The following is a 115343-nucleotide window of genomic DNA, read 5'->3' as shown; positions in this document are numbered from 1 at the left end:
CATGCTGGCCACGGCCGAGGTGGCTTGGAGCGATCCTGCCCACAAGGGCTGGGATCACTTCGCCGCCCGCCTGCCGGGCCAGCTGCAGATCCTCGATCAGTTGCAGGTGCGCTACCGGATGCCACAGAGGTAATGTTGTCTCTACTTTGGCGGCCGCTTGGCCGCCTTTTTTCATTTCAGCCCCCGCCAGCCCCTGATGTCCGATATTCCGCCCCCTCCCCGCACTCTTGCTCCCGGCCCCGCCAAGAGGCCACAATGGCCCATCCGTACCACCGTAATAACAGGCATCCATGTTTCACCCCTCCCATGAAAAAGTGGCAAGAATCGAGGCGATCATCGCCCTGATCCCGGCGGGCAAGGTGGTCAGTTATGGTCAGGTGGCCGATCTGGCCGGGCTGCCCGGACGGGCAAGACTGGTGGGCAAGGTATTGCGGGAAACCGACAAGGTACTGCCGTGGCATCGGGTATTGGGCGCCGCGGGCACTATCTCGTTACCCAAAGGGTCGCAAGGCTTTGCCGAGCAGACGGGACGATTGCAACAAGAGGGGGTGCCGGTGATCGGCGGGCGGGTCAGCATGAAGGAGTGGCAATGGCAGCCCGACTTGGCCGAGCTGCTTTTTCTACTGCCGTTTTGAGGGGGTCACTGCCGGATCACTCCAGCGGCGCCAGGATCTCGTCACTGCGCACCTGCACCGGTATGGTCTCGTCCTCGCGCTGCAGCAGCACCAGCAGGCTCTGCCGGTCCACCTCCAGCACATAGGCTGCACCTTCCCGGGTCATGCAGCTCATGCCCGGCCGGATCTCGTTAATCTCCATCTCAACCTCCTTGTGTACTTCGCGATTGACGACAGCTGCACTCCTTGCAGCTGTCTCAGTATACCGCTATCCATAAGCAAAGAGGCCCCTTGTCGGGGCCTCTTTTCATCACGCTTTCTTCGGCTTGGGCAAGCTCTGTTGCCAGGTGCCGTTGTCGTAGTGCGCGGTCCAACCGGTCGCCTTGCCGTTGACCTCGCTCATCACGTACTGCTCCTTGGTCTTGCGACTGAAGCGCACGATGGCGGGGTTGCCATCCGGATCGGTGAGCGGGGCACCGGCCAGATACTTGTGCTTGGCAGAGATGCGATCCTTGAAGCGTTGCAGCTCTTCCACCAGCGGCGCGCGAGTCTCGCGGGATTTGGGGAAGTTGCTGGCAGCCAGGAACAGACCGGCCGCACCGTCACGCAGCACGAAGTAAGCATCGGACTGGGTGCACTTGAGCTCAGGCAGCGGCACCGGATCCTCCTTCGGCGGCGCGATGTCACCGTTTTTCAGGATCTTGCGGGTGTTCTTGCAGGTTTCGTTGGTGCAACCCATGTACTTGCCGAAACGGCCGTTCTTGAGCTGCATCTCGCTACCGCAACGGTCGCACTCGATGCTCGGCCCTTCGTAGCCCTTGAGCTTGAACTGGCCTTTTTCGATTTCGTAGCCATCGCAGTCAGGGTTGCGACCACAGACGTGCAGCTTGCGGCTGTCATCGATGATGTAGGCATCCATCGCGGTGCCGCAGACTTCGCAGCGGTGCTTGGCGCGCAGCGCTTCGGTTTCCGCCTCATCCCCGTCGGTGGTGGAGACAAACTCGTCGGCGGAGACCAGGTTGATGGTCTTCTTGCAACGCTCTTTCGGCGGCAGGGCATAACCGGAACAGCCGAGGAACACGCCGGTAGTGGCGGTACGGATCCCCATCTTGCGGCTGCAATCCGGGCAATCTATATCGGTCATCACCATCTGGTTGGCACGCATGCCGCCCTCTTCTGATGACTTGTCCGCTTTTTCCAGCTCTTGAGTAAACTCGGCGTAGAAGCTGTCCAGCACCTGCTTCCACTCCAGGCTCCCTTCAGCAACGCCATCGAGCTTGTCTTCCATCTTGGCGGTGAACTCGTAGTTCATCAGCTCGACGAAGTTTTCCACCAGACGATCGGTGACAATCTCACCCATCTTCTCGGCGAAGAAGCGGCGGCTCTCGACCCGCACATAACCACGATCGACGATGGTGGAGATGATGGAAGCGTAAGTGGAAGGACGGCCGATGCCACGTTTTTCCAGCTCGCGAACCAGCGCCGCTTCGGTAAAGCGTGCAGGCGGCTTGGTGAAGTGCTGGCGCGGATCCAGCTTGACCAGTTTCAACACCTCGCCCACGGTCACCGCAGGCAGCTGGCTGTCGTCGCCTTTGCGCCCCATCGGCGGCAGCGCCTTGGTCCAACCAGCGAAGCGCAAGATACGGCCACGGGCCTTGAGCTCGAACTCACCGGCCTTGACGGTCAGGGTAGAGGAGTCGTACTGAGCCGGGGTCATCTGACAGGCGACAAACTGACGCCAGATGAGATCGTACAGACGCATGGCATCCGGTTCCATCCCTTCGAGCATCTCAGCCGTGACCAGCACGCTGGAGGGACGGATCGCCTCGTGCGCTTCCTGGGCTCCCGCCTTGGCACCATAGAGCAGCGGTTCAGCGGGCAGATAGGCTGCGCCATACTGCTCGCCGATATATTCACGCAGCGCTTCGACCGCCTCTTTGCTGAGGTTGGTGGAGTCAGTACGCATGTAGGTGATGTAACCCGCCTCATAGAGACGCTGGGCCATCATCATGGTCTTCTTCACCCCGAAGCTCAGGCGGGTAGAGGCAGCCTGCTGCAAGGTGGAGGTAATGAACGGCGCGGACGGCTTGGAACCGGTCGGCTTGTCTTCCCGGTTCACCACCTTGTAATCGACCCCTTCCAGGGCTGCGACCGCGGCGAAGGTTTCGGCCTGGGTCACCGGCTTGAAGTCGGCACCATTGCGGCTAACCACTTCCATACGCAGGGCAGACTGCTCGCCGGTCAGCAGGTCGGCATTGAGATCCCAAAACTCGACCGGCACGAACGCCTTGATTTCACGCTCTTTATCAACGATGAGGCGCACCGCTACGGACTGCACCCGACCCGCAGACAGACCGCGGGCCAGCTTTTTCCACAACAGCGGAGAGACCATGTAACCCACCACCCGATCGAGGAAACGACGGGCCTGCTGGGCATTGACACGGTGGATGTTCAGCTCGGATGGCTGAGCAAACGCCTCCTGGATGGCGCTCTTGGTGATCTCGTTGAACACCACCCGCTTATAGCGGCTGTCGTCACCTCCGATGATCTCGCGCAGGTGCCAGGCGATCGCCTCTCCTTCTCTATCCAAGTCGGTTGCGAGATAGATGATGTCAGCTTTTTCAGCCAACGCTTGCAACTCGCTGACCACCTTCTCCTTGCCGGGCAAAATCTGGTAGTTAGCCTGCCAGCCAGCGGTCGGATTGATACCCATCCGGGCGAACAGAGCCTTGCGATCCTTGGCAGCCTTCTCGGTTTCGCTCAACTTGATGCCGCGAATGACAGGTTTCTTGGGCTCGGTGCTGGCGCTGCCACTGGTGGGCAGATCGCGAACATGACCGACGCTGGATTTCACCACGTAGTCCTTGCCCAGATATTTGTTGATCGTCTTGGCCTTGGCCGGAGACTCCACTATGACCAGTGATTTGCCCATGCTGTAACTATTATCCTCATTGCACCCGACGGGGTTGGTGTGCGGTTTTGTGGGGCTGTATAAGAGATTTGGCGCGAAAAAGCAATCTTGTGAGCAAATTTGCCTGACCAGCCCGAACCGCATTACATCTTTTATTGCGTCTTTATTTATTAATGCGAAGGCTGCGGGCCAGACGCAACCGCTTTTTCATTTTTCTGCCATACCGCCCCTCTTTTTATATCTGAAACGACATAAAAGCGGCCGCTAGTTACCGGCTTGTTACAAAAAAATAAAATCTCCTTATAATGGCCCAACCCCGACGCAGCACGCGCGGAAGGAACCGCAACCTCTCATAAAAATCGAAAAGGATGTACTCAATGAAGCACTTCGAGGTCAATTTCGACGGTCTGGTCGGCCCGACCCATAACTACGCCGGACTCTCTTACGGCAACGTTGCCTCCCAGAGCAATGCCCAGGAAGCCTCCAATCCGAAAGAGGCCGCCAAACAGGGGCTGCGCAAGATGAAGGCGCTGACCGACCTTGGCATGACCCAGGGAATTCTGGCGCCGCAGGAGCGCCCCGATCTGGCCACCCTGCGCCGCCTCGGCTTCACCGGCAACGATGCCCGGGTGCTGGAGCAGGCCGCCAAACAGGCTCCCGCCGTGCTGGCCGCCTGCTATTCGGCCTCCAGCATGTGGACCGCCAATGCCGCCACTGTCTCCCCCAGTGCCGATACCCGGGATGGCCGCATTCACTTCACCCCCGCCAACCTGACCAACAAATTTCACCGATCCCTCGAGCCGGATGTCACCGGCCGGATCCTGCGCGCGGTGTTCAACAACGATCGCCACTTCAGCCACCACCTCCACCTGCCGGAAAATGATCATTTCGGCGACGAGGGGGCTGCCAACCACACCCGGCTCTGCCGCGCCTATGGCGAAGCGGGGGTCGAGCTGTTCGTCTATGGCCGCAGTGCCTTCGACCACTCCCGCCCGGCGCCGAAGCGCTACCCGGCTCGCCAGACCCTGGAAGCGAGCCAGGCCATCGCCCGCCTGCACGGCCTTGGCGAGGAGAGCGTGGTGTTTATCCAGCAAAACCCGGAGGTAATCGATCAGGGGGTGTTTCACAACGACGTGATCGCGGTGGGCAACCAGAACGTGCTGTTCTTCCATCAGCAGGCTTTCCTATCCACCGATGAGGTACTGGCCGAGATCAGCGGCAAGTTTGGCGAAGGAGATCTGCACTTTATCGAAGTGCCGACCGCCGAGGTATCCGTGCTGGATGCGGTGAAATCCTACCTGTTCAACACCCAGATCCTCACCCTGCCGAGCGGCGAGATGGCCATCATCGCCCCTACCGAGTGCCGCGACAATCCGGCGGTCTCGGCCTATCTCGACAAGCTGCTGACCTTGGGCACGCCGATCAAGGCTGTGCACTACATGGATGTAAAACAGAGCATGCGCAATGGCGGTGGCCCGGCCTGCCTGCGGCTGCGGGTTGCCATGAACGACGCCGAGCTCGCCGCCGTCAATCCGGCCTGCCTTATCAACGACCGCCAGTTCACCCGCCTCGACAACTGGGTCGATCGCCACTACCGCGACCGTCTGAGCCTCGATGACCTGCGGGATCCGTCACTGGTGCAGGAGTCCCGCAGCTCGCTGGACGAGCTGACCCAGATCCTCAAACTTGGATCCATCTATCCCTTCCAGCGTTGATCCCGGGATCTCCACCGGGGCTACCCATCGGGTAGCCCCGGTGCACGTTACCCCTCTCACCGCCCATTACCCCATGCCGCTGTTGCGCAGAAAATCAGCTTACAACTAGCTGATAAGTTTGAATTTTGAGCTTGCTGTATCAAAAAACAACGAACAGTCATTTTTTACTGTCATATCAGCCTGTCAGGGGTTCACAAACGCTGGGGATCTGCTAGTATGCGCCTCGCACTTGGGGAGGGGTTCCCGAGCGGCCAAAGGGATCAGACTGTAAATCTGACGGCTCTGCCTTCGAAGGTTCGAATCCTTCTCCCTCCACCATTCAAGTGCAAAAGTAGTGACAATCAGGAAATACTCCGTGGAGGGGTTCCCGAGCGGCCAAAGGGATCAGACTGTAAATCTGACGGCTCTGCCTTCGAAGGTTCGAATCCTTCTCCCTCCACCATTTTCCAGATTGATATGGCCGAATTACATATGCTTTACCCCTGTGGAGGGGTTCCCGAGCGGCCAAAGGGATCAGACTGTAAATCTGACGGCTCTGCCTTCGAAGGTTCGAATCCTTCTCCCTCCACCATCATTCAAGAAAACCCGGCCTCGCGCCGGGTTTTCGCTTTCTGCGCCTCTCATCACGACACTCCCGCCCTCCTTGTCAGATCTGACAGTTGCACGTGCATCCGATATCGCTGATTGTGGCAGCATCAACATCAGAGTATTCACATCATGTTTGAAGTTTGGGACGAGCATGGCCATGCAACCGGTCTGACACTGCTGGCGCTCAAAGTCAGAGTAAGCAACGACTATCAGGGCGAGCTGATGGTGCGCTACAGCAACAAGCTGGGGCTCCCCACGACCCTCTTTCTGACCATCCATCAAGGTGTTGCCTATCAGCGCTTCAAAGCCGGCTCGCCAAAACTGGACTGGGAGTGGCTGGCCACCGCAGGCAATGGCCACAGCCCCCGCAATTTTATGAGTGAACAGTTCCCCGAATTTCAACTCGTACCGGGTAATTGAACACCGGCAACGCCCGCTCAATCATCACCACACATTGCCAAAAACTGATTTTCCATTCCGGTTACATTCCTGCCAAATTGCATGATGACGTGGGGGCGAGTACAATCTCGCACCCCGAATATCTGGTGCACCTTCTGTAGATAGGCCCCGGATATGCCGTCATCGGGTCGCGCGGCATTGAGCCTCCTCTCGGAGGGTCATCTTGCACCGCTACTCAACCACTACGATGCCATCAGGTGGCATCGTCCTGATTTGCAATCAGATATAAAGAGTCCGCCATGTTTAAACCAGAATTGCTCTCCCCCGCAGGTTCCCTCAAGAACATGCGTTACGCCTATGCCTATGGCGCCGATGCCGTCTATGCCGGCCAACCCCGCTACAGCCTGCGGGTGCGCAACAACGAATTCGATCACGAAAACCTGCAACTGGGCATCAACGAAGCCCATGCGCTGGGCAAGCAGTTCTATGTGGTGGCCAACATCCAGCCCCACAACTCCAAGCTCAAAACCTTTATCCGCGACATGCGCCCTGTGGTGGAGATGAAGCCGGATGCGCTGATCATGTCCGACCCCGGTCTCATCATGATGATGCGCGAAGCCTTCCCGGATATGCCGGTTCACCTCTCGGTGCAAGCCAACGCGGTCAACTGGGCCACGGTGAAGTTCTGGCATCAGATGGGCCTGACCCGCGCCATTCTCTCCCGCGAGCTGTCGCTGGACGAGATCGAAGAGATCCGCATGCAGGTGCCGGAGATGGAGCTGGAAGTGTTCGTCCATGGCGCTCTGTGCATGGCCTACTCCGGCCGCTGCCTGCTCTCCGGCTATATCAACAAGCGTGATCCTAACCAGGGCACCTGCACCAACTCCTGCCGCTGGGAGTACAAGGTGCACGAAGGTAAAGAAGATGACGTGGGCCAGATCGTCCACCGTCAGGAGCCCATCGCCATTCGCCCGGACAACACCCTGGGCCTTGGCAAACCGACCGATGCGCTGGTGCTGCTGGAAGAGTCCAACCGCCCGGGCGAGTACATGAGCGCGTTCGAGGACGAGCACGGCACCTACATCATGAACTCCAAGGATCTGCGCGCGGTCGAGCACGTTGAGCGACTGACCAAGATGGGCGTTCACTCGCTGAAAATCGAAGGCCGCACCAAATCCTTCTACTACTGCGCCCGTACTGCTCAGGTCTATCGCAAGGCCATCGACGATGCGGTGGCTGGCCGTCCGTTCGACCGCAGTCTGATGGGCACCCTCGAAAATCTGGCCCACCGCGGCTACACCGAGGGCTTCCTGCGCCGTCACAACCACAGCGAGTACCAGAACTACGACTACGGCTACTCCGTCTCCGACACCCAGCAGTTTGTCGGCGAGATCACCGGTCGTAACGGCGACATGGTCGAGGTCGAGGTGAAGAACAAGTTCCTGGTGGGCAACAGCCTGGAGCTGATGACCCCGCAGGGCAACCTCAGCTTCAATCTGGAGCAGATGCAGAACCGCAAGGGCGAGCTGATTGATACCGCGCCGGGCAACGGTCACGTGGTCTATGTGCCGGTGCCGAAAGAAGTAGACGTCAACTTCGGCATCCTGCTGCGCAATCTCGGCGAGCGTCAGGATACCCGTCAGCCTCATTCGGCCGCTTGAAATGTCACTGCTCATCACCGACAAGTGCATCAACTGTGACATGTGCGATCCCGAGTGCCCCAACCAGGCCATCACGCTTGGCGAGGAGATCTACGAGATCGACCCCAGTCGCTGCACCGAGTGCGTCGGTCACTATGAGAAACCGACCTGTATCAGCGTCTGCCCTATCGATTGCATCATCTGGGATCCCGCTCATGTGGAAACGGAAGATCAGCTGATGGAGAAGTTTGTGCGGATGCACCGGCAGTAACTCCGGCATCAGCGCCTGCTCTACATGGACTGCATCTTCCGGGATCCCGCCCATGTGAAAACCGACGATCAGCTGATGGAGAAGTTTGTGCGGATGCACCGGCAGTAGCGGATGCACAGAGAGTAAAACGAAAAAAGGCCGAGCAATCGGCCTTTTTTGATCCTGCGTTCAGTGGCAGGCCATCACTTACCGACCAGCCGGATCAACTGATCCAGCTCGCGCTGGGCCTCCAGCATTCTGGTCTGGGACTCCTCCAGCTTGGCCTGCTGCTTGGCAATTTTCTCCGGCTTGCCACTCACTCTTGCCTCCTGCAACTCGAGCAGACGCTCGTCCACCTCGCCACGCAGCTTGTGAACCCGCTCTTTCTGTTCCTTGAGCAGCCCCTCGTCGGTGCAGTTGGCCTTGATATTGCGCGCGGCCTGCTCCAGCCCGGCAGTCTGCCCGGCATTGTTATGTGCTTTGGCAAACACCAGCTGGTCGTTGACGGCCTGCAGATGCGCCTTGCAACCGACCGCTTCACTGCCAGAGGCCTGACCCGCCAACAGCAGCAACCCTATTCCCACCACTTTCCACATCTCGATTCACCCGGTCATGTTTGCGAACTGACAATAAGAACCGCGTTCCGCCCACGGGTCAAGCAAGCAGGGAAAAGGTGCGACAGAAGTTGTGCAACATCACGCAATCGTCACCCGATTGGTTCTACAATGACGCTTTTTAGGATCAGGAGTCTCTTATGAATCAACAGATTGTGGTGATTGCCAACGGCGCACCCTACGGCAGCGAATCCCTGTTCAACGCCCTGCGTCTCGCTATCGCCCTTAACGAACAGGGTGGCGCCAGCCTGAAGTTGTTCCTGATGTCCGATGCGGTGAACGCGGCACTGGCCGGTCAGGCTCCGGCTGAAGGGTACAACCTGCGCCAGATGCTGGAGATCCTGCTGGCTCAAGGGGTCACCATCCGCCTGTGCAAGACCTGCACCGATGCCCGTGGCATCACAGCCCTGCCGCTGATCGAGGGGATTGAGGTCGGTACCCTGCCGATGCTGGCCCAGTGGACCCTGGCCGCCGACAAGGTGCTGACCTTCTGATCACAACCTCCTGATCTCTTGCCTCTTTAGCCCTCATCTGACCCTCCATGTCCCCCGCCACGCGGGGGCATTGCGCGCGCCGCCAGTCTCACTGACTACACTATCAATTGAGACTCTTTCTTGCTTGTCCCACCTCACGGACAGCGTAATGCCCAGTCATAGACCGAGGACGACGATGAATCCGACCGAACAGACCCTGCTTGAACAGATGAGGATCACCGAATTCGAGATTGCCCATCGCAAGGAGTTATTGCTGCTCAATGAACAGGATGTAGTACGGCTGGCAAGCTATTGCAGCAAGATAGAACCACGGATCGATGCCCTGGTCGATCGCTTCTACCAGCAACAGACGGCCATCACCGAAATCGCCCTGCTGATCGGGGATGCCGACACCCTCATCCGGTTACGCACCGCGCAACGGCGTTATGTGCTCGATCTCTTCAGCGGCCATTACGATCTGGAGTACGTCAACAACCGGCTGCGGATCGGGCTGGTTCACAAGCGGATCGGGGTCGAACCCAAGCTCTATCTGGCCGCCATCAACACCCTCAAGGCCCTGCTGATCGAGGATATTTTCGAGCAGATCCACGATGAACCGGAGCGCCTCGTCATGCTGGCCGCACTGGACAAGCTCTTTCTGTTTGACATCACCCTGGTCTTCGAAACCTACATTCGCAGTCTGGTGTCGGAAATAGAGTCCTCCAGAGAGAAGTCAGAGAACTATGCCAAGAGTCTGGAGCAGAAAGTACGCGAACGGACCAGGCAGCTGGAGGAGCTGAACCGCACCGATGCCCTGACCGGATTGCTCAACGTTCGCCACCTCAACGAGCTGTTGCTGTTGAGCCTGCGCACCTGTCAGCGCCGTGCCGAACCCATGACCCTCGCCTATCTCGATATCGACAACTTCAAGCAAATCAACGATACCGAAGGACACCAGCGCGGCGACGAGATCCTGCGTATCGTCGGCCACTGCATCCGTCAGGTCTTTCGCGCCGAAGACAGCTGCTTTCGTTATGGCGGAGACGAGTTCTGCCTGATCCTGCCCAACTGCAACGAGAGTCAGGCGCGGGATATCTATCTCAAACGATTGGTCAACACCGTCAAGGAACAGTTGGGCAATCTCACCCTCAGCATCGGCATAGTGCAGACCGGGCCGGAGCACTACGACGACGGGCTAAACCTGATCCGGCTGGCAGACGAGAGGATGTACGCAGCCAAGAAAGCGCTCAAAGAAAAGACACCGGGTAGCACTCACTGAACATTCAGCATCAAGGATCCCTGCGTTAACCGGGTCAGTTCCGCTCCACCACAGACGTGGCCGCAGCGGGACGCTGTACTCTGGCCCCCCACTCATAAAGCGCAAAAATCGCCACACAGAGCAGCGCCATCAGCACATAGAGCAGCTGGCCGCTCCACTGCTCGAGGATCCAGCCTCCCAGTAGGGCGCCTGCAGCCCCTCCCAACCCGGCCAGCGCGCTGGCACCAAAGTAGCTCCCCTTGAGATGGGCGGGGGCCATCTGGTCGATCAGTACGTTGAGCAGTGGGAACAGGATGGTCTCGCCGATGCTGAGCAACAGCACGGCGCCAAACCAGTGGCTGCGCACCGTCGGGTCTCCCAGCGCGAAGAGCAGCTGGGCCGCCAGAAACAGCGCCATACCGATATGAAGCCGCACCCGCACCGGCCAGCGCGACAGCAACCGCAGCAGCGGAAATTGCAGCAGCACCACGGTCAGGGCATTGGTCGCCACCAGCAGGGCAATCAGCTCGGCCACCTGCGGCATGCCAGCCCGGGTCAGATATTGCACCAGCGGCGAGTGAAACTGGGAGTAAACCAGCACCATCAACAGGTTGGCCATCACCAGCAGCAGGAAGGCGCGATCCGCCAGCAACACCTTGATGGCATCCCGCAGCCCGGGGCCAGCCGTCCCTGGCTTGCCTTCTCTGCCGGCTTTGCGAAATCCCCAACCAAAGGCCAGCGCCAGCAGCAGATAACTCACCACCAGAAACAGGAAGGTCTCCTGCTGGGCGTTGATCCCGAGGGTCACCCCGAGCAACGGCCCCAGCGCGGCCCCCAGGTTGAGCAGAAAATAGCGCAGATGCAGTGCCAGCTCTCGCGCCTTGGCCGAGGCCAGACTGTCGGCCATCAGCGCCTTGCCGGGGGCATCGATGAGCCCCGACGAGAGGCCGCTGCCCATCACCCCGATCCCGAGCCAGAACACAGTGTGCGAAAAACCGAGCAGGCCGAAACAGAGCATCGCCACCAGACAACCGACCAGCAGTATGCTGCGCCGCCCGAAGCGATCAGAGAGCCAGCCGCCGTAAAAACTCACCAGAGTGGAGAGGGCCATCGAGCCCCCCAGCAACAGGCCGATGAAGGTGGCCGACAGGTCATACTCCCGATAGAGCAAAATGGAGAGGAAGGGCCACACCATGTAGTAGCTGGTGCGCACCATGAAGGTGCCTAGAATGACGATCCAGACCAGCGGGGTAAAGTGCCTGAAGGTGCTCCATAACATAGCTCTGCTCCATGACCCCGCAGCGGTTACCACAAGATCCTTCATTAAACGGGGAAAGCATTCAGTTGTAACAGAGGGCTTCAATAGAAACAATGCTCGCTCACCATCAAGGTGCAGCCAGATATAAAAAGGCCAGCCGGTGGGTACCGGCTGGCCTTTTTGTCGCGGGATTCCCCTCGGGCTAACGCCAGAGGGCCGGGCTTAGCGCCAGGGGCTCTGTTGCCACAGGCGGCCTAATCCCGCCTCCAGCGCCTGCGCACCCTGCTGCCCCAGCTTCTGGGTCAGGCTTTTTGGCTTGCGATAGCTGATGCCGATCACCTTGTGGTGGCTGGCCTGCGCCAGCAGGTAGTCATCGCTGGTGCAAAGGGTATCCACCAGCCCCAACCCCTTGGCCTGACTCGCCAACCAGTGCTCACCGGTCGTAACCTGATCGATATCGAGTTGCGGGCGGTGCTCGGCCACAAAGGCCTTGAAGCGCTCGTGGATCGCCGTCAGCTCCTCGCGAAACTTCTCGCGCCCCAGATCGTCGTTCTCACCGAACATGGTGATGGTGCGCTTGTACTGACCGGCCGTGTGCATCTCAAATTCGATGTCGTGCTTTTTCAGCAACTTGTTGAAGTTCGGCAGCTGGGCGATCACCCCGATGGAGCCGACGATGGCAAAGGGGGCCGCCAGGATCTGATCCGCCACACAGGCCATCATGTAGCCGCCGCTCGCCGCCACCTTGTCGATGGCCACGGTGAGTTTGATGTCACGATCGCGCAGACGCTGCAGCTGGGAGGCAGCCAAGCCGTAACCGTGCACCACGCCGCCACCGGATTCGAGCCGCAGCAGCACCTCGTCGCCGGGCTGGGCCACGCCGATCACCGCGCTCACCTCTTCGCGCAGGGAGGCCACCTCTTTGGCATCCATGCTGCCGTTAAAATCGATCACGAACAGACGACTGCGCTCATCACCCGCCTTGGCACGCTTTTTCTGCTCCTCTTTCTGCTGCTTTTCCAGCACCTTGCGCTCAGCCTTGCTGGCAAGCGCGCTCTTGAGCGCAAACTGCCCCTGCTCCAGCTCGCTCGAGAGATCGGTCACCACCAGCTCTCCCTTGCGCGCTTTCGGCTGGCGAGTGCTGACGATCATCAGGATGATGGCGCCGATGGCCAGCAGGAAAGTCACTGTCTTGGCCAGAAACAGGCCATATTCGGTCAGAAATGTCACGATGGACTCCAGAATGGATCGGTTTTCGTCACATTCTAGGGAGTTTGGCGGATGCGCGCAAAAAATCGCAGTCAGCGTGCCGAAAAACCAACTGTACCATCACAACCTCTCTATTTTGTTCACATTTTTCTTGTCGCTAGCTGGTCAAACAGGCGCGCGGATCAGTACACTTGGCGCCGATTGCCATGCACTTATGGCCGGAATTTGTTAACAGGAGTTGTCATGCTCGATTATCAGGCGCCCCGCGATCTGCTCAAGGATAAAGTCATTCTGGTCACCGGTGCCGGCGACGGGATCGGCCGCGAAGCCGCCCTCACTTACGCCGCCCACGGTGCCACCGTGATCCTGCTCGGCCGCACCAGCGCCAAACTCGAAGCCGTGTATGACCAGATTGAAGCCGCCGGTTATCCGCTGCCCGCCATCGTACCGGTGGATCTGAAAGGGGCCACCGCCGCCCACTACCGTGGCATGGCCGAAACCTTCGCCCAGCAGTTTGGCCGCCTCGATGGCGTGCTGTTCAACGCCGGTCTGCTCGGCACCCTCTCTCCGTTTGAACATATTCAGGAGAAGGAGTGGGACGAGGTGATGCAGGTCAACGTCAAATCGGAATTCCTGCTGACCCAGGCGCTGCTGCCACTGCTGCGCCAGACCGCCAAGGCACAGGGCGATGCCTCCATCGTCTACACCTCCTCCAGCGTGGGGCGCAAAGGGCGCGCCTACTGGGGTACCTATGCCATCTCCAAATTCGCCATCGAGGGGATGATGGAAGTGCTGGCCGACGAGCTGGAGAACACCAACGTGCGGGTCAACACCCTCAACCCGGGCGGTACCCGCACCAAGATGCGCGCCAGCGCCTTCCCGGCGGAAGATCCCTTGCACCTCAAGACCCCGGCCGACCTGATGCCGCTCTACCTCTACCTGATGGGGTCAGACAGCCGCGGCAAAACCGGCCAGACTTTTGTGGCCCAGCCGAAATAAACAGGTGGCGCAGCCCAAATAAGCAGGTAGCGCAGCCTAAATAAACAAGTTGCGTGGCCCAGCCCAAATAAATCAATAAAATACCCAGAGTGTTGTGCCGCAGGGATTAAATTGAATAGGGAGCTCCGGCTCCCTGTAGCAGCCCCTGACCATCCTATCTCCAATCAGGTTGAATTATGTTTCGTCCCAAGAGCACGTTTGAGCAATGGCGGATCTTTCAGGCGGTAGTCGATTGTGGCGGCTACGCCCAGGCGGCTGAGGCGCTGAACAAGAGCCAGTCCTCCCTCAATCATGCGGTTGCGAAGTTGCAGCAGAGTCTGGGAGTGCCCTTGCTGGAGGTGCGCGGTCGCAAGGCGGTGCTGACCCCGGCGGGAGAGATCTTCCTCAAGCGGGCTCGTCAGTTGAGCCAGCAGGTGGAAGAGCTGGAGAATCTGGCCAACAATTTAGAGCGTCATTGGGAGCCGCAGATCAACCTCTATGTCTCGGCGTTGCAGCCAAGGGATCGCCTCTATCGGGCGCTGGCCAGCTTCTATCCCCGCAGCCGGGGTTGCCGGGTCAATCTGCACGAACGTATTCACTGCCACTTCAATGCCCTGCAACCGGGGGACCTGATGCTCTCCGAGCACCTGCCCGGCGATCGGGCAGGCCTGCCGCTGGACGAGGTATGCCTGCTACCCCTCTGCGCCGCCAGCCATCCGCTGGCACAGGAGAAGGGCGCGATCCGCAGCGATGTGCTGATCGGCCACAACCAGATAAGCCTGCATCCCCCCATTCACCGCTCGGTAGACTGGAACGATGCGGATGACATCGGCTGGAAGGCCACCCACTACCACGAAGTGACCGCCATGCTGCGCCTCGGCCTTGGCTACGCCTGGCTGCCGCACCATCTGGTGGAGCGGGAGCTGGCGGAAGGCTCGCTGGTACAGCTGGATCTGGAAAGTGGCAACGAGCGCCACCTCTACACCTATCTGCTGACCCTTTCCCCCGAATCCCTCGGCCCCGCTACCGAACTGCTGCTGCGCTGCCTGCGCAACGAATATCAGAGTGAGTCATCGCCGCTCCCGCACGCCCAGCCCCAGCACGGCAAATAACAGCTAACCCCCCGTCAGACGTTGGGCACCCGCCAGCAGGCGGCCAGTGCCACCAGCGCCAATACCAGTGCCACCATAAAGACCCCGTGAAAACTCCACACCTCCGCCACCACACCGGCGATGGCCCCCGCCATGATGGAACCGGTACGGATGCTGTTGGCAAACAGGGTGGTCGCCACCCCGGCCCGTCCCGGCATCAGATCCTGAAAGTAAGACATGCCGATCCCTGCCACGATACCGATGAAAATGGCATTGAATAGTTGCAGCCCAATCAGGGCGTATTGATCAGTGAGGGTCACCAGTCCGGTATAAAAAAAAGCGCCGGACAGCACCGCCAGCAACATCATGGGACGTTTGCCAAAGCGGGCCGTGTAGTAACCCGCCAGCAGCATGAAGGGGATCTCCAACGCCGCGGCCGTGCCCATCAAGATACCTGCCAGTTTCTCCTCCAACCCCAGCTCGCGGGTGATGTAAAGCGGCATATTGATGAGGTACATGCTGTTGCAGGTCCACATCAGGGTGGAGGCGATAAAGAGCGCCCGCACCGCCGGATCCCGCCAGCTGCTGACCCGCTCGGTCTCTTCAGACATTTTGGGTAGCGGCAGGGAGGGCAACCAGCGCCACACCACCAACGCGCAAAGCAGATAGGCCAGCGCCGAGGCAAGGTACATCAGCTCGAAGCCATAGCCGATGGCCAGCGCAAAGGCGATGGGTGGGCCTATGACCCAGGCCAGCGAAAATTGAGCCCGCATCACCGAGCTGAACATGTCTGCCCGCTTGTTACGGCTGTCAGAATACTCCCGCGCCAGGGCAAACAGCTGTGGGCTGGCGGTGGCCGCCAATGCCGCCAGCAACACCCCCAGACTCGCCAATAACCAGTAGTTGCGGTTCCAGGCAAACAGCAGAGAAAGGGCCACACCGGCAAAACAGCAGCGCAGGATCAGTCGCTTGCGATCCCCCTTGTTGTCGGAGCGATGACCCAGCCACTGGGTGACCAGAATGCCCACCACCGCATTGATGGTGTAAAAGAGCCCGACCAGCACCGGGCGCACCTGCACCTCCTCGGCCAGAAACAGGCTCAAGGTCGGCACCTGCAGCGCCACCGCGACGCCGGTCATGAAGGTCACCGCCAGAAATGAAAGGGACACCGGATCCGGACGTTTTACCGCCGCTATCGACAAGCTCATTGCGTTACCACTGATTGGAAGGAAAAAGGCGGGCCAACTGACTACGGCCGTATAAAATAGCGGCACATATCTTATGTCATTATCAAGAGCAGGCTCAAGGTTTGCCCAAGGATTACCTCAGCTGGCATGGGACTGTGTACGCCTTGCGACTCGGGCCGTGACCCCGTAGAGTGAACCCCCATCCGACCAGCACAAGGAGTTCGCATGTTTGATTTTGATCGGGAAATAGAGCGCAGTGGCACCATGAGTCTGAAGTGGGACAAGTACAAGGATCAGGATGTGCTGCCCATGTGGGTTGCCGACACCGACTTTGCCTCCCCCCCTGCGGTGGTCGAGGCGCTGACCGCCCGGGTTGCCCACGGCATTTTTGGCTACTCGCGCCCCTCGCCGCGCCTGATCGAACTCATTATCGAACGGATGGCGACCCGCTATGGCTGGGCAATCGAGCCCGAATGGCTGGTGTTCCTGCCGGGCGTGGTGCCCGGGCTCAACCTCGCCTGCAAAGCGTGGAGCCAGCATGGCCGCGGCATTATCACTCCCAAGCCGGTCTATTACCCCTTCTTGCAGGCCCCCGGTTTCAACGACCGTCCGCTGCTCACCGTGCCGATGATTGAAGAGGCGGGCCGCTGGGTGCTGGATCTGGCAGAGCTGGAGCGTCAGGCCCCCGCTGCGGATCTGCTGCTGCTCTGCAACCCCCACAACCCGGGCGGCACCATCTTCACCCGTGACGAACTGCTGGCCATCGACGCCATCGCCGCGCGCCACAATCTGGTGATCTGCTCCGATGAAATCCACTGCGATCTGCTGCTGGATAAACATGCCCGCCACATTCCCTACTGCGCCATCAGTCCAGAAGCTGCCGAACGCTGCGCGGTGATGATGGCCCCGAGCAAGACCTTCAATATCGCCGGTCTGTGCTGCTCCTTCGCCATCATCCCCAACGCCCGTCTGCGCTTTAGGCTGCAACAGGCGATGCGCGGCATCAGCGCCGATGTCAACCTGCTGGGCTTTGTCGCCGCCGAAGCGGCCTATGAAGGTGGCGAGCAGTGGCTGACCGAGCAGCTCGACTATCTGGCGGCCAATCTGGCCCTGATCCAGCAGGCTGTTGCCCGCTGGCCCGGCGTCAAGCTGGCCAGCCATCAGGCCACTTATCTGGCCTGGATCGATGTGAGCGCCCTTGGCCTTGCCGACCCCATCGCCTTCTTCGAGCAGGCCGGAGTCGGTCTCTCACCGGGTGCCCAATTTGGCGACGGCCAGTTCGTGCGGCTCAACTTCGGCTGCACCAGGGCACGGCTGACCGACGCGCTGGCGCGAATGGAAGGGGCGATCCTCAACCACTGCAAGCCCTAGTCAGCTGCAACGGGATGGGGTCAACCCCATCCTTTGTTACCCGGCATCGTCAGCCACAGCTCAACTCAGTTAACGGTCAATTATGTCTCTACGGATCTTGCGTCACCTTATTCTCCCCCTCTGTGCGCTACCTGCGCTGCTCCCCCTGAGCAGCCAGGCACTGACCATAGGCACCGGCCCGCTCAATGGCGTCTACTACCCGACTGGCGGTGCCATCTGCCGGGTGCTCAATGCCGGCCATGCCCTGCATGGGGATAGCTGCACCGTGCAGAGCACCCGTGGCTCAATGGCCAACCTCAAGGCGTTGAACAAGGGGGAAGTACAGCTGGCGCTGGTGCAGTCCGATGTGTTGCATCACGCCCTGCACGGCAGCGGCCCGTTCAGCGGACAGGGCGCCAACCATGAGCTGCGCAGTCTGTTTCGTCTCTATCAGGAGTCGCTGACCCTGCTGGCAGCTCCCAATAGCGGCATCACCACCCTGGCGGATATCGAAGGGAAGCGGGTCTATCCGGGCAACCCTGGCACCGGTGAACAGATCACCAGCAAGGCCCTGATGGCGGCCATGGGGTGGCAGCCCGGGCAGTTTGTCGCCTACCAACTCAAGTCGAACAGTGAACCACTGGAAGGGCTGTGTGATGGCTCGCTGGATGCCGCCTTTGTGGTCGAGGGTCATCCCAGCCTCTCTATTGGCGATCTCATCAATCGCTGCAAAGTTCGCCTCATCCCCATCGAAGGGGAACAGGTCGACAAGCTGCTCAAACGTCATCCCTACTACCAGCGCAGCCGCATCGCGGCCAACCTCTATCCGGGGCAGACCAGCTCTCTCAACAATATAGGGATGAGCGCCGAACTGGTGACGCTGGACAGCTTGCCGGACCCCATTGTGCGTACCGTGCGCGATACCCTGCTGACCCGAGTCAAGCAGTTCAGCCGCCTCCATCCAGCCCTGAGTAAAGTGACTCCCGAGCAGTTGCAGGCCCAAACCGAGCTGCCTTTGCACCCGGGGATGTCGGATCAGCCACCCGAGCCGTTATCACTGACCCCCGAGCAATTAGCGCCAGAACAGTTAACAGCGGCGCCGTTGACCTCAGGTGCAGAGCAAACGGCGGCACAGGCCAGTGCCGCCGAAGGGACGGCAGCCCTTCCCGACATCCCTTCGGATGCCACCGCCACCAGCAGCGCAGCACTGGCCACCGGGAGCACAGCGCTAACCACCGAGAGCGCCCCCTTGCCCGAGGCCACTCTCGAGGTTACCCCTGAGCTGACAACGCCAGCCACCGAGGTTGCGACCAACGCCAGCCTGATCCCCCCGGCCTCCGCCGCTGCGCCAACCGCTCCTGCTGTATCGGCAGCGGTATCGGCAGCCGTTTCGACCCAGTTGCAGACGAGCGCCGCGTCGGCAACCGTGTCACAAGCGCAGGAAACGCAGCCCACGGCCAGCGGCGCGGTTGCTAGCGAAACCCCACCGCAGGATAAAACTGACGCACCCCTCTCACCCGCCACCAGCGCAGCAGCGCCGCTGCAACCCTGAATCGGGCAGCACAGAGAAATGCATCAGGGCAGCCTCGGCTGCCCTGATTGTGAGTGCCCACTTGCGCTAATTGGCTTGTGACTTGTGACAATTGGCTTGTAGATATTGTCGCGCAACCTGACTGCCCTGCTACTGCGCCCCACCCCGGGTCAGATAGGGATTGGGCTTCTGGATCTCCTCCTCCACCCAGTGCAGCAACTGCTTGATGGCCCGCGACAGCACCTGATTCTGGCGCACCACATAGCCCAGACTGGTGCCGGGAAAATCACTCAAGCTGGTGACTGGCGCGGTCAGGTTGAGGCGCGGATGCAGGGAAAAATCCGGCACTATGGCGACGCCAAAGCCAGCCTCGGCCCAATCGAGCTGGGCATCCACGCTGCCCACCTCCATGATGCGGCAAGGGGGCAACGCCAGCAGCGGCAAGGACGGATCGATCACCGCCCGGGTACGGGTGTCATGACCCAACAAGATCAGGGTCGGCTCATCGAGGGGATCGCTCTCCCCCGCGATGGCTCGCTCTTGCCAACGTGCCAGCCCGTGGCCCAGCGCACACCAGGTCACCTGCTGCAGCTCGGTATAGAACAGCGGCTCGCTGCGCTTTTGCGCCATCACGAAGCCCAGATCCGCCTTGCCCGCCTTGACCAGCTCGGCGGCCTGATCCGAGGTGGTGTTGAACAGGGTGAGATCGATGCCGGGAAACTCCCGCTTGAAGCGCTGGAACGGCTGGATCAACAACAGCCGGGAGATAATGTCGCTGGCGGCGATGGCCAGCGTGCCCTGACTCAACTGGTTGAGGGCATTGAGATCGGACTGACAAAGCTGCAGCTCGGCGATGGTGCGCTCGGCGCTTTGCAGCAAGCGCTCCCCTGCCTGCGTCAGCCGAAACGGGCTGCGCTCGATCAGCCGCACCCGGGTCGCCTGCTCCAGCCGCTTGAGATGCAGGCTGACATTGGGCTGGGTCATGTGCAGCTCGGTGGCGGTTTGGCCAAAATGTTGCAATCTGGCCAGGGTGACAAAGGTTTGCAGCCAGTGAATATCCAGCATAAGAGTCCCTCAACCCGCTATTGACGCGGTCTGCACGGCAAAATTGGGCCGTTTGCCGCTTAATTGGTCACCATTATATGGCTTTCTTATCGGAATTATAAAAATAATTAATTTTTCTAATCCGCATCAGGCTCCTAGGATGGACGCCTAACGTCTTAGGAGAAAGAGTCATGTCGTCTATCGTAGTCGTAGGTGCTAACTGGGGTGATGAAGGCAAAGGCCGCATCGTTGATTATCTGGCAGGTCAAGCTGGCGCCAGCATTCGCTTCCAGGGCGGCAACAACGCTGGCCACACCGTGGTCAACGATCTTGGCACATTCAAGCTGCACCAAATCCCCAGTGGCGTATTCAGCCCGGATTGCCTGGTTGTTCTCGGCCCTGGCATGGTGATCAGCCCAGAGAAACTGACCGTTGAGCTTGATGAAGTCAAAGCCTCCGGCGTGACTCCGAAGCTGGCAATCTCTGATCGCGCAACCCTCTGCCTGCCGCTGCACGCGCTGGAAGATACCCTGGAAGAGCTGCGTCTGGGCGATGGCGCCTATGGCTCTACCCGTCAAGGTATTGCTCCTGCCTACGGTGATCGCGTAATGAAGAAAGCGATCCTGGTTGGCTGGCTGAAGCAGCCGGACGTACTGGTCGAGCGCATCCAGTTCATGCTGGACTGGAAACTGCCGCAGATGAAGGCTATCTATCCGACCTTCGAATTCACCCAGACCGCCCAGGAGATGGCCGACTGGCTGCTGGAAGTCTCTGCCCCGTGGATCGACGCCGTGTGCAACGTCAGCATGCCGCTCAAAGCGCTGCAGGCTGAAGGCAAGACCCTGCTGTTCGAAGCGCAGCTGGGTGCTGGCCGTGACCTCATCTATGGTGAGTACCCATGGGTCACCTCCTCCCACGTTTCCGGTGCTTATGCCGGTATCGGTGGCGGCCTGCCGGCACTGCGCCCAGAGCGCATCATCGCCGTGGCCAAGGCATTCAGCTCCTCTGTCGGTACCGGCACCCTGCTGACCGCCATGGAGAACCAAGACGAGTTCCGCAAGATCACCAACGAGTTCGGTGCCACCACCGGTCGTCCCCGTGACGTTGGCTACTTCGATGCCGTCGCCACCAAGAACGGTGTTGAGCTGCAAGCGGCGACTGAAGTTGCCCTGACCAAGCTGGACTGCCTGACCGGCCTGCCGGATCTGAAGATCTGCGTCGCTTATGAAGGTGCTCACACCGAGAACCCGATCTGGCCACAGACTGCAGCTCTCAAGCCTGTCTATGAAGTGATGGAAAGCTGGAGCGAAGACATCACCGGCTGCCGCACCTTCGAAAGCCTGCCTAAAGCCGCTCAGAACTACGTGCTGCGCATTGAAGCACTGCTGGGTGTGCCGGTTCCGATGGTTTCCGTCGGCCCGGGCCGTGACGAGATGATCCTGCGCTAAGCAGCCCTCTCATCGTCAAACAAAAAACCGGCATCCATGATGCCGGTTTTTTTATGGCTGCTATTTAGCTCTCGCCCTTGAGTCACCCGATGCTCACCCGATGCAATGGCGCAAGCCGAGCGCCCGGCACTGCCAGATCAACGTTGGGCTTCACTTCGTTTCGCACCAACCTACGATTTTTAACCCAACATACGGGATGACGGCGCTGACGGCGGCAATAAAAAAGTGCGGTCAAAAATGTAGGTGTCTCAGATTCCCTCTTTACCCAGATTTTGTTCTTTTCATCATCGATTCCGAGATCTACATCAATTTTTGTACATATTGAGCTTTAAACCATGAATCAAAGCAACTAACTCATTGACCCAACTGAGCACTTTGTTTAGAGTCTGCAACGCACGAGCGTATCGCTCTGTATGCTGCACCCGATGTAAACGCCAGTAGCATTAGCCTTTGAAATATAGGGCGCCTGCTTAGTTGCAGGCTATTTCGCCGGCTCACCCTCCGCCGTCTCCAAAAGAGACTGTAGCCTGCGGTAATTGGCATTGGTTCGAAAAGAGATGGCAGAAGCTATTGGTTTTCGGGGTAGGCATCATCTCTTTTTATCCCCTGGAGTTATGGGGCAACCATGTCAATTTTACTCACCATGACTAAAAAAACGCCCTTCTTGGCTCCACAAAAGCCGACCCTCAAGACTGACAAGAAAATTGCTTCCTTAGCTAATTTATTGACAGCCCTAGGCTTGGATGAATCCGAGCTCCTCAGCGCCCTTTCGATGACATATCTAGAAAGATATACGCCTAAAAAAGTACCAAAGAGTAGTGGAGGAGAAAGAACTGTTCATATACCTCATCCATTAATAAAGAAAATACAACGAAGAATAAATAATAGAATATTTTCAAAAATTGTTATTTGGCCATATTATTTATTTGGTTCTGTTCCATCTGAGATTGATGTTCTCTATGAGAATGAGTTACTAAAACGTGACTACATAAGTTGCGCTCAGCAGCATTGCAAAGCAAAAAGCATATTAAAATATGATATTGAAAATTTCTTTGATCATATTCATTACGATTTAGTATATGAAATATTCACCAAATTCTTTAAATACGATCATGAAGTTTCTAGAATATTAAGTGATTTATGCTGCATTGATGGTGAGGAAGGCAATCATATTGTTCAAGGTGCACCAACATCTAGCTATTTAGCATGCTTATGTTTATGGGACGTTGAGTGCAATATTATAAAGCGTCTAGAAAGGAAAAATTTGGTATACACAAGGTTAGTCGATGATATTACTGTATCATCTAAAATACATGACTATAACTTTGAAAATGCCAAAAAGACCATCGAAGATATGATACATGGAAAAGATTTTCCAATAAACAAAGAAAAATCAAGAACCTTTAATATTTCTAATGAGCCACTATCTGTCCATGGTTTGAGAGTTAATTTTAATACGCCAAGGCTGCCTTCCGATGAAGTTGGCAGAATTAGAGCATCAGTAAAAAATATTGAATTAAGAGCAGCAACCAATAATTTTAGAACAAGTAAAGCGTATCGAAAAGCATTTGAAAGATGTTTGGGACGAGTTCATAAATTAGCTCGTGTAGGCCATGAGGCACATATCAAGCTGAAAGAGCGTCTACGTAAAATAAAACCACTTCCTTCACCGAAGGATGTTAATAAAGTAAAGCATTATGTAGACCGACTAGAAGTAATCGCCAAAACTGGCTGTGATAATATCAAATATTCACGCTCATATCATATAACCATGTATTATCTTAATATAGTATACAGAACCGAAAAATACAGACCATTAGTTTCAGAATTAAGATCGCGATTGCATGCAATAGCTCCAAGTAAGGAAGAGAAAGGAACTTACTTTGACTAAAATAAACATGAAAAACTTTATTTTCTTTATTCTTGTTATTGCAGGAGTAGTAACTGTATGCTTTTTATTTTCTCTTGCTGCCATAATCGTCAATGACTTGTACTACAAGTCATTTTGCTTTTCTTCAGAATGCTATGCTTTTGCCTTTAAAAAAATAGAACCTGCAACACAAATCCTATTGGCAGGCGGTTGGTTTTTAACCCTGTTTGGTACTTTAGGTGGCGCCTTAATAGCACTAACTAGTTATCTAACCAGCATCAAACACAATGCTTTCAACAATCACCTTAGTCATATAAGATTATTTTCTGATTTTGTAAATACTGAGTTAACAAAACACTCAGGCATATCAAAAAACAAAATAGATGTTTTTCATTGGTATAATTCAATATTTCCAGACTCCTCAAATGGAAATATGGAAGTATCCAAGGATTATTATAAGAACATAGATTATATCGCTCTAGAGGTTCTTACATCAAATAACACTATTATAGAAAAAGCCAATATATATATAATGGATCATCAAAAAAGGGTATTACCTAAGATTGAGGCTGTTTTTGGCACACAAATAGATGTACTTCCTAAAAACGACTATATAAAGGTTGAGTCAGAAATATTCATGTTTATAGATAAAGTCAACAAGACATTCACAAATAGCTCCGTTTCATTATCTAGTCAAAAACGCTTATATACATAGAAATAAAAAGGCGACCATCCGGTCGCCTTTTTATTTCCAACACATTCCCAATCAGGAAATATCACCGAGCCGGTCGTTTAGCGCCATTTCCTTTGGCTGCAGGCTTGCCGCCCTGAGTGGCGGGTTTGGCACCCGGCTTGACCGAGCCAGCGCGGGTCGGCGCTTTGCCCTTGTGAGCGGGTTTCCCCTGCCCTGTCGGTTTAGCATCTGGAGCGGCGGGCTTGCCGTTGCCAGCCCCTTTTTGCAGCTGGCCACCCACAGGTTTGCCATTGCCCGCCTTGCCGCCATGTTTGCTGGCCGCCGGGGCATTAGCTGCGCCAGCCTCGCTGCGGGCGGCACTGTTGCCACGTCCTTTGCTCTGGCCATTAGCGGCCTTGTTGCCCGCACCATTACCACCATTGCCACGCTGGTGACTGATGTTGCTGTGGCGAGTCAGGGCCGGTTTTAGCCCCTTGTTGGTGCTGCGCGAGGCCACCGCCTCACCACGCCCTTCCGCTGGCACCAGACAGCCGGGGCCGTTGCCGATCAGGTGGCCCTTGCCCATGGCTAGCAGGGCTTCGCGGATCATCGGCCAACCGGCAGGATCGTGGTAGCGCAGCAGCGCCTTGTGCAGGCGACGACGGCGCTCACCCTTGACCACGAACACATCGCCACCGGTGCGGCTCACCTTGTTGAGCGGGTTTTTCTCGGTGTAATACATGGTGGTGGCGTTGGCCAGCGGCGACGGGTAGAAGTTCTGCACCTGATCGAGCTTGAAGCGGTTCTCTTTAACCCACAGCGCCATATTCACCATGTCTTCATCGGTAGTGCCCGGGTGGGCAGAGATGAAGTAGGGGATCAGGTACTGCTGTTTGCCCGCCTCTTTCGAGTATTTATCGAACAGCTCCTTGAACTGGTAGTAGCTGCCCATGCCCGGCTTCATCATCTTGGAGAGCGGCCCCTCCTCGGTGTGTTCCGGCGCGATCTTGAGGTAGCCGCCAACGTGGTACTTGGCCAGCTCCTTGATATAACGGGGATCTTCTACCGCGATGTCGTAACGCACCCCGGAGGCGATCAGGATCTTCTTGATCCCCTTGAGGTCACGGGCCTTGCGATAGAGGTTGATGGTCGGGGTGTGGTCGGTGTCCATGTGGGCGCAGATGGTGGGCCAGACACAGGAGGCGCGACGACAGGTCTGCTCGGCCTTGGGGCTCTGGCAGCGCAGCTTGTACATGTTAGCGGTGGGGCCACCGAGATCCGAGATGACGCCGGTAAAGCCGGGCACCTTGTCGCGGATATCTTCGATCTCTTTGAGGATCGACTCTTCCGAGCGGCTCTGGATGATGCGCCCTTCGTGCTCGGTGATGGAGCAGAAGGAGCAGCCGCCAAAGCAGCCGCGCATGATGTTGACCGAGGTCTTGATCATCTCAAACGCCGGGATCTTCTCGTTGCCATAGGCCGGGTGCGGCACCCGCTGGTAGGGCAGGCCGAACACGCCATCCATCTCGTCGGTTTCCAGCGGGAAGGCAGGCGGGTTGACCCAGATGATGCGATCACCGTGGGCCTGCGACAGGGCGCGGGCACAGCCGGGGTTGGTCTCGTGGTGCAGAATGCGCGAGGCGTGGGCGTAGAGCACCTTGTCCTCTTTGACCCGCTCGAACGCCGGCAGCTTGACATAGGTCAGCTCCCACGGCTTGGGCTTGGGCGGCTGCACCAGCACCGGCTGGGCCTCTTGGGCGGCAGGGGCCGCGTCGGTGGCGTCGTCCGAGCAGGGGGCTCCTTCCATATAGGGGTTCATGATGGGATCGATGCGGCCAATCTGGTCGAGCTTGCTCGAATCCACCCCTTTCCAGCCCGGCAGCGGCTCCTTGCGGATCACGGCGGTGCCGCGAATGTCCTGCATGGTGTCGATGCTCTCCCCCGCTGCGATGCGGTGGGCCACCTCGATCAGCGGCCGCTCGGCGTTGCCGTAAATCAGGATATCGGCCTTGGCATCGAGCAGGATGGAGCGGCGGATGGTCTCTGACCAGTAGTCGTAGTGGGCGATGCGGCGCAGGGAGGCCTCGATGCCGCCGATCAGCACCGGCACCTCTTTGAACGCCTCTTTGCAGCGCTGGGTATAGACCAGGGTGGCGCGATCCGGCCGCTTGCCGCCCACATCCCCCGGGGTGTAGGCGTCGTCGTGGCGCAGCTTTTTATCGGAGGTGTAGCGGTTGATCATGGAGTCCATGTTGCCCGCGGTGACCCCGAAGAAGAGGTTCGGTTTGCCCAGACGCATAAAGTCATCCTTCGATGACCAGTCCGGCTGGGCGATGATGCCGACCCGAAAACCCTGGGATTCCAGCATGCGGCCAATCACCGCCATACCGAAGCTCGGGTGATCCACATAGGCATCCCCGGTCACCAGAATGACGTCGCAGCTGTCCCAACCCAGCTTGTCCATCTCTTTGCGGGACATGGGCAGGAAGGGCGCCGTGCCGTAGCACTCGGCCCAATAGCGGGGATAGGAGAAAAGGTTGGGTACCGGCTGCATTTTGAACACCTGGAAAAATTCGGGTCGCGCATTATACCGGTTGCGGCCAAGGGGAGCGATGGCTTTTTGTCCCTATAGATACCGCGGAATAGGCTGCCGCCAGCAATAGCAAGGGCGCCCGCAGGCGCCCTTGTGATGATGAGGCTGATAACTGGCCCCGCTTGGGTTCAAGCCAAGATTCAGGTCAGAGTTCAAGTGAGAGTTCAGGCCAAGGCGCTGATCAGAGCGCCGGAGGGTGCGACTCCCCTGCCCCTTTGACGGCCAGCGCTTCGTCTACCTGCTGATCCCGCGCCCCTGTCATTCCGGCGTGGCGCGCCAGCAGATGGTAGATGGCGGGCACCACCAGCAGGGTGACCAAAGTTGCCAACGACAGCCCGAAGAACACTACTGTGCCCACCGCCATCCGGCTCTCGTAACCGGCCCCCATGGAGAGCATCAGCGGCACCGCACCGATAATGGCGGTCAGCGAGGTCATCAGGATCGGGCGCAGACGGCGCACCGAGCCTGCGATGATCGCCTCCTCGAACCCTTCGCCGCGCTGGCGCAGCTGGTTGATGAACTCGACGATCAGGATGCCGTTCTTGGTCACCATGCCGATCAGCATGATCATCCCGATCTGGCTGTAGATACTCATCTCCTGCCCCGTTAGCCACAAGCCCAAGAGGCCACCGAAAATGCCGAGCGGCACCGTCACCATCACCACCGCCGGGGTCAGGGTGCTCTCGAACTGGGCCACCAACACCAGATAGACCACCAGCAGGGCGAGGCCAAAGACCAGCACCATCTCCCCCTGATTGTCGCGGTAATCCTTGGAATCACCGGCGTAATCCACCGTCATGCCGGTAGGCAAATTGGCGTTGGCCCAGCCATCGAGAAAATCGAGGGCCTCGCCCAGGGTGTGATCCGGGTGTACGTCGGCGGTCAGGGTGATCGCCTTCTGCCGCTGGTAGTGGTTGAGGCGGTTGGCGGTCGCCACCTGCTTGACGGTGGCCAGGGTGGTGAGACTCACCATCTCGCCGTTGGCGGCCTTCAGGTAGATGCGGCCAAGATCCGAGATGCCGTTGAACTCGGTCTGGTTGCCGCGCAGATAGACGTCATACTCCTCGCCCCTGTCCACATAGGTGGTCTTGCTCGCCCCGCCCAGCAAGGTCTGCAAGCTATTGGCAACGGTGGAGACCGGAATGCCAAGCTGGCTGGCGCTGTCGCGATTGATGGTCACCTGCAGCTCGGGGGTCTTCTCGGCATAGTCGAGATCCGGGCTCAGCATCAGGCCGCTGGCCAGTGCCGCCTTTTGCAGTGCCAACCCTTGCTGGTAGAGCTCGCCATAGTCGTTACCCTGCAGCACAAACTGTACCGGCGCGGTGGAGCCGCCCCGGAAACCGGGCTGGAAGGTGCGGATCATCACATCGGGAATGCCGGAGAGCTTGGCGCCGAGCGAACGGGAAAACTCAGTGGCAGTGACGTCGCGATCGGCCCAGTCGGTGAGCTGGATGATCACCATACCGGTCTGATCGCCGCCACGGCCAAAGGCGGGTGTACTGAAGCTCAGCGCCTGCACCACCCCTTTGCCGAGCATCGGCATGATGGCGGACTCCACCTGCTGCATGTTGCGCTTCATCCGCTCGATGCTGGTCCCCTCTGCCCCCTTGACGAAGACATAGATGACACCGCGATCCTCGGTGGGGGTGAGGCTGGTCGGCAGCTGGGTAAAGAGGGCACCGATACCGCCCAGACAGAGCAGCAACAGCAACGGCATCCAGCGGGAGCGACGCAGCACCCAACCCAGCAGGTGGCGATAATGCCCCTCCAGCCAACCGAGCCCGCGATCGAGCCCGGCGGTCAGCCGGTTCGGTTTATCGAGCGGGCGCATCAGCCAGGAGCCCATGGCCGGGGTGAGAGTCAGCGCCACCAGCGAGGAGCAGAGCACCGCGAGCGAAAGCAGGATCGCAAACTCGGTAAAGAGCCGCCCCACCATGCCATCCATAAAGGCGATGGGGACAAACACCATCACCAGCACAGCGGTGGTGGCGATCACCGCAAAGCCCACCTCGCGGGTGCCGTGCCAGGCGGCCAGCAGCGGTGGTTCACCCCGCTGCAGATGGTGGTGGATGTTCTCCACCACCACGATGGCATCATCCACCACCAAGCCGATGGCCAGAATCAGCGCCAGCAGGGTGATGAGGTTGATGGAAAAGCCAAAGTACCAGGCGCCGATAAAGGCGGAGATCAGGGATACCGGCACAGTGATCGCCGGGATCAGCGTGGTGCGGGCCTGCCCGAGGAACAGATAGAGCACCGCCACCACCAGCACGGCGCAGATGGCCAGGGTCTCGTACACCTCGTCGATGGCCTGCTTGATAAAGATGGTGGAGTCGTAATCCACCTCGAGCACGGCCCCCTCCGGCAGGAAGCGCTGCATCTCACCGAGTTTTTTCTCGATCCCCTGCGCCACCGCCAGCGGGTTGGCGGTGGACTGGGCGACGATACCGATACCCAGACTCTCTTTACCGTTGCGCTGATAGGCGCTGTCTTCGTTCTTGGCCCCTACCTCCACGTCGGCGATATCGGCCAGATAGACGCTCTGGCCGTTGGCGGCTGTGGTGACTTGCAGTTGCTGGAAATCTTCCGCGGTGTGGTAGAGACGGGCGATCTGCACCGCCATGGTCATGGAGTTGTTGCGGATTTCGCCACCCGGCAGCTCGATGTTCTCCCGTTTGAGGGCATCTTCCACATCCGCCACAGTGATGCCACGGGCCGCCATGTCGGCGGGCCGCAGCCGCACATACATCACCTGGGTCAGGTCACCGGAGAGCGCCACTTCGCTCACTCCGTCCACCAGACTCAGGGGGTCGACCAGCACGCGGTTGGCGTAGTCGGTCATGGCGGTGCGATCCATCTGGCTGCTGCTGAAGTTGAGCCAGATCGCCACGTCGCCACTGCCGCTGTCCTTGGTCACCAGCGGCTCGTCCACGTCATCGGGCAGCCGTGGCCGGGCGCGGGAAAGGGCATCGCGCACATCGGAGATCCCCTCCACCATGTTCCAGCCAAGCTTGAACTCGACGGTGATCATCGAGCGCCCCTTGCGGGTCATGGAGTTGATGTTCTTGATGCCGCTGATGCCGGAGAGCTGATCCTCAATGGGCTTGGTGACCTGACTCTCCATCACCGAGGGGGCCGCCCCCTCATAGGTGGTGGTGATGGAGACCGACGGGGTCTGCACATCGGGCATCTCCCGCACCGTCAACTTGGAAAAAGCCACCAGCCCGAACACGGTGAGCAGGGCGCTGAGCACTACCGCCACCAGCGGGCGGCGTACTGAAATATCGGAGAGCCACATCAGCCGTTCACCTCGGCCAGATCGCGCACCTGCACCCCATCACGCAGATTGACCAAGCCCTCGACCACGATGCGATCGCCGACTTTCAGCCCCTCGGTGACCCAGACGGTCTCCCCTTCGGTCTCGCCGAGCACCACAGGCACCCGCTTGACCCGGCCATCGGCCTCGAGACGGTAAACAAAACGCTGCTCACCGGCATACTCCACCGACTGGGCGGGGATCAGAGTGAGCTGCTGGGCAGGCAGTGCCAGCGCCACGTTGAGCAGCATGCCCGGCCGCAACTGGCCGCTGCCATTGGGGATCATCACCCGCGCCTTGATGTTCTGGGTATCGTTGGAAACGCGGCTATCGAGGGTGGTGAGGGTGCCGCTAAAGTGCTGATCCGGCCAGGCGGTACTGGTGGCGGTGACCGCCATGCCCGGTCGCAGCAGGGAGAGGTAACGCTCCGGCACCGCCAGATCGAGGCGCAGTTTGTCGATCTCATCCAGATGAAGCAGGGTATCGCCACTGTTGACCAACGCCCCTTCGCTGAGATCAATCAGGCTCACGGTGCCGGCAAAGGGCGCCCGCAAGGTGCGCAGGGATAGCTCATAACGGGCGGCATCGAGCCGCGCCTGCACCTGCGCCACCATGGCCTCCTGCCCATCCAGCAGAGATTGGGTCACGGCGCCACGGGCGACCAGTTTACGCATCTCCCCCAGCTTGCGATTTTCATCCCGCAGGCTGGCACTCTGCTCGGCCACCGCCGCCTGCTGCTTGCCGGTATCCAGCGCAATCAGGGTATCGCCCTGATTGACCTGCTGACCCGACTGCACCGCAATCTTGACGATGCGACCGGTCACCTCGGGGCTGATCACCACCGAATTGTTGGCAACCAGTTTGCCCACCAGTTTAAGGGTCGGCTCGGCCAAGCTCTGCGCGACCTTTTGGCTACGAATATTGACCTCTCTGGTCGGGGCTTTGGCGGCGGGTTGGCTGTGGCGCATCGTCCAGACAGCAGCCATCACAATCAAGAAAAGGCCCACACCGAGCCAGATACGCATTTTCATCGAACGATCCATGAAGAGTTGGAAGGTAAATCCAGATTGGGGCCATTTTAGCCCCATACTATGCCGTAACTATGTATAAATGTGACAAAACGTAACAGGAGTGGGGCGAGATCACTGCGCTTTGTGTAGTTCAGTTTGTTTTCAGTCTTCTTCACATACACTAACGACACTTTTCTTCGCAAACACAGATCCCTGCCTATGCCGATGATGTCCGACCGAACCGCCCTCTCACGCCTGACCCTGTTGCTGCTGGCACTGGTCATCCTGCTGGTTGGTCTGACCCTGCGGCAAAGCCTGAAACAGATAGAACGCCTCTACCAGAGCGATACCCTCAACAGCGCCATCTACCTGCGGGACCAGTTCAAGCAGACCGAGGTATTTCTGGAGGCGATGCGCGGTCAGGCCGAGGAGCGACTGCGCAGCGACCCCCAGTCGGTGCTGACCCGCCAGCTCTATGGCCACATCGAGGCACTGCCGGATGGACTGGCACTGGACACGCTCCCCGCAAACCTGCCCGCGGGGCTGGCTGGCAACCTCACCGGTACGGGGCCACTGCCGCTACCGGGCAGCGAGCGGGAGGCGCGCATTCATCTGGCCTTAAGCCTCTCCCCCTTGCTGGCCACCGCCAGCCAGCGCCTGGGCAACGAGATCGCCTGGGTCTACTTCACCGGCATCGACAACTTTATCTACCTCTACCCCTGGCAACCCTCCAGCCGGTTTCGCTTCTACCCCTCCATCTACCGGAAGAGCTTCTGGCAAGATGCGCTGGCGGCCACCAACCCGGACAAGAAGACAGTCCTCTCGCGCCCTTACGATGACTTTATCGGGCTCGGCCCCATGGTCACCATGTCCCAACCCCTCTATAAGGACGGCACACTGGTGGGGATGATCAGCATGGATGTGCTGCTCGCCCGCCTGCAACAACAACTCGACAAACTGACCCCGGCACTGGGGGAGTACCTGCTGCTCAATCAGTACCATCAGGTGCTGGCCAGCAGTGCACAGCAGCCCGTGCTGCCGCAAAATCCCGAGCCAACCGGCGAATATCAATGGCGACAAGGGGCATGTCAGCTGACTCTGGCCATTCCCGATACCCCCTTGCGGCTGGTGCACAGCGTTACCCTGCTGCCGCTGGTGTGGGCCATGATCTGCCAGTCCGCCCCGACCCTGCTCGCCATCCTCTTTATGCTGCTGGCGGCCCTCTCCAACTTGAGATCCCATCGCCTCAATCAGCAGCTCAACTACCTCTCCTGCCACGATGCGCTCACCGGCGCCTTCAACCGCCACTATCTGGCGCGACTGGAGCAGTCGGGCGAGCTGACGCGACAGCGGCCGGGGATCCTGATGTTCGATGCGGATCACTTCAAACGGGTCAACGACAACTTCGGCCATGCGGTGGGCGATATGGTGCTGATCCGGCTGGTGCAGCTCTGTCAGCAACAGCTAAGAAAACAAGACTGCCTGATCCGCTGGGGCGGCGAAGAGTTTTTGCTGCTGGTCAACGATTGCAACGAAACGCAGCTCGCCGACATGGCGGAGCGGCTCAGAACAGCCGTGGCCGGTAATGACTGGGCAGCCATTGAACCTGCACTGGCGGTAACCATCAGCCTCGGCTATCACCCCCACGCAGATGGCACCCCGCTCCAGGAGGCGGTGCGCCGTGCCGACGAGGCGCTCTATCAGGCCAAGGCCAACGGCCGCAACCGCAGCGAAAAATGGCAGGGTGACGCCTGATGGCTCTCGACGTAAGCTGATGGCTTCAACCCTTTTTGGAGGAAAGTCGTGCCACGTAAACCCCGCGTAGGGCTCGCTCTCGGGAGCGGTGCCGCCAGAGGATGGGCCCACATCGGTGTCATCCGCGCTCTTGAGCGTCTCGGTATCAAACCGGACTTGATCGCTGGCTGCTCCATCGGCAGCTTTGTTGGTGCTGCGTATGCCGCCGGAGAACTGGATCGGCTGGAGTCATGGGTGCGCGGCTTTACTCGCCTGCAGGTGGTCAGCCTGCTCGACCCGGCCCTCTCTGGCGGGCTGTTTCGCGGTGAAAAGGTGTTTGGCCTTGCGGCCAACCATCTGGGCAACCCGGAGCTGGAGTCCCTGCCCATCCCCTTCGCCTGTGTCGCTACCGAACTCGATACCGGCCGCGAGATCTGGCTGCAACAGGGCCCGCTGCGCCAGTCGGTGCGCGCCTCCTGCGGCATGCCGGGGATCCTCACCCCCACTCGGGTCAACGACCGCTGGCTGGTTGATGGCGCAGTGGTCAACCCGGTGCCCATCTCGCTGGCCCGCGCCATGGGCGCAGAGGTGGTGATTGCGGTCAACCTCAACACTGACATGCACCAGCCCTGGACCGATGAACCGGATCAACCGGGCAGCAGCGGCCTGCTCAGTCAGTGGCTCAATAGAGGGGAGACGCCCCCCGCCACGCCCGGTCTGTGGAGCGTGATGAGCGGCGCCATCAACATCATGCAGGAGCGGATCACCCGTGCCCGGATGGCCGGGGACCCGCCAGACATTCAGCTCTGCCCGCGCCTTGGCAGTTTATCCATCATGGATTTTCATCGCGCCAGCGACGCCATCAACGAGGGGGAGGCCTGTGTCGAGCGCAACCTCGATCAGCTCAAGGATGAACTGAGCCGCCTCGGATTGCTGTGATCCTCACGCCAATCGCACCAACAAAAAGAGCGCCTTGCGGCGCTCTTTTGCTATGACCAAACTGCGGGTTTAGAACAGCCCCAGCCCTTTGAGCATCACGATCAGGATCAGCAGCGGCGATACGTAACGGATGATAAAGAACAGTGGCTTGAGGATTGGCAGCACCAGCTCGCCGCCATTGCTCAGGGCATCGCGCATCTTCTCCTCGCCCCATACCCAGCCCACAAACAGGCAGAGGAAGATACCGCCTAGCGGCATCAGGATGTTGGAGGAGAGGTAGTCGAACAGATCGAAGAAGGTCTTGCCCGCAATCTGCACATCCGCCAGCACGTTATTGGAGAGCGCACAGGTGGAACCGACTGCACCCAGTACCAGCAGGTTGATCAGGGTCGCCTTGGGGCGGCTCATCTTGAAGCGCTCGGAGAGCACCGAAACCGGCACTTCCAGAATGGAGAGCATGGCGCCGGTGGCCGCGATGGCCGACAGCACGAAGAACAGCACCATGAAAACATGGCCAAACGGGATGCTGGCAAACACCGCCGGAATGGTGATGAACAGCAGTGAAGGACCGGCGGTCGGCTCGAATCCGAAGGCAAACACCGCCGGGAAGATGGCAATACCGGCCAGCATGGAGACGAACAGGTCGGCGCACATCACCCGGAACGCGGTGACCGGAATGTTCTGGTCATCACGGAAGTAGCTGCCGTAAGTCATCATGCAGCCCATGCCGATGGAGAGCTTGAAGAAGGCCAGCCCCATGGCGGTCAACACCACCCCAGCGGTGATCTTGGAGAAATCTGGCGAGAAGAGGAAGGAGAGCCCTTCGCTCGCCCCCGGCAGGGTCAAACTGCGGACACCAATGATCAACAACAGGATAAAGAGCACCGGCATCAGCTTCTTGGTGACCGCTTCGATCCCCTTGGAGACCCCCATCAACAAGATGCCGCCCATCAGGGCCAGTACCAGCCACTGCCACAGCAGGCTCTGCAGCGGGTTGCTGATCAGCGCGCCAAACGCCGCGCCGGTGACCTTGGGATCAGTGGAGAGAATGGAGCCGTCGATCGCCTTGAAGATGTAGGCAAACACCCAGGCCGCGACTTCCGAGTAAAAAGACATGATCAGGAAGGCTGCCAGCACCCCCATCACCGCAATCAGCCACCAGGGTTGGCCCTTGGGAGCCAGCTTGCTCAGGGTAGTCACCGCGTCAGTTTTGCTTTTGCGGCCCAGCATGATCTCGGAGATCATCACCGGCAAACCGACCAGCAGGGTCGCGATCACGTAGACCAGCAAAAAGCTGGCGCCACCGTTTTCACCGGTCAGATAAGGAAATTTCCAGATATTGCCGAGGCCGACTGCTGAACCAAGGGTGGCGGCAAGGACGCCGAATTTACTGGTAAAGCCGTCGCGGGCCTTGGGAGGTGTTTGACTCATGCTTGTCTCACTTATTTCGCATCATGCGAGATGAACCGGGTTTTGATGGTAGGAATTTTCTGAGGTTTATGGTGGTTTGCCAAGATTTTTTGAGCAAAAGCCCTATATAGAGCACAGATAAGGAAAATGCAGGAGCCAGGATACTGATTAACAGGCAAAAAAATGCCGCCCGAAGGCGGCATTTCTATTCACATTGATGATCACGCCTTGGCGAGGTCATCCGGTCCAATCTGGCCAATTTCGGCGACTTTTTTGTCTGCCAGCAGCCAAAGGGTGAACTTGTGCAGATCCGGGTGGTGAGCCAGGGCAACCAGGAAGGCGCCACCCACTTCACGATAACCCAGCTCGTAGTTCTTCAGCGTGGTGGGGGGAACACCCAGCAGATCAGCAAACTTCGGACGGCTCAAACCAACCGCTTCACGGATCTGACGGATCTTCTTGCCAACAGTGACGATATTTGAATTCATAATGTTCCATACTCCGTTTTTGGCGGATTTACTCCGCCTTATTTTTCGCGACGACTCGTAGTCAAGTGTATCAGTTTTGTGCGGACTCGTTATGGTCGAGCCTCTATCTTTATGAGCGCCTTTCGGCGACAACCCTTGTCTTCATCGCGGATGGTAATCGCTCAGCCGCTTCAGGTAAACAGTCTCGAAAAGAAACCACATATTGTGGCCCCCCTAATAACTCGTATAATCTGCCGGCTACCCATAAAGAGGAATAAGTATGGCGTTTCCCGGCATTATCTCTCGCCTGCACCCCGTTTCCAGCCCCGCAGAACTTCAGCGACAACTCCATCAGGGTGAACAATATCGCGCCGAAGCATTCTGGCTCCCGGGCATGTTGCACAGCCAGGCCAACGAGGTCTTGGTGACCCTGTCAGACAAGTGCAGCCTGTTTTTAGAACTGGACCACCAGGAGTTGCCTCTGCGCAGCCACGATGGAAGATTGCATAGCAACGGCCAGATTATCACCGTCAATGGACAAACAATGACCTTGGCAACCACCCCGGGTGATGGTGGCCTGGTACCCGAATCTGGCATGGCCGAGATGGCCGTCTGGCTGGAAGCGGGACACCACCATTTTCTCTGTTCAGCTGCGGTTCAGCCAGTGGCGCGGGCCATCCTCAATATCTGGCCATTAGACCCCTATCTGGCACGCCATTTTTTGACTGGTTTCACCCCCCTGTTGCAGGGTGCAACGGAGGCAGATTACCTCGCGGTCTTTACGGCCAGAGAATATCCAGCCAACCCGCATTCTGACTGGGTTCAGGCCTATATGAAGCTTGAAAAGAAACTGCACCGGGCCTATCTGGATCACTAATTAATCTGGATAAACAGCCAGTTATCCACACGACACAATTTGCCATAAGGCTCATTTGTGAGCTTGATCATGTTTTCAAATCGGCATAGAGTGCGCCTCGTCATTGGAATGACGCCAGCTGCCTGGTAGCGGTTTATTACGTTCTGCGTACCGTACCAGTGCACGAGACACACCAGGAGAGTGTGCAAACCCGGAACCTCCGGGTCACCTGCCAGACTCGACGCCAGCAGTACGGCGGAGCTGCAGTTTACATAAATTAAAAAGTGCGAAGCACGTGAACAACGTGCGATCTCAACGAGGATTTTTTTATGATGAAAATGGCTCCTTCCCTGATTGCCATCGCTATGGCTACTCTGGGTGCTACCGCTGCTCACGCTGCTGACGACATCTACTTCGGTGCCGGTGCTGGTGCTGCCCACTTCAACGGTCTGAACGATATCGCCGGCGTAGCTAGCGGTACTGAAGATGCGGCTGCTGCCAACGCGTTCGTTGGTTACAACTTCACCGAAAACTTCGGTACCGAACTGGGCTACCAGTATGCCGGTCGTGGCAACACCAACGGCGACCGTTACGAAAACCAGGGCGCTACCCTGTCAGGTATCGCTCGTCTGCCAGTTGGCAACGACTTCTCCCTGTTTGCTGAAGGCGGCGCCTACTGGGCTCACACCGACGGTCTGGGCGTAAGCGACACTAAAGTGTCCCCGCTGGCTGGTGTTGGTGTGACTTACAAAGTCAACGACGCGCTGGATCTGCAAGCCCGTTACCGTTACATGTGGAATGTCGCTGACCTGCACAACGATACCATCAGCTCTAAAGCTGACCAGTACGTTGGTACTCTGGAAGCGGTATACCACCCGTTCCGCACTTCCTACGTTGCTCCGGTAGCAGCTCCGGTTGTTGCAGAAGCTCCGGCCCCTGCTCCGCAGATGGTTGAGAAGAGCTTTGCTCTGAACTCTGACGTACTGTTTGCCTTCGGCAAAGAGACTCTGAAGCCGGAAGGCGTTGCAGCCCTGAACGGTCTGTATCAGCAAATCGTTGAATTCCAGCCGAAAGATGGCAACGCTGTTGTTGTTGGTTACACCGACCGTATCGGTTCCGACGCTTACAACCAGAAGCTGTCTGAAGCCCGTGCTCGCACCGTTGCCAACTTCCTGGTAACCAAAGGTATGGCCGCTAGCAAAGTTGCTATCGAAGGTCGTGGCGAAGCTAACCCGGTAACCGGCACCAAGTGCAACAACGTTACCGCTAAAGCCCAGCTGATCTCCTGCCTGGCTCCGGATCGTCGCGTAGAAGTACGTGTATCTGGCGTACAAGAAGTTCAGAAGTAATTTGAACTGACTTGAATGCTACGAAAAGGGGATGCTAACGCATCCCCTTTTGCATATCTATTTCCCCCTCCCCCGCTTGCCTGTCACATCTTCCCCTTAACTTGCCTGCTAACGCCCAAAAGCATAAAGTAGTTGCGCCTGTAAGGTATTGGATAAGCACTAAAAAGCGCTTCGTGTCCGGTCTGTTGTCCATGACGCCAATGCATCATGAGAGTCCAAAAGCCTTCGCTATCCACTTTGCTGGCGATTTTTTCGCAGCAATAAAAACAAGTGCATTGCCCGACATGGGCTAACACAACGAGGATAAACCGATGAAACTCAAAATGGCTCCTACCCTGATTGCACTGGCGCTGGCCGCCGCAGGCACCACGGCACAGGCGGCCGATGACTGGTATACCGGTATCGGTGCAGGTTGGGCATATGCTCACAATCTGGATGATGTTAAGGGTCTGGATACCGATAAAGATGCCACTGCACTGAGTCTGTTCGGCGGCTACAACTTCAACGACTACTACGCAGCTGAACTGGGCTACCTCTACGCCGGTAGTGCTGGCGTTGACGGAACCGACTTCAAAACCCAGGGTGCAACCCTCTCCGGCATCGCCCGTCTGCCGCTGAATGATATTTTCTCAGTGTTTGCTGAAGGTGGTGCCTACTTCAATCACGTCAACGGTAATGGCAACAGCGACAACGGCACCGCGCCGCTGGCTGGTCTCGGCCTGACTGCCAAGGTCTCTGACCTTATCGATGTGCAAGCCCGCTACCGCTATCTGTGGAATCTGGGCAGCGAGCAGAAAACCTGGGAGAGCGACATGAGCGTCGCCACCCTGGAGCTGGTGCTGCACCCGAACCGCACCTCCTATGTGGCACCGGTTGCCGCCCCCGCCCCTGAGCCGGTTCCCGAGCCGGTGCTGGTCGACAAGAACTTCGCCCTGAGCTCTGACGTGCTGTTTGCCTTTGGCAAATCGACCCTCAAGCCAGAAGGTGTCGCAGCGCTCAACACCCTGTATCAACAGATCGTTGAGGTTCAGCCGAAAGATGGCAGCGCCGTGGTCGTCGGTTACACCGACCGTATCGGTTCTGATGCCTACAACCAGAAACTCTCCGAAGCGCGTGCCCGTACCGTCGCGGACTTCCTGGTAGGCAAGGGTCTGCCTGCTGGCAAAGTTGCCATCGAAGGTCGCGGTGAAGCCAATCCGGTCACTGGCACCCAGTGCAACAGCGTCAAGGGCAAGGCTCAGCTGATCTCCTGCCTGGCGCCGGATCGCCGCGTTGAAGTGCGCGTCACCGGTGTCCAACAAGTGACCCAATAACCTTGTGCTGAAAACAGCGTACAACCAGAGGCCCGACGGGCCTCTTTTTTTGACCGCACCAGGCAAGGTTCAGAAAGAGCGGCTTGAGCGTCACTACCTTATATAAAAGAGGGAGGCATCAGCCTCCCTCTTTTCATCTCACAGTTTGCCCTGCCCAACGGACTTAGAACGAGGTGCGGCGGTAGCGGCGATACTCCGGATGCCAGAAGTTGGCTTCGATGGCCTGATCGATCACCTCGTCCGGGGTCTGCACCGCCTTGCCCTGCAGCATGGCGGTCTTGGCCACCATCTTGGCGATGTAACGGGAGACCTCGTGAATGTCCGCCAGATCCGGCAGCAGAGAGCCTTCAGCACCTTTTACCAAGGGCGAGCACTCCGCCAGCGCACGGCTAGCCGACATCAGCATGGCATCGGTCACCCGGGTGGCGCCGGAGGCGATAACGCCCAAGCCGATCCCCGGGAAGATAAAGGAGTTGTTGCACTGGGCGATGACGTAGCGCTTGCCCTTGTGCTCCACCGGCGCAAACGGGCTGCCGGTTGCCACCAGCGCCTGACCGTCGGTCCAGCGGATCAAATCAGCAGGCGTCGCCTCGACCCGGGAGGTGGGGTTGGAGAGCGGGAAGATGATGGGACGGGCACAGTGCTTGTGCATGGTCTTGACCACCTCTTCGGTAAACAGCCCCGGCTGGCCGGATACCCCGATCAAAATGTCAGGATGACCATGCTCCATCACCTCCAGCAGAGAGATGTTGTCCCCCACCGGCCAATCAGCAATGCGTTCCACCGGCTGGGAGAGACGGCGCTGGAAATCGAGCTGGTTGGGGATCTTGTCGGTGATAAGACCGAAACGGTCCACCATAAAGACCCGGCCACGAGCCTGTGCATCGGTCAGCCCCTCGGCCTTCATCTGCGCCACGATCTGCTCGGCAATGCCGCAGCCCGCGCTGCCTGCCCCGAGGAAGGCGACCCGCTTTTCGGAGAGCTTGGCGCCGGAGGCCTTGCAGGCGGCAATCAGGCTACCCAGCGTCACCGCAGCAGTGCCCTGAATATCGTCGTTGAAGCAGCAGAGCTCGTTCTTGTAGCGATTGAGCAGCGGCATGGCGTTGTTCTGGGCGAAATCCTCGAACTGCAGCAGGATATCGGGCCAGCGGCGCTTGACCGCCTGAATGAAGGCATCGACAAACTCGGCATACTCTTCACCTGAGATGCGCGGATTGCGCCACCCCATGTAGAAGGGGTCATTCAGCAGTTGCTGGTTGTTGGTGCCCGCATCCAGCACCACCGGCAGGCAGTAGGCGGGCGAGATACCGCCACAGGCGGTGTAGAGCGACAGCTTGCCGATGGGGATCCCCATACCGCCAATGCCCTGATCGCCGAGACCCAGGATCCGCTCGCCATCGGTGACCACGATCACTTTGACATTCTGCTTGGTGGCGTTTTGCAGCATGTCATCGATCCGATCCATATCCGGATAGGAGATAAACAGGCCACGGGCGCGGCGGTAGATGTTGGAGAACTCTTCACACGCCTTGCCAACGGTCGGGGTATAGATGATCGGCAACATCTCGGTCAGGTGGTTGTGCAACAGACGGTAGAACAGCGTCTCGTTGGTGTCCTGAATGTTGCGCAGATAGATGTGCTTGTCCATGTCGTTACCAAACGCCATGAACTGGCGATAGGCGCGCTCGGCCTGCTCTTCGATGGTCTCGATATTTTGCGGCAGTAACCCTTCGAGATTAAAGTGGCCGCGCTCTTCACTGGTGAAAGCGCTGCCCTTGTTGAGCAGTGGGGTCTCCAGCAGGGCGGGACCGGCGTAGGGAATGTAGAGGGGACGTTTCTTATTATCTTCAAACATGGATCTTGATACCTAAACGATTAGCGAGACGCAGGAACCCGCCGATCCTAGGGACTTGCGCCATGAATTTCAAAGAGTTTGCACATCTGTTGCAAAAGGTTTGCGACCCAGTCGACGAAAAGCACCCGGCGTCTGCCCTGTCAGGCGGCGAAAGCGGTTGGCAAAGTTGGCCCCATCGCTGTAACCGACCCGGATCGCCAGCTCACCGAGTGACCAGTTGGTATAGAGCAGCAACTGGCGCGCCTTGCTCATTCTGAGCTCGGTCACCCTCGCCATCGGCCCCATACCAAATGCTTGCTGACAAAGGCGATGCAGATGGGGCACCGAACAGGCCATCTGGTCAGCCAGCAGGGCCACACTCCAGGGTTCGTCAAGGCGCGCCTCCACCCGGCGAAACAGCGCCTGCAACCGCAGCTCCGGGGTGCCGCGAACCTCCCCTTGCAGGGTGCGCTCCAGCAGTGCCAGTAGCAGACTGAGCAACTGAGGCTGCAACGGTGAGCGCACGCCTTCTACCTGCATCAGGCTGAGCAGATGGTAGAGCTGATCGCCGCCATCCCCTTGCCAGATGCGATGACCAAGCCGGTGCAGGTGCTGCCAGCGCGGCACGTCATCGAGCAAAATCCAGCTGATCTGCCAGCTCTCCCCAACCAGCTTGAGGCCGCCGGGCACGGCGGCGGGCAGGAAAATCAGCGACCCAGCCGGAATGGCTTGCTCCCCCTCGTCGGTGAGCAGAACCCCACCCTCATCGTGACTCACCATCAGGATGTGAAACTCGGGGCGATTGCGGCGGATAACATAGTGATCCCGCACCCTGGAGAGGCCGGTCAGAAAGATGCCCGCCTCACCGAGCAGAGGCAGCCCTTCACGCCCCAGCATCCGCTCTTCACAGCCAGGGGCTATCTCCAGACACTCGCTGATAAATGGCATAACACCTCAACAGGATAGTTTTGCACAAGAAAACCGAGAGGTATCCACAGTGGGAAAACCTCGATATCCACCTATCATACCCCTGACAAACCTTGCTTTTCTCACCCCCGGTTAAAAACTATGAATTATTGGCAAGCGATTTTAAAACAAACCACTGATCGCGAGTTCATGACCCGACTGTGGCGGCTGGCGCTGCCTGTCTCGCTGCAGTCCATGATGTTCTCCCTGCTCGGCCTCATCGATATCATGATGGTGAGCCAGCTTGGCACCACTGCGGTGGCGGCGGTCGGCTTGGGTAACCGGGTCTTCTTCTTCAATCTGCTGGTGATAGCGGGCCTCTCGGGCGGGGTCTCGGTATTGTCAGCGCAATACTTCGGGCGCGGCGAGCTGGCTGGTGTGCGCCGATCCCTGGCGCTGGCGCTGGTGGGGGCCCTGCTGGTCACCCTGCCGTTTGCCTTTCTCTATGTGTTATCGCCGGGCAGCGTGCTGGGCTTTGCCAGCCAGGATCCGGCACTGCGCCTGCTGGCGGATCAATTCCTGATGATCACCGGCGCCACCATCCTCTGTACCGCCATCGTCGTGCCGTTGGAATCAGCCCTGCGCTCGGTGGGCAACGCCGCCGCCCCGACCCGCATCGGCATTATCGCCATCATTGCCAACGTCATCCTCAACTACGCCCTCATTTTCGGTCACTTCGGCTTCGAGGCGATGGGCGTAGCCGGGTCGGCCTGGGGCACCACCATTTCACGCCTGCTGCAAACGGCCTTGCTGCTGATCTACGTGAAGCGTTATGAGTCACGGCTGATCCCGCGCGCACCAGACTGGCTGGCCGCCTTCAAACGCAAGGAGGTGGTGCGCTTCACCCTGATCGCCCTGCCGCTCTTGTTCCACGACGGGCTCTGGGCCTTTGGCATGCTGATTTACGGCTTTCTCTACGCCCATCTGGGGACCGATTCGCTGGCCATCATGACCACCCTCGGCACGCTGGAGAGCATCCTCATCTCCCTCTTCTTCGGGCTGGCAGTGGCTTGCTCTACCCTGCTCGGCCACCGACTCGGGGCCGAGGAGTACGACATCGCCTGGCAACACTCCCAGCTGTTCCTGCTGCTGGCGCCGATTGGTGCGCTGCTGGTAGGGATCGCGGTCTGGTTGCTGCAAGCCAATCTGCTGCAGTGGGTCGGCAACCTCCCCGCCGAGCTGATGACCGAGGCGGGTCAGGTACTCGGCATCATGTGTCTGGGGATGCTGCTCAAGGTGTTCAATATGGTGGGGATCATCGGCGTGCTGCGCTCTGGCGGTGATGTGAACTACAGCATCTTCATCGATATCGTCAGCATGTGGTGCATCGGCATCCCGCTCGCCTGGGTGGCCGTCAGTGTGCTCGGCTGGCCCCTCTCCTGGGTGGTGGCAGTGGTGTTGCTGGAAGAGTTGAGCAAGGTGCTGCTGGTGCAACGCCGCATTCGCCAGCGGCGCTGGCTCAAAAACCTGGTGATAGGATAAACAGCACGGATCGGGGTCATATCAATGACAGTAAAAACCCGTTTGCAGTATGCTAGTCGCCTCTCAATTCAGAGGCAGGGCGCCGCCATATGCAGCAACGCCGCTGCCTCGTAGTCGTTTAAGGAGACGAGCATGCAACCCGAAAAAGAGCTGATCACCGAGAGTGCCTTGCTGGAGATGGCCAATACCATCATCAAAAACCACGAGGATTTCATCCACGGCATGCGTGCCGATTCGGTGGAACAAAAGAGCGACATTCTGGTATTCAAAGGAGAGTTCTTCCTGGCCGAAGATGGCACCCCGACCGGCAAGACCATGGCGGTATTCAACATGTTCAAGCTGCTGGCCCAGCAGCTCTCCGGCAAGTACCGGCTGAGCTAAGTTCGACACGTCGCCAACAAGATGCCGCCCTCAGGCGGCATCTGTTTTTACGCTCGGCTGATGCTCAACCACCACGCAGTTGCGGCCCGCCATCTTGGCCTGATAGAGACACTCGTCGGCACGGTTGATCAGAATATCGATGGTGTCATCGGGGCGCGCCATGGCAATCCCGATACTCACCGTCACCTCCAGCAACTCATCAGCGGTGGGGCTCTTCACCAGCCGCGCCTCGACCGCAATGCGCAACCGCTCGGCCATTTTGCTCGCCTGCGCCGGGTCAGCACAGTTGTGGATCAAAATGGCAAACTCTTCTCCCCCATAACGCCCCAACACCATCCCTGAGTCCAGTTGTTCATTCAAGGTCGCCGCGACGTCTTTGAGCACCGCATCCCCCGCCAGATGACCATAGATGTCATTGATCCGCTTGAAACGGTCCAGATCCAGCAGCAACACAGCAAACGATCTCTTCTTGGATAACAGTCTGGCACGGGCTTGCTCCAGCTCTTTCATCAACAAGCGGCGATTCATCATGCCGGTCAGCTCGTCGGTGGTCGATTCCCGATAGAGCCGCAGCAACATGTTGAGCTGACCACACTGCACCCAGCAGCTGGCCAGGGTGAACATGCCAAGCACCCACACCTGATTCAGGGTGGCCTGACTCCAGATGGTCTGGCCCACCAGCAGCCAGTGGCCCAGCAGCATGGTCAGCAGCACCACCCCCGCCAGTTGTAACCCGAGGGAGAGAGGAATAGGAAAGATGGCAAACAGGGTGATCAGCAGATAGGGAAAGGCCACATAGCCCGCTTGCAGCTGTTGTTCTGTACCAAAGCTATGGAGGCAAAAGAGCGAGAAGAGCATCATCACCGCCATCAAATAGCCGAGTGCCAGCTTCATCCGCTCACGACGAAAGTGGATGAGATAGGAGAGCGGGATCAGGGGTGAGAGCGCCAGAGTGCAGAAGATCCTGGCCTGAAACAGTTGCTCGAAATGACCCGCAGGCAAGGTAGCCCAATCTATCACGGCCCACACCGGCAAGCCCGCCATCAGCAGGCAGGTGAGCAGGCGCAAACGCACTGTCATAAACCCCATGCGGGTACGGGTAAAATCTTCGGAGTGAGCCTTGGCACTCCAGAACTCCGCCAATTTCAGCATCTGGATGCTCCACATAACTAAAGAGGGCTCATTCTACACCGAGTCAGGGGGGGGCAAGGGAAAATTAAACCGTGATGAGGGTCACACAAACCGACAGATGATAACCGCAGCGCGCAAACGTTTCAATGTATCGAAAAATAAACCTTTTTCCGCATAATTAGCGCTGGTCAGCACCATTTCAATCACTACAATAGCGCCCAATTTTCTCCCCCTCCCCACACCATTCGAGGTACTTATGGAACAGGCTGCCGCCGCCCCCATCACCCCTGAGGCACATCCACCCCGACGAGCGCACAGCGAACTGGTCTACGGTATAGATGATGTCCCTCCGCTACCCCAGACCCTGTTCGCCGCCCTGCAGCATATGCTCGCCATGTTTGTCGCCATCATCACTCCTACTCTCATCATCGCCAATGCCCTCGGGCTCCCTGCTGCCGACACCCGTTATATCGTCTCCATGTCACTGGTCATGTCCGGTATCGCCTCCTTCATCCAGACCCGCCGCTTCGGCCCTATCGGTTCCGGTCTGTTATCGGTACAGGGCACCAGCTTCAACTTCCTCGGCCCTATCATCGCCTCGGGCCTCGCGCTACAGCAAGCCGCCATGCCGACGGAAGATATGCTCGGCACCCTGTTCGGCACCATGATGGTGGCGGCACTCACCATGGTGATCCTGAGCCGCTTTCTGCATCTGGTACAAAAGGTGATCACCCCGCTGGTGACCGGCATAGTGGTGTTGCTGATCGGCCTGACCCTGATCAAGGTGGGTCTGATCAGCATGGGCGGTGGCTACGGTGCCCTTGCGGATGGCAGCTTTGCCAGCCACAGCAACCTGTTGCTTTCCCTGCTGGTGCTCGGTCTTATCGTGCTGCTGCAGCGCAGTCGCAACCCCTGGCTGCGCCTCTCGGCCATCATGATCGCCATGCTGACCGGCTATGCCGTGGCGCTGCTGCTGGGCAAGGTGACACCACCAACCTTTGACGGCCCCATGGTGATGGTGCCGATCCCCTTGCGTTATGGCCTGGGCTTTGACTGGCAGCTGTTTGTGCCACTGGCCATCATCTTTGTGGTAACCGCACTGGAAGCCATTGGTGATATGACCGCCACGTCGGATGTATCTGGCGAACCGGTCAGCGGCAAGATCTATATGAAACGGATTAAAGGGGGGGTGCTGGCTGATGGTTGCAACTCGATTATGGCCGCGCTCTTCTCCACCTTCCCCATGTCTACCTTCAGTCAGAACAATGGCGTCATCCAGCTGACCGGGGTGGCCAGCCGCTATGTTGGCCTCTTTATCGCCGGCATGCTGGCGCTACTCGGCCTGTTCCCCGCGGTCGCCAGCCTGGTACAACAGATCCCGGAACCCGTGCTGGGAGGGGCCACCATAGTGATGTTCGGCACCATTGCTGCCGCGGGTGTCCGTATTATTTCCCGCGAGGAGCTGGATAGACGCGCCCTGATGATCCTGGCAGTCTCGATTGCGATGGGACTGGGCGTCGCCCAGGTGCCCGAGGTCTTGCAACATATGCCGGAACTCGTCAAGAGCGTGCTCTCCTACGGCGTCGCCACCGGTGGTATCACTGCTATCTTGATGAACCTGTTGCTACCCAAGCGCGAAAAGCCCCGCGTCTGAGCTATCACCACCCGATAGCGGATGCAGTGTGGCGATGCCCGGTTTTTCCGGGGAGGTGACGGTTAGTGACAGTGCTAGCCGGGTGCCAAACAGGATCATCGATTGACTCATCGCCATTTCTGTCAAGATAATAGGTAAATCAACAATATGAAGCGAAGTGGCCCTGATCCAAATCAGGGCCACTTCGCGCTTGGCAGGTTACTATCCCGCTCTCGTCTCGTTCAAAGGTTTCACCTCTCTCATGCTGATGGATCTCTCTGGCCTGCTGCGCGGACTGCTGACCGACAGTCGCATCGATTTCACTTCGCTCAAGGAGGGGATCTAGCATGCCCATGGACTTCTCCAGTCTGTTACGCCGACTGCTCACCGATAGTCACATCTATTTCGCCCTCAAGGTGCTGCTGGCCATTCTCGGTCTGCTCGCCTTCACCCTGGCCACCGGCAATATCCAGCTCACCGTGCTGCTCTCCCTCGGGTTAGTGGCAGGCGCCATCGCCGAAACCGACGACAGCCTGTGGGGACGCCTCAAGAACCTCGCCATGACGCTCATCTGCTTCATGTTTGCGTCCCTCTGCGTGCAGTATCTCTACCCCACCCCCTGGCTGTTTGCCATCGGGCTGGCCAGCTCCACTTTTATCTTCGTGATGGTGGGGGCGCTCGGTGCCCGCTACGCCACCATCAGCTTTGGCTCGCTGCTGATCGCCATCTACACCATGCTGGGGGCCGCCAAGGCGCCGGATCTCTTCTACCAACCGCTGGCCCTCGGCGCTGGCGCCCTCTGGTATGGGCTGGTCTCTTTCATCTGGCTCTGGCTGCTGCCCTACAAAACCCTGCACGAGCAGCTGGCCCAGAGCTATTTCGCCCTTGGCCGCTATCTGCTGGAAAAAGCCCGCTTCTTCCCGGCGGACGAGCACGGTGCCCAGGCCATTCGCCACAATCTGGCCCAGCTCAATATCAATCTGGTGAGTGCGTTGACCCTCACCAAGTCGGCCCTCAACGCCCGCCTGAGCCGCCGCCATCCGGCCAGTCCGGAGCTTGCCAGCCTGCTGCGCCTCTACCTGCTGGCGCTGGAAATTCACGAGCGCGCCACCTCCAGCCACTACCCTTACAGCCGACTGGAAGCGGAGCTCAAACAGGGCATAGTGCTGGAAGGATTTCAGGAGGTGTTCCTGCAACTCTCCGAGGCGTGTCAGCGGCTCGGTTACGCCATTTTGGTGCACAAACCCTACAGCCATAACAAGCGCATTCACTGGACGCTGCAGGCCCTTGGCGATCAGCTGGAATTCACCCATCTCAAGCAGCACTACCCGAAAACCCTGCTGACGCCGATGAAGTTCCTGCGCCGCAATCTGGCCAGCATCAACCAGCTGCTGGGCAACGCCGAGGGACTGCAAAACCCCGAGCAGGCGCCGCAAAACCTGCCTGCGCTGGCGCGCCCGCCCCGCCTGCCACTGCTGACCCAGCTCAAGCAGCACCTCACCTTGCACTCCATGGTGTTTCGCCATGCATTGCGCTTGTCGCTCGGGCTGGTGATCGGCTACGGCATACTGCAAGCCTTTGATCTGGAAAAGGGCTACTGGATCTTGCTCACAGTGCTGTTTGTCTGCCAGCCCAGCTACAGCGCCACCCGCCGCCGACTGGTGCAGCGGATGCTCGGCACCTTCGCCGGGATTCTGGTGGGCATTCCGGTGCTCTGGCTGTTCCCCGAGCTACACGTTCAGCTGGTGGTGATGGGGCTCGCCGCCTTCCTGTTCTTCACCCAGGTGCGCAACAACTACAGCGCCGCGGTCTGCTTTATCACCCTCTATGTGTTGATGGCGTTCAATCTGCTCGATGGCATCGGCTTTGCCATTCTGGGGCCGCGCTTGCTCGATACCCTGCTCGGCTGCCTCATCTCTTACGGGCTGGTGGCCTGGCTGTGGCCGGACTGGCAATACAAGCGGCTGCCGACCCTGATCGCCAATTCGCTGTCGGCCAACGCCCGCTACCTCTCGGCGGTGCTGGCGAGCCTCACCCAGCAGCGGGATGAGTCCATCGACTATCGGGTGGCGCGCAAGAGCGCCCATCTGGCCGACAGCGAGCTGGCGACCGCCTGGCAGAGCATGCTGGTGGAGCCGCAAAAGCGCCGCCGCTTCCTCGATCTCTGCTTTACCCTCACCTGGCGCAACCACGCCCTGCTCTCCTACATCTCGGCGCTGGGAGCCCATCGCGATAAGCTGGAGGCGGTGAACGGGCTGGATGAGCTGCGCCACCATATCTGCCACACCCTGGAGCAGGCCGCCGGTCATCTGGCGGGCAACCCCTCCAGCTCCCTCGGCAGCAAGAACCTGCTGATCACCCCCGATGATGACCAGGAGAGCAGCGAGGAGCAGCTGATGCTGACCCAGCAGCTCAACCTCATCAGCGAGCTGGCGGATCAGTTGCTGCATCTGGCCAACGAGAGCCGGTTGCTCACCGGGGATCAAGGCGCTACCATGCCCGCCCAATCCTGATAGCCCCATTAGCGAGGAGCCCCATGTCTGCGTCCGAACAACATCAGCTGGAATTAAACGGCCAACTCATCAAGACCGATGCCAAGGGCTACCTGCTCAACAGCAACGACTGGAGCGAGGAGCTGGCGCTGGTGCTGGCTGCGCAGGAGGGGATCGAGCTGGAGGAGCCGCACTGGGAAGTGGTGCGCTTTGTGCGCGCCTTCTATCTGGAGTTCAACACCTCCCCCGCCATCCGCGCGCTGGTCAAGGCGATGGAAAAACAGTACGGCCCCGAGAAGGGCAATAGCCGCTATCTCTACAAGCTGTTCCCGGAAGGGCCCGCCAAGCAGGCGACCAAGATTGGCGGCCTGCCCAAGCCGGTGAAATGTATCTGATCCCATAAAACGGGGGCCGCATCTGCGGCCCCCGTTGTTTTTGATGCGCCTTCCCCGCGCAACGCGCATTCATGTCACGCCCACTTCCAGCCAGCCTTATCCCCGCTGTTCAGCCTGTGCGACCAGCTGCTCTGCCAGCCGGTGGCCATGCAGGTAGGAGGCGATCAACTCGCTATCGGCCTTGCCCAGTTCAATCTGCTGATACCAGTGTTCCAGCATGGCGGCAAAGCCGCGCTGGGCCAGCACCGGCTGCCAGTCGTTGGGAGCGAGCGTCAGGGCCTGCTTGTCACGGGCGATGATGCCGCGAGTGCAGTTCTCAAGATGCAGCGAGAGATTGTCGCCATAGGCATCGATGCGCTCCTCGGTGATGCCGGCGCTGCGGTTCATGCTGCCGCTGATGGCGCGGTCCCCGCTCTGCCAGCTGACGCTCACCCCGGCCAGCAGCCGCTGGTCCTGGGCACTTGGCCGCAGCACCGCCTGAAAATCCCCCTGTGGCGCGCCGCCATAGAAGCAGAGACTGTCGAGCACGTGAATAAAGTCGTCGAACAGAAAATCCCGCGCCTTGCCGGGCAGGGCGAAGCGGTGCTTCTGCCAGTTGAGCTCGGTGAGCGGCTGGGCACGGGCGGCATCCATGGCGGGCAGATAGCGGCGGTTGAAGCCGACAAACAGCGCACAATCCTGCGCCATGGCGAGGTTGGCAAGCTCCTCGGCCTCGGCCAGCGTGTCGCACAGGGGCTTGTCGACAAAGGTGGGGATGCCTGCGCGCAGGCACTGCTCGGCCAGCTCGCGATGCACCGCGGTGGCGGCGTGGATCATCACGGCGTCGGGGCGACTTGCCAGCAGGGCCGCCACATCGGTAAAGCACTCGGCGACCCGATACTGGCGGGCCAGCTGCTCCAGCACCGATGGATTGCGGGTGCAGAGCAGCGGGGTGACCCGCTCGTCGCTCGTCAGCAGCGGCAGATAGGCTTTTTGGGCGATATCCCCCAGACCAATCATGGCAATGCGCATCTCAACTCCTTTTCACTCGATAACGGGACAAGCGGATAACTGCCCGCACCATCGCAGGATTTCCCCCGCAGATCCAGCCTGCCGTTACCGCGCTGGCTGGCGGCGGCCGCTCTCTGCAAACGGCGGCGTTATCTGGGCATGGCAAGATCGCAGACCGACTTAATCACCTCGGCCAGCCACTCGATGGCCAGATTGCCCTGACTTTTGCGATGTCTGCCGACCACCACCTCGAACGGCTGCGGCGACCCGGCCATCGCCACGGTGCGAAAATCCCCGAGGGCGGCGATGGCCGACGGGATGCAGGCCGCCACGTCATTGACCGACATAAAGGCTTGCAGCGAGGTGTAACAGGGGAGCGTCGCCACCGCCGAGCTGGCGACCTGCTGCGGGCTCATCTGCCCTTCAAAATTGCCGACGCTGTTGGCGAACTGCACAAAGGGGATGGCCGCCATATCCTGCGGCTGGGCATTATCCGGAAGATATCGGGAGTCCTGGCGCAGCACGCAGCAGTAGTGATCCCGGCGCAGGGTGGCGCGCAGCAACCCCGGGTCGATATAGGCATCAAAGCCAATCACCAGATCCGTCTCGCCACTGGCCAGCGCGTCCAGATGCAGCTCGGCCTGAAAATCCACCACATCGAGCCGGATGAAGGGCGCCTGATTGCGCAGAGCGCTCGCCAACCTTGGGATAATGGCGAGCTGGGCATACTCGTTGGCCATCACCCTGAAAGTGCGCTGGCTGCTGGCCGGATCAAAGGGGGCTGCCACAAAGACCCCGTCGATATCGGCCAGGATCTGCTCGAACTTGTCGGCCAGCTCGCAGGCGTAGTCGGTCGGCTGCAACCCGGCGCTCTGGCGGATAAACAGCTCGGCGGGAAAGAGATCGCGCAGCTTTTTCAGATGACTGCTCACCCCCTGCTGGGAGATCTCCAGCAGCTCGGCCACCCGCGACACACTCTTGTATCTGACCAGCAGCACCAGCACCCGCATCTGCCTGATATCGATCTTCTCCACCCTCACCTCACCAATTTAAGTTGTATCACATACAAATTATCCATGATTTACATTGTATCAGTAGCTCTCTAACCTTGCAGCTCTTCCAGCAAAGCGAGGTTAACGATGAAAACTGTCATTCTGATTGGTGCTCAGGGGAAAATGGGGCAAGCCGCCCTCAGTGGTCTGGGCAAGCACAAGGTGATCACTGCCAGCCGCTCCGGCGAGGGGTGTGATTTTCAGGTGGATATCACCAGCAAGGAGTCAATCGAGCGGCTCTACCAAAACGTGGGCTCCTTCGATGCGGTGGTCAATACCGCAGGATTTTGCGAATACGCCCCCTTTGGCGAGATGAGCGAAGAGCAGTGGCAAACTACCATCCAGAGCAAGCTGATGGGGCAGATCAATCTGGTCAATATCGGCCTCAACTACATCAATCAGGGGGGCTCCTTCACCCTGATCTCCGGCATTCTCAATATCAAGCCGATCCCGCTGGCCATTGCCGATGCCACCACCAGCGGCGCCATCGATACCTTTGTCCAGTGCGTGGCCCACGAGCTGCCCCGCGGCATCCGCATCAATGTGGTCAACCCGACCGTACTGGAAGAGGCGTGGGACGTATATGGCGAGATGATGCCCGGCTTCCAGCCGGTGCCGGGCGCCCTGGTCGGCAAGGCGTTTGAGCGTTCCGTCGATGGCTTTATTAGCGGTCAGGTGCTCTATGTCGATGCCTGATCCTGTTCAGGCCTGACCCCAATGCCTTTGTAATTCCTTGTCGATGTTTTTCCTCTTCCCCGAAAGCGCCAGCTCTCGGGGCTTTTTGTATGGCGGGGGCAGAATAGCGACAGGATGGGTTTCGTATTGGACCCTCCCTGGCTAGCAGGCCGCACTTTACGAAGCGACAAGGGCAAGGAAGCGATGAACAACAAGACAGTTCAATCCCTCTTTCACTACAAGCGGTGGGCCGATGGCGAGCTGCTGGATGCAATCGCCACACTCGATGCGCAGCAATATGGCGAGGCCCACCACACCTGCCTTAGGATCTTCAACCATATCCATGTGGTCGATGCCATCTTCAAAGCCAATCTACTGGGTAAAACCCACGGCTTTGCCGCCACCAATACCCCGGAGACACCGACTCTGACCGCCCTACGCAGCTCGGTCACGGAACTGGATAACTGGCTGGTGGATTATGTCGAGACCCTGAGCCCGCAAGAGGGGGCAACCCCGCTCTCGTTTCGCTTTGTCGATGGTGACAAGGGGCAGATGAGCCGTGACGAGATGCTGCTCCATCTGGTGACCCACGGCGGCTATCACAGGGGGGCAATCGGGCGGATTCTGGTGCAATGCGGCATCACGCCCCCGCGCGATACCCTGACCACCTTCCTGCATCGCAGCGAACCAGCACGGCAACGATGACCCTCTCGTGGTCCGGGCAGTGACGAGATGATCCTGCGCTAAGCCGCACCTCTCATCGTCAAACAAAAAACCGGCATCCATGATGCCGGTTTTTTTATGGCTGCTATTTACCCTCTCGCCATAAAAACCACCTAAAGGCTCAAATAACTCACAAATAGACGTAATATTGAGCCGTTCTGCAACAAAACTCTGCCCTGCTCTCGCTAAAGTGATCCCGTTACCACACGAGGAGTCACCCGATGAAATTGCTCAAACCTGCCGCCCTGCTGCCCCTGCTCTGTATGGCGGCCCTGCCCACCTCTGCCATGACCCTGAAGAGCACGGATATTCACGAAGGCCAGTTGATGGACAAACAGCTCAGCTTCAACGGCTTTGGCTGCAGCGGCGACAACCGCTCGCCCCAGCTGAGCTGGCAGGATCTGCCGACAGGCACCAAGAGTGTCGCTATCACTGCCTATGACCCCGATGCCCCAACCGGCAGCGGTTGGTGGCACTGGCTGGTGGTGAACCTGCCAGCCACCCAGAGCGAGCTGGCCAGCAATGCCTCCGGCAAGCTCAAGCAGGGATTGGAGATCCGCACCGACTTTGGCAGCCAGGGTTACGGCGGCCCCTGCCCGCCCGCGGGTCACGGCATGCACCGCTATCAGTTCACCGCCTGGGCCCTGCCCCATGATCTCGAGGTGAAGGCCGATACCCCGCCCGCTATGGTAGGCTACATGCTCAACAGCATGGCGCTCGGCAAGGCCACCCTGACCGCCACCTTCGTCACCCCCTAGGAGCCAACCGGATGAGCACCCCCCTGCTGCAACAGAGCCACTATCTCGGGATCCGCCAGCAGCCCCTGCATCGGGTGCTCATCTATGCCCCGACCCTCATCTGGGTCACCCAGGGGAGCAAGCAACTGTGGTGGCGCGAGCGGCGCCTGTCGTTTGACAGGGAGCGCTGGCTGCTGATCCCGGCAGGCCACCAGCTCACCTTCGTCAATCAGCCGGAACAGGGCAAATTTCGCTCCCACGCCATCACGCTGCTCACCCCGCCACCGCAGGAATGGCTGGCCGAGTCAGCCCCTTCCCATACCAATCTGGATGAGCCAGCCGTCAAGGTCACCCCCGGGCTCGCCTTCTGCTTTGAACTCATCAGCACCATGGCCGAGCGGGGGCTGAGCGAAGCGACCCGGGCCGAACTGCTACGTGGCTTCTACGCCGAGCTGCGGGCCGCCAACGCCCTCGGGTTGCTCTTTCCCGCCAGCACCATGACCCTCGCAGAGCGGCTGGCCCGCTACCTGGCGGTAGAACCCAGCATCGACCACACCCTGGAGGCAGTTGCCCCCCACTTCTCCATGAGCCGCGCCTCCATGGTGCGCAAGCTGTCCGCCGAAGGTCGCAGCTTTCGCCAGTTGCTGGCTCAGGTGCGCATGAGTCACGCCCTCAACCTGTTGCAACAGCGCCTCACCCCGCTGGAGGTCGCCCTCGCCTGCGGTTATGACTCTCCCAGCCGTTTTGCCGCCCGCTTCAAACAGGAGTTCGGTCTGACTCCCCATCAATATCTGCACACCTGTCCCTCCACCCCACTCAGTCACGCCAGATAGTCGATAAGTAACTTTTCCAAAGAGAGTTACTACCGATAGTTGTCTGTTCTTGGACGCGCAATGGATGGCAACACCCTCCATGCAAAAGGCCTCCGGATGGAGGCCTTTTCTGTTTTCACTCAAGTTGCACTCACGGGGTACCCGCCGCGCTGCTGGTACGCACAGCGCTTAGCCGGTAGTGAGCGGCAAAGAGAGGCGTTTGGCCAGCGCCTGAAAGTGCTGGCTCACTTCGGCCCCGAACAGGGGGTCGCCAATGGCACGGTTCTGCCAGTTTTGCTCCAGCTGACGCCAGTCATCCTCGGTCAGGGAGTCACGCAGATGGGGGAAGATCACCCCCTCTTCGTAGTTCATGTGCGCCTCTTGCAGCTCCACGAAGCGCTCCAGCTTGGTGGTGAACTGATCGAGGGGGATCACCGCATCCATCAGGATCATCTCCACCATCTCCTTGAGATCGGCCCCGGCCTCCAGCAGCTTGACGTGCTCCTCCTGCAGGCGGTTGGCAACCTCCCCTTCCACCACCCGATATTTCAGGTAGTAGTCATAGATGAGGTCTTCCTTGGGATGGTGGTACTTGTCGGAGACCTCCCGCAGGTAGTCGATGACATCGCGCACCAAAAAGTAGCTGATGGGCTGTTCGGCATGGATGGCTGCCAACTTGTGCTTGAGCAGCTCCAAGAGTCGGGCGATGTTGAGATGGTCCTTGTGCAGACTGGATAACATGGGCACTCCTTGGCTCTGAATTAATGTTATGTCCCTGAGTATACGGTCATTTGTCGCCCGAACTTTGCACTCAATCAAGTGGGATGCAGACAGATTTCCACTCTATCTGACTCTTGCCCTGTTGTTCCAGCAAGCGATTGGTCTCGGTAAAGTGGCCACAACCGATGAAACCACGGTGGGCAGAGAGAGGGCTCGGATGGGGGGCGGTCAATACATGGTGGCGCTGACGATCGATAAAACGCCCCTTCTTCTGGGCATGTGCCCCCCACAACAGGAAGACTACCCCCTGACAGCTGGCATTGATCTGCTCGATAACCCGATCGGTGAAGGTCTCCCACCCGAGCTGAGCGTGAGAGTGAGCCTGACCGGCCTGTACCGTCAGCACGGTATTGAGCAGCAAGACCCCCTGTTTGGCCCAGGATTCGAGAAAGCCGTGATTGGGGGTGACAAAGTCGGGCAGATCCCGTTGCAACTCTTTATAGATGTTGACCAGTGAAGGAGGCGTACGTACCTCGGGCAGGACGGAGAAACAGAGACCGTGCGCCTGATTGGGGCCGTGGTAGGGGTCTTGCCCCAGGATCACCACCTTGACCTGATCCAGTTCGGTCAGCTTGAAGGCATTGAACACATCGGCTGTTGGCGGGTAGATCACCTTGCCCGCTTCACGCTCAGCTCTGACGGTCGCCAGCGTAAGTTTGAAATAGTCCTGCTCTTTTTCAGAGCCAATCACATCACTCCAGGTCTGCACCCCTAACTCCTCACTTGAATCGGCGAAGGGCTCAGGATAGGGGGCCAGCCCGCAAGACGCAACCGTGGCTCACTGTTGCCAGATCTGGGCAACACGCCCCGAGCGCTCCAGCTTGTGCAGGCCGGCGTTGAACAGCAACATCAAACGGCGCGCCTCGGGATCTGCCTTGCGCATCAACAGGTATCCAGGTTGCGACCAGATAGGATCAGCGGCACTGGTCAGCGCCAGCGATTGGGGATGACGGGAGATCGCTTGCTGGAACAGGGTCTGTGCCACCTGCTCATCCATCACCAGATAGCGGATACGTCCGTCGAGCAACTTGCCCATGCTCTCTTCATCGGAATCTGACCACTCGAGGGTGAGCCCGGCTTGGCGGGCGGCAAACCCATCGCCATAAAAATAGCCACGGGTGACCCCGACCGGCTGCTCTTTTAGCTCCCCCAGATTCACCTGCGGCGAACCGGCCAGCATAAAGAGGCGAGTCGTGAAATCACCGAGCGTGGCAGAAAAATAAAAGTGCTGTTCACGTTCACGGGAACGAAACCAGGGCATGGTGACCACATACCTCCCCTCCTGGGTCAGCTGGTAAGCCTGCGCCCAGGGGTAGAAGTGAAAGCTGACATCCAGCCCCGACTGAGCGAAAGCCTCGCGTACCACCTGGCAGAGGAATCCCTGATTGGGCAGCGCCTCACTGATATAAGGTGGCCACTCGCCCACGGCAATGCGCACCGTCTCGGCACGCACTGCGCTGGTACAACAAAACAGGGCTAGCCATGCCCACTTTCGCCACCCGCTCTTCACCCGGCACTCTCCTCAGTGTGTTTGCTGAGTGTAGCCAATCCCCCTACTCTCATCAGAAAAAAGCCCAAAAGGTGTAGTTAAATTACTAGATTGAAGATATAAAAGATGCATTATCTGGATATCTTACAATTTCGGAAAAATGACCTAAATTTGATTAAACTCAATAAATTAATGCCGTTGACATGCGGCTTTATTGAATTTTATTGATCTGAATCAATTTTGGTAATATTACCACCATGGTATATATGACCCCATCAAAGTAAAGGTGTAAGGCAAGGGCCCTTTAAGTCATCGCCATCGACGGTAGCTTAAATACATCAGGGTAATTTCCTTACAGTTGGATTCGCGTTCCCATTGAGGAGTCATACCATGATCAAAGGCATTCAAATCACCCAAGCTGCTAACACCGCTCTGCTGAACTCTTTCTGGCTGCTGGACGAAGAGAAGCAACAAGCTCGCTGCATCTGCGTCAAAGGCGATGCTTTCGCTGCCGATCAAGAAGTGCAACTGGCTGACCTGGGTCAGTTCGAATATCGTGAACTGCCAGTACAAACTGACCCGGTTGTTGAAGGTGGCCAGCACCTGAACGTCAACGTGCTGCGTCGCGAAACCCTGGAAGATGCTATCGCCAACCCGGAAAAGTACCCGCAGCTGACCATCCGTGTATCTGGCTACGCAGTGCGTTTCAACGCCCTGACCCCGGAACAGCAGCGTGACGTGGTTACCCGTACTTTCACCGCCAGCCTGTAATCAGCGCCTTGCAGTGAACCGCTGATACTCACGGTATCAGCACAATAAAAAAACGGCCAAACGGCCGTTTTTTTATTGCTCCCGCACCAGCCAACGCGGCCGTGCGGGGGAAAATGCGCTTAAGCCCTGTCCACTTCCAGCTGCCCGGCCTTGCCGCCGAGCACCGCATCCATCTTCTTCTGGTCCAGCTGCTTGCAGTATTTGGCGACCACCACGGTGGCAACCCCGTTACCGATCAGGTTGGTCAGCGCCCGCGCCTCGGACATGAAGCGATCGATCCCCAGGATCAGCGCCAAACCGGCCAGTGGCAGATGGCCCACCGCCGAAATGGTCGCCGCCAGCACGATAAAGCCGCTACCGGTTACCCCGGCCGCCCCTTTCGAGGAGATCAACAACACCACCAACAGGGTGATCTGCTGGAACAGGTCCAGCGGTGTATTGGTGGCCTGCGCGATGAAAATCGCCGCCATGGTCAGATAGATGGAGGTGCCATCCAGGTTGAAGGAGTAACCGGTCGGAATGACCAGCCCCACCACCGACTTCTGGCAACCCAGCTTCTCCATCTTGTCCAGCATCCGCGGCAATACTGACTCGGAAGAGGAGGTCCCCAGCACGATCAGCAGCTCCTCGCGAATGTAGGAGATGAAACGCAGGATGCTGAAGCCGGAGGCTTTGGCGATGCTGCCCAGCACAACGAAGATGAAAAAGAGGCAGGTGATATAGAAGCAGGCGATCAACTGGCCCAACTGTACCAGCGAACCCACCCCATATTTACCGATGGTAAATGCCATTGCCCCGAATGCACCGATCGGCGCCAGTTTCATTATCATATTGATAATGCCAAATATGACTTTGGAGAAACTGTCGATGACGCCGAAAATAACCTGTCCCTTTTCGCCAATATGGTGCAGGGAAAAACCGAACAGCACCGCAAACAACAATACCTGCAAGATATTGCCGCTGGCAAAGGCGCCGATCACGCTGCCCGGAATAATATCCAGCAAAAAGGCGATAATGCCCTGGGACTTGGCCTGTTCCGCATAGGCGGAGATGGCGCTGGCATCCAGTGCAGCCGGATCGACGTTCATGCCAACCCCGGGTTGCAGCAGGTTGACCACGCACAGCCCGATGATCAGGGCGATGGTGCTGACCACCTCGAAGTAGAGCAGGGCAATGGCGCCGGTCTTGCCGACCGCCTTCATGCTCTCCATCCCGGCAATACCGGTGACCACGGTACAGAAAATAACGGGGGCGATGATCATCTTGATCAATTTGACGAAGCCATCACCGAGGGGCTTCATATCAGCGCCCAGCTCCGGATAGACATGCCCCAGTAATACCCCGAGGGTGATCGCGAGCAATACCTGAAAATAGAGGCTGCTAAATAGTTTCTTTCGCATTATTAACGTCCTGTTAATTTAATTGCACATTGTTAGGGCAGCAATAAACATGCAGATAGCCGGGACGAGATATCTACGTATCTCACCCGATCCATGCCGTTTCTGCATTACTACGGTGACTACTCTACATGTAACAAAAAACAATTAAGAGACATCAATCACACAACAAAATTAACACCTTTAACACCACGGCAACCAATTATTATTTACTCAAAGATTAATTTTAGTCGTCAGCAAAATATGGCAGATATAAAAAATGCCCTGCATTACGGCAATGCTGATTAGTTAAGGATCCATTGACCGATCCTTCTGCTGTAGGACAATCCGGAACCAGTCATTGGTTCCGGATTTTTTTATGTCTATTGCAAACGACCTGAGCGATGTTATTGAAGCATCTGGCGACATGCTGGCCCGGTTGGCAATTTTTGCCGACCATATTCCCGACGAATGGATTACTGCCGCTGCCGCCTTGTCTGAAAAGGCCACTATCCGCCGACGCCGCTTACCTGCTGATATGGTCTTGTGGCTCGTCGTGGGGATGGCCTTTTTTCGCAATGAGCCCATCTCCGAGGTCGCTCGGCGCCTCAACATCTGTGCCGAAGGTTTGGCAAATGATGCCTTGCTCGCTGACAGTGCCCTGTCTCAAGCCCGTCAGCGACTCGGCAAACAGCCGCTCGAGTGGCTGTTCAAGCAGTGTGCTGATGTGTGGGGGCGGGAACGTTATCCTGAAGACCTGTGGCATGGTTTACAGGTCTTTGCCATCGATGGGGCCCTGTTCCGAACCCAGGATATGCCTGAACTCAGAGCGCATTTCGGCTCAGGTCCCACCTCAACCAACCGGCAAACCCCCTACCCGATGCTGCGGTTGGTCACGCTCATGAATGTCCGCTCGCATGTCATTGCCAACGCGGCCATCAGCCCGTACCGCAAAGGGGAAATCCCCCTGGCCAGCGAGTTCATTCAATCATTGCCGGACCATTCGGTAACCCTGCTGGATAAGGGCTTCTTCGGTGCTGACTTGTTGCTGCGTATTCAGACCGAAGACACCCACCGTCACCGGCTCATCCCGGAACGCAAGGGGCTGGTATACACGGAACTCGAGCGCTATGGCGACGGCGACCGTCTGCTGCAAATGAAGGTCTCGCCTCAGGCCCGCAAGAAAATCCCGGCGTTGCCGATGCACTGGCAAGTTCGTGCAGTGACCTATGAGGTGGCCGGCAAGGAGAAAACGGTATTTACCTCCCTGTGGCGGGGTTCAGCGCAGCTCAGGTGGCAACCCTGTACCACGAGCGCGGGGAAATAGAGCTGGGATACCGGGATATCAAAAGCGCGATGCAGCACATTGCCATCACGCGGAGAAGCAAGAAAGTGGACTTGGTCTATCAGGAGCTGTGGGGTTTGCTGCTTGGATACAATCTGGTCAGGCGGGAGGCGAGCCAGGCAGCGGTAGTCCATCAGCGAGCACCCAATGAGGTGAGCTTCAAATTTGCCTGTCAGTTCATAGCGAACCAGATGGCGGTGATGGCTGGCGCGCTATCGCCAGCGCATACGCCGCGGAGATTGGCGGAGTTGCGGGGCAGCATAGGCGTCATGTTCATAGAAAAACGCCCCAGGCCATCGAGACCCAGGGCGGTGAAGATATCAAAGACCCGTTTTCCGGTAGATCGCAATGCGGCTCCGCTTAAGTGAACAGCATTGCCGTTGATAACGGGGGTTTCTGTGCTTGATGTGCTAACGGCAGAGTTAACAGTAACCGTAGCCCAGCAGGCGCTGGTAGCGCTGCTCCAGCAGTTGCTCGGTATCGAGCGGACGCAGGGCATCCAGATCCTGCTTGATGCGCGCCTTGAGATTCTTGGCCATCTTTGCCACATCGCGGTGAGCACCACCCAGAGGCTCATCGATCACATGGTCGATCAGCTTGAGCTCTTTCAGACGCGGGGCAGTAATGCCCATGGCTTCAGCCGCCACCGACGCCTTGTCGGCGCTCTTCCACAAAATGGAGGCGCACCCTTCCGGCGAGATGACGGAGTAGGTGGAGTACTGCAGCATATTGACGCGATCACCCACGCCGATAGCCAGGGCGCCACCCGATCCACCTTCACCGATCACGGTGCAGACCACCGGCACAGTCAGGCCAGCCATCACTTTCAGGTTGCGGGCAATCGCTTCGGACTGGCCACGCTCTTCTGCCCCCACACCCGGGTAGGCACCCGGAGTGTCGATAAAGGTGATGATCGGCATCTTGAAGCGCTCGGCCATCTCCATCAAACGCAGGGCCTTGCGGTACCCTTCCGGACGCGGCATACCAAAGTTACGCTTGATCTTCTCTTTGGTCTCGCGACCTTTCTGCTGACCAATCACCATCACCGGCTCGCCATCGAGACGGGCGATGCCACCAACGATAGCCTTGTCGTCGGCATAGGCGCGATCACCAGCCAACTCATCGAAGTCAGTGAAGATGTGCTCGATATAATCGAGGGTGTAAGGACGCTGAGGATGACGCGCCATCTGGGATACCTGCCAGGCCCCCAGATCGCTGAAGATCTTCTTGGTCAGCTCTTCGTTTTTCTTCTCCAGCCGGCGAATGTCGTCGTTGAGATCGACAGCACTGTTGTGCTCACTCACATGACGGAGTTCATCAATCTGCGCCTGCAGCTCGGCAATCGGCTGTTCAAAATCCAGAAAAAGACTCATAGGGCCTATAGATCCTCTAATCAAAAACCAATTCCACCCGCTCTCGTCCAAGCAGGACGCGCAAGTCATCTATCAGTTGATCGGTGGGCGTCACCCGCCACTCGGTACCGAGCGTCAATCGCACCCGGGAACCGGGGCGACGATAGTTTACCTGAACCGGACAGACTCCGGCACGGGCGGGCTCCAAAATCTCGCACAAACGCGGGAAAAAGCGATCATCAATTCGCTGTTCATCGAGGGAGATGCGGATTGCTCTGGCAAAACGCTCCCTCGCATCGTTGATATCCAGTAATTCACGGGCCGACATTTTAAGGCCACCAGAGAAGTCATCAAAGCTGACCTGTCCAGAAACCACCAAAATACGGTCTTTTTGCATCAATTCTTCATATTTTTCCAGCGCTTCACTGAACAGGGTCACATCGAGGCGACCGGAACGGTCGTCCAGGGTGAAGATCCCCATCTTGTTGCCACGCTTGGTCACCATGCTACGCGCCGCAATCACCAACCCCGCCGCCGTGGTCACGGTATCGCGGGAGGTAGGATGCAGATCGCACAGGCGACCAGAGGTATAACGCCGCAACTCGCTGCTGTACTGGTTGATGGGGTGACCGGTGAGATAGAGCCCGAGGGTCTCGCGCTCCCCTTCCAGCCACACCTTGTCAGGCCAGTGCGGCACGTTGGCAAACGCCTTCTTGACGTCGTCAATCTCTTCGGTGAGCACGCCGAACATATCGACCTGACCGACCGCTTGCGCCTTGGCGTGTTGCTCGGCAGCGCGCATCGCCTCCTCCAGCGTCGCCATCAGGGCGGCGCGGTGGGGGCCGAGCCGATCCATGGCGCCAGAGTAGACCAGCTTTTCCATCACCCGTTTGTTGATCTTCTTGATGTCGACCCGATTACAAAAGTCGAACAGATCGCGAAATGGACCATCCTGATCCCGGGCACTAAGAATGGCATCGATAGGGCCTTCACCGACCCCTTTCACTGCACCTATGCCGTAGACGATATGGCCATCTTCGTTGACGCTAAAACGATAGCGACCCGTGTTCACATCCGGCGGGATCACGGTCAGCCCCATCCGCTGACACTCGTCCACCAGGGTCACTATCTTGTCGGTGTTGTCCATGTCGGCGGTCATCACCGCCGCCATAAACTCGGCCGGGAAGTGGGTCTTGAGCCACAAGGTCTGGTAAGAGACCAGCGCATAGGCGGCGGAGTGGGATTTGTTAAAGCCGTAGCCGGCAAACTTCTCCACCAGATCGAAGATCTTGACCGCCAGCTCGCCATCAACACCGTGTTTAATGGCCCCTTCCTCGAAACCGGCGCGCTGCTTGGCCATCTCGGCCGGATTTTTCTTACCCATGGCCCGGCGCAACATGTCGGCGCCACCCAGGGTATAACCCGCCAGAGTCTGGGCAATCTGCATCACCTGCTCTTGATAAACGATGATGCCGTAGGTGGGCTCGAGTATCGGCTTGAGGCTCTCGTGCTGCCATTTTTCATCGGGATAAGAGATAGCTTCCTGGCCGCGCTTGCGATCAATGAAGTTATCCACCATGCCTGACTGCAGCGGGCCCGGTCGAAACAGCGCCACCAAGGCGATCATGTCTTCAAAACAGTCTGGCTGCAGCCGTTTGATCAGATCCTTCATGCCACGGGATTCGAGCTGGAATACCGCTGTGGTCTCGAACCGCTGCAACAGGGCGAACGACTTCTTGTCATCGATGGGAATGGCGGCGATATCAACTGGCGGCTTGCCCTCTTTGGCAAGGCGCGGGTTGATCATCCCCAAAGCCCAGTCGATGATGGTCAGGGTACGCAAGCCCAAGAAGTCGAACTTCACCAGTCCGGCGTACTCCACATCGTTCTTGTCAAACTGGGTAACCGGATGATTGCCCGAGTCATCGCAATAGAGCGGTGCAAAATCGGTGATCTTGGTGGGCGCAATCACCACCCCACCGGCGTGCTTACCGGCGTTACGTACCACCCCTTCCAGTCGACGCGCCATGTCGATGAGGTCTTTGACCTCCTCATCCTGCTCGTAGAGCTCGGGCAGCTTGGGTTCTGCCTCAAACGCCTTGGCGAGCGTCATGCCCGGATCAGGCGGAATGAGCTTGGAGATCCGATCGACAAAACCGTAGGGGTGGCCCAGCACCCGGCCCACGTCCCGCACCACCGCTTTGGCCGCCATGCTGCCGAAAGTGATGATTTGCGACACGGCATCCCGGCCATACATCTCGGAGACGTGCTCGATCACTTCGTCGCGTCGATCCATACAAAAATCGACGTCGAAGTCGGGCATGGATACCCGCTCGGGGTTCAAGAAACGTTCGAACAGCAGGTCAAATTCCAGTGGGTCGAGGTCGGTGATCTTGAGGGCGTACGCCACCAGGGAGCCCGCCCCCGAGCCTCGGCCAGGGCCAACGGGAATGCCGTTGTCCTTGGACCACTGGATAAACTCCATCACGATGAGGAAGTAACCCGGGAAGCCCATCTGGTTGATCACTTTCAGCTCGATATCGAGGCGCTCGTCGTACTCGCCGCGCTTGGCAGCGCGTACAGCGGGATCAGGGAACAGAAATTCGAGACGCGCCTCAAGCCCCTCTTGCGACTTGGCCACCAGAAAATCTTCGGTGGTCATGTCGCCGGTCGGGAAGTTGGGCAGGAAGTATTCGCCCAGACGCACCGTTACGTTACAGCGCTTGGCGATCTCGACCGTGTTCTCCAGCGCCTCGGGGATGTCGGCGAATAGCTCGCACATCTCCTCCTGACTACGCAGGTATTGCTGGGGGCTGTAACGGCGCGGGCGACGCTTGTCCATCAGGGTGTAGCCATCGTGGATGGCAACCCGGATCTCGTGGGCGTCAAAATCATCGGCACAGAGGAACACCACCTCGTTGGTGGCCACCACCGGCAAGGCGAACTCGGTGGCCAGGGCCACTGCCATGTGCAGATAGGCCTCTTCGTCGGGGCGACCGGTACGCAACAGTTCAAGATAGTAAGCATCGGGAAAATGGGCTTGATAGAAAGCCAGCGACGACTCGGCCATCTGCCGGTTGCCCTTGAGCATGAACTTGCCTACATCTCCCTCACGGCCACCGGAGAGGACGATAACCCCCTTTGCGTGATCCGCCAGCCAGGCTTTGTCGATGACCGGACGTCCCTGCACATGACCACGCTGATAACCATGGGAAATAAGCAAGGTGATGTTCTGGTAACCGTCGTTGTCCATGGCAAGCAGGGTCAGACGAAACAGCTCATCACCCAGCTCATCGCTCTGCACCAGGAACTCGGCACCGACGATGGGTTTGATCCCCTTGCCGTGGGCCGAGCCATAGAAGCGCACCAGACCACACATGTTCATCTGGTCGGTCAGTGCCAGTGCCGGCATGTGATTGGCCGCAGCAGCCCCGACGATGGGGCCTATCTTCTGCAGCCCATCGACCATAGAGAAGTCGGAGTGGACCCGCAGGTGGATAAAACGGGGTTCAGCCATCGTCATACCTTCTCGTTGCTCAAGCTAAATTGCATGGTCTACTCGATCCCCAGTGCGCGGCGCACCGGTTTAAAACTTTTACGATATTGCGGCAAAGGGCCTAGCTTGGCCAGAATGGCGAGATGCTCAGGGGTAGGGTACCCCTTGTGGCGGGCAAAACCATAGTCGGGATGACGGCTGTCCAGCTCTGTCATCTCGCCATCGCGGGTCACCTTGGCCAGAATGGAGGCGGCGCTGATGGCGGCCACCAGGCTATCCCCCTTGACCACGGCGCGCGCTTCCATCGGCAAGTCAGGGCAGCGGTTGCCATCGATAAAGACCAGCTCGGGCGTCACCTTCAGCCCAACCACAGCGCGCTGCATCGCCAGCATGGTGGCATGCAGGATGTTGAGCTGGTCGATCTCCTCCGGGCTGGCACGACCGATGGCCCAGGCCAGCGCCTTCTCCTTGATCTCGTCAAACAGGGCAAGACGTTTCTTCTCGGAAAGCTTCTTGGAATCAGCCAGTCCGATGATCGGATTGGCCGGATCAAGAATGACCGCAGCGGTCACCACGTCACCCACCAGCGGGCCGCGGCCCACTTCGTCCACACCGGCAACCAGCTTGTCGTCAGGAATATCGATCATCATCTTGCCACCTTGAATCAAAACAGGCCCCGCAGGGCCTGGCATAACGTCGACGATGTGCCGCTGCGACGCGCAGCACAATCGGCCGTCTGGAGAGAGTTATCTACCGAGCAAGTCGGCTACCGCGTCGGCGGCCTGCAGATCCGCATTGCAGCGAATGCGCTGGTGCAACTCGGTGAAGGTATTGACCAGTTGGCTATTGTCATGCTCAAACAACTTGCTCACTTCAACCACCAGGTTTTCAGGGGTGCACTCGTGTTGCAGCAACTCGGGCACCAGCATGCGACCCGCCAGCAGGTTGGGCAGCGAGACAAACTCGGTCTTCACCAAGCGCTGGGCCAGCCAGTAACTGAACGGTTTGAGCTTGTAGCCCACCACCATCGGCTTTTTCACCAACATGGCTTCGAGTGCGGCAGTGCCGGAGGCCAGCATCACCACATCGGCGGCGATCATCGCCTCGCGCCCCTGCCCCTCTAACAACACCATGTCGAGATCCGGCGCCAACTCGGCCTTGATGGCCATAAACTGCTCACGTCGTTGCTGGTTGACCAGTGGCACCAGAAAACCGAGATCAGGATAACGTACCGTCAGGTGCTTGCACGCTTCAAGAAACAGGGGGGACATAAAGCCCACCTCGGCGCTGCGGCTACCCGGCAACACTGCAAGCCAACGGCGATTGGCATCGATACCCAGATGGCGGCGCACCGCGGCCTGATCCGGCACCAGCGGAATATCATCCGCCATGGTGTGGCCAACAAAGCGACAAGGGGCATCGAAACGGTCGTAGAAGGCTTTCTCGAACGGCAGGAAGGCGAGCACCATGTCGGTGGCAGCCTTGATCTTGTGAATGCGGTTCTGACGCCAGGCCCAGACCGAGGGGCTGACATAGTGAACCGTTTTGATACCGGCGCGGCGCAGTTTCAGCTCCACCCCGATATTGAAATCCGGTGCATCCACGCCGATGAAGATATCGGGCGGATTGGTAATAAAATGGCGCAGCAGTTCACGGCGAACCTTGAGGATGCGTGGCAGACGGCCAAGTACCTCGGTGATCCCCATGACGGAGAGCTCTTCCATCTCGAACAGCGCTTTGACGCCGAGAGCCTGCATTCGCGGCCCGGCGATCCCTTCGAACTGCGCATCCGGATAGCGCGCTTGCAGCTCGCGCACCAGACCGGCGGCCAGAATATCGCCGGAGACTTCTCCGGCGACGATACCGATGCGAACGGGATCAGGCACGGATAATCCCGCGCTCGTTATCTTTGAGGAAATCGACGTACAGCTGAACCGCCGGTTCACTGGCCGCCATCTCGATCAACACCGGCAGCACCTCTTCGATGGTCTTGCCAGAGCGGAAGATCTCTTTGTAGGCGCGCTTGACGGCAGAGATGGCCTCGGGCGTATAGCCGCGGCGACGCAGACCTTCGGAGTTGACCCCGAACGGCTTGGCGTAGTTACCGGCAGCCATCACGTAGGGCGGCACATCTTTGTTCAGGGCGGCGCAGCCACCGACAAAAGCGTGGGAGCCAACACGGCCGAACTGGTGGATGGCAGAAAGCCCACCAAAGATCACGAAGTCACCGATCACCACATGGCCCGCCAGAGTGGCGTTGTTGGCGAAGATGCAGTTATCACCAATGATGCAGTCATGGGCAACGTGAACGTTGACCATAAACAGGTTGCCACTGCCCACCTTGGTCAGGCACTGATCCTGAATGGTGCCACGGTGGAAAGTGCAGTTCTCGCGAATAACGTTGTTGTCGCCAATCTCGAGAAAGGTGCGCTCGCCAGTGTACTTCTTGTCCTGGCAATCCTCACCGATGGAGGTGTGCTGGAAGATCTTGTTACCACGACCAATCTTGGTCGGGCCCTTGATCACCACATGGGAAGCGACCCAGGTGTTATCGCCGATTTCAACCTCGGCGCCGATGACAGAAAAGGGGCCAATTTCAACCCCTTTACCAATCACGGCAGACTCATGGACGATAGCAGTATCGTGAATGATGGCAGTCTGGTCGATCACGTGTGTTAAACCTCGCGTTTTGCGCACATCAGTTCGGCGGTACAGACCACTTCACCATTGACGGTGGCAACACCGGTGAATTTGGCAATGCCGCGACGCTCTTTCAGAAACACCACATCCAGCACCAGCTGATCACCGGGGCCGACCGGACGCTTGAAGCGAGCGTTATCGATTGAGGCGAAGTAATAGAGTTCGTTGGGTGACGGTTTGCCCACCATGGTAAAGGCCAGGATACCGGTGGCCTGCGCCATCGCTTCCAGGATCAATACACCGGGGAATACCGGCTTGGCCGGGAAGTGCCCCTGGAAGATCGGCTCGTTGAACGAGACGTTCTTGATGGCACGCAAGGTTTTGCGCTCATCACTGATTTCGTAATCGTCAACCCTGTCCACCATCAAAAATGGATAACGGTGGGGCAGCAATTCCATAATTTCCTGGATCCCCAGGCTCTTCTTTTCAGTAGTCAAAACAGCACCCTATGCCAATCGTGATTATTCTTGAACCAGCTTCTTCTCAAGCTTGCTTAACCGCTTGTGCATCTCTTCGATACGCATCACCCGGGCGGCGGTCTTGCGCCACTCTTTATTGGGTTGCAGAGGAATACCTGAGGAGTAGACACCGGGCTCGGTGATGGGTCTCATTACCATGGACATACCGGTAATGGTGGCCTGATCGCAGATCTCCATATGCCCGTTAAAGACGGAAGCGCCGCCAATGATACAGTATTTGCCGACCTTGAGACTACCAGCCATAGTGGTCGCACCCGCGATGGCGGTACCATAGCCGATTTCGACGTTGTGAGCGATCTGGCACTGGTTATCGATGATAACGTTGTCGGCGATGCGGGTATCTTCCAGCGCACCGCGGTCAATGGTGGTACAAGCTCCAATCTCGACCCGATTACCGATGGTCACACCACCGATTTGGGGGATTTTGATCCACTCGCCACGTTCGTTGGCATAGCCGAAACCATCGGCGCCGATCACTGTGCCGGATTGAACCAGACAATCGGTGCCCATGGTGACATTGTGATAGAGGGTCACATTGGCCCATAGCCGGGAGCGCGCTCCCAGCCGGGTCTGTTGACCAACAAAACAACCCGGACCAATGCGTACATCATCTCCCAGCACTACGCCAGATTCGATCACTGCATTGGCCCCGATGGCCACTCTCTCGCCCAGCTGCACATCCGCCGCAATCACCGCGCTCGGATGGATATCCGTGGCCGGTTGCGGGGTGGTGTCCAGCAGTTGGGCTACCTTGGCAAAGCCCACATAAGGGTCTTTGAGCACCAGTGCATGGGTGGGACAAAATGGCAAATCCGCCTCTGTAATAAGCACGGCGCTCGCCTTGCTCTGCTCCAGATAATGCCGGTATTTTGTGTTGGAAAGGAAGGTAATCTCACCCTTCCCGGCCTTTTCCAGTGTCGCTACCTTGCGGATTTCCACGGTTCCATCGCCATGGATCTCGGCCCCCAGTTGCTGGGCCAGCTGTGCGAGAGTGAATGCCATCAATTAGTTGCTCTTGCTTACCTGAGAAATAACCTGACCAGAGATGTCCAGCTTGCTGGCGGCGAACGGGGCGGCATTGCGCTCCAGCACCAGATCGTAACCATTGCTCTTGGCGATGGAATCGATGGCAGCCTGTACCTTGGTCAGGATCTTGTTGCGCTCTTCAGACTGACGGCGACCGTTGTCCTGTTCAAACGCCTGACGCTTCTGGTTGAACTCCATCTGCAGCTTGGCCAGTTTCTCCTGATTCTGCTTCTTCTGCTCGGCGCTCATGAAGGCTTCATCTTTGCGGAACTTTTCAACCAGCTTCTGGCCATCCTGTTCCAGCTTTTGCAGCTCACGCATACGCGGCTCGAATTCGCCTTTCAGCTTGGCGGCTACCGCTTCACGCTGGGGCAGCTTTTGGAAAACTTCACCCATATCAACCACGGCGATCTTGGTCTCAGCGAAGGCAGAACCCATGCCGGCAGCCATCAGTGCAAAGCTCAAACCAGCTACTTTCAACGCTTTATTCACACTTACTCCTTGTTCCCTCATGGTGAGGGCTACCTGATTTACCTGATTATGCAAGCGGCGTTAAGACCGTCTTGTTACCTGCTGAGGCACGCATAGCGCGCGTCCCATCATTACATGCCCCCACCCCATGGCTGGGGGCGATACACGATTTAGAAGGTACGACCGATGTTGAAGGAGAAGACTTCGGTGCGATCCCCCTCGTATTTCTTGATTGGCTTGGCTAGGGCGAATACCAGCGGGCCCATCGGCGACAGCCACTGCAGGGAGACACCGGCAGAGACCCGAATATTGCCCGGGTTAGAGTAGTCCTGACTCAAATAGTTGCAATCAGCACCGGAGGCGCAAGGATAAGTTCCGTTGGCAAAGTCGGTACTCCAGACGGTGCCGGCATCCATAAAGACGGTAGAACGGATCTGCGGGCGATAGGTCTCGGAGACAAACGGGGTCGGGAATACCAGCTCCAGTGATGCGACGGCCAGGGCGTTACCACCCACCGAGGTATCCGAACCTTCGTAACTGCCGGTTTCACACGGTTGACTACCGGTACAACCTGGCGTTCCCGGTTTGTTGTAAGTCTTGTAGATCGCCTTGGGACCAATGGTGTTGCTCTTGAAGCCACGTACCGTATCGAAACCACCGGCATAGTAGTTCTCGAAGAACGGCAGCATGGAGTCGTCGCCATAACCATTACCGTAAGAGACGCGCCCCTTGCCGATCATCACCCAGTTGTGGTCCACATCGAGGGGGAAGTAGTGGGCATCTTCGGCAGAGAGCTTGTAGTACTGCAGCTCCATCCCGGGCACAGTCACCTTGGCATTGAGCCGTTGACGATCACCGGCGGTCGGGAACATCCCTTTGTTCAGGGTGGAGCGAGTCCAGCCAGCGGTCACATCGACGGTGACGAAGTCGAGGTTGGAGCCATCCTGTGAATAGACATTCCAGAACTGATCCATCTGCACCGACTGACGGTTGTCGTTCCACTGATCCCAGCAGTAGGTATTACCGTCTGACTCAGGGTTATCCTTCAAGCAATCCTGATAGTTCTGGGCGTTGAACGATGGACGGCTCAGCTTGGTGCTCTCGATACCGGTACTGAAGTCCAGCCGGTTGAATTCATTGACCGGGAAGCCGCTGGAGAGACGGAAACCGATGGTTTCGTTCTCGTAATCGACGATATCGGCATCGTCAGCACGGAACTGGTTGTAGTAAACCCGACCACCGAGACTGACACCATCCACGGTGAAATAGGGATCGTTGTAGCTCAGGTCAACGTTCTTGGAGTAGTCGTTGGTGCTGGCGTTGATAGAGACCTTTTTGCCGGTCCCCATAAAGTTGTCCTGAGAGATCCCCGCCTGCAGGCTCAGACCGGACTCGGTACCGTAACCGATACCGGCATTGATGGAACCGGCTGGCTGCTCCTTGACTTTGAAGTCCAGATCGACCAGATCGTCGTTACCCGGTACCCGCTTGGTATCCACTTCCACACTCTCGAAATAGCCAAGACGGTTGAGACGGCTCTTGGACTGCTCGATGTTGTCGGAGGAGAGCCAGGTGCCTTCCATCTGGCGCATCTCACGGCGCAGCACCTGATCTTCAGTGGTGGCGTTGCCATTGAAGTTGATATTGCGCACATAGACACGGGGGCCCGGTTCCACGTTGACGATCAGCTCCACTTCTTTGGTCTGGTCGTTAACTTGCGGGAAGGTAACCACTTTCGGATAGGCATAGCCATAACGGCCGAGGAACTTGGAGAGCACCTCTTCGGTGTGAGTCACTTGGCTGGCGGAGTAGGTGCTGCCAGCAGTGATTGGGATCAACCCTTTCATCTCGCTGCCACGATCGATGAGATCACCCTTGATTTGCACGCCAGAGACCTTGTACTGCTCCCCTTCCTTGATGTTGAGGGTCACGTAGACCCCCTTCTTGTCCGGGGTCATGGAGACCTGGGTGGACTCCTGGCTAAAGCGGATATAGCCACGATCCATGTAGTAGGAGCGCAGGGTCTCGATATCACCGGCCAGTTTCTGCTTCTGATAGCGCTGATCGGCGGTGAAGTTCCACCAAGGCACTTCGTCGCGCAGGGAGAGCTGGGCAATCAGCCGCTCTTCTGCAAACGCGCTGTTACCGACAATGTTGATCTGTTCGATCTTGGCCGCTTCCCCTTCCACGAAGGTGAACTTGAGGTCGACCCGGTTGCGCGGCAACGGGGTGACGATGGCCTTAACCTTGGCGGAGTATTTGCCCACGCCGTAGTAGAAATCTTCCAGCCCCTTCTCGAGGGAGGTGAGCACGGTGCGATCCAGCGGATCACCCACACGGATACCGGAGGACTCCAGACTCTGGGTCAGTTGCTCCTCCTTAATATCCTTGTTGCCAGCAAACTCGATGCTGGAGATGGTTGGACGCTCCTTGACCATCACCTGCAATACCTGTCCATCCCGATAAACCTTCACATCCTCGAAGTTACCAGAGGAGTAGAGTTTTTTGATGGCGCTGGCCAGGGCCATGGAGTCGACCGTGTCGCCGACCCGGATCGGCAGATTCAACAGTGCGGCACCCAGAGTCACCCGTTGCAAACCGTCGACCTGGATATCTTGCACCACAAAAGAGGCAGGGGCCGCCTGGGCCAGGAAACTGGCACCCAGCAGGCAACTCAACACCAATGCTTTTTTAACAGCCATTTTGTTCTTATGTGTCCTTGTTGATGCTCTGGCCTCAGAGGCGAGCGAAATCGTTAAACAGCGCAATGCCCATCAATAACATCAGAATGGCGGCGCCAATCCTGAAACCCACTTCCTGTATTTTGTCTGATACCGGCTTGCCGGTGACCGCTTCGATCAGGAAATAGACCAGATGACCACCATCGAGTACCGGTAAGGGGAACAAGTTGATGATCCCCAGATTGACGCTGATCAGCGCCAGAAAACTCAAGAAATAGACCAGACCATAATCGGCACTGCTACCAGCGCCTTTGGCAATGGAGATGGGACCACTGAGGTTATCCAGCGACACTATGCCAGCAACCAGCTTGCCAATCATGTCAAAGGTGAGGGTGATCAGACTCCAGGTCTTGTCAGCCCCCTGCCACAGCGCCTCTAACGGCCCATACTGTAACAGAATTCGATATTCATCCGGTAATGGAACCAGTTGCGGCGAGAGACCGACAAAACCGACCATTTGACCCTGTACCTTCTTGGTATCCGGGGTCACGGTCACGGCCAGATCACTGTTATTGCGCTCGACCACCAGTTGCAACGGTTCACCCGGTGCCTGTTGCACCCGTTCGACAAACTGGGCCCAGGCAGTGATCGGCTCATCACCAACCTGCTTGATGCGATCGCCGACCTGCAACCCCGCCTTTTCACTGGCACTGTTGGCCACCACGGCGGCGACCACCGGCAGCACTTTGCCACTGAGGGGGACTATCCCCAAACTGCCAATGGGAGACTCTTTATCCGGATCAAAGGTCCAGCTCGCCAGTGACAGCACTTTGTCAGTGGTATAGCTGGTATCGGGTGACTGCACCTTGAGAGTGACAGCATCATCCCCCAGATGGCTGATAAGGGCATAGGTCACACTCTCCCAGTCACCGGTCTGCTCATCGCCGACCCCGACAATCTCCATCCCAGGCAACACGCCAGCCTCGGCCACGATGGAAGCAGGGCGAACCTCGCCAATCACCGGCTTGACGCTCGGCACCCCGATGAGAAACATCAGCCACAAGGCAAACAGGGCGAACACAAAGTTGGCAAACGGGCCTGCCGCGACAATCGCCATCCGCGCCCAGACACTCTTGTGGTTGAAGGCATACTGCTCGTCACCGGGCTTGAGCTCATCGACCCGGCCATCAAGCATCTTGACGTAGCCGCCAAGGGGGATCAGCGCCAGCACATACTCGGTGCCATCTTTGCCCATCCGGCGCCAGATAGCCTTGCCAAAGCCGATGGAGAAACGCTCAACCCTAACACCGCAACGGCGGGCAACCCAGAAATGGCCAAACTCATGAACCGCAACCAATAAGCCAAGGGCGATAACAAAAGCACCAATATTCCACAAAACTCCGCCCATCAGCCAAGCTCCTCAATCAGGTTGTGAGCACGGGCTCTGGCCGCACCATCCAGGGCAAACAGATCATCGAGCGAACTGACGGCACTGCTTTCCAGCGCCAGCATGACGGTTTCGTTGATCCGGGCTATCTCCATAAAACCGATACGCTCGGCCAGGAAGGCGGCAACAGCCTCTTCGTTGGCGGCATTGAGCGCAGTAGTCGCCGCCTGCCCCTTCTGGCAGGCATTGATGGCCAGCGCCAGACAGGGGTAGCGATCGTAATCAGGCCGGATAAAACTGAACTCTCCGACACTGAAGAAATCCAAAGGTTCCACACTGGAGGGGATGCGATTGGGGTAAGCGAGTGCATGGGCAATGGGGGTGCACATGTCCGGATTGCCAAGCTGGGCCAGCACAGAGCCATCCTTATACTGCACCATGGAGTGGATCACCGACTGCGGGTGGATCACTACCTGAATCTGCTCGGGGGCGGCATTGAACAGCCAGCGCGCCTCGATATATTCGAGCCCCTTGTTGATCATGGTGGCGGAATCCACCGAAATCTTGGCCCCCATCGACCAGTTGGGATGAGCGATGGCCTGCGCCGGCGTCACCTTGGCCAGCTCGCCGATCTCGGTGTAACGGAACGGGCCGCCGGAACCGGTCAGCAGGATCTTGCTGATCCCTGCCGCCGCCAGATCGCAAAAACCGGGTTCACGCTGCACTGCCGTCGGCAGGCACTGAAAAATTGCATTGTGTTCGCTGTCGATAGGCAGCAGTTCAGCCCCGTACTCACGCACAGCGTTCATAAAGAAAGCACCGGACATCACCAGCGCCTCTTTATTGGCGAGCAGGATCCGCTTGCCAGCCCGCACCGCCGCCATGGTCGGCGCCAGACCTGCGGCACCGACGATGGCCGCCATCACGCTGTGGGCATCGGGGTGAGCCGCCACATCGCAAAGAGCAGCAGCGCCTGACATCACCCGGGTGGTACTGCCGTGGGTCTTGAGGCGACTGGCCAGTTCACGGGCAGCCTCTTCATCAACCATCACCGCAAAACGGGGAGCAAATTCGAGGCAATCCCGCAGCATGGCATCCACGCTGCGGGCAGCGGTCAACGCCAACACTTGCCAACTGCCCGGATTATGGCGCAGCACCTTGAGGGTACTCTGACCGATGGAGCCGGAAGCTCCCAGAATCACCAGGTTGCGCATCAACACTCCTGCGTCAATAACAGTTCAATAGCGCTCTGTGCACGCGACACCATCAGCAAGCTGAACATCAAAACTCCTGACCAAGTAGCAGATAACTGAGCAGAAATACCGGCAGGGCGGCAGTCAGGCTGTCGATCCGGTCGAGAATACCGCCGTGACCAGGCAGCAAGGTGCCAGAATCTTTAATGCCCGCTTCCCGCTTGAACATACTTTCCGTCAGATCGCCGAGCACCGACGCCAACACCGCCAGCAGGGAGCAAAACAGAATAATCCCCATCTTGGCCGGCACAAACCCCATCCACCAAGTGACACCGATAGCCAGCAGGCTGGCGGTGAAGAGGCCACCACACATTCCTTCAATGGTTTTACCCGGACTGACGGCCGGTGCCAGCTTGTGTTTGCCAAACGCCTTGCCGAAAAAATACGCGCCAGAATCTGCCGCCCAGACCAGCCCCATCACAAATAGCAGGATCCAGGCGCCCATCATGGGGTCATGGTAAAAGTTGTAACCACGAATGGCGACCAGCGACCAGAAGAAGGGCACCAGGGTCACCAGACCAAATAGCGACTTGAGCCAAATCGACTCTTTCCACAGTTTGGCGCTCTGGGGATAACGCAGCACCAACAGCAGACCCAGCAACCACCAGCTGGCCGCAGTCCAGAGCACTCCCATTACGATGGGGTGCAGGTGAGGTGCCCAGAGTTGCTCTACCGGTAACCAAAAAAGGCTGGCACCGAGTAACAGGCAAAACACTATGGGTAACCATTGCTGCGGGGTAGCAAAGACAAACCCGCTCCATTCACGACTGGCCAACAAGAACACCAGCGCAGCCAACAGGGCAAAAAATTTCAATGGCAGAAAGAAAAGCGCCCCCAACACCAGGGGGATCAACATCAAAGCAGTAATAATTCGTTGTTTTAGCAAAAGAAACCTCTCTCTTGGGAGCGGGGTTTAGCCGGTCTGCTGCTCGGCGATCAATTCCCGTATCTGTTCACCCGTACAGCCAAAGCGACGCTCGCGGGCCACGAAGGAGGCAACTGCCTCACTGAACTCGGCCTCGTTGAAGTCAGGCCACAATACCGGGGTAAAATAGAGCTCGGCATAAGCGAGCTGCCATAACACAAAGTTGCTGATGCGATGATCACCACCGGTACGGATCAACAGGTCCACCGGCGGTAAGTCGGCCATGCAAACCTCACGGGTCAACATGGACTCATCAATATCATCGGCAGCCAGTTCACCGGCTGCCACGGCCTTGGCAAGCCGGCGGGCCGCTTGAGCGATATCCCACTGGCCGCCATAGTTGGCCGCAATATTCAGGGTCAAGCCCTTGTTATTGGCGGTCAGGGCCTCCGCCTTGGCGATTTTGGCCTGCAACCGCTCACTAAAGCGAGCAGTATCACCAATCACCTTGAGCCGGATCCCGTTGTTGTGCAGTTTCTGCACTTCCCGGCTCAATACCGCGATGAACAGCTCCATCAAGGCACTCACTTCCCCCGCCGGACGACGCCAGTTTTCGCTGGAGAAGGCAAACAGGGTCAGCGCATCTATTTTGGCCCGCGCGGCAAAGGTGACGGCCTCGCGCACCGACTTGACGCCCGCCTTGTGACCATAAACCCGCATCTTGCCACGGTTTTGGGCCCAGCGGCCGTTACCGTCCATGATGATGGCCACGTGACGGGGCAAAGACGAGTTGGCACAATCACCCAACGCAGCCAAAAGTGACATGTAATTCTCCTACAAAGACAAAAGCGCCGTGCAGGGGCACTACACGGCGCTCGTAATATACCTTTCGAAGGCTTAGATTTCCATTAGCTCCTTCTCCTTTACGGCAAGGGCCTCATCGACCAGCTTGACGTAGGAGTCGGTCAGCTTCTGGATCTCTTCCTGGGCACGACGGTCGTCATCCTCGGAGATCTCTTTGTCTTTCAGCAGCGCTTTCAGATCAGCGTTGGCATCACGACGGATGTTGCGCACCGCAACACGTGCATTTTCTGCTTCGCCACGAACGATCTTGGTCAGGTCACGACGACGCTCTTCTGTCAGTGCAGGCAAGGGAACGCGCAGGGTCTGGCCATTGCTGGACGGATTCAGGCCCAGATCCGAGGTCAGGATTGCCTTCTCTATCGCCTGGATCATCGAGCGGTCAAAAATGGAGATGGAGAGGGTGCGAGCATCTTCCGCAACCACGTTGGCCAACTGCTTCAGCGGAGTGGCAGAACCGTAGTACTCAACCTGAATACCATCCAGCAAGCTTGGATGAGCGCGGCCAGTGCGGATCTTGGACATCTGGGTCTTGAGCGACTCTACGCTCTTGCCCATACGGTCCTTGGCATCGTTTTTAATCTCGTTGATCACAGTGATTTTCCTTTTGGCGAACGAGCCGTCACACGGCTCGTGTCTATCTTATTTACTGACGTGATGGATAGGATAAGAGCGCCTGGTGGCTTGCCGTTATCTTACTTACCAACGTGGTGGATCAGCGTGCCTTCCGGCTCACCCATGATAACCCGGCGCAACGCACCCGGTTTGTTCATGTTGAACACCCGGATCGGTAAATTGTGGTCACGCGCCAGGGTAAACGCAGCAAGATCCATTACCTTGAGCTCTTTTTCAAGAACTTCATCATAACCCAGTTCATGATACAGCACGGCATCCGGATTCTTAACCGGATCCTCGTTGTATACACCATCAACCTTGGTCGCCTTGAGCACCACGTCAGCTTCGATCTCGATACCACGCAGGCAAGCCGCAGAATCGGTGGTAAAGAAGGGGTTGCCAGTACCGGCAGAGAAGATCACCACTTTGCCGGCGCGCAGCTGGCTGATAGCCTCGGCCCAGCTATAGGAATCACAGACGCCCTGCAGGGAGATGGCCGACATCAGACGGGCATTCACATAAGCACGATGCAGGGCATCACGCATGGCCAGACCGTTCATCACGGTAGCCAGCATACCCATGTGGTCGCCCACCACGCGGTTCATGCCCGCTTTGGCAAGACCGGCACCACGGAACAGGTTGCCACCACCGATGACCAGACCGACCTGAACACCCAGCTCAACCAGTTCCTTGATCTCTTGGGCCATCCGCTCCAGCACCGCTGGATCAATGCCAAAACCCTCGGATCCTTGCAGGGCTTCACCACTCAACTTCAGAAGAACACGTCTGTATGCAGGCTTGGGATTGGTACTCATGTCACTGATTCCTGGTCATATAAAGACCGCGACATAAGTCGCGGTCTGGGGAAACGGAAAAACCGGTTCGATTAAGCCTTCTGAGCGGCCGCGACTTGAGCTGCTACTTCAGCTGCGAAATCGTTCTCTTGCTTCTCGATGCCTTCGCCCACTTCGAAACGGGTGAAGGAGACAACGTCAGCGCCTTCTTTCTTCAGCAGCTCGGCAACGGTCATGGAAGGATCCTTCACGAACGGCTGACCAGTCAGGGAAACCTCACCGGTAAACTTCTTCATGCGGCCTTCAACCATCTTCTCGGCGATCTCTTTCGGCTTGCCAGAGTTGATGGCGATGTCGATCTGAATTTCGCGCTCTTTGGCAACGACGTCAGCAGACACGTCTTCAGGCTTGACGAACTGCGGGCTGTTGGCAGCAACGTGCATGGCCAGATCTTTGGCCAGCTCGCTGGAACCACCGGTCAGCTTGGTGATAACACCAATGCGGGAACCGTGAACATAGGTACCCAGGTTGTCACCTTCAACCAGCATCACGCGACGCAGGTTCATGTTCTCACCGATCTTGGCGATCAGGTTGGTAACGGTCAGCTCGACGGATTCGCCGTTACCGAAGTCAGCAGCTTTCAGCGCATCGATGCAAGAAATTTTCTGAGTTGCAGCGATATCAGCGATCTTCTGGCCCATTGCCATGAAGCTGGCATCTTTGGCGACGAAGTCGGTTTCGCTGTTCAGCTCGATCATGGCAGCGATGTTGCCTTCGGTACGGGCGAAAATAACACCTTCAGCAGCGATACGACCGGCTTTTTTGGCGGCTTTGGCCTGACCAGATTTACGCATGTTTTCGATTGCCAGCTCGATGTCGCCATTGGCTTCAGTCAGTGCTTTTTTGCAATCCATCATGCCAGCGGCGGTGCGCTCGCGCAGTTCTTTTACCAGGGCGGCGGTAACGATAGACATTCCAGTTTCCTCGGTCTTCAATTGACAAGAAACAGGGGCCACAAGGGCCCCTGCTAACCAATTTACATCAGCTTGGTTAATAAGGGCTTTACAGTCCTTATCACTTACTGAGCTTCAACGAAGCCATCTTGTTCAGCTTGAACAACGATGTCCTGCTCGCGAGCTTCCAGTACGGTGTCAGCAGCAGCATTCAGATACAGCTGTACGGCACGGATAGCATCGTCGTTACCCGGGATGACATAATCAACGCCGTCCGGGTTGGAGTTGGTATCAACGATGGAAACGACCGGGATACCCAGGTTGTTGGCTTCTTTGATAGCGATGTGCTCGTGGTCGGCATCGACAACGAACAGAACGTCAGGCAGGCCACCCATGTTCTTGATACCACCCAGGCTCTTCTCCAGCTTTTCCATTTCGCGAGTACGCATCAGCGCCTCTTTCTTGGTCAGCTTTTCGAAGGTACCGTCCTGGCTCTGGATTTCCAGATCTTTCAGGCGCTTGATAGACTGACGAACGGTTTTCCAGTTAGTCAGCATACCGCCCAACCAGCGGTGGTTTACATAGAACTGGTCGCAACGCTCAGCGGAATCTTTGACTGCTTCAGCGGCGGCACGCTTGGTACCAACGAACAGTACCTTGCCTTTCTTGGCAGCTACGGAGCTGATGAAGTTCATGGCATCGTCAAACAACGGAACGGTTTTTTCCAAGTTGATGATGTGAACCTTGCTGCGGGCACCGAAGATGTAGGATTTCATTTTCGGGTTCCAGTAACGAGTCTGGTGACCGAAGTGAACGCCGGCTTGCAGCATGTCGCGCATAGAAACTTTAGCCATTTTATACCTCTGTATTGGGGTTAGGCCTCCACACATCCCATATAACCGACCCGTTAAGGCACCCCGGTATATGTGTCGATGTGTGTGTGTTATTGATTAAGGGTGATGAAATGCGGACGCAAGTTCCCCATTCCGGCGCGCTTTATACCATAACTTTGCTCGAGACACCACCAAGTGACCACCAAAACAGGTGTAAAAATGGATCCCGCCCGAACAGGCTGCAGTGCCGATTTGACGTTGTGATGACAATCACACTGGAAGTACGCGGGGGTTGCGGATAAAATTTTGCCCTGATTGCAAACGCATCTATTTTTCATTACCTGTCCTGTCTGCCGTGTTCGGCACCAGCGGCAGGCCGCAAGAGAGATCCCATGTCCATTAAAATCAAGACACCGGAAGAGATTGAAAAGATGCGCGTTGCCGGCCAATTGGCCGCCGATGTGCTGGTCATGATTGCGCCCCATGTCAAAGCTGGCGTCACCACTGACGAACTGAACACCATTTGCCACGACTATATGGTTGACGTGCAGCAGGCGGTTCCGGCTCCGCTCAACTACCACGGCTTCCCCAAATCCATCTGCACCTCGGTCAATGATGTGATCTGTCACGGCATTCCGAACCACAAAAAATTGCGTGATGGCGACATCATCAACCTGGATATCACTGTCATCAAGGATGGCTACCACGGTGATACCTCGGCCATGTTTGTGGTGGGCGAGACCACCCCGCTACGCAACAAGCTGTGCAAGGTCGCACAGGAGAGTCTGTACGCTGCCATCAGGAAGGTGCGCCCGGGTGCCTGCATCACCGAGCTGGGTGCAGTGATCCAGCCTATCGTCGAGCAGGCAGGTTTCTCGGTGGTACGTGACTATTGTGGCCATGGCATCGGTAGCGATTTCCATGAAGAGCCGCAGATCCTGCACTACCGTAACAGCGGCAAGCTGGAGCTGAAAGCGGGCATGTGCTTCACCATCGAGCCTATGGTCAACAGCAAGAAGTATCACTGCAAGGTCAATCCGAAGGATGGCTGGACCGTGACCACCAAGGATGGCGGCGACTCCGCCCAGTGGGAGCACACCCTGCTGGTGACCGAGGATGGCTGCGAGGTGCTCACCCTGCGCCCCGATGACACTATCGACCGCATCATCAAACACAGCTAACATCGAACCCCGGCCCTGACATCCCCAAGCGCCGGGGTTTTTACTTCCCGTTTCAGCCATTTGCCTGCTACTTGCGTGTGAGATGCCATGGACGCCAGCCTGCTTTCCCCCCATTTGTTGCCCGATGATCAGCTCACCCGCGACAACTGCAAAGAGTATCTCAGCCGCTTTCTCGTTTGGTTGCACGCCCGTTTCGATGCCGGTGACAACATCATCGAGCTGGTCGCTACCCGTTCCGAATATATGGATCAGCTGCTCATTCGGCTGTGGCAAAAGTTCGGCTTCGACAAGAGCGAGCTGACCCTGATCGCGGTGGGGGGTTATGGCCGCGGTGAGCTGCACCCCCACTCCGACATCGACCTGCTGCTCCTCTATGACGGCGATGAGCTGGACGAGGTGCTGGGGCTGCGGATCGGCGAGTTCATCACCTTGCTGTGGGATCTCAAGCTAGAGGTAGGCCAGGCCGTGCGCAACGTGGCCGAGTGCCTTGAACAGGGCCGCGCCGACATCACGGTGGCCACTAACCTGATCGAGGCCCGTTACATTACCGGTCGTAAAGAGGGTTTCTTGCAGCTCAAGCAGGCGACCAAACCCCAGCACTTCTGGCCGAGCGAAGCTTTTTTTCGCGCCAAACGCCAGGAGCAGGCGGAGCGTCATCGGCAATTTCTTGGCACCGCCTACAAGCTGGAGCCCGATCTCAAGAGCAATCCGGGCGGCCTGCGGGACATTCAAACCCTTGCCTGGGTCGCCCGCCGCCACTTTGGCGCCACCACACTGTTCGAGATGACCAGCCACGGCTTTCTCAACCGGGCCGAGTACCGCGAGCTGCTCGACTGCCAGAATTTCCTGTGGAAGGTGCGCTTTGCCCTACACATGGCCATCAACAAGGGGGATAACCGCCTGCTGTTCGATCGCCAGCGCACCGTGGCCCAGATGCTGGGGTTCGAGGGGGAAGGCAACAGCCCGGTCGAGCAGATGATGAAGCGCTTCTACCAGACGGTGCGGCGGGTCTCAGAGCTCAACGAGATGCTACTGCAGCTGTTTGACGAGGCGATCCTCGGCAACACCGCCATGGATGTGCGCCGCCTCTCTGACGAATTCCAGATCCGTGGCCGCCTCATCGATGCGGTGGATGCGGAGCTGTTTAGCCGTGAACCGGCCGCCATCCTGCGCCTCTTCTACCAGATGGCCCAGCATCCCGAGATAGCGGGTATTCACTCGGCCACCTTGCGCCAGCTGCGCGAGGCGCGCCGCAAGCTCAACAACTGGCTACAGGATTTGCCTGATTGCCGCCGCCTGTTTATGGCGCTGCTGCGCCACCCCAACGGCATCGGACTGCCGCTCACCCTGATGCACAAGTATGGCATCCTCGCCGCCTATCTGCCCCAGTGGAACCTGATCGTCGGCCAGATGCAGTTCGACATGTTCCACGCCTACACGGTAGATGAGCACACCCACCGGCTGCTCAAGAACATTAACCAGTTTCCCAATCCGGCCAGTCGCCAGAGCCACCCGCTCTGCCACGAGGTATTCACCCGGCTGCGCAAACCGGAACTGCTCAGCATCGCCGCCCTGTTCCACGACATCGCCAAGGGGCGGCGTGGCGATCACTCGGAACTCGGCGCCGTCGATGCGCTGGAGTTCTGCCAGCTGCACGGTCTGGATCGCTACGAGAGTCGACTGGTCGCCTGGCTGGTGCGCCACCACCTGTTGATGTCGGTCACCGCCCAGCGCCGCGATATCTACGACCCCGACGTGGTCACCGATTTTGCCCAGAAGGTGCGCGACGAGCAGCATCTTGACCTGCTCTACTGCCTCACCGTGGCCGATATCTGCGCCACCAACGACACCCTGTGGAACGACTGGAAGGGCACCCTGCTGCGGGAGCTCTACTTCGCGACCCAGAAGGCGCTGCGCCAGGGGCTGGAGAACCCGCCCGACATGCGGCTGCGCATTCGCGAAAACCAGCGTCAGGCCAAGCAGTTCATGGCGCAGCGGGATGTACCGGAAGAGGCGATCAACCTGCTCTGGGCTGATTTCAAGGCGGATTACTTCCTGCGTCACAGCCCGGAGCAGATCGCCTGGCACTGCCGCCATATCATCGAGCATGGCGACAACCCGGCGCCGCTGGTGATCATCGGCAAGCACCCGACCCGCGGCGGCAGCGAGGTGTTTATCTACTGCCGCGATACTCCGAATCTGTTTGCCACCGTGGCCTCGGCGCTGGATCAGAAGAACCTCAACATCCACGACGCCCAAATCATGAACTCGCGCAGCAACTTCGTGCTCGATACCTTCGTGGTGCTGGAGCCGAGCGGCGAACCCATCAGCCCCAACCGCACCGCCACCATCAAGAAGGCGCTGGAGAAGGCGCTGCAGGAGCCGGGTAAACTGGTGCTGCGCAACAAGCCGCTGTCGCGGCGCCACCGCCAGTTCAGCGTGCCGACCCGGGTGGTCTTCCTGCCTCATAAAGGGGAGAGCCGCCACACCCTGATGGAGCTGACCGCCCTCGATACCCCCGGCCTGCTGGCCCGGATCGGCGCGGTATTCCAGCAGTGCGGGCTGTCGCTGCACGCCGCCAAAATCGCCACCTTCGGCGAGCGGGTCGAGGACTTTTTCAGCCTGACCAGCCTCGATGGCGAGCCATTGACCGCCGAGCAGCAACAGCAGTTGGAAGAGCGACTGGTACACCAGCTCAACCCCCAGCAGTCGGTACTGGATTAAGCGGACTGTGATTCGAAAGAGGCTGTTTATCGGGCGTTTTTTGCCATGCCAAACAAATGGTTGGCGCACACCGGATGAAGAAATGGCCGCTGGCCGGAAGAATTCCGGTCAACCCCTTAAAAACAGTCGGAAAAGTGTGATACAACAAACAGAATTTTTTAAAGGAAACCTGTCATGACCGAGTTGCAACAGATCATTGAAGCGGCCTTCGAGCGCCGCGACACCATTACTCCGGGCTCCGTGGATAGCGCCACCAAGTCCGCCATCCTGCAAGCCATCGACCTGCTGGACTCCGGCAAGGCGCGGGTTGCCGAGAAGATCGCCGGTGAGTGGGTTGTCCATCAGTGGTTGAAGAAAGCGGTACTGCTCTACTTCCGCATCAACGACAACGGCATCATCAAGGGCGACGATGCCCAGTACTACGACAAGGTTCCCCTCAAGTTCTCCAACTACACCGCCGAGCAGTTCAAGGAAGCGGGTGTGCGCGTGGTGCCGCCGGCAACGGCCCGCAAAGGCTCCTTTATCGCCCCCAACACCGTGCTGATGCCCTCCTACGTCAACATCGGCGCCTTCGTTGATGAAGGCACCATGGTCGATACCTGGGCCACCGTCGGCTCTTGCGCCCAGATCGGTAAAAACGTCCACCTCTCCGGCGGCGTCGGCATCGGCGGCGTACTGGAGCCGCTGCAGGCCAACCCGACCATCATCGAAGACAACTGCTTTATCGGTGCCCGCTCCGAAGTGGTTGAAGGGGTGATCGTCGAGGAAGGTTCCGTCATCTCCATGGGCGTCTTCATCGGCCAGTCTACCCGCATCTATGACCGCGAAACCGGCGAGATCCACTACGGCCGCGTACCGGCTGGCTCAGTAGTCGTCTCCGGCTCCCTGCCCTCCAAGTGCGGCAAATACAGCCTCTATGCGGCGGTGATCGTCAAGAAGGTCGATGCCAAGACCCGCGCCAAAGTCGGCATCAACGCTCTGCTGCGCGCCATCGACGAGTAATCAGCGTTGCTGTGATAAAAGGGCGCCTGATGGCGCCCTTTTGATTTTGGCGCCCCTGTCACAGGCAAGCCATCAGGCTTCGGTTAAGATAGATGGGACAGGATCGTTTCAAACCGAGGAAGCCCGATGTACGAGAATCTGAAGAGCCTGGGGATCCAGGAGCCCACCTCCGTCGACAGCTACACCCTGCGCCAGGAGGCCAACCACGACATCCTCAAGATCTACTTCAAGAAGCAGAAAGGGGAGTTCTTCGCCAAGAGTGTCAAATTCAAGTACCCCCGCCAGCGCAAAACCATGCTGGTCGACTCCGGTACCCATGAGTACAAAGATGTCACCGAGATCAATGCCAACCTCAAGTATGTGGTGGACGAGCTGGATAACCTGACTCAAGGCGTCCATCAGCAGGCCGATCCGGATATCAAACAGAAGATCCTGCGCGATCTGCGCCATCTGGAAAAAGTGGTACAGAACAAAATCAAAGATATTGAGCGGGATCTGGAGAAACTCTAACCCCTGCCCCACGATTATCCGAGCGCCACTCTGGCGCTCTTTTTATTGGCGGGCACCTTATTGGCAGGCTCGGCCTTTGCACACTCACTACCAACAGGATAAGCCAGCTACAACCGGCCTGTGCCTGCCCCCCAGAATCATAAGGTCAGTTGTTGGCAGGCCAATCCAAGCCTCCGTGCAGATCGAACAGCGCCAAGTCGCTGGGCGGCAGAAATAGCAAGAGGGAGGCTTTCGCCTCCCTCTTCAAACACGCAGATATTCAGGCAACAGGATTAGTTGCTCTTAATCCAGATGTCCATATCGGTTTTCAGGTTGTCGGACTTGGTACCGAAGATGGCTTGTACACCAGAACCAGACACGACCACACCGGCAGCACCCAGTTTCTTCAGACCAGCCTGGTCAACCTTGGCAACATCGTTCACGCCAACACGCAGACGGGTGATGCAAGCATCCAGAGAAGCGATGTTCTCTTTACCACCGAAGGCGGCAACCAGTGCAGCAGACAACTCGTCTTTGCTTTGGCTAACGGTCTCTTCAGCAGTTTCGTCTTCACGACCCGGGGTTTTCAGGTTCATGGCACGGATAACGAAGCTGAAGACTACGTAGTAGATGGCCGCGTAAACCAGACCCAGACCTACCAGCAGCAGCATGTTGTCGGCACGCGGAGATTGCACCACGAAGTCGATGAAGCCGTTGGAGAAGGTGTGACCATGTACCACGCCCAGGGAGTTGGTCAGCACATAGGCCAGACCAGCCAGTACAGCGTGGATTGCGTACAGTACCGGAGCGATGAACAGGAAGGAGAATTCAATCGGCTCGGTGATACCGGTCAGGAAAGAGGTCAGGGCGGCAGAGGCCATGATACCAACGATCTTGGCGCGGTTTTCCGGCTTGGCAGCGTGAGCGATAGCAAACGCAGCAGCAGGCAGACCGAACATCTTGAACAGGTAGCCACCAGCCAGCTGACCAAAACCGTTACCGGCAGCGCGGGAAGCGTCATCAGCAGTCAGGAAGCAGGTCATGATACCGTGAACAGTTTCACCGGCAGCGTTAACACAGGTACCGGCCTGATAGAAGAAAGGCACGTTCCAGATGTGGTGCAGACCGAACGGGATCAGTGAGCGCTCAACTACGCCGTAGATACCGAAAGCCAGTACCGGGTTCTGGTTGGCAGCCCAGTCAGAGAAGGCACCGATGGCTGCGCCAACTGGCGGCCAAATTACCGACAGGATCACACCCAGGCCGATAGATACGAAACCTGTGATGATGGGTACGGCACGCTTGCCCGCGAAGAAGCCCAGATACTCTGGTAGCTGGATCTTGTAGAAACGGTTGAACGCCCAAGCGGCAACACCACCGGCGAGGATACCGCCCAAGACACCGGTGTCGATCTTGTCAACACCCATCACTGGCGCCATCACAGACAGGGTAGCGGTCATGATACCGTAGCCAACGATGGCTGACAGACCGGAAACACCGTCGTTATTGGTAAAGCCGAGGGCCACACCGACGGCGAACAGCAGGGCCATCTGACCGAATACAGAGCCACCGGCCTGTTCCATCAAATGGGAAACAATTTCTGGCAACCAGCTGAAGTTTGCAGCACCGACGCCGAGCAGAATACCTGCTACTGGCAATACGGATACCGGCAACATCAGCGATTTACCAACCTTTTGCAGATTAGAAAACGCATTTTTCATCATGTGTGTATGCTCCTGAATGGATCGTCTTCCCTGAACGATTTATCTGGATGAGATAGCAATATTTACATCCAAACATCTTCGAGTCGGGTTTGTTTATTTTGACCATCAGAATATAACCCAGCGAGTCGTAAATTGCTGCTTTCGAAGAAGGGGGAATATTGAATTTGGAGGGGAGATCACAACTTGTCTAAAGGCTAAATAACCATAAAATTATAAGTTAAAAACTCTCATAATTACTCTATTACAAATAAATACAAACTACAGTTTCTGATTGTATTTTACTTAAACCAATTAAGTCTAAATGATTCAAAACGTAACCAAGTGTAACTTACTGGTTTTATTTATTACAGTCTACCGATTAAAAAGGCCTCCAACAAGGGAGGCCTCTTCATAAATATATTGTGCTAACAGAGAGCACTGAAACACTATTTTTGCGAGCGTTTTACCGCATCGACAAAAACCGCTTTCGCTTTGGTTGAACCGGCCCGCTCGGCCTCGTTAACCAGCTTCATCGCCTTGTCGATATCCCCCGCCTTGACCGCTTTTTCGATCTGGCTCTGATAGAAGGCTTCGGTTTCATTCAGCATGACAGGAGCAGGCTTGCTGGCTACCACCACACCGGCAGTTGCTGCCGTGGCAACAGGCACCGTCAGTTTATTTGGGGTAAGGTCAACGATAGGCGCGTTAGCATCGATCGCTTCCTGGTAAACCGGTTTGTAGAAGTTATCGCCCAGCACACTGGCACTCATATCTTCCACATCAATTTTGACGACACCCCATGCGGAGTGCGGGATCAGCGGATCCTTGGCACCATAATCCTGCACGCTCAAAGACTTGGCCATCATCTTGGAAGGGCTCATGGCTTGAGTGGTCTGGCTCAGGGTGGCCTCGGCGGTGTAAATCACCATGTAGGTTTCGTTGTTCGGGTTACCCACGTAGGAGCGATCGATGGTAAAGACACCCTCTACCCGATCCCCATCCAGCATGCGTGCTGGCTTGTAAGCGATGATGTCGGCACCAATGGTACGGGTCGGCTTGAACTGGGAATCCAGCAGCAACACGGTTGGGTTAAACAGCGTCTTGTCGATCAGGCCTGCGACCGTAATCTTGAGATCGCCGGAGTTGGTCGGCAGCTTGAAGGCGGCGTAATAGCTCTTTCCTTCCGGGAAGTTGAACACTGCTGAGCTGCCATCAATGGCGATCACTTTTTTCTGCTCAGCAGCCAACGGCTGATAGCGCAACTCACTGATACTGCTGCAACATACAGTCGCGGTACCGAGTTGCTGCAGTGCGCTGGCACGATTATCGAGGATGCTCTTGTACTCCTGAGTGGGAGCCACCGTTGCCTCAAGAGACGCACATGCCGTCATCAGGGTGGAACACAAAACCGTCAACGCTATCTTGGTATATTTCATCTGCAAGCCCTACGCGCCATCTTGAAAAAAAGAGCCCCCGACAAGCGGGGGCGACTTGGTATCAGGTGCTGGTGAGATTACCACCAAGCTTCCGCTTGTACACCGAAGTTCAAAGCATCATCTTGCTTAACACCGTTGCTGTTTTCGCGGAAATTACCGTCTTGCTGCATGTAAGAGGCGAATACACGAATTTCCGGACGAGCCCAGAAACCTGGACCAGCTGACCAAGCCTGCGCCAAGGTGTACTTGGTACCATCGGAGCTGGTTTTAACACCATTGACGTCTTTGTTGTCCTTGAAGTAGCCGACTTCTGCGATGGTCTTCATCACATCGTTCCACTTGTACATTGGACGGACAACTACAGAGAATGTGTCCATATCTGTGGTGTCTTTGTCCAGACCATTGGCCTGTGCGTAAAGGATCTGGTGACCGAATTCAACTTTGTCACCAATGGGCAGCACACCCCAGTTGATCAGACGGAAGCCATCACCGCTCGATGCTGCTTGGCTCAAGCCACTGCCAGAACCTGCACCATAGTCAACACCTTGCTTGGCCAGACCATCGAGGAAATACTGAGCCACTGTTTTGTTGAAACCGCCCAACATGGACTGGGTCAGCTCAGCGGTGAACATATGGCCATTTTTGTAGTCTGGGTTCTGGCGATCTTGCTCATCGGTCAAGTTGGCCATGGCATAGTCATAACCCACTTCCAGAGAGGCATCGGTCCAAAGCGGAATGCCAGCATAACGAATATCAAAAGTATTGGTATTTACACGATCATCAATCTTGATCTTGTTACCTTTGTCATCCAGAACATAGTTGCCATTTTCATCAAGACGATATTGAGTGTTAGCCTCTGTGTCGCCTTTATAGATAGCATCCCACGGGTCGTTACGAACCACAGCTACAGACAGCTTGCCAGGACCCACTTCGATGTTTTCTACACCGGCACCGGCACCAGAAACATCCCAGTAGTAGGTATCGGAGATATGGATGTCATGACGCTGATAGTAGCGTTTGCCCGCCCACAGGGTTTCATTACCGCCGAACAAGTTTTTAGCCTGAACGTTGAACTGGCGCAGAGCGAAGTCAGCGCTATCACCGCTGGTGCTTTCCCAGTCACGACCTTGCTTGCCTGCAACCATTGCAAACATGGAGTCTACATAAAAAGTCTGGTTGTTCTTGTTGTATACCTCTTGGCCCAGCTGAACTTCGGAATAAGTTTCAGCTTCGTTGCCAAGACGACCAACACGGTTCTTGCTCATGGTCTGCATATCACCGTTGTCAGAAACACCGACACCGGAACGGAAGTAACCGTGGAAATCTACGGCAAAGGCGGCTTGGGAAGCCAGGGCGGCAGTAACAGCTGCTGCAATCGGGAGCCACTTCATTTTCATTGTCATATTCCTTATTTCCCGCAGTGAGGAGTGTGATCCTTAATATTTAACTTCTTATCACCACGTAATCCTGTTGGTGATAACCGAGGTCGATTATAGGGAGTGGGGTACACCACAAATATGAGCAGACTCACAAAATGGCGACAAATAGCTCACCATACAGGCAAGGCAACAACAACAAACAAAAAAACACACCACTACGCAATAAAAAACCCAAAAAAAAGCCTGCGGCGCACAAAAAGGTACGCTGAAACCGTTGTCAGTCATTAATTCGCGATAGAACATAAGTTGTTATTTTACGATTCAATGACAAAAACATGACTGAGATCGCTTTCAAGATTGAACTTTTATTTAGATGACTAGTCCGCTACACGCTGGCAAACATTCCTGTGACAGGATGCCGAGTGAGGGGAATATCCCTCTATCAGGGGGGGAAATATACGGGATACAAGACGCAGAGATCGTACAAATAACAATCCCCTGCCGGGTAAAGATCAGGGGATTGATATGGCTCTATTTCAGAGAATATTCAGGGCTGAATATCCCAGTTTTGCAACCAGCCGAGCGCCACCCGTTCGGGTTCATCGTGCAGGGTGGCATCCAGTTCCAGTGGGGGGATAACCTGCGCGGCCCCCAGTTCCTGCAGCAACCCGTCGAGGTGGCGGCCAGCGCCGCAAAAATGGGTGTAGCTGCTGTCCCCCATGGCAATCAGGGCATACCGCAACCCCTTGAGCCAGGGCGCCTTGTCAGCCAGTTCAGTGGCAAAGGGTTGCAGATTGGGGGGAATATCCCCCTGCCCGGTCGTTGCACTGATCAACAATAAAAAACGGCTGGGGTCGATATCCGTCAGCCGTGCTTCTTCATACAGAGAACAGTGATGGCCCTTGCGTTCCAGCTCATCTGCCAGCGTCTCGGCCACCAGCATGGCTGCGCCATAGACACTCCCTACCACGATATCGATCTGTGCCATTTTCTGCTCCCTGCTTTAGTCGCTATCTTGAGCCACGCTCTGAGCAACTCTATCAGTAAGCAGGCGTCAGATGCCACCCGATAGGGGCGAGTAACAGCAGCTTAGTAATCGCTCTCGCTGGCGGGCCAGCCCAGTTTCGCAAAAAGCTGCAACAACTGCGGGCCAAGGGGGGCCTGAATACGCATCGGCACCTTGAGCACCGGATGGGTAAAGCTTAAGGTGCGGGCCACCAGCAGCAGCCGCTCACAACCATACTGCTCGCGATAGAAACGGTTATGCCGGCCATCACCGTGGCTGGTGTCGCCAACAATGGGATGGAACAGGTGAGCCATGTGGCGACGCAGCTGATGCTTGCGGCCGGTTTTCGGGAATAATTTGACCAAGCTGTAGCGACTGGTGGGGTGCTTTTTGGAGACCGCGTGAGGCAGCTCGACCTGATGCAGGCGACGGAAGGTGGTGACGGCATCTTGCGCCGGACGATCGGGGGCACTCATGGCATCGGCAATTTTATCGAGCTGCTCCTTGAGGGGATAGTCGATCACCCCCTGCTCGGGCGCCCAGCCCCGCACCAGCGCCAGATACTCTTTGTGTACCTGACGATGGGTAAACGCCTCGGTCAGGGCTCGCGCCACAGCGGGACTGAGGGCAAACAGCAGTACCCCGGAGGTGGGGCGATCGAGCCGGTGCACCGGATAGACATGGCGACCGCCGATCAGATCCCGGGTCATCTGCATGGCAAAACGGGTCTCGGCCTTGTCGAGCCAACTGCGGTGCACCAGCAGACCAGAGGGTTTGTTGACGGCCACCAGCCACTCATCCTGATAGAGCAGGGTTAATTTGAGTGATGGCTCTTCCACGACGGGCTCAGCGGTCACGGCTGCAACACTCATTGCTCAGCCACTTTGCCGGACAGCAGCAGATCGAAGCGAGCGATCAGGCGCAGCAGCGCTTCTGCCTCGACCAGATCGTTTTTATAGACTTCGCTGGCCATGGGATAGAGGGAGACGCTGGTCGGTAACGGTGCCTGCAGCATCACCAACTGCTCCATGCGCGGGATCAGCACAAACTGCAGCCACTGGTCAAAGCTCAGGGTATCGACACAAAACGGCAGAGTGCTTGCCAACGCATCGTCAGCGGGATGTTCAGCTTGCCAGCGTTCGAGGCGCTGCAATTCGGCGGTGAGTTCCCCCAACAGGCCGGCTACCAGCAAATATTGATTCATCTCGTACTCATCCTCATTACCACAGAGTGATCCGGTATGGCTGGTAAGATGCCAGCTCAAGCGACTACCTTGGTGGCCAGCTGCCGGTAAAAAAGGGCGCTACTATACACCGCCCCCCGCAGCGCTGCCATGCTGATCTCTGCCGTATCCAGCGACTGCTGCCACTGGCTATCCACGGCAAGGGCCTTATAATCGGCCCGCATCACCCTTAGCTGGATCTCACCATGTCTGCGACGCCAACGCCCATCAATACCCCCATCAATACTCTGACCGAATTTTTGACCCAGGCTGGCACCCAGTTCCAGCTGTTTGATATGGGCCGCCAGGTGCGGCCACTGGCAAGCGATACCTTTGTCCGCATCGAACAGCAGCAGGAGCCCTACCCCTGGCCGCTGCAGCAGCACGCCTGGCTTGGCGTGCACTTCTTCCAGCCGAACGAATCGCGCCACTACCTCTGGTTCCTCAAATTTGCCCTCGATGAGCGCGGCCTGCTGATGTCAAACGGCCCCAAGCTGTTCATGGATCAGGTGGTGGAGACCCTGGGCTACCAGCTCACCGGCGAGCTGGATGAAGAGAAGGCCCAGCGACTGGCTGACAATCCCTATACCTTCCGCCCGGCAGAGGCCAAGATGGCCAGTCTGCACGCCAAGCTGGCCCGCCAGCTGGAGCAGGCACCGTCAGCCTATTTCGATGCCCTCTGCCACTATCTGGCCGCGCCCAACGACAGCGGTTGGCAAGCGCTGGGGTTGCAGGGCTTTGCCGATCTGGCCGAGCGGCTGCATGACGAACGCAATCTGGCGCTGGTCTGCAAAGCGTTGCCCAAACTGCCACAAGAGCCGCTCTATGCCCTCTGCCAGAGCCTCGAAAACGCCCCGCTGCCACCGGCAGTACAAGGAGCCTTGCTTGAGCGGATCGGCAAGGAGCAGGAGTGCGCAGCCCCCAATCCAGAGACCCTGGCCTATCTGTGCCGCGCCATGGCCTCCTGCCCCGGTAGCACCTTGCGCAGCAACAAACTGCTGACTCTGCTGCAAACCCAACCGAGCCCGGCACTGCTGCTCGCCATTGCCGGTCGACTCTGGGCCGATCTGAAAGATGCCAATCTGCTCAGCGACTATCTGGAACAGCTGGCGCTGCAACCGACCCAGTTCTTCAATCAGGTTTTTGCCGAGTTGGTCACTTTACCTGCCCTGCGCAATGATATGCTGGCCAGACTGCGCGACCCCGACCGCAGCGATGCGCTGGGCAAGGCCATTGGCCGCCTGTTTGCTTCAGCCTGATCCCCTGGCACCACGGGGAATGGCGGCGGAATAAAAAATAACAAGGAAACCGGGTGTGCCAAGCAGGACTCCCGGTTATCGACATCACGATAAGGAAGCCCGCCTATGGGAGATATGCTCGCCATTTTGTTGCTGATTGCCGTTGCCGGTCTGTTCTGGCTGCAACGCCGTCAGGCCGAACTGGCCTGGCAATATATGCGCCGCTACTGCCAGCACCATGATCTGCAACTGCTGTCGCTGGCCCGCAGCCGTCGTGAGTTGGCGCGCCATCCCCTGCGGCTGCTGACCCACTACCAGTTTGAATTCTCCAGTGATGGCGAGAGCCACTATCAGGGCACCCTCAAGATGCAGGGTCTGCACGTTGTGGGAGTCGATCTACCACCACATCGCATGCCCTCTGCCTGATCCCCCTTCTCGTCTCTGCGCCCGATGGCTGTGCCTGTCTATAATCTCAGGGATTACACAAAGGGAGAGACGAGATGGAACCCCTTGTCCACGATCTGCCAGCCCTGTTTGCCCAACTCGGGATGGCCAACGACGAGCTGAGCCTGCACCGCTTTGTGCACGACCATCACCTCGACAATGAAACCCTGCTGCCGGAGGCGAATTTCTGGAGCGCCGCTCAGGCCAGCTTTCTGCGCGATGCCCTGTGGCACGACTCCGACTGGTGCGAGGCGATCGACCTACTCGATGTGATGCTGCGCCAGCCCCGCTAAGCCGCCCGCCCCTTTCCTCCCCAGCCGGCTTTGGTTAAGATCCCGCCCCGATATCGCCCTCCCCTTCTCACCCAGAGCATGCTTATGTCCGCCCACGAGATCATCCGAATTGCCAACGAGTTGGCCGCTAAAGGGTTCACCCCCACCACCGCAATGGTCAAAGCGCGCTTAAGCCAGCCGGTGCCGATGGCCGAGTTGCTGAAAGTATTGAGCCAGTGGAAGCAGCAGCCCGTCGCAACCGCCGAGAGCGAGAGCCTTCCAGAAGTTGCGCCCCAGCCTGCACCTGAGCTCACCCTGCAACAGCTGAGCGAGCAGCTCGCACGCATCGAACAGAAGGTGGATCGGCTGACCGACCTGCTCATCCTGCAGGGGCAGCGCTGAGCCATGTATATCGTCGAACTCTGCTTTGAGTGCTACCGCGATACCTCCCTTGGCGAAGCCGAACGGGCCATCGTCAACTACCTCGACATGCTGCGCTATCAGGGCCAGATCCTCGGGCGGGAGTTCCCCACCAGCATGCAAGAAGGCTATTTCGTCAGCCGGGTGGTCTGCCCGGAGCAAGATAGCCTGCACCCGGACAACCAGAGCGAGCAGGTCAAACTGGCCGAACAGCAGCTCAATCAGGCCGGACTGCTGGCGCCGAAACTGCAGTTGCAGGGGGCTGATTTACTTTCAGACAGTACCGACCCTTGTGGCGAGCTGGGTGCGCGGCCGAGCTGGATGCTGCTCTACACCAGCTTTTTGCACACCTGCTCGCCGCTGCGCTGTGGCGACCACTTCGCCCCCATTCCGCTCTACCAACTGCCCGCCGTCGCCAACGGCGATCAGAAACAGATCATCAAGTGGCAGGAGGATTGGGAAGCCTGCGATCAGCTGCAGATGAACGGCTCCATCGCCGAACATGCGGCGCTGCACGAGATTGGCGAGGTGGGCAGCCGCCTCTACCGGCGCGGTAGCGATCTCGCCAAACGGCTGGAAGTGCTGAGCGGCATCCCCACCTACTACTACCTCTACCGGGTCGGTGGCCTGAGCGCCGCCGAGGAGAAGGCGCGCCCCTGCCCCAGCTGTGGCGGTGAGTGGGCGCTGGCAGCGCCGCTGCACGAGATCTTCGACTTCAAGTGCGATAGCTGCCGACTGGTCTCTAATCTATCTTGGGATTTCAAGGATTAAGCGCGTTCCCTACACGCGACGCCATAAAAAAGAGCCTTGCCACATGGCAAGGCTCTTTTCGTTCCGATGAGTAACCTTGGCTCGAACAAGCGTCTATTGCGGCAATGTCTCCAGCCGCTCAAGAAACGCGGGCAGTGAGGGGGCCAGCGGCAGACGGCGGCCGGAGTCGAGCCACTCCAGCCACACCTGACCACTCTCGTTATCCAGTGAGATGAGCGTCATCTCGTTGCGGGTGGTGGCAATAAAGATGGAGGGGGCGCGCTTGAGCTTGCGCAGCATCAACAGGTGGCCGATGAGGTTCTCCCTGAGCAAATCGAGATCCGCTTCGTTCCACGGCAGGATCAGTTCAAGGCGCAGCCCCTTGAAAAGGCAGGGGATGGGGCGGCTGAACCAGTGCCCAAACAGGGCGATGGCACCGGGGTGAATCGTCAGCTCAAGGGCAGCGTCCATAGCGGTAAAATCGGCAGGCTCATAGCGATGATGAGGGCGCCAGGCCACCCGACCATCTGCGGGCTCACCAAGCTGGCACGGGGAGCGCCAGTCCGCCTCCCACTCGCACAGGGGCAGGCCTCGTCTGGCCTCGCCATCCCGTTGCCAGCGGGCAAAAAAGTGCTCCAGGGCAGACAAAACTTGATCCGACATCGAAAATCCCCACAATTGCTGGCAAAGTCCGCTATTGCACCATCAATCAGGGTGACAGACAAGGCTGCCCAACCACAGCCGTTCGACGCCCGATAACGGGGCAGGCTTCATCCCTTGCCAGCTCAAAATCGCTTGGTATCAGTGCAATAGCCCCATTTCACCTTCCGTTCATCCACGCTTTATGAGCACATTACGTGAGTAAATCTGTGAACAAACAAGATAGATACGCTGGGGCCAGCGCCCTGACCGGCCTGAGCCTGGGCCAACAAGCCGACTATATCAGCCAATACACCCCTTCCCTGCTGCAACCGGTGCCCCGCAGCCTGAACCGGGATGACCTCCAACTGGGCGATGCCCTGCCCTTTAGCGGTTGCGATGTCTGGACTCTCTACGAGCTCTCTTGGCTCAATGCTAGGGGCAAGCCGATGGTTGCGGTTGGTGAGGTGACCATTCCGGCCACCAGTGCGAACCTGATCGAATCCAAATCCTTCAAGCTCTACCTCAACTCGTTCAACCAGACCCGATGTGACTCCATCGATGCAGTGGCCGCCATGCTGACCAAGGATCTGAGCGCCTGTGCGGGGGAGACCGTCAAGGTCACCCTGTTCCCCCTCGATCAGGCACCCCATCAGATCGCCCTGCTGCCCGGCGAATGTATCGATGAGCAAGATATCGAGGTCGATCACTACCAGTTTGACGCCGCCCTGCTGCAAGGGGCGGCTGGCAGCGAGCAGGTAGAAGAGACCCTGCACAGCCACCTGCTCAAATCCAACTGTCTGGTCACCAGCCAGCCAGACTGGGGATCTGTGGTGATCCGCTACAAGGGGCCCAAACTCGATCGGGAGAAGCTGCTGCGCTACCTCATCTCGTTCCGCCAGCACAACGAGTTCCACGAGCAGTGTATCGAGCGGATCTTTATCGACCTCAAGCACTACTGCCAGCCAGCGCAGCTAACCGTTTATGCCCGCTATACCCGTCGCGGCGGTCTGGATATCAACCCGTTCCGCTCCGATTTTGAAGTGGTGCCTGCCAACCTGCGCCTGATCCGTCAGTAACCACTGACTGCGCGGATGGGGCCAGATACTGGCCCCTCTATCCCCCTGGTCCCCCGGCCACGCGGGGCGAACAGTGACAGATGCAACCACAACCTGCCCACAGTAAACACTGGACTCGCAGGGGGAGGCTTGGATAACATGCCTTCACCTCCGCGCCGTCCATAATCCAATGAATCAACTGTTTTTTCTGGCCATGATGATGTCTTCTCTGTCCGCCCCCAATCTGGACCTGGACCGAGAACAGCTATCTATCGATCTGCAGCAAGCACAATCAATGGTACTGACCGACCCAGCCAAATGTGTCCAGATCACCTCGGCCTTCCTGACCCGCGCGGCCAATAATTCTCAGCAAATCATCAATAATCGCCAAGAGTTTGGCTATCGAGAGCCGATCCTGAGCTATAGCACCGTTGCCCAGACTATCGGGGCTCACCTGCTCAAGGGGGAGTGTCTGCTGCAACTGGGCCAGTACCAGGCTACCCAGCAAGCACTCGATCAAGCGATAGCACTGGCTGACAAGGAGCAGCAACCAGAGCTCAAAGCCCACGGCCTATACCTGAAAATTCGCAGCCAGGGACTCCGTCAAAATAGCCAAAGCACCAGCCACAACTTGCTTGCCGAACTGGAAACCCTGCTGGCGAAACCCAATCTAAAACAGAGTCGGTTGCAGGTGTATAGCCGCCTGCAACGCACCAGCTACGATATCGACACTCAACATTTTGATGATGCCAAAGCCCATTTGGCCGAAGCGCGGATCTGGGCAGCCAAAACCCCCGATCCCCTTGCCAGCGCCTGGGTCAGTGCCATAAGTGGCGACCTTTATCGCTCGCTGCAACAGCCACAACTGGCGCTGGGGGAATATATCGATGCCCTGCAACAGGCCAAGAACCTCAGTGATCCGCTGTTTCTCGGTCTGCTATCGAACCAGATCGTCAAACTCTATCAGCAGGAGCAGGAGCCCCAGAAAGCGCTGCAATATGCCAATGAGGCGGCCAACTATTTTCACTCCATCGGCAACCCGTCGCTGCTTTGTGACTCCCTGATGGTGCTGGCACGGCTCAACCGTGATCAGGGCGACCTCAATATGGCGCTGGTCTATTTTTTCAATGCGCTGGACTTGCTCAATGACGAGACAAGTCGGCCCAAAAGCTCGCTGCTCAAATACGAGATCGGCAAAACCTATCTGCAAAGTGGCAATCTCTCGCTGGCCAGCAACTACCTCAACGCCGCACGTCAATCCCATGAGCTCAATGATGCCAAAGAACCACTGATCGACACCCTGCTATTACTCGGTGAGCTCTACCTCAAGAAGCAGGAAGCGGCCATCGCCATCTTGCAGCTGGAAAACGCGCGGGCGCTGGCCAAGCAGATTGGCGATACCCGTCGTCAGTTCGAGGTATTCCGCCTGCTATCGCTGGCATATGAACAGAAAGGATATGTGCGCCAAGCCCTCGACAGCTACAAACGTTTCCACCGGTTGGGTGAAGAGGTGCGCCAGCAAGAGATTGCCCTGGAACAAGCCGCAATCCGTGACAACTATGTCCAGGTCGAGCGGGTGCAACATATCAAGGAACTGGAGCAGCAACTTAACCACAGCAAGCACCAACAGGAACGCTATCTCTGGTCAAGCATCACCACCAGCCTGCTGCTGGCGCTCTTTATCTACCTCTTCTTCACCCTCTGGCTCAAGTTGCGTACCACCCGCCTGCAACTCAAACGAACCGGTGAGGCTTTGCTGATCGAGCCACGATCCGGGCTAGCCAACTGGCAACGATTGATGAACCGCTGGCCGAGGGAGATGGCCAAACGCCAGCTGAAATCAGATCGCTGGTACCTCAGTGAACAGCCCTCCAGCGAGTTTGATGACAAGCTGCATTATCTGCTGTTCCGCGTCCCCTTTCTGAGCAACACGCTCGAGCAGCATGGTTATCAGGCCAGCAGCGAGATTGAGCTGGCGTTTGGGGCCTATGTCGATACCTTAACCCCGCAAGATGGCCGTATCTATGACCTGCGGGAAGGGCACCTCCTTTATGTCGTACCGCAGCGCCATGTCGCTAACCTGCATCACTTGGCCAGTGACCTGCTACTCGCTATCGCAGCCTTCCCGTGTCAGTACCTACTCGATCGCCGGGTAAGCCTGGGGATTGTCAGTCATCCTTTCCTGCCCAAGGCGGCAACAGCGCTTGATCACAATGGCCTGTTTGATCTCTGTTACCTAGCCCTGTCGGGAGCCATTCAGCTCAGTGAAAAACACCAGCAAAACGCCTGGCTGGAGCTCGCCGCCATCGATTGTCAACAGGCGGCATTTTTTAATGGGGATGTGTGGCAATGCGGCCTGATGGCAATTGACAAGGGGCTGGTAAAAGTCAATTCTTCTCATGAAAAGCAATGGGTTAATTGGCATCAGCTTGCAAGGAAGCAAGTCATTGATGACCGACCAGCAATATAGATAACAGCCAGAGCTCGACACCGGGTTTTACTACTGTTGCTATCAAACACCAAAAACAATAATGACAACAGGGCGACCTGATAATGAATGACATCGCTGCCGTAGCAGGACAATTGGCCAGGCTCAGGGAATCCCTTCAGCAAAAACAGCTGGAACTAGACGGTGTTCTCTCTTTCTCCGATGCTGAGCGGGCTCGCGGCATCCTGTTTATCAACAAGTTGATGCTCTCCTGCCGTGGCTTCGATCGTGAGCTGGACAACCGTTTCGCCAAACTCAAATCCAAACTCGATAGCAATCCGGCCTTCACCGCGTTAGAAACCGATCTGCTTGCCATTGAAAAACTGCTGCAACAACACAGTAATGCGCTGGAAGAGTCGATAACCCTGACCCAGAGCGCCATCGAACTTGGCTCCAAACAGCTGAAAACCATCAAGGGCTTCCCCGAAGATACCCGCAAATCTCTCAAGGAATTTCTGGCCAGCCCGGCGGGCTATGGCATTGCCGATCATCAGCGCAAGGTGATCAAATTGCTGGAGTTTTACCAGCAAGCAATCAAGATCCAGCTACTGCCGAGCAAACCGCTACTGCCCTCCGGTAACGACATCACGCCAGATCCCTTTGATCTCAAGGATCACGCTCGCATTGCCGATGAGCTGCAGCGGCTGATCACCGAGCTCGATTTTGCCGGATCCATCGGTGAAAGCCTGGCGGATATCCGTCGTCAACTGCTGGTCGGGGTCAATCCCGGTCTGTTAGCCGAAACCTGTTTGCAGGTGATCGAACTCATCATTGAAGGCACCCGTGAGGAGCGTACCGCTTCCCGTGCGTTCCTGAGCTCCCTCAACGAGAGTCTGTCAGCAGTCCACATCGGGTTTACCGAGTCACTCGATGAAGGCCGGGCGCTGCAAAATGAAACCACGGAAACGCGCAAAGCGCTGGTCAACCAGCTGCAGGCTATCGATCATTCGCTGGCTCACCAACACACCTTTGATGCACTCAAACAGGCCATCTCCGGCCATATGGGTGCCATCAATTTGCTGTTGCAAGATCGCGATAACACCGCTACCAGAGAGCGCCATCTGCTCACCCGCCTCTCGAGCATGGAGTCCAAGTTGCGGTTGATGAAGGATGAGACTGCAGAATACAAAAAGCGGCTGACCATCCAAAAACACAAACTGTTCCTCGACAGCCTGACTCAGGTCCACAACCGGGCCGCACTCGACGAACGGCTTGAGCAGGAATACAAACGTTGGCTACGTTACGGCAGCCCGCTATGCATGGCGATCATCGACATCGACCACTTCAAGAACATCAATGATAACTACGGCCATCTGGCCGGCGATAAAGCCTTGAAAGTGGTCGCCAAGGCCCTGCAAAGTGCCCTGCGTGATACCGATTTTATTGCCCGCTTTGGTGGAGAAGAATTTGTCGTGCTGCTGCCCAACATCAACCCTGACAAATTTCAAACCCCCCTTGAAACCTTGCGCCAGACCATCAAGAGCATCCCGTTCCGTTTTCGTGATGCCAAGGTAGAGATCACCATCTCTATCGGTGCCACCCTGTTCAAGGAGGGTGATAATCCGTCCGATGTATTTGAGCGAGCAGATCAGGCGCTCTATCACTCCAAACACGGCGGACGAGACCAGGTGACACTGGCCTGAACGGTGACTAAAAAAACAGCGATCAGTCACCCCCCTATTTCCCTCACCCCACCCTTGCCACTACTATCAACCTCAGGGGATGCAACATGGCGTCCCCTTTTCTCCCCAGGGAAAAACACAACGATAACAAGATGAGTAAGGGGAACCTATGATTACGCACATCAATCCCGTCGGCAGCATGGACTTGCTGTCGCAGCTTGAGGTGGACCGCCTCAAGCAAACTGCCTCCAGCGATATCTATCAACTGTTTCGCAACTGCTCGCTGGCAGTTCTCAACTCCGGTAGCCATACCGACAGCTCCAAGGAGATCCTGGAGCGCTTCAAATCGTTCGATATTCATGTGATCCGGCGCGAACGCGGGGTCAAGCTGGAGCTGTTCAATGCTCCCGAGCACGCCTTCGTCGATGGCGAGATCATCCGCGGCATTCAAGAGCATCTGTTCTCGGTACTGCGCGATATTCTCTATGTCTCCAATCAGCTCGAATCCAACCGCCTGGTCAACCTGACCAACTCTACCCATATTTCCAACGTGGTGTTCGCCATCCTGCGCAACGCCAAGGTGATCCTGCCGGGTGCCGATCCCAACCTGATAGTCTGCTGGGGTGGTCACTCCATCAATCAGATCGAATATCAGTACACCCGTGCAGTGGGTAGCGAGCTGGGATTGCGCGAACTCAACATCTGTACCGGCTGTGGCCCCGGCGCCATGGAAGGGCCGATGAAGGGCGCAACGGTTGGCCATGCCAAGCAACGGGTACGTAACGGTCGCTACATAGGTCTGACCGAACCCTCGATCATCGCCGCAGAACCGCCCAACCCCATCGTTAACGAACTGGTGATCCTGCCGGATATTGAAAAACGGCTGGAAGCCTTCGTCCGTCTGGGCCATGGCATCATTATCTTCCCGGGTGGGGTCGGTACCGCCGAAGAGCTGCTCTATCTGCTTGGCATCATGATGCACCCGGCCAACGAGCGGCAGCCGATCCCGATTATTTTGACTGGCCCGAAAGAGAGCGAAGATTACTTCCGTGCTATCGATGATTTCATCAAGGCCACCCTGGGTGAACCGGCGACCAAGCTGTATCGGATTATCGTGGGCGATGCACCGGAAGTGGCTCGCACCATGAAAGAGGCGATGCCGAAGATCCGTGAATATCGCAAATCGGTCGGTGATGCCTACTCTTTCAACTGGTCGCTCAAGATTGAGCCGGAATTCCAGCTACCGTTTGAGCCGGATCACGCCAGCATGGCCAGCCTGGATCTGCATCGCAATCAACCGCCGCAACTGCTTGCCGCCAACCTGCGTCGGGCCTTCTCAGGCATAGTCGCTGGCAACGTCAAGGAAGGGGGCATTCGCGCCATCGAGAAAAAGGGCCCCTTCAAGCTGCATGGTGACAAGGAGCTGATGCACCTGATGGACAAGCTGCTGGAAAGCTTCGTTAAACAGCAGCGGATGAAGCTGCCGGGCAGCCAGTATGTGCCCTGCTACGAGATAGTGCGCTGACGATCGTCAGCAAGCAGGCATCGCAATACGAAGGGAGGGGCGCACTGGCGCCCCTCCCTTTTTACTCTCTGGCGTGCGGATTACACCGAAAAACTCCCATCAAGCCAACCAGTTGCTACAATAGCGCGTCCTGACTGCCAAGAGTGCCCCATGCCACATCTGCTTATCATCGATGCCCTCAACCTCATTCGCCGTCTGCATGCGGTGCAAACCCAGCAGACATTGACACCGGCCCAGGCGCTGGTTGCCACCCGTGCCAACCTGATCAATACCTGCTGTAAGCTGCTCGCCAATAGCGAACCGACCCATGTTATAGCCGTGTTCGATGGGGAGATACACAGCTGGCGCAAAGGGGTCTATCCGGCCTACAAAGAGGGACGCACGCCCATGCCCCCCGAGCTGCGTGAAGGGCTGGCGACCCTGCAGGATGCCTTCTGGGAGTGCGGGGTCGATGCCCTGCTTTCCGAGACCGATGAGGCGGATGACCTTATCGCCACTCTCGCCAGCGGCATCGCCAGTCACGGCCATCAGGCGACCATCATCTCCACCGACAAGGGGTTCTGCCAGTTGCTCTGCCCGCAGATCCGGGTTCGCGACTACTTCAACAAACGCTGGCTGGATGCGGCCTTCGTCCAGCAGCAATATGGAGTGGCACCGGCTCAACTGGTCGACTTCTGGGCTCTGACCGGTATCAATGGTTCCAATATCAAGGGGGTACCCGGTATTGGCCCCAAAACCGCCACACAATTGGTGCAACAATACGAGAATTTAACGGCCATGCTGGCCGCTTGCCAGCAAGAGGACGCCAGTAAACCCCTGCTCAAGTTGCGCCAGCATCAGGAGGATGCCTTGCTAGCCCAGCGACTGGTGCGCTTGCAACGGGATATCGTGCTGGGGTTCAACCTGCGGGACATCCGTTACCCGCCTCAGCCAGGGTGAATTACCGAAGAAAAATGCAGGCAAGGGCGCGAACCATGACGAGACTCACCCTCGCTGTTGATGAAAATGAGTAGAATGTAAAGGAATGTGGTTGGTTTGCTGAGTAAATGCTATAAAGCAGCCCCATCCTCCCCTATACCCTGGAAGTGGAACCCTCTCATGTCCAAAAGAAAAATTACCGTGATCCCCGGCGACGGCATCGGCCCCAGCATCATCGAATCAGCCATCCAGATCCTGACCCATACGGGCTGCGATTTTGAATACGAATATGCGGATGCCGGTCTGGTTGCCCTCGAAAAACATGGTGAGCTGCTGCCCCAGGCAACCCTGGATCTGATTGAGAAGAACAAGGTCAGCCTGAAAGGGCCATTGACCACGCCGGTCGGTGGCGGTTTTACCTCGATCAACGTATCTCTGCGCAAGAAGTTCAACCTTTACGCCAACGTACGTCCGGTTATCTCCTTCAAGGGCACCAAAAGCCGTTACGAGAACATAGATATCATCACGGTGCGCGAGAACACCGAAGGAATGTACTCGGGTGCAGGTCAGAAGCGCAGCGATGACAACAAGAGCGCCGAGGCGATGAGCATCATCACCCGCGACGGAGCCGAGCGCATCGTCAAGTTCGCCTTCGAGCTGGCCCGCCAGGAGGGACGCCAGAAGGTCACCATCATCCACAAGGCCAACATCCTCAAATCGACCTCTGGCCTGTTCCTCGAAGTGGCTCGTGAAATCGCCGGCCACTACCCGGATATCCAGAGCGAAGAGATGATCGTCGACGCCGCCTGCATGAATCTGGTGATGTATCCGGAGCGTTTCGACGTGATGGTCACCACCAACCTGTTCGGTGACATTCTCTCGGATCTCTGCGCCGGTCTGGTGGGCGGCCTGGGTATGGCACCGGGTGCCAATATCGGCGATGGCGCAGCCATCTTCGAGGCAGTGCATGGCTCTGCTCCCGACATCGCGGGCAAGAACATTGCCAACCCGACCTCGGTGATCCTCGCCTCCATCCAGATGCTGGAGTACCTCGGCATGCAGGATAAGGCGGAGCGGATCCGCGAGGCAGTACGAGCTACCATCGAATCCAGTGATCGGGTCACCCGCGATCTGGGCGGTAGCGCCTCCACCAGTGAATTCACCCAGGCGATCATCGATCGACTGTGAGTTAATCCATTGATTTAAAAAGGGAGCTTCGGCTCCCTTTTTTATATCTCCTACCCCTTTCCCGGATACTGGACAGCAACTATGTTCTAAAGATACGGATAGCAAGGAGGCTTGTTTATGAATGGAGGTGGGTTCTATCTGATCCCGGTTTGGCTACTGCTCAGTGGCGGTGTCGGGGCATTCGAATTGACTCAAAAGAGTCAAAGCCCAAGGCTGCCACTGCAAGAGAAACGGGCCGCTACCGAAGTCTGGCGTTCCAGCCTGGATACCAACGACCTGCTCAAGGCCCCCAAAGCCCTCTCGTTTGGCATCGAGGTGTCTACCGATAGCGTTGGTAATCAGAAAATCACCTCCTACCCGCAACTTAATCTGACCCCAGAGAAGAGCGTCAGCCTGTCAGTCGAGCGCTTTCGACCCAAGGTCAAATTCAAGGCAGGGGGGATGCATACTTCCGTCAGATTACGCGGTGATGGGCTCAAAATGCAGTTCAGCCCGCTCGATAAGACCATTCCGCTGCAAATAGAGTTAAAGCTGACCGATGATGAATCATCCCTGCGCCTGGATTACCGCTTCTGATGGAGCGCCCATCCCGCCAAGCAAAAAAAACCGACCGCATCACTGCAGTCGGTTTTTTTGATTAGCCTCTCGCGAAGAAGCTTACTCCTTGGCTTGCAGCTTGGAGATCCAGTACTTGTTATAAACATGCACGGTGATCTCTTCACGATCGTGATAGAGCTGCTTGGCCTGGATCACAAAGGCGTTATCGATCTCTTTAAGCATGCCACGCAACACCTCAATGTTGTGTACCGCTTCGGCATAGCGCTTCTTCATCGGCAGCTTAAGGTTAAACATCGCTTCCTGACAATCATTCTCACGGAACCAGTCCGCGATCATGTGGACGACCCGCGCCGGTTTCTCAACCATGTCGCACACCAGCCAGTAGGTATTCTTCTTGCTCGGACGCCAGACAAAACCATCATCGCGCAGGTGCTTGACCTGACCGCTATCCATCAGGGATTGGGCCATGGTGCCGTTATCCACTGCGGTTACCATCATGCCACGACGTACCAGCTGATGGGTCCAGCCACCCGGGCAAGCGCCCAAGTCCACCGCCTTCAGGCCGGAACAGAGGCGCAACTCCCACTCTTCACGGGGAACAAAGACGTAAAACGCCTCTTCCAGCTTGAGGCTGGAGCGACTCGGTGCATCTGGCGGACAACGCAGACGCGGGATCCCCATGTGGAATTCGGAGTTGTTGAACGAGTAGGAGTAACCCAACAACAGGTGATCGTTAGCCATGAAGAAGGCGTGGAACACCGGACGGTGCGGCGTCTCCTTCTTGGTCAGGCGATCATTGCTACGCAGCGCCTGACGCAGCGGCACAGTGAACTTGCGGCAGAAAGCCGACAGCTCTTTCGCTTCGTTGGTGTCAGCGGTCTCAACCCGTACATCACCACAAATGGTGTACTCACTGGTCGCTTCAATGATCGGTGAAATCCGATCGGAGACATCCAGATCCTTCAGCTCGTGGGTCACTACCAGCATCTGACGAATAAAGATAAGCTCTTTGAATGGCAGTTTGCGGGCCAACAGATCGGCCTGCTCCTCATCATACAACTCGAAGATCACATAACCGCTGTCGTCCTTGACCCGGGCAAAACCGTAGCACTGCATGCTACTGGCACGCTCGGTGATCTCTGCCGCCGCCTCTTTCTCAAAACCGGGGCGGCAATAAAGCAGCAGATTATTCATTTTTTCCTCCAAGACGACAGCCAGCCCATATCAGAGCTACCCATCCCAACATAAAACAGAGGCCACCAGCCGGGGTGATAAGCCCCAACCCTTTGCTGCCAAGCAGCACCATGGCGTAAATACTGCCGGAGAATCCGAAGATCCCCAGCACAAATGCGGTGCCAGCCAGGTTAATCACCTTGCTGCGCACGCCACAAAAGCCCAGTACCAGCAGGGCCAATGTGTGAAAAAACTGGTATTGCACGGCGGTATTGAATGCGGCCAACAGCGCGGGGGTAATACCGCTCGCCGCCAGACCGTGAGCACCATAAGCGCCCAGCATGGTCCCGGTCAGGCCAAAAAAGCCCGCTAGAACCAGCCAATGTCGGTGGATCTGCATCCTCATTATTCCTGTCTTGTCAGGCCCGGCACATCAGCCATCACCACTTGGCTACCCGCGCAGGGCAACAAAGTGCTTGATGGTATCCGCGGCATACTGCATGTTTTCCTGCTCGCTCACACCGCTGACTTTTCGTGGTTTGAAACCATGATCGCCATCGGTCAACCAATGGACCGATACGTTGGGTGAGAAGGGAAATTCTGCCAGTTCGGCGCGGCTGCCGAAGGTGTCGCGTTCTCCCTGCAACAGCAGAGTAGGTACCTTTATTTGCTTGAGCACGTCCCCCCGCCAGCGGTCAGGCTTTGCCGGGGGGTGGAAAGGATACCCGAGAATGAGCAATCCTGCAGCATTCATCGCATCGCTACCGTCATGATATAACTCGGCGGCCATCCGCCCCCCCATCGACTTACCTGCCAAAAATAGCCGCGGATGAGCAAACTCCCGCACCATCTGGCGCCAGTGCTCGAGTAACAGCGGCTGCCTGTCCGGCGGGCGGCGCTTGCCATCTTGTGCCCGTTTGGTCATGTAGGGGAAGTTAAAGCGCACCACTTCGATCTCGGGCCCCGCCAGCAGGCGTGACAGCTGGGCGAGAAACCCATGATCCATCCCCGCGCCAGCGCCATGGGCCAGCAAAATGCGAACGGGGGCATCAACTGCCCCCTCCCTCAGCACATCAATCATCGCCGAGCAACGCCCTGCGCCGAGCTTCTTCCTGCTCCACCAGCTCCAGCATCCAGTCGCGGAAGGCCACTATCTTGCCCTGATCCGACTGCTGCTCCTGGCACACCAGATAGAAAGCATTCTTGCTCACCAGCACCTGCTCAAACGGGCAGATGAGACGACCCGCTTCGATCTCTGGCTGAGCCAGCACACTGTGGCCAAGGGCTACCCCCTGACCGTGGATAGCGGCCTGGATCACCATGGTCGAGTGGCTGAAAATAGGCCCCTGATTGACGTTGGGGGCATCGATATCAAGCTGGCGGAACCAGGCCTTCCAGTCGCGGCGTGAGGTATCGTGCAACAAGGTATGGCGGATCAGGTCATCCGGTGTCCGGAGCGGCTTGGGCCCGGTCAGCAGCAAGGGGGAACAGACCGGGATCAGGTATTCGGTGTGCAATTTGTCGCACCGCAGGCCGGGCCAGTTGCCGCGCCCGTAATAGATGGCGACATCCACATCGTCAGTGAGCGCCCCTTCATCGAGGTCGACCGCCTTGATCCGCACATCGATATCCGGGTGGCGCTCGCTGAAGCGCACCAGTCGTGGCACCAGCCACTGGATGGCAAAACTCGGCTGCAAACTGACGGTCAGCGCCCCCTTGGCGCTGCGGGCCAGCAACTTGTCGGTCGCCTCCGAGATGGAGGTAAAAATATCTTTGATGTCGAGAAAATAGCCCTGCCCCTCTTCGGTCAGCAACAAGGAGCGATTTTTACGGCGGAACAACTTGATACCAAGATACTCCTCCAGCGCCTTGATCTGATGACTGATGGCAGCTTGAGTCACAAACAACTCTTCTGCTGCGCGGGTAAAGCTTAAGTGGCGAGCCGCTGCTTCAAACGCCTTGAGGGCATTAAGCGGTGGTAAACGACGAGACATGACACCAGCCGACGATGAGTTTTTCTAATGGGGCGCATTATAATTTGTCGGTTGCGGGCCGACCAGTGAATAAACATAATTCGCCCAGCAATCAGTCGTCATATGGCTCACATTTTCTACTACATGTTGGTTTACATGTGTTTTTCGTGAGTCTTTCGACTGTGATTGTGGTGTTGTGTTACTTCCTCTGCGGGAAGAGGGGCTCAAATCTTATCGATTTGACCCCGTCTGTCATCTGAATGTGTTTGGCGCCTCCAGTCGGATGGCGCCTTTTTTCATCCCTTTACACTTTGAACTGCCCCACCAACTGCTGCTGTTTATCTGCCAGTACCGACAACTCACGACCATTTTCGGCAGAGGTCGCCGCTTCGGCACGGATGGTATGGCTCACATCGCGAATGTTGCTGACGTTGCGATTAATCTCGTCTGCCACCCGGCTCTGCTCTTGGGCTGCACGGGCAATCTGCTCGTTCATTTGATGGATGGTGGAAACCGACTGGATGATCTGTTCCAGCACCTGCACCGAGAGGTCTACCTTGGCGAGGGTCTCGTCCGCCTGACCATGGCCATCGCGGATCGCCTTGACCACTGCGCCGGTACCGGATTGCAGCAGGCTGATCAGAGTCTGGATCTCGACGATGGCATTCTGGGTGCGGCCAGCCAGATTACGCACCTCATCAGCCACCACCGCGAAACCACGGCCCTGCTCACCGGCCCGTGCCGCCTCGATCGCCGCATTCAATGCCAGCAAATTGGTCTGCTCGGCAATCCCCTGGATCACGATAAGGATGTCATTGATGTTGTCGCTGTTGGCGGCGAGCCGTTCCACCACCGGCTGGGCATCGTTGATGATGGTCATCAGCTTGCGCATCGCCGCCTGGGTATCTGCGACCACATATTTACCCTCTTGCGCCGCAGCATCTGTGGTGTTGGCCGCCGCAACTGCAGAGCTGGCATTACCGGATACCTGCAGCGCCGTGGCGCTCAGCTCTTCAAATGCGGTCGCCACCAGATCGATCTCCTGATACTGGGCCTGCATACCACTGCTGGTGCGCTCGGCAACTTGCGCCGCCTGCTCGGCACTGCTGCGGGTGCCGGCAACCGTATCAATCACCTGACTGATAGTGGATTGCAGCTTGTTGAGGAAACTATTGAACCACTTGGCCAACTCGCCAATTTCATCTTGTCGCAGGATCTCGATACGCTGGGTCAGGTCCCCCTCGCCGGTGGCGATATCCTTGAGGCGGGCCACCACGGCGCGAATAGGGGCCACTATCTGGCGCGCCATCAGCCAGATAAAAATCAACGCCACCAGTGAAATCAGCACCCCGATCATCAGCTGCGAGACCACGCTACGATTGGCCTCACTGGCAAGATCATCCTGCAGTTGCTGGGCCGAAGCGAGCACCACGGCCCTTGGCAACTCGATATAGATACCCCATTTACCGTCGGTACCCCGCATCGATACCGGCATAAAGGTTTGCAACAGGGCACCATCGCGGCTCCAGCGACTCAGCTCTTGTCCCTGGCTGAGCCACCCTTTCAGCTCGGTGGCCAACCCTTGATACTGCTGACCCAATCCGCGCCCCAGGGTCACCTCAAACTGATCCGCCCCCGCCACTCGCCCCTCATGGCTCACCAGCAATATCTTGCCTTGGCCGTCATAGAGCTCCTTATCCATCGCTGAAACCAGATTTTGCAAAGTGCTCAGGGAGATATCGACCCCGACCATGCCCAGCAATGTCCCCTGATCAAGCAAGGGTGCGGTGACCGAGGTGATCAAGACTTTTTTGTCGCCAACATCGTCCAGATAGGGTTCCAGCAAACAGAGTCCGCGGGAGCGGATACTACAGCGATACCATTCGTTTTCGACCCCGCCAGCAGCGGTAGGTGTCTCGTCAGCAAGCACATCCTCGTTCTGCACCTCGGCAACCAGCTTGCCATTGTCATAGGCCCAATAAGAGGAGAACCGTCCCTTGTCGTTGGCGCCAAGTTCGGTCGAGCCCTGATAATTGCTGTCCTCTCCATCCAGCTGGTCAGGCTCGAACACCGCGTATACCCCGAGCAAATTGGTGGATGAGGCGGCAGCATCGTGTAACTGCTGATTGATGGCACTGCGCAGCGCCTCTGAATGAACAAAGTTGTCGGCCGCATTCTTGCGCTGGAACAACACGCTCTCGGCCAGCAAACTGGCCCGGAAATAGGCCTCATCGAGATAGCTGGTCACCTTGGCCGCCTGCTCGGAGCCCATCGCCTTCATCCAGTTCTCGGCTGACTGCTGAGCATCCTGCATGGTGGCTTGTCGCACCTGCTGCTGCATCTTGTCCGCGTTATATATCGAGGAAGCGACCAGCGCAGCAGCGGTGACCAATAGACAGCAGCCAGCGATCAGGGTAATCCGGCCCTGGACAGAAAGTGCGCTCATGCCAATGTTCCTATGTAAGAGAGAGCGATATGGGTAGATTATCGACTTTATAAACAAAAACTTAACCATCTCACAGCAAATCCAGTGATAGCTGGTTAACCTCCCCCTCTTTTGGCAACCCCACCACCAGCCCCAGCAAGCGCACCGAACGCCCTTCCGCACGCAGCAGACCCTCTTTTAGCAAAGGGATAAACAGGCTGGCCTGATAGCCGCCTTGGCTGCGATAGACAGTAGTCTGATGGAAGTCGGCAAATTTTATTTTAATCCCCTGTCCCATCACCTGCTCGGCACAACAAGCTGCCTGGAAACGCCGCTCCAGCTCCGGCAGCAACTGCTGCAATACCGTCATGCAAGCCTCCTCGTTCGACAAATCACTTGCCAACGTGGTCTCCACTCCGATGGTTTTGCGGATCCGGTGCGCCTGCACCGGCTGCTCATCCAGACCCCAGATCCGGGTCGTCAGCATCTCGCCCAACTTGCCAAAACGGCGGCACAGCTCGTCGGCAGGCAAGGCTCGCGCATCCTCGCAGGTATAAAGCCCCTGCGCCTCCAGCCGCTCGGCAGTCTTGCGGCCGACCCCGGGCAGTTTGCCAAGGGGCAACTGGCAGACAAACTCCGCCACCTCATCGGGGCGAATGACAAACAACCCATCAGGCTTACGCTGCTCCGAGGCGAGCTTGGCCAGAAACTTGTTCGGTGCCACCCCGGCCGAGGCAGTCAGGCCCAATTCGCTGACAATGGCCTGACGGATCTCCTGGGCCATCAAGGTGGCACTGCCGCCGCAGCAGGTGCTATGGGTCACATCGAGATAAGCCTCGTCCAGCGACAGCGGTTCCACCAGATCGGTATAACGGAGGAAAATAGCCCTGAGCTGGCGGGAGATATCTTTGTAAACCGCCATTCGCCCGGGGATCAGCACCAGCGGCGGACAGAGCTTTTTCGCCAGTGCGCTCGGCATGGCGGAGCGCACCCCGAAGCGGCGCGCTACATAGTTGCAGGTCGAGATGACGCCACGCCGCTCGGAGGCACCACCGATGGCCAGCGGCACCTCCCGCAGTGAGGGGTTGTCCCGCATCTCCACGGCGGCAAAAAAGCAGTCCATGTCGATATGGATGATCTTGCGCATACCACTGTATAAATAAACAGACATGGCATCATCTTACCCCAAGGACAGCAGTAGCTCTATCTCTCTCATTGCGGCTAGAATAATAGACTCCAAGGAGACTTTTATCATCACAATGACAAGGAGCGTTAGGGATGAAATATGTTTGGCTGGGACTCTGTTTGCTGCCAATGGCTGGCATCAGCAAGAACAACCCGACGGCAGAGTGCCGCTGGCTATACGACCGGATTGAGATACTGGAACAAGCTATCAAGAAAGGGGACACGCTCGGCACAGAGCAGGAGTTATCACGCTGGCGCGGGGAGTTCGAGAGCAAGCAATGTAAACAGTACGACTACTGAGCCGGACAATATGGCGTGATCGACAACGGCTGATAACAAACGGGCCCCGGTCAAGATGAGCGGGGCCCGTTTTTCAAAGCATGGCTAGCTTGATTCATCAGCAAAGTGTGGTCAGGGCAGCACCATAGGGCCTGCCACCGCCATCGCTACCTCATCCCCGCGCAGCACCCGCACCAGCTCCAGAGCAAATTCGATAGCACTGCCCGGCCCCTGACTGGTAATAAGGCGATGGGCCTCATCCCTGACCACCCGCTCATCTGACAACTGCGATGTCGGTAGTTGGGACTGAAAGCCGGGGTGGCAGGTGACGATGGCGCCATCCAGCAGACCATGATGTTGCAACACCACCACGGGGGCGGCACAGATGGCAGCGCGCCAGCGGCCAAGGGCGGCCTGCTCTTTGAGCAGATCGATGGCCAGCGGGGTATCGCGAATCACTTCGCTGCCGGGCAAGCCACCCGGCACCACTATGGCCTCAAAGTCCCGACCGGTAAGCTCGTCGATATGGCAATCCGCCACCAGTTGTACTCCGCGCGAGGCGCGGATCTGCCGCACCCCAGCAGGACAACAAGAGGCCAACAGCACCTCGATGCCCGCACGCACCAGGGTATCAACGATGGCAACTGTCTCAATCTCTTCAGACCCGGGGGCCACCAGCACCAATACACTCATTTATGCCTCCTTGCTTCTTGCCTGCCATAGCCAGGGTTCAGACGTTCTGACTCTTCTCTTTGATCGTCTGATAGAGCCCCTGATTGACCGGTACGGCGATACCATGTTTGGCCGCCTTGCTCAGCAGGAAGCCGGTGATGGCCTCGATCTCGGTCTCTCGTCCCAGCTCCATATCCTGATACATGGAGGAGTAGTTGTCGGCAGTCAACTCGACCACTGTCATCGCCCGGCGCTGCAGCTCTTCAGCCGTGGTGGCAATACCCTCGGCGCACATCACATCCGCCACTTCCACACAGATCTGCTGCAGGACATCAGCAAAGCGGGGGCCAGCCAGCTCGCCGTTTTTCAGCTTGTAGAGCGCAGTAAGCGGATTAATGGCACAATTTATCGCCAATTTTTGCCACTGACGAGCCAAAACATGCTCATCCCAGCCGGCCTGGCCGAGGGCAATAGCAAGATCATCCGCCAATCCAGCATACGCCTTGGCAGCCTCATTGATCGGGCCAAGCCAGGTTTCACCCTTGCCAGTATGGCGGAAGACAAAATGGCCGCAGCGCATGGCACCATGACTGGTGACACCGGCAATCACCGGATTGTGCGGGAACATCTCGACTACCTGCTCGGCAATCCCCATCCCATTGTGCAGCAGCACAATCGGTACCGCGGCGTCCAGTTTACCTGCCAGCGGCGCCAGAGCGGCAATAACCTGGCTGGCCTTGGTCATCACCAGCAGACGCTTGATCTTGCCGGGTTTGCTGACAAATCCGCGCTCGATATTGAGCAGTTGCACCTGCCCTTCCAGCGAGGTGAAATCGGTCCCCGGATGGAGCGTGGACTGATGGTGATCGCGCAACAAGACACGGGTTGATTGGCCGCTGATGGTCAACAGGGAGGCAACCACGCCGCCGAGGGCGCCGCATCCCAACAGTGACCACTGCGGGATAACAGGTGGAATAACAGCAGGGGTAGCAAGCTGTCGGGAACTCTTAAATCCGCTTGGCATGATGTGACTCTGTCAGGGTAAGGGTTGCATTCCTCTCAACCTGTTACCGAAGGAAATTGAAGATATCATGAATGGACACTAACGGGTCCACCCGTTCTGTGCGCAGGGGATTCTAGCAGAGCGGCCCTATCAAAATCAGCAAATTTGCTGATTTTCTGGTAGATTTGCCCACCTATAGCGCAACATGAGGAGCCCTGACATGCCGTCATTCGATATTGTCTCAGAAGTCAAAATGAACGAGGTGTTGAACGCCGTCGAGAACGCCAATCGTGAACTGGCGACCCGTTTCGATTTTCGTGGTGTTGAAGCCAGCTTCGAGCTGAACAAAGAAGAAGTAAAGTTGGAGGCTGATGCCGACTTCCAGCTCAAGCAGATGGTCGAGATCCTGCGCGCCGCCCTGCTCAAGCGCAATATTGAGAACAGCTCGATGGAAGCTGGGGACAGCGTTCACTCCGGCAAGCGCTTCCACCTGACCGTCAAGTTCAAGCAGGGGATCGAAAAAGAGATCGCCAAGAAGCTGGTCAAGCTGATCAAGGACTCCAAGATCAAGGTGCAAGTTGCCATTCAAGGGGATGAAGTGCGCGTCACCGGCAAGAAGCGTGACGATCTGCAAGAAGCCATGGCACTGGTGCGTGGCGCCGAGCTGGGTCAACCGATGCAGTTCCAGAACTTCCGCGATTAATTTATCCACTCAGCCGTGGCGCACTCATTGACTCGTGCCACGCTATAAATCGCAGCCATAAAAAACCGGAGCAAATGCTCCGGTTTTTTGTACCCCAAGTTTTATTAGAACTTGTAGGTAACAGAGAAGTAGTGACCGAAACCGGTAGTGTTCAGACCACCAAAGGCACCGTTGTTGATACCGTAGATTTCGTTGAAGTACTTCAGACCGTAACCAACAGCGTAACGGTCGGAGTGCCAGTAGATACCGTGGAAAGTACCCAGGCCGTTAGCACTCTGGTTGTTGTCGCCGTGGATATCTTTATCAAACAGATAATCCAGGTAGCCCTGATAGGAGACGAAGCTGCCGTTGGAGAAGGTATAGAAAGGCTTGAACCAGTTCATGGAGAACTGATAACCGTTCCAGTCACCCTCTTCGGCCTTGAAGCCACTTTCGGTTGCATGGCGAGCATACAGGTTCATGCCAACTTTACCGAACCAAGGTACCTGTACATCAGCACCCAGACCGATCATGTTCTCCATCATGGAGTCATCAACGTTGTTCAGGGTAGCGACGTAGAGCTCTTGCACCGGACCGAAGGAGAGATCTTTACCAGTCAGGGCATCCAGAGAGAGACGCGGGGCGAACTTCATGAAGATGTTCGGGCCATTGTGTTTGTCGCTATGGCTGCTTTGGAAAATATCGAACACATCGACATAGCCATAGAGATCAAACATACCGGAACGACCACCGAACTCCATTTCCAGGTAG

The 115343-nt window shown here is 57.5% G+C and carries 104 protein-coding genes, 3 tRNA genes and 2 pseudogenes (2 of these 109 running past the window's edge); 54 read left to right on the top strand and 55 right to left on the bottom strand.

Features of this window, described 5'->3' with window-relative positions:
- Together CK911_RS02085 and CK911_RS02080 are read left to right on the top strand one after the other, a co-directional pair.
- Positions 1-133, top strand: the 3' end of a protein-coding gene (locus tag CK911_RS02085; RefSeq protein ID WP_098968813.1) for a beta-N-acetylhexosaminidase. Its footprint begins 1748 nt before the window's first position; the window shows 133 of its 1881 coding nt (coding positions 1749-1881); its start codon lies beyond the left edge, outside the window; it ends in the stop codon at positions 131-133.
- 157 nt (positions 134-290) lie between these two features.
- Complete coding sequence (locus tag CK911_RS02080; RefSeq protein ID WP_098968812.1) at positions 291-635, top strand: MGMT family protein; 345 nt, start codon at positions 291-293, stop codon at positions 633-635.
- A gap of 16 nt (positions 636-651) precedes the next feature.
- Here the strand turns inward: CK911_RS02080 and CK911_RS21310 are convergent, their stop codons facing one another.
- Both CK911_RS21310 and topA read right to left on the bottom strand, forming a co-directional pair.
- Positions 652-816, bottom strand: a complete 165-nt coding sequence (locus tag CK911_RS21310; protein ID WP_162850141.1) for a hypothetical protein — start codon at positions 814-816, stop codon at positions 652-654.
- A gap of 108 nt (positions 817-924) precedes the next feature.
- Positions 925-3546: a type I DNA topoisomerase gene (topA, locus tag CK911_RS02075; protein ID WP_098968811.1), complete on the bottom strand. Its 2622-nt coding sequence runs from the start codon at positions 3544-3546 to the stop codon at positions 925-927.
- A 356-nt stretch (positions 3547-3902) separates the two neighbouring features.
- Between topA and astB the strand changes: the two genes are divergently transcribed.
- From astB to CK911_RS21465, 8 genes and pseudogenes are all read left to right on the top strand, one after another.
- A complete protein-coding gene (astB, locus tag CK911_RS02070) occupies positions 3903-5240 on the top strand; it encodes an N-succinylarginine dihydrolase (protein WP_098968810.1) in 1338 nt (445 codons plus the stop codon).
- A 233-nt stretch (positions 5241-5473) separates the two neighbouring features.
- Positions 5474-5558: transfer RNA gene (locus CK911_RS02065), tRNA-Tyr, on the top strand.
- A 39-nt stretch (positions 5559-5597) separates the two neighbouring features.
- Positions 5598-5682, top strand: a tRNA-Tyr gene (locus CK911_RS02060).
- A 44-nt stretch (positions 5683-5726) separates the two neighbouring features.
- Positions 5727-5811 (top strand) — tRNA-Tyr (locus CK911_RS02055).
- Between the two features lie 146 nt (positions 5812-5957).
- Positions 5958-6248 (top strand): hypothetical protein, encoded by a 291-nt coding sequence (locus CK911_RS02050; protein WP_098968809.1) that lies wholly within the window; start codon positions 5958-5960, stop codon positions 6246-6248.
- A gap of 278 nt (positions 6249-6526) precedes the next feature.
- A complete protein-coding gene (yegQ, locus tag CK911_RS02045) occupies positions 6527-7888 on the top strand; it encodes a tRNA 5-hydroxyuridine modification protein YegQ (protein ID WP_042020596.1) in 1362 nt (453 codons plus the stop codon).
- A gap of 1 nt (position 7889) precedes the next feature.
- Positions 7890-8138 carry a YfhL family 4Fe-4S dicluster ferredoxin gene (locus CK911_RS02040; protein ID WP_042020594.1) on the top strand — a complete coding sequence of 83 codons (249 nt, stop codon included), beginning with the start codon at positions 7890-7892 and terminating at the stop codon, positions 8136-8138.
- Positions 8139-8162: 24 nt separating this feature from the next.
- Positions 8163-8246: pseudogene (locus tag CK911_RS21465) on the top strand (ferredoxin); the annotation flags it as partial.
- A gap of 74 nt (positions 8247-8320) precedes the next feature.
- Here the strand turns inward: CK911_RS21465 and CK911_RS02030 are convergent.
- Positions 8321-8713 carry a DUF1090 domain-containing protein gene (locus CK911_RS02030; protein ID WP_098968808.1) on the bottom strand — a complete coding sequence of 131 codons (393 nt, stop codon included), beginning with the start codon at positions 8711-8713 and terminating at the stop codon, positions 8321-8323.
- 158 nt (positions 8714-8871) lie between these two features.
- Here CK911_RS02030 and CK911_RS02025 point away from each other — a divergent pair, with 158 nt between their 5' ends.
- Both CK911_RS02025 and CK911_RS02020 read left to right on the top strand, forming a co-directional pair.
- Positions 8872-9225, top strand: coding sequence for a DsrE/DsrF/TusD sulfur relay family protein (locus CK911_RS02025; protein ID WP_042020592.1), 354 nt, complete (start codon positions 8872-8874; stop codon positions 9223-9225).
- Between the two features lie 175 nt (positions 9226-9400).
- Positions 9401-10483 (top strand): diguanylate cyclase, encoded by a 1083-nt coding sequence (locus tag CK911_RS02020; protein WP_042020591.1) that lies wholly within the window; start codon positions 9401-9403, stop codon positions 10481-10483.
- A gap of 34 nt (positions 10484-10517) precedes the next feature.
- Here CK911_RS02020 and CK911_RS02015 read toward each other — a convergent pair whose 3' ends face one another.
- Positions 10518-11741: an MFS transporter gene (locus tag CK911_RS02015; RefSeq protein WP_098968807.1), complete on the bottom strand. Its 1224-nt coding sequence runs from the start codon at positions 11739-11741 to the stop codon at positions 10518-10520.
- A 201-nt stretch (positions 11742-11942) separates the two neighbouring features.
- Positions 11943-12950, bottom strand: coding sequence for a protease SohB (gene sohB, locus CK911_RS02010; RefSeq protein ID WP_098968806.1), 1008 nt, complete (start codon positions 12948-12950; stop codon positions 11943-11945).
- Between the two features lie 222 nt (positions 12951-13172).
- Between sohB and CK911_RS02005 the strand changes: the two genes are divergently transcribed.
- Positions 13173-13928 carry a YciK family oxidoreductase gene (locus CK911_RS02005; protein ID WP_098968805.1) on the top strand — a complete coding sequence of 252 codons (756 nt, stop codon included), beginning with the start codon at positions 13173-13175 and terminating at the stop codon, positions 13926-13928.
- A gap of 176 nt (positions 13929-14104) precedes the next feature.
- A complete protein-coding gene (locus tag CK911_RS02000; RefSeq protein WP_098968804.1) occupies positions 14105-15019 on the top strand; it encodes a LysR family transcriptional regulator in 915 nt (304 codons plus the stop codon).
- A 14-nt stretch (positions 15020-15033) separates the two neighbouring features.
- Here the strand turns inward: CK911_RS02000 and CK911_RS01995 are convergent, their stop codons facing one another.
- Positions 15034-16206 (bottom strand): MFS transporter, encoded by a 1173-nt coding sequence (locus tag CK911_RS01995; RefSeq protein ID WP_098968803.1) that lies wholly within the window; start codon positions 16204-16206, stop codon positions 15034-15036.
- A gap of 204 nt (positions 16207-16410) precedes the next feature.
- Between CK911_RS01995 and CK911_RS01990 the strand changes: the two genes are divergently transcribed.
- Together CK911_RS01990 and CK911_RS01985 are read left to right on the top strand one after the other, a co-directional pair.
- On the top strand, positions 16411-17556 hold the full coding sequence (locus CK911_RS01990; RefSeq protein WP_098968802.1) for a MalY/PatB family protein: 1146 nt from the start codon (positions 16411-16413) through the stop codon (positions 17554-17556).
- A gap of 82 nt (positions 17557-17638) precedes the next feature.
- Complete coding sequence (locus CK911_RS01985; protein WP_098968801.1) at positions 17639-19087, top strand: TAXI family TRAP transporter solute-binding subunit; 1449 nt, start codon at positions 17639-17641, stop codon at positions 19085-19087.
- A 129-nt stretch (positions 19088-19216) separates the two neighbouring features.
- Here the strand turns inward: CK911_RS01985 and CK911_RS01980 are convergent, their stop codons facing one another.
- On the bottom strand, positions 19217-20131 hold the full coding sequence (locus CK911_RS01980; RefSeq protein WP_042020581.1) for a LysR family transcriptional regulator: 915 nt from the start codon (positions 20129-20131) through the stop codon (positions 19217-19219).
- Positions 20132-20301: 170 nt separating this feature from the next.
- Here CK911_RS01980 and CK911_RS01975 point away from each other — a divergent pair, with 170 nt between their 5' ends.
- From CK911_RS01975 to CK911_RS21060, 3 genes are all read left to right on the top strand, one after another.
- A complete protein-coding gene (locus CK911_RS01975) occupies positions 20302-21558 on the top strand; it encodes an adenylosuccinate synthetase (RefSeq protein WP_042020579.1) in 1257 nt (418 codons plus the stop codon).
- A 625-nt stretch (positions 21559-22183) separates the two neighbouring features.
- A complete protein-coding gene (locus CK911_RS01970; protein WP_216640689.1) occupies positions 22184-23449 on the top strand; it encodes a reverse transcriptase family protein in 1266 nt (421 codons plus the stop codon).
- Positions 23442-24143: a retron Ec48 family effector membrane protein gene (locus CK911_RS21060; protein ID WP_157774515.1), complete on the top strand. Its 702-nt coding sequence runs from the start codon at positions 23442-23444 to the stop codon at positions 24141-24143. Before CK911_RS01970 ends, CK911_RS21060 begins: the two co-directional genes overlap by 8 nt.
- Positions 24144-24204: 61 nt before the next feature.
- Here CK911_RS21060 and CK911_RS01960 read toward each other — a convergent pair whose 3' ends face one another.
- The 3 genes from CK911_RS01960 to CK911_RS01950 form a co-directional block, all read right to left on the bottom strand.
- The gene (locus tag CK911_RS01960) at positions 24205-26655 is read right to left on the bottom strand and encodes a YgiQ family radical SAM protein (protein WP_098968799.1); all 2451 of its coding nucleotides are present in this window, start codon (positions 26653-26655) and stop codon (positions 24205-24207) included.
- Positions 26656-26875: 220 nt separating this feature from the next.
- Positions 26876-29992: an efflux RND transporter permease subunit gene (locus CK911_RS01955; RefSeq protein ID WP_098968798.1), complete on the bottom strand. Its 3117-nt coding sequence runs from the start codon at positions 29990-29992 to the stop codon at positions 26876-26878.
- On the bottom strand, positions 29992-31041 hold the full coding sequence (locus CK911_RS01950) for an efflux RND transporter periplasmic adaptor subunit (protein ID WP_172953938.1): 1050 nt from the start codon (positions 31039-31041) through the stop codon (positions 29992-29994). Before CK911_RS01950 ends, CK911_RS01955 begins: the two co-directional genes overlap by 1 nt.
- A gap of 198 nt (positions 31042-31239) precedes the next feature.
- Here CK911_RS01950 and CK911_RS01945 point away from each other — a divergent pair, with 198 nt between their 5' ends.
- Complete coding sequence (locus CK911_RS01945; RefSeq protein ID WP_098968796.1) at positions 31240-32775, top strand: diguanylate cyclase; 1536 nt, start codon at positions 31240-31242, stop codon at positions 32773-32775.
- A 48-nt stretch (positions 32776-32823) separates the two neighbouring features.
- Positions 32824-33693, top strand: a complete 870-nt coding sequence (locus tag CK911_RS01940) for a patatin-like phospholipase family protein (protein ID WP_098968795.1) — start codon at positions 32824-32826, stop codon at positions 33691-33693.
- Positions 33694-33762: 69 nt separating this feature from the next.
- Here CK911_RS01940 and CK911_RS01935 read toward each other — a convergent pair whose 3' ends face one another.
- Positions 33763-35124 carry a sodium-dependent transporter gene (locus tag CK911_RS01935; protein ID WP_068978720.1) on the bottom strand — a complete coding sequence of 454 codons (1362 nt, stop codon included), beginning with the start codon at positions 35122-35124 and terminating at the stop codon, positions 33763-33765.
- A gap of 200 nt (positions 35125-35324) precedes the next feature.
- Complete coding sequence (locus tag CK911_RS01930; RefSeq protein WP_005338367.1) at positions 35325-35591, bottom strand: DNA-binding transcriptional regulator; 267 nt, start codon at positions 35589-35591, stop codon at positions 35325-35327.
- 259 nt (positions 35592-35850) lie between these two features.
- Here CK911_RS01930 and CK911_RS01925 point away from each other — a divergent pair, with 259 nt between their 5' ends.
- The 3 genes from CK911_RS01925 (at position 35851) to ompA (CK911_RS01915) (ending at position 39088) form a co-directional block, all read left to right on the top strand.
- The gene (locus tag CK911_RS01925; RefSeq protein ID WP_098968794.1) at positions 35851-36447 is read left to right on the top strand and encodes a hypothetical protein; all 597 of its coding nucleotides are present in this window, start codon (positions 35851-35853) and stop codon (positions 36445-36447) included.
- Positions 36448-36755: 308 nt separating this feature from the next.
- The gene (gene ompA, locus CK911_RS01920; protein ID WP_042020568.1) at positions 36756-37775 is read left to right on the top strand and encodes a porin OmpA; all 1020 of its coding nucleotides are present in this window, start codon (positions 36756-36758) and stop codon (positions 37773-37775) included.
- Positions 37776-38086: 311 nt separating this feature from the next.
- Positions 38087-39088 carry a porin OmpA gene (gene ompA, locus CK911_RS01915; RefSeq protein WP_098968793.1) on the top strand — a complete coding sequence of 334 codons (1002 nt, stop codon included), beginning with the start codon at positions 38087-38089 and terminating at the stop codon, positions 39086-39088.
- Between the two features lie 163 nt (positions 39089-39251).
- On the opposite strand, the gene CK911_RS01910 is transcribed toward ompA (CK911_RS01915), so the two are convergent.
- A complete protein-coding gene (locus tag CK911_RS01910; RefSeq protein WP_042020564.1) occupies positions 39252-40943 on the bottom strand; it encodes an NAD-dependent malic enzyme in 1692 nt (563 codons plus the stop codon).
- Between the two features lie 69 nt (positions 40944-41012).
- Positions 41013-41870, bottom strand: coding sequence for an AraC family transcriptional regulator (locus CK911_RS01905; RefSeq protein WP_172953937.1), 858 nt, complete (start codon positions 41868-41870; stop codon positions 41013-41015).
- 120 nt (positions 41871-41990) lie between these two features.
- Here CK911_RS01905 and CK911_RS01900 point away from each other — a divergent pair, with 120 nt between their 5' ends.
- Entirely contained in the window at positions 41991-43370 is a 1380-nt protein-coding gene (locus CK911_RS01900; RefSeq protein ID WP_098968792.1) for an MATE family efflux transporter, read from the top strand.
- A gap of 132 nt (positions 43371-43502) precedes the next feature.
- Entirely contained in the window at positions 43503-43751 is a 249-nt protein-coding gene (locus tag CK911_RS01895) for a DUF2498 family protein (RefSeq protein ID WP_042020559.1), read from the top strand.
- Positions 43752-43781: 30 nt separating this feature from the next.
- Here CK911_RS01895 and CK911_RS01890 read toward each other — a convergent pair whose 3' ends face one another.
- Positions 43782-44903 carry a GGDEF domain-containing protein gene (locus tag CK911_RS01890; protein WP_098972381.1) on the bottom strand — a complete coding sequence of 374 codons (1122 nt, stop codon included), beginning with the start codon at positions 44901-44903 and terminating at the stop codon, positions 43782-43784.
- Between the two features lie 235 nt (positions 44904-45138).
- Between CK911_RS01890 and CK911_RS01885 the strand changes: the two genes are divergently transcribed.
- The 4 genes from CK911_RS01885 to CK911_RS01875 all read left to right on the top strand — a co-directional run bounded on the left by CK911_RS01885 (position 45139) and on the right by CK911_RS01875 (position 49402).
- On the top strand, positions 45139-46536 hold the full coding sequence (locus tag CK911_RS01885; protein WP_068978727.1) for a nucleobase:cation symporter-2 family protein: 1398 nt from the start codon (positions 45139-45141) through the stop codon (positions 46534-46536).
- Between the two features lie 157 nt (positions 46537-46693).
- Positions 46694-46861, top strand: coding sequence for a hypothetical protein (locus CK911_RS21055; RefSeq protein ID WP_157774514.1), 168 nt, complete (start codon positions 46694-46696; stop codon positions 46859-46861).
- Between the two features lies 1 nt (position 46862).
- Positions 46863-49028, top strand: coding sequence for a YccS family putative transporter (gene yccS, locus CK911_RS01880; protein ID WP_042020558.1), 2166 nt, complete (start codon positions 46863-46865; stop codon positions 49026-49028).
- A gap of 23 nt (positions 49029-49051) precedes the next feature.
- The gene (locus CK911_RS01875; RefSeq protein ID WP_042020557.1) at positions 49052-49402 is read left to right on the top strand and encodes a TusE/DsrC/DsvC family sulfur relay protein; all 351 of its coding nucleotides are present in this window, start codon (positions 49052-49054) and stop codon (positions 49400-49402) included.
- Positions 49403-49498: 96 nt separating this feature from the next.
- Here CK911_RS01875 and CK911_RS01870 read toward each other — a convergent pair whose 3' ends face one another.
- Positions 49499-50413: a Gfo/Idh/MocA family protein gene (locus tag CK911_RS01870; protein WP_042020556.1), complete on the bottom strand. Its 915-nt coding sequence runs from the start codon at positions 50411-50413 to the stop codon at positions 49499-49501.
- Between the two features lie 128 nt (positions 50414-50541).
- Positions 50542-51426, bottom strand: a complete 885-nt coding sequence (locus CK911_RS01865; RefSeq protein ID WP_042020555.1) for a LysR family transcriptional regulator — start codon at positions 51424-51426, stop codon at positions 50542-50544.
- A gap of 105 nt (positions 51427-51531) precedes the next feature.
- Here CK911_RS01865 and CK911_RS01860 point away from each other — a divergent pair, with 105 nt between their 5' ends.
- The 4 genes from CK911_RS01860 (at position 51532) to CK911_RS01845 (ending at position 54412) form a co-directional block, all read left to right on the top strand.
- Positions 51532-52140 carry a short chain dehydrogenase gene (locus CK911_RS01860; RefSeq protein ID WP_042020554.1) on the top strand — a complete coding sequence of 203 codons (609 nt, stop codon included), beginning with the start codon at positions 51532-51534 and terminating at the stop codon, positions 52138-52140.
- Between the two features lie 183 nt (positions 52141-52323).
- On the top strand, positions 52324-52824 hold the full coding sequence (locus CK911_RS01855; RefSeq protein ID WP_098968791.1) for a DinB family protein: 501 nt from the start codon (positions 52324-52326) through the stop codon (positions 52822-52824).
- Positions 52825-53063: 239 nt separating this feature from the next.
- Positions 53064-53600, top strand: a complete 537-nt coding sequence (locus CK911_RS01850; protein WP_042020552.1) for a YbhB/YbcL family Raf kinase inhibitor-like protein — start codon at positions 53064-53066, stop codon at positions 53598-53600.
- An 11-nt stretch (positions 53601-53611) separates the two neighbouring features.
- Complete coding sequence (locus CK911_RS01845) at positions 53612-54412, top strand: AraC family transcriptional regulator (protein WP_098968790.1); 801 nt, start codon at positions 53612-53614, stop codon at positions 54410-54412.
- A gap of 168 nt (positions 54413-54580) precedes the next feature.
- On the opposite strand, the gene CK911_RS01840 is transcribed toward CK911_RS01845, so the two are convergent.
- The 3 genes from CK911_RS01840 to CK911_RS01830 form a co-directional block, all read right to left on the bottom strand.
- The gene (locus CK911_RS01840; RefSeq protein ID WP_068978735.1) at positions 54581-55132 is read right to left on the bottom strand and encodes a hemerythrin domain-containing protein; all 552 of its coding nucleotides are present in this window, start codon (positions 55130-55132) and stop codon (positions 54581-54583) included.
- Positions 55133-55202: 70 nt separating this feature from the next.
- Positions 55203-55880 (bottom strand): uracil-DNA glycosylase, encoded by a 678-nt coding sequence (gene ung / locus CK911_RS01835; RefSeq protein WP_098968789.1) that lies wholly within the window; start codon positions 55878-55880, stop codon positions 55203-55205.
- 69 nt (positions 55881-55949) lie between these two features.
- On the bottom strand, positions 55950-56681 hold the full coding sequence (locus tag CK911_RS01830) for an ABC transporter substrate-binding protein (RefSeq protein ID WP_098968788.1): 732 nt from the start codon (positions 56679-56681) through the stop codon (positions 55950-55952).
- 369 nt (positions 56682-57050) lie between these two features.
- Here CK911_RS01830 and grcA point away from each other — a divergent pair, with 369 nt between their 5' ends.
- Positions 57051-57431 (top strand): autonomous glycyl radical cofactor GrcA, encoded by a 381-nt coding sequence (gene grcA, locus CK911_RS01825; protein ID WP_042020546.1) that lies wholly within the window; start codon positions 57051-57053, stop codon positions 57429-57431.
- Positions 57432-57550: 119 nt separating this feature from the next.
- Here grcA and CK911_RS01820 read toward each other — a convergent pair whose 3' ends face one another.
- Entirely contained in the window at positions 57551-58831 is a 1281-nt protein-coding gene (locus tag CK911_RS01820) for a dicarboxylate/amino acid:cation symporter (protein WP_042020545.1), read from the bottom strand.
- Between the two features lie 355 nt (positions 58832-59186).
- Here CK911_RS01820 and CK911_RS01815 point away from each other — a divergent pair.
- Positions 59187-60520: pseudogene (locus tag CK911_RS01815) on the top strand (IS4 family transposase).
- Between the two features lie 54 nt (positions 60521-60574).
- Here the strand turns inward: CK911_RS01815 and accA are convergent.
- The 17 genes from accA to rpsB all read right to left on the bottom strand — a co-directional run bounded on the left by accA (position 60575) and on the right by rpsB (position 79939).
- The gene (gene accA / locus CK911_RS01810; protein WP_042020086.1) at positions 60575-61525 is read right to left on the bottom strand and encodes an acetyl-CoA carboxylase carboxyl transferase subunit alpha; all 951 of its coding nucleotides are present in this window, start codon (positions 61523-61525) and stop codon (positions 60575-60577) included.
- 16 nt (positions 61526-61541) lie between these two features.
- Positions 61542-65021: a DNA polymerase III subunit alpha gene (dnaE, locus tag CK911_RS01805; protein ID WP_098968787.1), complete on the bottom strand. Its 3480-nt coding sequence runs from the start codon at positions 65019-65021 to the stop codon at positions 61542-61544.
- 38 nt (positions 65022-65059) lie between these two features.
- Positions 65060-65650 carry a ribonuclease HII gene (rnhB, locus tag CK911_RS01800; RefSeq protein WP_098968786.1) on the bottom strand — a complete coding sequence of 197 codons (591 nt, stop codon included), beginning with the start codon at positions 65648-65650 and terminating at the stop codon, positions 65060-65062.
- 96 nt (positions 65651-65746) lie between these two features.
- Complete coding sequence (gene lpxB / locus CK911_RS01795; protein WP_098968785.1) at positions 65747-66886, bottom strand: lipid-A-disaccharide synthase; 1140 nt, start codon at positions 66884-66886, stop codon at positions 65747-65749.
- Complete coding sequence (lpxA, locus tag CK911_RS01790) at positions 66879-67670, bottom strand: acyl-ACP--UDP-N-acetylglucosamine O-acyltransferase (RefSeq protein ID WP_098968784.1); 792 nt, start codon at positions 67668-67670, stop codon at positions 66879-66881. Before lpxA ends, lpxB begins: the two co-directional genes overlap by 8 nt.
- Before the next feature lie 5 nt (positions 67671-67675).
- The gene (gene fabZ / locus CK911_RS01785) at positions 67676-68098 is read right to left on the bottom strand and encodes a 3-hydroxyacyl-ACP dehydratase FabZ (protein ID WP_223290107.1); all 423 of its coding nucleotides are present in this window, start codon (positions 68096-68098) and stop codon (positions 67676-67678) included.
- A 63-nt stretch (positions 68099-68161) separates the two neighbouring features.
- Positions 68162-69181, bottom strand: a complete 1020-nt coding sequence (gene lpxD / locus CK911_RS01780) for a UDP-3-O-(3-hydroxymyristoyl)glucosamine N-acyltransferase (protein ID WP_042020364.1) — start codon at positions 69179-69181, stop codon at positions 68162-68164.
- 3 nt (positions 69182-69184) lie between these two features.
- Positions 69185-69697, bottom strand: coding sequence for an OmpH family outer membrane protein (locus CK911_RS01775; RefSeq protein ID WP_042020080.1), 513 nt, complete (start codon positions 69695-69697; stop codon positions 69185-69187).
- 149 nt (positions 69698-69846) lie between these two features.
- Positions 69847-72378 (bottom strand): outer membrane protein assembly factor BamA, encoded by a 2532-nt coding sequence (gene bamA, locus CK911_RS01770; RefSeq protein WP_098968783.1) that lies wholly within the window; start codon positions 72376-72378, stop codon positions 69847-69849.
- Between the two features lie 34 nt (positions 72379-72412).
- A complete protein-coding gene (gene rseP, locus CK911_RS01765; RefSeq protein WP_098968782.1) occupies positions 72413-73765 on the bottom strand; it encodes a sigma E protease regulator RseP in 1353 nt (450 codons plus the stop codon).
- Complete coding sequence (gene ispC, locus CK911_RS01760) at positions 73765-74958, bottom strand: 1-deoxy-D-xylulose-5-phosphate reductoisomerase (RefSeq protein ID WP_098968781.1); 1194 nt, start codon at positions 74956-74958, stop codon at positions 73765-73767. The genes rseP and ispC overlap by 1 nt, the downstream gene beginning before the upstream one ends.
- A 67-nt stretch (positions 74959-75025) precedes the next feature.
- Positions 75026-75853: a phosphatidate cytidylyltransferase gene (locus CK911_RS01755; RefSeq protein ID WP_241658085.1), complete on the bottom strand. Its 828-nt coding sequence runs from the start codon at positions 75851-75853 to the stop codon at positions 75026-75028.
- Between the two features lie 57 nt (positions 75854-75910).
- Complete coding sequence (gene uppS, locus CK911_RS01750) at positions 75911-76687, bottom strand: polyprenyl diphosphate synthase (protein ID WP_068976803.1); 777 nt, start codon at positions 76685-76687, stop codon at positions 75911-75913.
- A gap of 72 nt (positions 76688-76759) precedes the next feature.
- Positions 76760-77317: a ribosome recycling factor gene (gene frr / locus CK911_RS01745; protein ID WP_042020072.1), complete on the bottom strand. Its 558-nt coding sequence runs from the start codon at positions 77315-77317 to the stop codon at positions 76760-76762.
- Positions 77318-77418: 101 nt separating this feature from the next.
- Entirely contained in the window at positions 77419-78153 is a 735-nt protein-coding gene (pyrH, locus tag CK911_RS01740) for a UMP kinase (protein ID WP_042020071.1), read from the bottom strand.
- Between the two features lie 71 nt (positions 78154-78224).
- Positions 78225-79106: a translation elongation factor Ts gene (gene tsf, locus CK911_RS01735; protein ID WP_042020070.1), complete on the bottom strand. Its 882-nt coding sequence runs from the start codon at positions 79104-79106 to the stop codon at positions 78225-78227.
- Between the two features lie 104 nt (positions 79107-79210).
- Positions 79211-79939, bottom strand: coding sequence for a 30S ribosomal protein S2 (rpsB, locus tag CK911_RS01730; protein ID WP_042020069.1), 729 nt, complete (start codon positions 79937-79939; stop codon positions 79211-79213).
- Positions 79940-80310: 371 nt separating this feature from the next.
- Here rpsB and map point away from each other — a divergent pair, with 371 nt between their 5' ends.
- The 4 genes from map (at position 80311) to CK911_RS01710 (ending at position 85335) form a co-directional block, all read left to right on the top strand.
- Positions 80311-81099: a type I methionyl aminopeptidase gene (gene map, locus CK911_RS01725; RefSeq protein WP_098968780.1), complete on the top strand. Its 789-nt coding sequence runs from the start codon at positions 80311-80313 to the stop codon at positions 81097-81099.
- A gap of 87 nt (positions 81100-81186) precedes the next feature.
- On the top strand, positions 81187-83823 hold the full coding sequence (glnD, locus tag CK911_RS01720; RefSeq protein WP_098968779.1) for a bifunctional uridylyltransferase/uridylyl-removing protein GlnD: 2637 nt from the start codon (positions 81187-81189) through the stop codon (positions 83821-83823).
- Positions 83824-83997: 174 nt separating this feature from the next.
- A complete protein-coding gene (dapD, locus tag CK911_RS01715; RefSeq protein ID WP_098968778.1) occupies positions 83998-84825 on the top strand; it encodes a 2,3,4,5-tetrahydropyridine-2,6-dicarboxylate N-succinyltransferase in 828 nt (275 codons plus the stop codon).
- A 126-nt stretch (positions 84826-84951) separates the two neighbouring features.
- Positions 84952-85335, top strand: a complete 384-nt coding sequence (locus CK911_RS01710) for a DUF3461 family protein (protein WP_042020063.1) — start codon at positions 84952-84954, stop codon at positions 85333-85335.
- Positions 85336-85607: 272 nt separating this feature from the next.
- On the opposite strand, the gene ptsG is transcribed toward CK911_RS01710, so the two are convergent.
- The 7 genes from ptsG to CK911_RS21305 form a co-directional block, all read right to left on the bottom strand.
- Positions 85608-87038: a PTS glucose transporter subunit IIBC gene (ptsG, locus tag CK911_RS01705; RefSeq protein ID WP_042020061.1), complete on the bottom strand. Its 1431-nt coding sequence runs from the start codon at positions 87036-87038 to the stop codon at positions 85608-85610.
- A 425-nt stretch (positions 87039-87463) separates the two neighbouring features.
- Positions 87464-88453: a MalM family protein gene (locus CK911_RS01700; protein ID WP_098968777.1), complete on the bottom strand. Its 990-nt coding sequence runs from the start codon at positions 88451-88453 to the stop codon at positions 87464-87466.
- Between the two features lie 77 nt (positions 88454-88530).
- Positions 88531-89850 carry a maltoporin gene (locus tag CK911_RS01695; RefSeq protein ID WP_098968776.1) on the bottom strand — a complete coding sequence of 440 codons (1320 nt, stop codon included), beginning with the start codon at positions 89848-89850 and terminating at the stop codon, positions 88531-88533.
- Between the two features lie 529 nt (positions 89851-90379).
- Positions 90380-90820: a flavodoxin gene (locus tag CK911_RS01690; RefSeq protein ID WP_098968775.1), complete on the bottom strand. Its 441-nt coding sequence runs from the start codon at positions 90818-90820 to the stop codon at positions 90380-90382.
- Between the two features lie 101 nt (positions 90821-90921).
- Entirely contained in the window at positions 90922-91710 is a 789-nt protein-coding gene (truC, locus tag CK911_RS01685; RefSeq protein ID WP_098968774.1) for a tRNA pseudouridine(65) synthase TruC, read from the bottom strand.
- Positions 91707-92042, bottom strand: coding sequence for a YqcC family protein (locus CK911_RS01680; protein WP_042020055.1), 336 nt, complete (start codon positions 92040-92042; stop codon positions 91707-91709). The genes truC and CK911_RS01680 overlap by 4 nt, the downstream gene beginning before the upstream one ends.
- 56 nt (positions 92043-92098) lie before the next feature.
- Positions 92099-92245 carry a hypothetical protein gene (locus tag CK911_RS21305; RefSeq protein WP_172953935.1) on the bottom strand — a complete coding sequence of 49 codons (147 nt, stop codon included), beginning with the start codon at positions 92243-92245 and terminating at the stop codon, positions 92099-92101.
- 21 nt (positions 92246-92266) lie between these two features.
- Between CK911_RS21305 and CK911_RS01675 the strand changes: the two genes are divergently transcribed.
- From CK911_RS01675 to CK911_RS01655, 5 genes are all read left to right on the top strand, one after another.
- Positions 92267-93319 carry a DUF3549 family protein gene (locus tag CK911_RS01675; RefSeq protein WP_098968773.1) on the top strand — a complete coding sequence of 351 codons (1053 nt, stop codon included), beginning with the start codon at positions 92267-92269 and terminating at the stop codon, positions 93317-93319.
- A gap of 105 nt (positions 93320-93424) precedes the next feature.
- Entirely contained in the window at positions 93425-93724 is a 300-nt protein-coding gene (locus CK911_RS01670; RefSeq protein WP_098968772.1) for a DUF3301 domain-containing protein, read from the top strand.
- A gap of 74 nt (positions 93725-93798) precedes the next feature.
- A complete protein-coding gene (locus CK911_RS01665; protein ID WP_042020051.1) occupies positions 93799-94035 on the top strand; it encodes a DUF2789 family protein in 237 nt (78 codons plus the stop codon).
- An 84-nt stretch (positions 94036-94119) separates the two neighbouring features.
- Positions 94120-94416, top strand: a complete 297-nt coding sequence (locus tag CK911_RS01660) for a DNA-binding protein (protein WP_098968771.1) — start codon at positions 94120-94122, stop codon at positions 94414-94416.
- Positions 94417-94419: 3 nt separating this feature from the next.
- Entirely contained in the window at positions 94420-95205 is a 786-nt protein-coding gene (locus CK911_RS01655) for a Zn-ribbon-containing protein (RefSeq protein WP_098968770.1), read from the top strand.
- 93 nt (positions 95206-95298) lie between these two features.
- Here CK911_RS01655 and syd read toward each other — a convergent pair whose 3' ends face one another.
- Positions 95299-95847 carry a SecY-interacting protein gene (gene syd / locus CK911_RS01650; RefSeq protein ID WP_098968769.1) on the bottom strand — a complete coding sequence of 183 codons (549 nt, stop codon included), beginning with the start codon at positions 95845-95847 and terminating at the stop codon, positions 95299-95301.
- Positions 95848-96053: 206 nt separating this feature from the next.
- On the opposite strand from syd, the gene queF reads away from it, so the two are divergent.
- From queF to CK911_RS01615, 7 genes are all read left to right on the top strand, one after another.
- Positions 96054-96902: an NADPH-dependent 7-cyano-7-deazaguanine reductase QueF gene (queF, locus tag CK911_RS01645; protein ID WP_098968768.1), complete on the top strand. Its 849-nt coding sequence runs from the start codon at positions 96054-96056 to the stop codon at positions 96900-96902.
- A 169-nt stretch (positions 96903-97071) separates the two neighbouring features.
- Complete coding sequence (locus CK911_RS01640) at positions 97072-99351, top strand: hypothetical protein (protein ID WP_098968767.1); 2280 nt, start codon at positions 97072-97074, stop codon at positions 99349-99351.
- Positions 99352-99434: 83 nt separating this feature from the next.
- Entirely contained in the window at positions 99435-101012 is a 1578-nt protein-coding gene (locus CK911_RS01635) for a diguanylate cyclase (protein WP_098968766.1), read from the top strand.
- Between the two features lie 148 nt (positions 101013-101160).
- The gene (ppnN, locus tag CK911_RS01630; RefSeq protein WP_042020010.1) at positions 101161-102516 is read left to right on the top strand and encodes a nucleotide 5'-monophosphate nucleosidase PpnN; all 1356 of its coding nucleotides are present in this window, start codon (positions 101161-101163) and stop codon (positions 102514-102516) included.
- A 150-nt stretch (positions 102517-102666) separates the two neighbouring features.
- The gene (xni, locus tag CK911_RS01625) at positions 102667-103455 is read left to right on the top strand and encodes a flap endonuclease Xni (RefSeq protein ID WP_098968765.1); all 789 of its coding nucleotides are present in this window, start codon (positions 102667-102669) and stop codon (positions 103453-103455) included.
- A 159-nt stretch (positions 103456-103614) separates the two neighbouring features.
- Entirely contained in the window at positions 103615-104622 is a 1008-nt protein-coding gene (locus tag CK911_RS01620) for an isocitrate dehydrogenase (protein ID WP_098968764.1), read from the top strand.
- A 117-nt stretch (positions 104623-104739) separates the two neighbouring features.
- Positions 104740-105198 carry a hypothetical protein gene (locus CK911_RS01615; protein ID WP_098968763.1) on the top strand — a complete coding sequence of 153 codons (459 nt, stop codon included), beginning with the start codon at positions 104740-104742 and terminating at the stop codon, positions 105196-105198.
- 81 nt (positions 105199-105279) lie between these two features.
- Here the strand turns inward: CK911_RS01615 and rlmM are convergent, their stop codons facing one another.
- The 6 genes from rlmM to dinB form a co-directional block, all read right to left on the bottom strand.
- Positions 105280-106374: a 23S rRNA (cytidine(2498)-2'-O)-methyltransferase RlmM gene (gene rlmM / locus CK911_RS01610; protein ID WP_068976822.1), complete on the bottom strand. Its 1095-nt coding sequence runs from the start codon at positions 106372-106374 to the stop codon at positions 105280-105282.
- Positions 106367-106753 carry a DUF423 domain-containing protein gene (locus CK911_RS01605; RefSeq protein ID WP_098968762.1) on the bottom strand — a complete coding sequence of 129 codons (387 nt, stop codon included), beginning with the start codon at positions 106751-106753 and terminating at the stop codon, positions 106367-106369. Before CK911_RS01605 ends, rlmM begins: the two co-directional genes overlap by 8 nt.
- Positions 106754-106804: 51 nt before the next feature.
- Complete coding sequence (locus tag CK911_RS01600; protein ID WP_098968761.1) at positions 106805-107434, bottom strand: alpha/beta fold hydrolase; 630 nt, start codon at positions 107432-107434, stop codon at positions 106805-106807.
- On the bottom strand, positions 107427-108347 hold the full coding sequence (locus CK911_RS01595) for a transcriptional regulator GcvA (protein WP_042019998.1): 921 nt from the start codon (positions 108345-108347) through the stop codon (positions 107427-107429). The genes CK911_RS01600 and CK911_RS01595 overlap by 8 nt, the downstream gene beginning before the upstream one ends.
- 283 nt (positions 108348-108630) lie before the next feature.
- Entirely contained in the window at positions 108631-110772 is a 2142-nt protein-coding gene (locus CK911_RS01590; protein ID WP_098968760.1) for a methyl-accepting chemotaxis protein, read from the bottom strand.
- A gap of 70 nt (positions 110773-110842) precedes the next feature.
- A complete protein-coding gene (gene dinB, locus CK911_RS01585) occupies positions 110843-111898 on the bottom strand; it encodes a DNA polymerase IV (protein WP_098968759.1) in 1056 nt (351 codons plus the stop codon).
- A 131-nt stretch (positions 111899-112029) separates the two neighbouring features.
- Between dinB and CK911_RS01580 the strand changes: the two genes are divergently transcribed.
- Positions 112030-112236 carry a hypothetical protein gene (locus tag CK911_RS01580; RefSeq protein WP_042019992.1) on the top strand — a complete coding sequence of 69 codons (207 nt, stop codon included), beginning with the start codon at positions 112030-112032 and terminating at the stop codon, positions 112234-112236.
- A 111-nt stretch (positions 112237-112347) separates the two neighbouring features.
- Here CK911_RS01580 and CK911_RS01575 read toward each other — a convergent pair whose 3' ends face one another.
- Both CK911_RS01575 and CK911_RS01570 read right to left on the bottom strand, forming a co-directional pair.
- Positions 112348-112908 (bottom strand): DJ-1 family glyoxalase III, encoded by a 561-nt coding sequence (locus CK911_RS01575; protein ID WP_098968758.1) that lies wholly within the window; start codon positions 112906-112908, stop codon positions 112348-112350.
- A 37-nt stretch (positions 112909-112945) separates the two neighbouring features.
- Positions 112946-113911 (bottom strand): ketopantoate reductase family protein, encoded by a 966-nt coding sequence (locus CK911_RS01570; RefSeq protein WP_253860361.1) that lies wholly within the window; start codon positions 113909-113911, stop codon positions 112946-112948.
- 199 nt (positions 113912-114110) lie between these two features.
- On the opposite strand from CK911_RS01570, the gene CK911_RS01565 reads away from it, so the two are divergent.
- Positions 114111-114593, top strand: coding sequence for a YajQ family cyclic di-GMP-binding protein (locus CK911_RS01565; RefSeq protein ID WP_042019988.1), 483 nt, complete (start codon positions 114111-114113; stop codon positions 114591-114593).
- Positions 114594-114697: 104 nt separating this feature from the next.
- Here CK911_RS01565 and CK911_RS01560 read toward each other — a convergent pair whose 3' ends face one another.
- Positions 114698-115343, bottom strand: partial view of an outer membrane protein OmpK gene (locus CK911_RS01560; RefSeq protein WP_042019986.1) — the 3' portion only. 176 nt of this gene lie beyond the right edge of the window; only the last 646 of its 822 coding nucleotides appear in the window; its start codon lies off the right edge, out of view; its stop codon occupies positions 114698-114700.

Source organism: Aeromonas sp. CU5 (genome assembly GCF_002586745.1).
Lineage (GTDB): Bacteria > Pseudomonadota > Gammaproteobacteria > Enterobacterales > Aeromonadaceae > Aeromonas > Aeromonas sobria.
Note: the sequence above shows the minus strand (reverse complement) of the source record. Positions and strands in the feature narration are given on the sequence as shown.

What these genes read in the sequence shown, in the direction of transcription:
- CK911_RS01590 (WP_098968760.1), bottom strand. Translation starts at nt 110,772, where the DNA reads ATGAGCGCACTTTCTGTCCAGGGCCGGATTACCCTGATCGCTGGCTGC.
- CK911_RS01990 (WP_098968802.1), top strand. Translation starts at nt 16,411, where the DNA reads ATGTTTGATTTTGATCGGGAAATAGAGCGCAGTGGCACCATGAGTCTG.
- grcA (WP_042020546.1), top strand. Translation starts at nt 57,051, where the DNA reads ATGATCAAAGGCATTCAAATCACCCAAGCTGCTAACACCGCTCTGCTG.
- ptsG (WP_042020061.1), bottom strand. Translation starts at nt 87,038, where the DNA reads ATGATGAAAAATGCGTTTTCTAATCTGCAAAAGGTTGGTAAATCGCTG.
- CK911_RS01970 (WP_216640689.1), top strand. Translation starts at nt 22,184, where the DNA reads ATGTCAATTTTACTCACCATGACTAAAAAAACGCCCTTCTTGGCTCCA.
- astB (WP_098968810.1), top strand. Translation starts at nt 3,903, where the DNA reads ATGAAGCACTTCGAGGTCAATTTCGACGGTCTGGTCGGCCCGACCCAT.
- CK911_RS01580 (WP_042019992.1), top strand. Translation starts at nt 112,030, where the DNA reads ATGAAATATGTTTGGCTGGGACTCTGTTTGCTGCCAATGGCTGGCATC.
- CK911_RS01600 (WP_098968761.1), bottom strand. Translation starts at nt 107,434, where the DNA reads ATGATTGATGTGCTGAGGGAGGGGGCAGTTGATGCCCCCGTTCGCATT.
- CK911_RS01960 (WP_098968799.1), bottom strand. Translation starts at nt 26,655, where the DNA reads ATGCAGCCGGTACCCAACCTTTTCTCCTATCCCCGCTATTGGGCCGAG.
- CK911_RS01955 (WP_098968798.1), bottom strand. Translation starts at nt 29,992, where the DNA reads ATGTGGCTCTCCGATATTTCAGTACGCCGCCCGCTGGTGGCGGTAGTG.
- CK911_RS02050 (WP_098968809.1), top strand. Translation starts at nt 5,958, where the DNA reads ATGTTTGAAGTTTGGGACGAGCATGGCCATGCAACCGGTCTGACACTG.
- CK911_RS01905 (WP_172953937.1), bottom strand. Translation starts at nt 41,870, where the DNA reads ATGCCATTTATCAGCGAGTGTCTGGAGATAGCCCCTGGCTGTGAAGAG.
- CK911_RS21305 (WP_172953935.1), bottom strand. Translation starts at nt 92,245, where the DNA reads ATGCGGGCCGATTATAAGGCCCTTGCCGTGGATAGCCAGTGGCAGCAG.
- CK911_RS01670 (WP_098968772.1), top strand. Translation starts at nt 93,425, where the DNA reads ATGGGAGATATGCTCGCCATTTTGTTGCTGATTGCCGTTGCCGGTCTG.
- CK911_RS01690 (WP_098968775.1), bottom strand. Translation starts at nt 90,820, where the DNA reads ATGGCACAGATCGATATCGTGGTAGGGAGTGTCTATGGCGCAGCCATG.
- rpsB (WP_042020069.1), bottom strand. Translation starts at nt 79,939, where the DNA reads ATGGCTAAAGTTTCTATGCGCGACATGCTGCAAGCCGGCGTTCACTTC.
- CK911_RS02015 (WP_098968807.1), bottom strand. Translation starts at nt 11,741, where the DNA reads ATGTTATGGAGCACCTTCAGGCACTTTACCCCGCTGGTCTGGATCGTC.
- CK911_RS01700 (WP_098968777.1), bottom strand. Translation starts at nt 88,453, where the DNA reads ATGAAATATACCAAGATAGCGTTGACGGTTTTGTGTTCCACCCTGATG.
- CK911_RS01870 (WP_042020556.1), bottom strand. Translation starts at nt 50,413, where the DNA reads ATGCGCATTGCCATGATTGGTCTGGGGGATATCGCCCAAAAAGCCTAT.
- CK911_RS01565 (WP_042019988.1), top strand. Translation starts at nt 114,111, where the DNA reads ATGCCGTCATTCGATATTGTCTCAGAAGTCAAAATGAACGAGGTGTTG.
- syd (WP_098968769.1), bottom strand. Translation starts at nt 95,847, where the DNA reads ATGTCGGATCAAGTTTTGTCTGCCCTGGAGCACTTTTTTGCCCGCTGG.
- CK911_RS02005 (WP_098968805.1), top strand. Translation starts at nt 13,173, where the DNA reads ATGCTCGATTATCAGGCGCCCCGCGATCTGCTCAAGGATAAAGTCATT.
- CK911_RS01975 (WP_042020579.1), top strand. Translation starts at nt 20,302, where the DNA reads ATGTCGTCTATCGTAGTCGTAGGTGCTAACTGGGGTGATGAAGGCAAA.
- CK911_RS02040 (WP_042020594.1), top strand. Translation starts at nt 7,890, where the DNA reads ATGTCACTGCTCATCACCGACAAGTGCATCAACTGTGACATGTGCGAT.
- CK911_RS01875 (WP_042020557.1), top strand. Translation starts at nt 49,052, where the DNA reads ATGTCTGCGTCCGAACAACATCAGCTGGAATTAAACGGCCAACTCATC.
- CK911_RS01855 (WP_098968791.1), top strand. Translation starts at nt 52,324, where the DNA reads ATGAACAACAAGACAGTTCAATCCCTCTTTCACTACAAGCGGTGGGCC.
- rnhB (WP_098968786.1), bottom strand. Translation starts at nt 65,650, where the DNA reads ATGATGATCGATATTCCTGACGACAAGCTGGTTGCCGGTGTGGACGAA.
- ppnN (WP_042020010.1), top strand. Translation starts at nt 101,161, where the DNA reads ATGATTACGCACATCAATCCCGTCGGCAGCATGGACTTGCTGTCGCAG.
- CK911_RS01860 (WP_042020554.1), top strand. Translation starts at nt 51,532, where the DNA reads ATGAAAACTGTCATTCTGATTGGTGCTCAGGGGAAAATGGGGCAAGCC.
- CK911_RS01840 (WP_068978735.1), bottom strand. Translation starts at nt 55,132, where the DNA reads ATGTTATCCAGTCTGCACAAGGACCATCTCAACATCGCCCGACTCTTG.
- CK911_RS01710 (WP_042020063.1), top strand. Translation starts at nt 84,952, where the DNA reads ATGTACGAGAATCTGAAGAGCCTGGGGATCCAGGAGCCCACCTCCGTC.
- CK911_RS01930 (WP_005338367.1), bottom strand. Translation starts at nt 35,591, where the DNA reads ATGAATTCAAATATCGTCACTGTTGGCAAGAAGATCCGTCAGATCCGT.
- CK911_RS01755 (WP_241658085.1), bottom strand. Translation starts at nt 75,853, where the DNA reads ATGTTGATCCCCCTGGTGTTGGGGGCGCTTTTCTTTCTGCCATTGAAA.
- dnaE (WP_098968787.1), bottom strand. Translation starts at nt 65,021, where the DNA reads ATGGCTGAACCCCGTTTTATCCACCTGCGGGTCCACTCCGACTTCTCT.
- CK911_RS01655 (WP_098968770.1), top strand. Translation starts at nt 94,420, where the DNA reads ATGTATATCGTCGAACTCTGCTTTGAGTGCTACCGCGATACCTCCCTT.
- lpxD (WP_042020364.1), bottom strand. Translation starts at nt 69,181, where the DNA reads ATGGCATTCACTCTCGCACAGCTGGCCCAGCAACTGGGGGCCGAGATC.
- dapD (WP_098968778.1), top strand. Translation starts at nt 83,998, where the DNA reads ATGACCGAGTTGCAACAGATCATTGAAGCGGCCTTCGAGCGCCGCGAC.
- CK911_RS01985 (WP_098968801.1), top strand. Translation starts at nt 17,639, where the DNA reads ATGTCTCTACGGATCTTGCGTCACCTTATTCTCCCCCTCTGTGCGCTA.
- yegQ (WP_042020596.1), top strand. Translation starts at nt 6,527, where the DNA reads ATGTTTAAACCAGAATTGCTCTCCCCCGCAGGTTCCCTCAAGAACATG.
- CK911_RS01885 (WP_068978727.1), top strand. Translation starts at nt 45,139, where the DNA reads ATGGAACAGGCTGCCGCCGCCCCCATCACCCCTGAGGCACATCCACCC.
- truC (WP_098968774.1), bottom strand. Translation starts at nt 91,710, where the DNA reads ATGAGTGTTGCAGCCGTGACCGCTGAGCCCGTCGTGGAAGAGCCATCA.
- CK911_RS02025 (WP_042020592.1), top strand. Translation starts at nt 8,872, where the DNA reads ATGAATCAACAGATTGTGGTGATTGCCAACGGCGCACCCTACGGCAGC.
- bamA (WP_098968783.1), bottom strand. Translation starts at nt 72,378, where the DNA reads ATGGCTGTTAAAAAAGCATTGGTGTTGAGTTGCCTGCTGGGTGCCAGT.
- CK911_RS01890 (WP_098972381.1), bottom strand. Translation starts at nt 44,903, where the DNA reads ATGCTGAAATTGGCGGAGTTCTGGAGTGCCAAGGCTCACTCCGAAGAT.
- CK911_RS01845 (WP_098968790.1), top strand. Translation starts at nt 53,612, where the DNA reads ATGAGCACCCCCCTGCTGCAACAGAGCCACTATCTCGGGATCCGCCAG.
- CK911_RS01995 (WP_098968803.1), bottom strand. Translation starts at nt 16,206, where the DNA reads ATGAGCTTGTCGATAGCGGCGGTAAAACGTCCGGATCCGGTGTCCCTT.
- CK911_RS01820 (WP_042020545.1), bottom strand. Translation starts at nt 58,831, where the DNA reads ATGCGAAAGAAACTATTTAGCAGCCTCTATTTTCAGGTATTGCTCGCG.
- ompA (WP_098968793.1), top strand. Translation starts at nt 38,087, where the DNA reads ATGAAACTCAAAATGGCTCCTACCCTGATTGCACTGGCGCTGGCCGCC.
- CK911_RS01935 (WP_068978720.1), bottom strand. Translation starts at nt 35,124, where the DNA reads ATGAGTCAAACACCTCCCAAGGCCCGCGACGGCTTTACCAGTAAATTC.
- CK911_RS01615 (WP_098968763.1), top strand. Translation starts at nt 104,740, where the DNA reads ATGAATGGAGGTGGGTTCTATCTGATCCCGGTTTGGCTACTGCTCAGT.
- ompA (WP_042020568.1), top strand. Translation starts at nt 36,756, where the DNA reads ATGATGAAAATGGCTCCTTCCCTGATTGCCATCGCTATGGCTACTCTG.
- tsf (WP_042020070.1), bottom strand. Translation starts at nt 79,106, where the DNA reads ATGTCTATCGTTACCGCCGCCCTGGTAAAAGAACTGCGCGAGCGCACC.
- glnD (WP_098968779.1), top strand. Translation starts at nt 81,187, where the DNA reads ATGGACGCCAGCCTGCTTTCCCCCCATTTGTTGCCCGATGATCAGCTC.
- CK911_RS01950 (WP_172953938.1), bottom strand. Translation starts at nt 31,041, where the DNA reads ATGAAAATGCGTATCTGGCTCGGTGTGGGCCTTTTCTTGATTGTGATG.
- CK911_RS01605 (WP_098968762.1), bottom strand. Translation starts at nt 106,753, where the DNA reads ATGCAGATCCACCGACATTGGCTGGTTCTAGCGGGCTTTTTTGGCCTG.
- CK911_RS01910 (WP_042020564.1), bottom strand. Translation starts at nt 40,943, where the DNA reads ATGTTTGAAGATAATAAGAAACGTCCCCTCTACATTCCCTACGCCGGT.
- map (WP_098968780.1), top strand. Translation starts at nt 80,311, where the DNA reads ATGTCCATTAAAATCAAGACACCGGAAGAGATTGAAAAGATGCGCGTT.
- CK911_RS01575 (WP_098968758.1), bottom strand. Translation starts at nt 112,908, where the DNA reads ATGAGTGTATTGGTGCTGGTGGCCCCCGGGTCTGAAGAGATTGAGACA.
- CK911_RS21310 (WP_162850141.1), bottom strand. Translation starts at nt 816, where the DNA reads ATGGAGATTAACGAGATCCGGCCGGGCATGAGCTGCATGACCCGGGAA.
- CK911_RS01620 (WP_098968764.1), top strand. Translation starts at nt 103,615, where the DNA reads ATGTCCAAAAGAAAAATTACCGTGATCCCCGGCGACGGCATCGGCCCC.
- CK911_RS01945 (WP_098968796.1), top strand. Translation starts at nt 31,240, where the DNA reads ATGCCGATGATGTCCGACCGAACCGCCCTCTCACGCCTGACCCTGTTG.
- CK911_RS01595 (WP_042019998.1), bottom strand. Translation starts at nt 108,347, where the DNA reads ATGTCTCGTCGTTTACCACCGCTTAATGCCCTCAAGGCGTTTGAAGCA.
- CK911_RS01675 (WP_098968773.1), top strand. Translation starts at nt 92,267, where the DNA reads ATGTCTGCGACGCCAACGCCCATCAATACCCCCATCAATACTCTGACC.
- CK911_RS01680 (WP_042020055.1), bottom strand. Translation starts at nt 92,042, where the DNA reads ATGAATCAATATTTGCTGGTAGCCGGCCTGTTGGGGGAACTCACCGCC.
- CK911_RS02030 (WP_098968808.1), bottom strand. Translation starts at nt 8,713, where the DNA reads ATGTGGAAAGTGGTGGGAATAGGGTTGCTGCTGTTGGCGGGTCAGGCC.
- CK911_RS01570 (WP_253860361.1), bottom strand. Translation starts at nt 113,911, where the DNA reads ATGCCAAGCGGATTTAAGAGTTCCCGACAGCTTGCTACCCCTGCTGTT.
- CK911_RS01665 (WP_042020051.1), top strand. Translation starts at nt 93,799, where the DNA reads ATGGAACCCCTTGTCCACGATCTGCCAGCCCTGTTTGCCCAACTCGGG.
- CK911_RS01660 (WP_098968771.1), top strand. Translation starts at nt 94,120, where the DNA reads ATGTCCGCCCACGAGATCATCCGAATTGCCAACGAGTTGGCCGCTAAA.
- xni (WP_098968765.1), top strand. Translation starts at nt 102,667, where the DNA reads ATGCCACATCTGCTTATCATCGATGCCCTCAACCTCATTCGCCGTCTG.
- CK911_RS01640 (WP_098968767.1), top strand. Translation starts at nt 97,072, where the DNA reads ATGAATCAACTGTTTTTTCTGGCCATGATGATGTCTTCTCTGTCCGCC.
- CK911_RS01925 (WP_098968794.1), top strand. Translation starts at nt 35,851, where the DNA reads ATGGCGTTTCCCGGCATTATCTCTCGCCTGCACCCCGTTTCCAGCCCC.
- ispC (WP_098968781.1), bottom strand. Translation starts at nt 74,958, where the DNA reads ATGCGCAACCTGGTGATTCTGGGAGCTTCCGGCTCCATCGGTCAGAGT.
- CK911_RS02080 (WP_098968812.1), top strand. Translation starts at nt 291, where the DNA reads ATGTTTCACCCCTCCCATGAAAAAGTGGCAAGAATCGAGGCGATCATC.
- CK911_RS01695 (WP_098968776.1), bottom strand. Translation starts at nt 89,850, where the DNA reads ATGAAAATGAAGTGGCTCCCGATTGCAGCAGCTGTTACTGCCGCCCTG.
- topA (WP_098968811.1), bottom strand. Translation starts at nt 3,546, where the DNA reads ATGGGCAAATCACTGGTCATAGTGGAGTCTCCGGCCAAGGCCAAGACG.
- fabZ (WP_223290107.1), bottom strand. Translation starts at nt 68,098, where the DNA reads ATGGAATTGCTGCCCCACCGTTATCCATTTTTGATGGTGGACAGGGTT.
- CK911_RS02000 (WP_098968804.1), top strand. Translation starts at nt 14,105, where the DNA reads ATGTTTCGTCCCAAGAGCACGTTTGAGCAATGGCGGATCTTTCAGGCG.
- rseP (WP_098968782.1), bottom strand. Translation starts at nt 73,765, where the DNA reads ATGGGCGGAGTTTTGTGGAATATTGGTGCTTTTGTTATCGCCCTTGGC.
- rlmM (WP_068976822.1), bottom strand. Translation starts at nt 106,374, where the DNA reads ATGAATAATCTGCTGCTTTATTGCCGCCCCGGTTTTGAGAAAGAGGCG.
- uppS (WP_068976803.1), bottom strand. Translation starts at nt 76,687, where the DNA reads ATGTCACTTTTGGCTGCGTTGGGTGATTGTGCCAACTCGTCTTTGCCC.
- CK911_RS02020 (WP_042020591.1), top strand. Translation starts at nt 9,401, where the DNA reads ATGAATCCGACCGAACAGACCCTGCTTGAACAGATGAGGATCACCGAA.
- CK911_RS01850 (WP_042020552.1), top strand. Translation starts at nt 53,064, where the DNA reads ATGAAATTGCTCAAACCTGCCGCCCTGCTGCCCCTGCTCTGTATGGCG.
- CK911_RS01895 (WP_042020559.1), top strand. Translation starts at nt 43,503, where the DNA reads ATGCAACCCGAAAAAGAGCTGATCACCGAGAGTGCCTTGCTGGAGATG.
- yccS (WP_042020558.1), top strand. Translation starts at nt 46,863, where the DNA reads ATGCCCATGGACTTCTCCAGTCTGTTACGCCGACTGCTCACCGATAGT.
- accA (WP_042020086.1), bottom strand. Translation starts at nt 61,525, where the DNA reads ATGAGTCTTTTTCTGGATTTTGAACAGCCGATTGCCGAGCTGCAGGCG.
- pyrH (WP_042020071.1), bottom strand. Translation starts at nt 78,153, where the DNA reads ATGAGTACCAATCCCAAGCCTGCATACAGACGTGTTCTTCTGAAGTTG.
- CK911_RS01900 (WP_098968792.1), top strand. Translation starts at nt 41,991, where the DNA reads ATGAATTATTGGCAAGCGATTTTAAAACAAACCACTGATCGCGAGTTC.
- dinB (WP_098968759.1), bottom strand. Translation starts at nt 111,898, where the DNA reads ATGCGCAAGATCATCCATATCGACATGGACTGCTTTTTTGCCGCCGTG.
- CK911_RS01635 (WP_098968766.1), top strand. Translation starts at nt 99,435, where the DNA reads ATGAATGACATCGCTGCCGTAGCAGGACAATTGGCCAGGCTCAGGGAA.
- CK911_RS01980 (WP_042020581.1), bottom strand. Translation starts at nt 20,131, where the DNA reads ATGCTGGATATTCACTGGCTGCAAACCTTTGTCACCCTGGCCAGATTG.